This window comes from Pseudomonas sp. NBRC 111119 (assembly GCF_001320125.1).
GTDB lineage: Bacteria > Pseudomonadota > Gammaproteobacteria > Pseudomonadales > Pseudomonadaceae > Aquipseudomonas > Aquipseudomonas parafulva.
Genome location: NZ_BCAV01000026.1, coordinates 1 through 114,268 on the forward strand (window position 1 = coordinate 1; position 114,268 = coordinate 114,268).

Sequence of the window (114,268 nt, forward strand, 5' to 3'; positions counted from 1 at the left end):
CTAGGTACCACGCCTCCGGTGCCGGCGGTTTCTCGCACCCCACCGCTACAACTCGAGCGGGCAACGGCACATGAGTCGACGAGGACTGACAGCCGCAGATCAGTGGTAGCAAGCCGGTCACGCAGGCGAGCTTGAGTTTGTTGCGCATCTTCCATCTCCTTCCAGTGGTTTTGTGCCTGGGCCTGCAGGCGAGCCTCCAGGGCGCTGCGGGCTTGCCGTTGTTCAGCCAGATGATCAAGCGCGACGGCAGCCGCCCTCTCCCGCTCCAGGCCGTTGATACGATCCTTCTCTGCCAGCTGCTTGCCATAGTCGTCGGCCTGATCAGCGAGCTGCGCGGTGTATGCGTTAGCCTGCCAAACCCAAGCTATCCGGGCGCCGACCGCACAGGCGGATAGCAGCGCCGCGACAGCCAATAGGCGGGAAACCCACCTGTTCACTGCAGCACCTCAAGCGCTCGTGTGTAGATGGCCTTCCGATCGTCTAGGCCATTGGTACCGCCGTTGATCCGCTTGGTGATGGCCAGGAGGTCGCCCTTGTCGGCCAGGCTGTTCAGGCCCTCCTTCTGCCAGAACCAGCCTGCCGACATGGATGCGTAGACCGGGTGCTCGAGCAGCTCTGGCGTGTTCAGCAGCCGGCTATCTCCGAACAGGGCTTCGCTGCAGGCTTCATAGTTGGAGCGGCCAGTCACTTGAATTAGCCCTCGCCCGCGATAGAGCTGGCCATCCCCATCCGGCTCAGGCGTGTTACCAAGCCGCTGAGCCAGGCGACCGGTGTCGTACTTGGACAGGTACTTGTCATTGCCGAGTTCGCGGACGTACTGCAGCTGGCCCGACTCATGGCCGATCTGAGCCAGGAACGCTGCCATGCGCAGGCGCGTAACGATGGCGTACTTGCCCATGGTGGCGTTGAGGCCGGGAACAAAAACGCCGGCTTTGCGGCCGGCGTTCGGGAGGATCTGTAACAACTGCTTCTCGTTGATTGGCATCGCTTATCTCCAGTGATTAATGGGCTACGCCGCAGATACGTCCACGATGCGCAGCGGCTTGGTCTGTTTCTTTTTCTTGCCCTTGGCTTTCGCCTTGCCCTGCTTGCCGCCGTTGCACTCGACCGTGGTCGACCAGCCCGAGGGCATAAACACCTGCTCCACGCTGTCCACCAGGTACTCGCCGTCGAGCCCATTTTTGAAGCCCTGGGCGTTGATCGAGCGCTCGGCAAACAGGTCGGTGCGCCCGAGCATTTCCAGGCGCACGCCGGCGGTACTGCGGTTGAACGCAGCCAAGCGGGCCTTGGCCGCCTGCTCGGCAGCGCCCTTGTCGGGGTAGATATGGCGGTCGGTGTGCACGGCGGGCAGGCCTTCGGGCGCTTCGTCGTTGCCCAGCTCCACGACCTTGAGCGCGCCGGTTTTCTTGTCCTGGTGCTGCGTCTTCACGGCCTTCTGCGTGGTGCGGTCGCCCAGGCGGAAGCTGTAGCGGTTCACATCACTGCGCTGGATGGTGACCGCACCAAAGGCCTTGCCCCCGGGGGTGCTGCCACCTTGTCGCGGCATGACCAGCAGCTGTCCGTCACCCACCTTAGCCGTGCAGTCGTACTGCCTGGCCAGGCGGGTGATGAAGTTAAAATCGGACTCGTTGCGCTGGTCGACGCGGGCCACCTTGGTCTGCACGGTGCAGCCAGGTTTCCACCCGTTGCGCGCAGCCAGGTCACTGACGATCTGTGCGAGCGGCACGTTCTCCCAGCTGCCGCTACGGGTGGTTTTGCCGCTACCGCGCATGTCGCTGGCCTTGCCGCGCAGGGTGATGGTGTCCGGCGGGCCAGTCACCTCGATTTCATCCACCCGGTAACTACCCTGGCGCGCAAGCGGCTTGCCCTCATAGCCTAAAAAGGCCTCGATCAAGGCGCCGCGCTTGGGCAGCGTGACGGCTTGGTCGCGGTCATCGATGCGCAGTTCGAATTCGTCCGAGTCCATCCCGGGTTTGTCCAGGGTGCGCAGCAACAGCAGACGGTCGTTAATCAGCAGGGTGATATCCCGGCCGTCAGCGACGATGCGGAACGTGGGTTTCATGGTGGCTCCAGAAAGTAAAAACCCCGCACAAGGCGGGGTTCGTTACGCGTAACGCGGGGTCAGTCCCACAGGGTGACGTGCTCGGCCTCAGCCTCAGCTGCAGGCAGATCGGGGAAGTGAATCAACACCCCGGCGCGGAACGGCTGCGGTTCCTCGGCAAGGCCTTGGTTGGCTTCCATGACCGCTTCCACGGCACCCATCAAATGGCCGTAGTAGGCCTGGCAAAGCGTGTCGAGCACGTCCCCGTCAGACGTTCTGCAGGTCGTCGCCATACTTGGTGAACTCCAGGGTAAAGGCTTGTTTGCGCGGGATACCGCCGGCAAGCAATGCCGATTGATCCTCTTCGACCTTGCGCAGGCACCAGTTGCCCAGCACAGCGCCGTAGCCGGTGGTCAGGCTCACGGGCAGCAACAGGCGGCCGATGGTGCGCAGCGTATCCAACTGGCTGATACCGCCTCGGAACAACGGGAAAACGGCCCCTTTGATCGTCAGCGTGTCTTCGCCAGGCCCCACGGCCTGCTGGGCCATGTCGCGTGTCAAACGCTCCTGAGCGGCCCAGCGGTACGCGGTACGGCGCTGCAGCTCGTCAAACGCTGCAGTGTTGAGGTTGAAGTAAAAGGGCTGTGACCCTGCCTTGAGTGGCTGCAGGGTCAGCAGGTGAGGGAACGGCGTTACCGCTGCTGCTGCAGGTGTAGCGCTTGGAGCAAACGCACTGCTTGGCACAATGCCCGCCAATGACGGGCTGACCTTGCCGGCCATGCGGTTGATAGCCGACCCCGCCTTGCTGGCCTGCTCGCCCAGTGAGCCCAGGCGGTCGCGCACCTGGGTGGCAGCGGTGGTGACTTGGCTGTACTTCGACGCGACCATGCCCACGGTGGACTGCGCCGCGTTGATCGCGCGCATGGTGCGTTGCAGCTTGGCCCCAACCGCCGGCCCGATGATCGGCAGGCTTTCCAGCTCCGATGCGGCGCCGGCCATGTCACTGACGGCGCCGTTAAGCGGTCCTAGCATGCCATCGATACTGGTACGGCCGGCCTCACCGGCCGTCACCAGGGACGATAGCGTTGATCTCATCAAGTCCATGTAAGCCATGGCACCCCCTTAGACATGCGCCTCGTCGTAGAGCTGGGCACTGAACCGGTTGCCCGCGAACTCACGCTGCAGGCGGTCAAACAAGCCGCGCAGCGGTGTTTCTAGACCGGCCACAACCTGATAGGGGTCTTTCACATCCCCTTGAATGGTGACCGGCATGCTCAGTGCGATTGAAAAGGTCTGTTCAACCTTGGGTGGCTCGGCCTTGGTACGCTCGGTCGGCTTGGGCGGCACCGGCGCCGGCGCTGCAGCACTGGGCGCAGTCACCTCAACCAGCGAACGCACCACGTCGCCCATAGAGTCGGCACGCTCCACCGCATGACGGCGCAGCCCGCGCGCGAACCCAGGGCGCTCCCGATCTGCAGGTTTAGGCGTGTCCTGGGCGGCCGGTACCGGCTCCTGCTTGGGCCTGGCCAGGCCCATGGGCGAACCCGCTTCAACCTTCACCACGGGCACCGGCTGCTGCGAGCCAGGCGCCGTTACGGTAACGACCGGCGGTTGTACCGTCACCGGCGCCGACGGCGGCGTCACACCCTGGGCAACCGGCGCCGGCGGCTTGGCGATGGGCGCCGGCACAGTGGCCACCGGGGCCTGCGCCTTCGTCACCGGCTCAGGCTGCATCACCACTGGGGGCTGCAGGGTCGGCTGCAGGGGCTTGGGCGCCTCGATCACCGGCGCCGGCATAACCGCCACGGGTGCTGCAGGTGCTGCAGGCGCAGCCGGTTGCGATTCCGCGCCGGCCTGGCCATCAGCCTGCGCCTGCTCCTGCTGCGGCTTGTCCTCACCGAACCAGGTACGGCCCAGCCAACCGCCCAGGGCATCGCCACCAAGCCCGCCCAGGGCCATGCCAATGGCACCCCCGATGGCGGTACCAATGATTGGCACCACCGAGCCGATGGCAGCGCCGGCGGCACCACCCGCCCAGGCCCCCGCCATGCCTCCCGCCAGGCCGCCATACCCCTCGGCCTTTTCGTCCCGGGTTTGCGCATTCAGCGCGATATCCAACACCCCGGGGATAGCATCAGCGAGCTGGCCACCGGGCAACTTGCCGGCCGCTCGGGTCATCCCGCGAACGCCATGCACCATTTGCCCCAGGCGGCTCAGCTCAGGGGCAACAGGCGCCCTTGGAGCCAGTGCCGATACGCCCACCGCTGGCAGGGCCGGTTGTGGACGCCGGGGCATCGGCGCCGGTGCTGCAGCTGCCGCCGGTACCGGTGCCGTCACTTTCGCCGCCGGCGTAACCACAGGGGTCAGCCTAACCGGCGCCTTTGCTGCAGCCGGTACCGGCGCCGGCGTCGCAACTTTCGCTGCCGGCGCAACCACAGGTGTCAGCCGTACCGGCGCCTTGACTGCCGCCAGCACGGGCTTGGGTGGAGCACTGAGCGGGCTGCGCGCGGCACCCAGCTGAGCGACCGGCCGGCGCCGGCGCACGCGGCGTGCTCGCTTCGGCCCTCCAGGGCCTGTATTAGGCGCGCCAGGCCCGTACCTGCCAAAGGCATCAGCATTGACCACAAACACGCGCTGCGGCTCGTTGCTGGGCGCCTGGCCAGGGTCATTGCTGGCCGGCACTCCCAGCACCTTGCCCAAGGCACCCAGGCCCGCATCCACCACCCGGTTACGGGCCTTCGGGGCTGCAGTCTCGCCTGACTGGCCAGATTCCTTGCCTGGGCGCCTGTAGCCCCATGCCCGCCCCAGGGCCACGTTGAATGCCCCTCGGCCGATCTTGGCCGCGCTACGGGCCGCCATGACCGCACCAACGGCCGCAGCCAGGCCTGTCAGCCCCATGGCCAACTGGGGCACATCGTCCGACAGCTTGGTAATCCAGCGGGCAACGGTTGTTGCGCCGGTAGCAAACGCATCGGTCGCCGGCCGGATGGCATCCCCGATGCTGCGCATGGCGTCATCAGTGGACTGTGCCAGCTCAGACCAACGCTGTGCCGACGTTTCGCGCCGCTCCGCCAGGTTCTTGTCGAGGATGCCGGTTGCCTTCATGGAATCGGCTTTCAGCTCGTTGTAGAGCCCACGGTTCTGACCATAAGCGGTCAGCGCCGCCTTAACCTGCATGTCAGCAAACAAGTCACCGGTACGCAGGGTCTTTTCCAGGGCTTCCAGCGCCGCTTTGGCCTTTTCCGGGTCGGCCTGCTTATCGATCTTGGATTGCGCATCCTTGATCTTTTTGGCCTTGGCCGGGTCGGTCGCCTCCACGTACTGCATGGCCAGGCCCATGGACGCCTCAATGACGTTCATGCCCTTCTGCAGGCCGGTGTTCAGCGAGGCCTGATAGTCGATGCCGGCATCTTTGTACGCCTTGACCACGTCGCCGGCGCCGATCTTCTCCATCCAGTTCTTGAAGTTGTTGGCCGCTTCGTCAGAGCTGCCGGCAGTCTTCATCTGCACCTGCAGCATCGAGCCCAGCGACGACACAGCGTCAAGGCCGGTAATGCCGTTCTTTTCCATGCCGGCCAGCAGCTGCGGGAACCACTTGGCCATGTCGCTGGCCTCGAAGCTCCCCGCCTGGCCCTGATAGGCGATGGCCTCCAGGGCCTGCTGCATGACCTTCGGGTCGGTGATCTTGGCGTTCTGCTGCAGCGCCATAATCATGCTGGCCGTGTCGACGCCGGAAGCCCCCTGCCCGACCGCGAACGACGCCGCCGTCTTGGAATAGGCCATGGCCTTGTCCAGCTCCATGCCGGCACCGACCAGTTGGTTAATCAGGTCGGCCACGTCATTGCGGGCCATGCCGGTATCGTTCGAGGTCTGGATAACGGACCGGCTCAGCTGCACCTCTTCAGGCTTGTTGGCAGCGTCCGCCTTGATCGCAATGTCGCGAATGATCGCCTGATAGTCCGCGCTGATTTTGGTGGGCACGGCCGTCAGGCCAATGCCCACCGCTGCAGCACCCACCGTGGACTTGAGCGAAGCCCGGCCGGCGGCGATTCGCTCGTGCCCCTTCACCTGCAGGTCGGCGGCTTTGGCATCCCGGCCCAGGCGTTGATACTCCCGGCCCAGGCGGCCAACCTCCACGCCTTGCTTGCGCAGGGCATCAAGGTTGCCATTGAGCTTGCGCAGCAGCTTGTCAGCACTGGCCGCGCCGGTGTCGTGGGCTTTCTTCCACTCCGCCTGCAGCTTCATGGTTTCGCCAATGGTGCTCTGCAGCACCTTGGCCTTGTCGCCCTTTTTCTTGAGCTTGTCGATTCCGCTTTCAACCGTGCGGAAAGCGGCCCCGACCGACGACGCGACGGCGCCGCCAATCACCAGCGATAGCGCCAGTTTGCTTGCCATCGGTAACCCCCTTAGCGGCTCAGTCCGTGAGCCACCAGACCATGTCGGACCACGGCATGGTCATGATTTCAGCTGACGAAAAACCCAGCTCAGTGGCCAGCCGCTTGGCCAGCCCCTTCTGCACCGAGGGGTTAAACCTCGTCGTCTTGCACCAGACGAAAGTAACCCGTCTGCAGACGGGTGTAGTCCTTGATTGCCAGCCCTTCCAAGTCCTTGGCACCGACTTCCGCCAGGCTGGCAAACAGGTTCAATTCGGCTTGCTCTTCGTCGCCGGCGGCCGTGGTCGACGCCGCACGCACGTCACGCACAGTCGGTGCCCGCAGGTGGATGGAATCAATCTGTACACCGTTCATTTCACTGGAACGGCTCAGGCGCACAGTAATGCCGGCGTCGGTCAGGGCCAGGTATTTAGGCAGTGGCTTGGTCATGATTGTGGTTTCCTTGAAGTTATGAGGGGGTTACAGGCCCAGGGCCTGGCGTTGCGCGGCCAGCTGGTCGACGCCGTCGATCACGCGGCGCATGCCCAGGGCATCGATCTCGTACACCGTGCGGCCATCGACTTCGAGCTTGTAGTAGGTCAACGCCACGGCATGCTTGATTTCGGCCTTGTCGCCCGGCTTCCAGTCGCCCATATCAATCTCTTTGAGCGAGCCGCGCAGGGTCACCGCCACCGGTTTGATAGCGCCTTTCAGGCCCTTGAAGGCGCCACGGAACGTACCGTTGAAAGCAGTACCGTCAGCCAGGCCGTAGAACTTCAACGCCTCACGGCGCACGCCGGTGGTGGTGAAGTTCGCTTCTTGTTTCTCCATGCCCATGTCCATCTCAACGGGCATATCCATACCGCCGGGGCGGTGTTCTTCCATCTTGAGCGTGAGCTTGGGCAGGGTCAGGCTGGGTACATCGCCCTGGAAGCTGACGCCGTCCACGAACAGGTTCAGGTTGGCCAGGGTTTCGGGAATCATTGCCATGGTGGTGCGCTCCTTAAGCGGCGGTGTCGAGGACTTCGGTCAGCCACTGGTTGGTGACTTCAACGCGGAAATTGGGGTTTTCGGCCGGCGGCACGTCGGTAAAGCGGATGTTCCAGTACACCTTGCCCTGCTCCAGCTGGCTGGCCGTGTTCAGCTCGGTGTCGGCATACACTTCGAAGTTGATGATTGCGCCCTGGGCCTTGAGGTCGCGCATGAAGTTCTGCAGGCCTTCGGTCACGTCCTTGACGTAGGTGGCCGTGATCGAGCGGTCAACCGCCCATTTATGGCCGTACAGGATCGCGTCCATGACGATATCCATCGTCCGCACCCGGGTGACAAAGGCCCATTTCGCATCGCTCGACAGCGTGCGGTTGCCCCATAGGCGGAAGCCGTCCTCACGGATGATCGTCGCGATCTTCGCGTTGTTGAGCAGGTTGGCCCGGCACGTCTCGTCACCGTCGAGGAATTCGATAGGTCGGGTGGTACCGGTGATGCCGACGAACTCTTTGTTCGACGGCGAGGCCCAGAAGCCGTATTCGCTGTCAGTCCAGGCGAACAGGCCAGCCACCCAGGCCGAACCTGGGGCGTCGATGGTGGCGTTTTTGGTGGTGTCCCAATACTGCACGCCGGGGTCGACCATGAATGCGCGCTTGGCACCAAACCCGGCGGCGTAAGCGATGGCCGCTTCGTCGGTGGTCCCGGGGCCGTCGATGATGGCAATGCCGCGCAGCTTGTCCGCCAGGGCCACCAGGGCGGTGCCTACGGCCTGGGTCGCGCTGTGCTTGGGCGCAACCAGCAAACGGGGCTGGGCATTGAAGCGGCTTTTACCATCGCGCAGCGCCTGCAGGCCGGTACGGGTACCGTTGGCCAGCACGCCGCCGATGATGGCCGATGTTTGCTCGGCGGGGTCGGTCAGCTTGGCCACGCCGCAGGCGACAATCGCAGCCTTGGCGCGGGTAAAGATGGCCTGACAGGCTTTGGTGATTGCCGCGTCGGCACCGAAAGCCGCGACTGCTTCACGCTCGCTGGTGATAAGCACCAGGTCGTTTGCCTTGGCGGTCACGCCGGCACCAGGGGTGAAGGTGTCAACCAGGCCGATGATCGAGGACGACGGCAGGGCAATGCTGCGTGCGCCTGTATCGACGTTCGTTACGGTAACGCCGTGAAAAAAACCACTCATAAAACCAATCTCCAGATGTGAGAAAGCCCCGCGTGCGGGGCTTGTGGTACTGCGGAAATGAAAACGCCCCGTCAGTGCGGGGCGTCTATCCGGTTTGCGAGGCCACCCAGGTGGCCAGCGCTTCGTCGTTGGGGCTACTCGGCCAGTCGTCATCGGCCGGGGCGCTGCTGGTGATATCCAGGCGCCCCAGCTCGATGCGGTACACCTTCCACGCTTTAAGCGCGTCGGTTTCGGCTGGGCTGGCCATGTCCAGGTCAACCGCGTCCTGCAGCGTGCTGATGCGCCCGGTGGCGTACTGGTTGGCCAGCTGCTGCTTGCGGTAGGCCACACGGCGCGCCGCCTCAGCGATGGCCGCTTCGTCCGGCGCCCACTTGTCATCCTCCCAGGTGTCGAACTCGGTAGCCGGCGCCTGCAGGGTATAGCCCTCGGGAAGATCGCCCAGGGCTTGCCACTGGCGGGGCTCGCCTGTTTCGGTGCTGTACGCCGTCGCGCCGCGATGGTCGGCCACCAGCACCCAGCCATCAGCCTCACGGTTCAGCAGGGCGGCAAAGCCGGGTTCTACTGCAGGGGGCTCAATTTGGTAGCTGTGCGCCGGCAATGCCCACACGTCAGGCTCCAGCGGGCTCGGGGTTGCTTCCCCGATGCCAAGGTACTCGCCAGTGCCGCGATGCACGCAACACACCTTCGGCGCTTCAACGCCAGGCAACTGCCACCAGGGCAGTTCGGGCAGTTCAATGAACGCCTGCAGCTCTGTCAGCTCCTGCAGGTCTTGCAGCTCGGTGACCTCTTCGCTCATAAATCCCTCAATACTTGATGCAGGCCAGATAGGCCCGGTTGGCCATGCGGGTTTCGTTGCCGCCCGTCGCGGTGATGGTCAAGGTGTGGTTGTGCGATCCCCCGGTGCCGGTGGTCAGCGTTTGATACCCCTCTTCCACCTCGTCACCGAGCACAGCGTCTTTGGACGTGGCGCCGGACCCGCCGTAGTCGCCATTCACCAGGTCGCGAGGAACGCTCAGGTTGTGCACGTGCGCACCGCCGGTACTAGTGTAGCCACCGTGGGTGTGCGTTTCGTTCTGGCCCGCCTGAGTAGTGAACAAGCCCCGGCCCGAGTCAGCCGCGTTCAGACCGTCAGTCCAAGCACGGTCGATCAACTCGCGGTCATCCGGCACATTGAACGTGGTCGATCCGTCGCCGGCGCCAAACTTCGTCCCGATGGCCGCAAAAAGCGCGGCATAGGCGGTACGCGAGTAGGCGGCACCGTTTCGTGGAAGCCAACCCGTTGGCGCGCTGCTCAGCGCAAAGTGCGATACCTCACCAGGCGGCGCCGCAGCCGTTAACGCAGCATTCATCGCGTCGACGGTCGGGGTTTCGGCCAGTTTGCCCCGGCTGGACACAAACCAGCCGGTGTTGGTGTTGCTCACCAGCTCCACATATTCGCCACTTTGCAGCGCCAGGGTGGCCAGCGTGACCCCTGCCACGATGCTACCGCTGCTAGCAGTGATGGATAGCGGCCCCCCGGTCGGGTTGCGGAACGCGTAGGCCGTGCCCCCTGGCGCGTCAGCCGCTGCCGGCAGTGTGACGGTCAGGTTATTCGCGTTGGCCTGATACAGCCGGCCCGACTGCGATGCCGTCAAGGTCAGGCTGGAAGAGAAACCCAACACAGGCCCCGAATAATTGCGCTTGGACAACTCGACAAACTCAGTCGTGGCCAAGTTCTTGGTTGCGTCGTTTACCTTCTGCGTCGGCGCCGTTGGCGTACCGGTAAAGGTTGGGCTGTTGGCTGGGGCTAAGCCATTCACGGCCCGCTGCACAAATGCCGTGTTGGCTGCTACCTGCGAGTTTTCAGCCGCTGCGGCAGTAGGCACAGTCGGCTTGCCGGTGAAGCCTGGGCTATTCAATGGTGCGAGTGGTGTACAGGCTTCCTGCAGCTGGTCGACCGTGGCCGTTTCCTTGAGCTTTCCGCAGGTACTGACGAACCACGCGGTACCGGACACTGTCAGCTCAATCCACTCATAGCCCTGCAGCGTCATCTTGGCGACTGACGCACCCTCTTCAACAATCGTCCCGGCCGAAACGGCGAGCGTTTGAGTCGAGGCCCTGGGGTTGCGCAAGGTCACTACCGAACCATTGGGCACGTCCGCCGCTGACGGCAGCGTCACTGTCAACGCATCGGCGTTGAACTGCAGCAAAGCCCCCAAGTGGGTTGTGGTGTTCAGCGTCAGGCTTGTCGACATACCCACTGCCGCCTGGGTGCGATAGCTGCGCGAGGCGTTATTAATCGCAGCGGCCACGCTGTCATTCGTTGCCAGCGTCTTCCAACCACCCCATGTGCCGGCCGTCATACGCCGGTAGTGCACCGTATCCAGCGAGGCGCCGACCAGCGACGGGATAAACACCTGGGCACAGTACGTGGTGCCGTCCATGTACTGGAACGTCAGCAGGTAACCGTTGGCACTGGACTGGCCATCGGTGCCAACCGGGCTGTTGGTGGGGTTGATGCAATACGCCAGGCCGCCTTGGGTCAGGGTGTTGATGTCCACACCTGATTTGACGTTGTAGCCGCCGATGCCGAACGACGCCATGGCATCCGAAATGACCTTACCAATCTCGTTCAGCGTGCCGCGCTGGTTGATAAAGTAGTTCGAAGTCGACGCCTGCAGCTCGATCCATTCACCAGGCTGAATCACCACCGAAGAAACCGCGTTGTTCTTCTCGTAAATCTTGCCGCTACCTGCGGCTACGGTTACCCCGCCTGAGCTGACGTTACGGATAACGAAAGTGCCGCCTGACCCGGCATCAGCCGATGCGGGCAGGGTTACCGTAACCGGACCGGTCACGTTGAATGCGTAGCCCGTCTGCGAGCCGGTCAACGTGATATCCGCGCCGACACCCACCACGTTGCCGCTGTAGTTGCGCTTAAAGGCGTTTACCGCCTGCAGCAGCGCCGCCATAGATGCAATTTGGCCGCTGTTGGTGCCCAGTGGGGCAGTGGGTACAACCGGCGTCCCCGTAAAGCCCGGCGAGTCGAGGCGCGCCACCTGCTGCCAATCGGCCCAGGTGCCTGCAGCCTTGGTTCGCCAGAAAAATCGCGCATTGACGATGCTGCCACTGCATCCAGCAGCCAGCTGGAAGCAGCCTGTCTGGTTGAACTGGATATGAAGCAACGCCATAGATGCATTTGGGAATGGCGTGTTCTTGGCACTGCCCTCTGCTCGATACAGACCCGTCTCAGTTACGCCATCGAAATCGGGAATCGACACGCCGATGGTCGTCCCCAAACCAAAGGCCTGCAGCGCCGCCAATACTGCCGCCATATTGGCCGCCTGCTTGGTAGCCGATCCGACGGGCGCGGTTGGAACCTCTGGCGTGCCGGTGAATACAGGCGAGTCCAGCTCGGCCACTTCTTTGAGCTTGCCGCGACCCACGACAAACCAGGCAGTGCCGGACGATGCCAGCTCGGCCCATTCGAACGGTTTCAAGGCCAGCGAACCGCCCGTGGTGCCGGCATCCACGATTGAACCCGAGGACGCCACCACGATCGTCTGCGTGGCCGTAGCCGATGGGTTGCGCAGTATTACCGAGGCGCCATTGCCCACATCGGTCAGCGCCGGCAGGGCCAAGGTCACGGCGCCGCCGTTGAACTGCACAGCGTTACCCATCTGCGCGGCAGTCAACGTCAGGTTGGTGCTCACCCCGATAACGGCCGTTTTGAACTGGCGAGACGCAGCGGCCACGGCAGTGGCCAGGGCGCTCATGTTTGCGATCTGCAGCCCGGTGCTACTGGCAGCAGGTGTTGGCGTCTCAGGCGTTCCCGAGAACTTGGGCGACTGCAGCGGCGCCTTTTTGGCCAACTCGTTGACCATGGTTGTGGCGAAGTTCGGGTCATTGCCGATGGCGGTGGCCAGCTCCTTGAGCGTGTCCAAGGCGCCCGGCGCCGAGTCCACCAGGCCATTCACTGCGCTGGTGACCGAATCGGCAATCGCCTTGGCGATTTCGGATCGGTTGTAGGTTTCCGACTTGGTGTATACGTCGGTGATGCCATAGCCCGCAACGGTAGTCGGGTTGGTCGCGGCAACCACCCGGCCGTACTTGTCGACCTGCACGCTTTTGTACGTGCCGGCGTTCACGCCCGTGCGTCCAAAAGCCATTTCAAACGACAACGCCGTTACACCCAGGGCAATCGGGGCATCGGTCACCAGCTGCCAGGCGCTGTCACCGTTGATCGTGCCCGACTCCACCAGTACCAGCAGGCCCGGGGTTACCTTGGCGCTGCTGTCGGCATCGGTGGAGCGTTTCCAGGCGGCGCCGGAAACCACGGTATAAATACCGTTTTCCTTGGCTGTTGCTTGGTTCTTCACCAGCACGCGCGCGCCTGCGGTCAGTGTCACACCGTCGATGGTCTGCAGGCCGGTCAGGTTGATGGCCGCCGTGGTGGCCACCAGCACCGAGTGCTTGAAGTCCTGCCGGCTCAGTTCCTCGGTGACCCATTCACGGGTGGCCAGCACCACGCTGGGGTCAATCTTGAGCTGCACGTTCGCCGCGTTGCTGACTACCAGGCTCATGCGCAGCACCTGGGTGCGGCCCGAGCCCTGCGACAGCACCGGTTTGTACGTCGGTGCGCAGTTGGCCACGGCCACCAGGTCGCCGGCGTCGTCGTACAGGCCAATCTCTCGAATCCACATGCCGCCGATATCGGCCGGGATGACCTGTTCGGCCACGATGATCGACGGGTCGTTGTCGTCCACCTTGAGCTGATTGAGCGGCGCCCGGCGCCACTCGTTTATCAGCGCCTTCTGTGTCGCGTTCGGGGTCGGGTCGGTGCCGTTGGCATCACCCACGCCCATTTGCGTGATTTTCCATGCGATGCCCAAGGCGTCGGCGTTGGCCTGCTTGGCCGCGCCGACATTCGTCAGGATCGCGTAGAACTGGGTGTTCTTATCAACCATATCCAATTTCCAATGTGTCGATTGTGGTTTCACGGCCACCGCGCCCGATCACGCCGATGACTTCAATGGCGCGCTGTATCGGTGGGTACACGCTCAGAATGTCGCCCTCGCTCAGGCTCGCCCCGATGTAGCAGCGGCCCTTGGTTTCAAGGCTGATTTCCAGGCCGACCATGTGCCGGCTCACCGGCCGGGCGTCATCGAGCAACGCCGACAGCTCGCGGTAGGTGTCATCGCTGATACCCGAGTCCGATACCCCGACCTTTAGCGCGAAAGTGCCTGGCACACCCACAGGGGCCATCCGCCACCACTCGACCACCTCAATCAGGTAGCCGAACGGCTCCACTACACGCCGCAGCGCGCCAATGGTTCCTTTGTGCTTGTGGATGTAGAACGACGACTTGATAACCGAGCGCTTGACCGCCTCTGACCAGTTGTCATCCCAGCGGTCGACCGACCAGGCCCAGGCCAGCTGGTACAGCAGGTGGGCCGGGCAGGTGTCGGGGTTGTAGAGGGTGCGCAGCGTGATTTCGGTTGACTCGGTCCCGGCACCCTCTACAGCGTGCTCCAGGGGCGTGCGGTTGTTGGGGAGTAGACTGGTCATCACGTCCCCCGCACTACGCTGATATCACTGCACCAGGCCGCCTGCGCCTTGGTCGGCTTGATATCTGCCCACCCGGTCAGCTCAACCCGGGAAACCCCGTTGATGTGCAGCTGAGCGTCAACCCCGGACCTGGCCACCTCAACCCCGAGGCGGCGCCGGGGGTTGACCCAGGCCTGCAGGCGCTCGCGGCAGGTGGCCAAAATCGCCTCATTCTCGGGGCCATTGCTGACCATGTAGACCTTGGCATTGACCTTGTACGGCAGAATCTGCGCGCTCTGTACGGTGACCCGGTCCGCAACCGGCCGCACGTCATCGTCGTTCAGCTGAGCTGCCACGGTATCGAGCAACTCAGCCGGCGCCGCCCCGGTGCCGTCCAGCGACAGCACAGTGACCACCACCACCGCCGGCGACGGGCTTTCGGCCGTGGCGTCGGCCACCAGGCCCGAGGCGTTGCGCGCGTGTAGGATGTAGCTGTTACGCGGCCCGGCTGTGGTCAGGCCCTCGTAGACCAGCTGCACCCGCTCGCGCAGCGCGTCATCTTCTTCCATCACCGCCGGCACCGGCGGTACCGCGGTCAAGTCCTCGGCCTGGATGACCAGGCGCTGCAGGTTGACGTTGGCGGCCAGTTGGTCAAGGTCGGTGCCCTTGGCATAGGCCAGCAACAGTGCCTTGCCGGCATCATTGACCCGCGCCCGGTTGAGCAAGCGGCGGTAGCTGCCCAGCTCGATCAGCTTGGTGACCGGGTCGCTTTCCAGCGGCGCCGACCATTCCTGCCCGTCCTGCTCCATCAGCTGCCGGAAGGTGGCCAGCTCACCTTGGTACGTCTCTTCGAAATCCAGCGTTTCCAGCACTGCCGGCGCGGGCAGCGCAGTTAAGTCAATCGTCATGCGCTTGCCTCCAGTACCACATCGTCGCCCAGGTACTTGCCGGATAACTGCAGGGTGACTTTGCCGTCGATGACCGACACAACCTTCACCCGCTCCATCTGCAGGCGGGGTTCCCACCGCCCCAGGGCGCGGGCCACCTCTGCCTGTACGGCGCTTTTCCAGCCCTCGTTAACCGGTAGGTCGACGTAACGGCGCAGGGTGCTGCCGTACTCCGGGCGCATGCGCCGGGAGCCCAGCGGCGTGGTTAGAATGTCCTCTATGGACTGCCGCAGATGGGCCAGGCCCGACAGCGGCTTACCCGTTCGGCGGTCCATTCCGATCATGGGTCACCCCTCCTGGCTCAGGGCCTCGAAGTCGCCACGCGCATCGAGAAACTGCCGCGCTTCGTCGTCGTCTGCCGGCACCACCAGACGGGCACGCAGCACCACCAGCTCCCGGCCGCTGGGCAAAAACAGCGAGCGCTGCGAATAGGCTTTGTCGCAATAGATCAGGCCCGCCGGCGCACTGGGCGCGGCGGTGACTTTCTTGGCTCCCATGGAATACTCCAGGCGTAAAAAAGCCCGCGAAAGCGGGCTATCAGTGTTTATGGTTTGGCGTATTGCCGGCAGTGTCGATGATGCGTGCACCACCTAAGATGTCCCCCGTTACGCTCAACGTCCCGTTGATCGTCACAGGGCCTGTCAGGGTGATGGCACCGGCTTTGGCCGTAATCGCGCTATCTGTCACCACTACTTCGCTGCTGGCCACCTTTACAGCGACCGTGCCGCTTGGGAGCGTGATGGTGTAGCTCTTTGCCTTCCAGTCGTAGACCAGCGAGCCGCCATCATCAAAACGCCACACCTCGACGTGGTCACGGTTGTCTGGCTGCGCGCCGGCGTTGCCGTAGAGCCCGGGGATAAACGTGCCCTGGGCGGGCTCACCGCTCGGGCTGATAAGCGCGCCCTGCTCGCCCAGGCTGGGCGCACGCCAATGGCGAGCCTTGCCGGCAGCTAGGGAATGCCAGCGAACCCAGGCGCTTGTCCAGTCGCCGCCATCGGATACACGCACCATGGCGGCCGCCAGGTCGACGGCCACCACCCTGCAAGGAATCACCAGGCACGACAACATGCGGTCATGCTGCGCGTTCGCGTAACTCACAGGTCCTCCGGCGCGACGTAGTGATGCTCATTGCCTGGGCCGGTGTCGGGATCGAACGCAACCACCAGTGGGCCGGACTCTCGGGGCCAAGGCCATTCTTCCTTGCCGAGATAGAGCACTTGGCTCCACTCAACGACCCAGACGGCAAAGCTGTCCAGTTCGGGACGGCTCCAGTCACGCTCGGCACGGATGAACTCGGCAAGGCCGCACGGCAGTCCCCACGACTGCATCCGCAGCAGCACCGCGAGCTGCGCCGCGACAAAGGCCGCGATGTGCAGACAGTTGGCCTCCTCGACCGGTACGATCACCCTCGCCTCGAATCGTGCGTCGACCGCCGTTTCGCCGGTACCGGGATCACTCTCGGCCGCCTCAAAGCCAGCCAGCTCCAGCACCACCGCAGGCGGCGGCACGACCTCCAAGCCCTCGGGCATCGTGCCGACATAGGCCAGGCCCGGAATCGCTTCGCTGATGTGTCGCTCGATGGCCGCGTACACGCCGGCCAACGGGATCGAATCCTCATCCATTGCCCGTTTTCCTCAAGTGTTTGAGCAGCTCGAAGTTCAGCTCCTGCTCCATAATCACCTGCAAGCGCTCGTGCGCCTTGCGCGTCCATGCCTCAAAATGTGGCCGCACGTCCTCCAGAGAGATCTTGGCCTTAGCCAACGGGAAGCGGCTACCGTTTTCCGCGATCCAGCCGGAGCGATGGCCACCGCGCGCAGCCTCGACATCTGGAAACAGGCTGGCATCGAAGTGCTTACTGGCCGTGCGTATCCAGATATCAGGCCGCCCGCCGTAAACGGTCTTGAAGAACGCGCCCTGATAGCGCCGGCCTGCCACCGACACGCCGGTACGGCTTTGGCGAGCGCGGCCCACTCGGCTGGCTTCGAGCGGACGGATACCGAACCAGAGCTTGCCCTGGCCGTTGTTACCCGACATGTACGCCTTGAGCCGCTGCCTCACAGCGGTGACAGCAATACGCTCTTGGCTGCCCACATCACGCGCAATATGCGTGCGCAGCCAGCGCAGCGTCTTGTTGATGGCTCGACGCTGAGCAGCCGTGATGGCTTTGGGGACCAGCCTGGCGAACTCTTCAAAGCCACTGAGACTTTTGGGATCGAGCTGCAGCGTCAGCAGGCCGGCGTCGGCCGAGGTCTTGTGAAAAGAACCTACGTTCATCGAACCTCCCGAAGGGTCAGGTTGATCCAGCCGGTGCCGTCAGGCTTGCGAGCGGCAATAACGTACCGCCCGCCGCCATCCTCCGGCGCAAGCTTGATAACCAGGTGCATGCCTTCCTTAATACCGTTCGCATGCATGATCCGCACGGCAAACGTAGGCTCGCGCAGGCCGGTGTTGATCTGGCCGAGCTTGGGCTGCAACCATGGTGCCGAGAAAAATCCAGGCACCGGCTCGGCTAATCCGTCGATCTCGGCCTCATCGCCCAGCACGTCCAGAAGCGCGGAGTCCATGAACGCCACGTTCTCGCGGAAGGCCATGGTCAGGTCTCGTCGTCATCGCCGGCCGCCGCTACGGGCAACTGGCCACGGCCGGCGATCTTGCCCTCCTGAAGCAGCAACTGGGTCAGCTCTTTGCTCGACGGCGTGTAGACCTCACCCTTCTTGATGATCTGCTTGCCGTCCTGAATGCAGCCATCGACAACGACGTATTCGACTTTGCCAGCCATGTCACACCACCTTTGCAAAGAGGAAAGCGTTTGGCTCGAGCAGACCGGCCAACGGCGCCGACTGCAGCTTCAACCAGCGCATGCTTGGCTCTTGGGTTACCCAGCTCTTCGGGAAGCGGGCTGCTTCGACCAGGCCGCTCTCGATGGCTTCCATGTCCTGAATGGCCGCGTACAGCATCGCGTTACGGGTCGAGGTGGAACCGAGGATCAAACCGCCTTCGGGGATCACGGGTTGATCCTTGCCATCGTCATCCGCGTACCATTCGTCATAGGCGTACAGGTCGACGCCAGGATCGTTTAGGTAGCCGATGTAGGTCACGCCATCCGGCAACTCTTCGGGCTTGATGAGACCCAGATCGACTCGGCGGCTGTTGAGCTGTTCCAGCACTTTCTTGTTGCTCTGAAACGCGTCCTGAGCGCCGCTGCTCAGCACTGCGACATTGGCGGAGCGGCCCGAATCCTTGGCAATCAGACGCCGCCACTGACGCAGGTTACCAATAGGGTCCGATGCGTCGGTATCCCAGCGGCCGCTAGCCAGCGTGACTTTATGGGTCTCCTCCATAAGAAAGTCGATGGTGTCATCCACGCCATCGCCCACCACACGGATCTTGCCGGTGGTCAGGGCCTGGGCGCACATCCACTCCTCGCGACGGATGATTTCTTCGTCCAGCTCCAGCAGGTCGCGGCCAAGCCGCTCACCCGCCCGCTCCAGCGCGCTACGGGTGGAGAACGGGTTGTCGCCGGCCGAGCGCTTCAGGATCAGCTCTGCACGCGTCGAACGCTTGGGCTGGATGTAGGGCGGCTTGTAGGTCGAGGACGTGAAGCCCGTGCGCTGCGAGACGCTACCGGGCAGCGTCGGATGAACGAACGGCGCCATCTTGCGCTGGCCTTTGATAATGTCGATGGTCACCGCCTCGGTGCCAAACGTCTCAGGCATGCCGCCGTTGAAGAAGGTGTTAAGCAAGAAGCGGCGCGGCGGGCTCATCTGCTCGACGGCTTCCAGCATGGTCAGGGTGTCGAAGATATCGGTCATGGGGGCTCCGTTAACGAATGAAGAGGCAGAGAGGTCGCAGGGCGGCCTTGGCAGCGGCCAGCGTCAGGCCCTCGCCAAGGGTGAGCCGGTTGCCGAGCACTTGGCCGGTGAGCCGGATCGGCGCAGCCTTGGCGCCATCAGTGGTGTCGACGTCCTGATCGAGGATGGCGGTAGGGGTTTTCGAACCGTCAGAGGCTGCGGTCTTGCACAGCAAGTACTCACGGCTGTCGGCGACCTGGCCAAGGACAGCGCCACGTTTAAGTACCTGACCGGCCGCGATCACGCCGGTGTCGATGACAATGGGGAAATCCCCTGCCGACAGCTCGCTCGGCAGGTAGGTCTTGCGTTCAGGATTGGACATGTCGTGCTCCTATCAACGGCGCGAGGCGCCTGCAACGATTGCGCTGACGGCGGCTTTGCGCTCGCCTTCCTTGCCGCCTGCGGGTGGGGTGGCGCTGCTCACACCCTGGGCATCGGCCTTGATGCCGGAAAGGGAAATGCCGCGGTCTTGAGCCGCCTTGAACATCACCATGGCGGTGGCCTCGACGCTGCTGCCGTCCTCGATGGCCGCCTCGACTTCCTTTTCAAAGCCTTTACTGGCCAGCGCGTTGATGCCCTTGATGCGCTCTCGTTCGGCGGTAGCGGCCTCGGTACGGATTGCCGAGAGGTCTGGCTGCTCCGCCTGGGCGATCTCAATGGTGGTAGGGTCGGTGCCCGCAGCGAGCGCCGTGCGCAGATCTGCCGTGGTCTTAACAGTGGTCATGGTGTTGTTCCTTGTTGAGTTGAAGGCCGGTTTGGCCAGTTCGGTGATCAGCGATTCCAGCGACCCAACCCGATGGGCCAGGCCGTGCTTGACGGCATCGGCGCCGACGCGGATACCGCCGTGGTCGCCCATTTCGGGCACTTGCTCCGCCGCTACATCGAGGTTGCGTGCCACTTTGCCGACGAAGACATCGCCCAGGGCGTCGATGGTTTCGCCGAGCTTGGCGCGGCCCTCTTCGGTGCCGAGATCCGGCCGCTTGTTGGGCGCGTTGCGGCTGACGATCTGATACCGGGTGCGGCCGCTGGCCTTTTCGTCGTCGACTACGGCTTCCACGACTACGCCGATGCTTCCGGCGAGACTCGCTTCATCGATAACGATTTCGTGGGCTGCCGAGGCGATCCAGTAGGCCGCGCTCGCGCCGATGCCGCCGATGTAGGCGACGATGCGTTTGCGCGACCGACCCTGATAGATCAGCTCGGCCAGCTCGTTGATGCCCGATGCCACACCGCCTGGGCTGTCGATGTTGAGCACGATGGACTTGACCTTTGGGTCGTCCAGCGCGCGTTGGATATCGCTGCCCAACACCTGGGTGCTTGTCGCGCCGCTGATCTCGGTGAACAGGTTGGCGTAGCGAAAGATGGGACCAATGACCGGCACCAATGCGACGTTGCCCCGTAGCGTGACGCGGCGGGTCTCTTCCAGTTGTTCGCCGCGCTTAGTGGCCAGCGCCAGAGAATCACCCATGCGGTCCGAGATCGTCAGCAGGTTATCCAGGGCGTCAGGCAGCATCAGCCAGGGCTGCGAGGCAGCCAGCTCCAGTGCTCTTGGCATGATCAGTTCTCTTTGGGTTCGGGTTCAGGCGGGTTTTCCAACCCGCCTTTGGGCAGGGCCTGCATGTTGTGCTCGCGCCGGTAACTGACTTCGCGGGTCCGCTGACGAATGACCTGCTGCCAGGGCTCGCCCGTCATAGCAGCGGTTTCCAGCGTTTCGTTGCTGACGCCGATCTCGATGCGCTTGCCGGCCGCGTTGGCTTCCTTGAGTTCATCGATGGCACCGCGTGCCGGGCCGATCCAGATGGCCTGGCAATAGGCTTTGCGCTTGGCGGTGTCGCTATAGCCGGGCAAGTTGATCAGGCCACGGGCCACGGCTTCGTCGATGATCAGCTCGCGGCTCGGCTGGCAGAAGTCGCACGCCAGCCACCAACGGCGCAGGCTGTAGAAACGCCACGCCTGCAGCATGGCGGCACGCGCGGCGCTGTAGCTGCTGCTGTAGTGCAACAGCAGCTCCTCCATCGGCAGCTCCAGCGCTGCGCCGATCTCCTTCACTACGGCGGTGAAGAACGGATCGAACTGCGCATTCGGCCGGCTGGGGTTGGCCACCATCGGCTCTTCACCCACGCCCAGGTCCACGATGGCCCCCTCGCCCAGCGCCAGCTCGCCGTCCGACGTGTCGTCACCACCTGGCTGCTCTTCTGCCAGCGCCGACATCGGCAGGTTGCCCGACTGGAAGTTGTCGCCCTTCTTGATGAACACGGTGAACATCGCCGAGATCACTGCGGCCATCAGCTCGGCGCTGCTGTAGCGCTCCAGCTTCTGCAAAGGCTCCAGCACAGGCGACAGGTACGGTGCGCCGCGCTTCTGGCCGGGCCGCTCTTTGTCCGACATGACGTGAAGCACTCGCCGCCGGCCTGTCGCCTCACCGAACACTTGCAGACGCTCCCAGCGCAGAGGATTACCTGCCAGATGCTCACCTGGATAACCAGTGCAGACGTGGTAGGCCACTGGCGCGCCCAGGCCGTCGAACTCAATCCCCTCGACCAGATCCGGCCGGTCCATGCTGCTGTTGGGGTTGCCCACCCGATCCGATTCGATCAGTTGCAAGCGCGTGCTGAACAGGCAGCCAGCGCGCTCCTGATCGGGGCTAGCCACAAACACATCGCCAGCCACCATCGAAGACACCAGCACCAAGGCTTGCAACTGGTAGTGGTTGAGCGTGGCTTCGGCATCGCACTCGCGCGGGTCGTCGGCATACAACGACCATAGTCGGTCGAGTTGGCTGTTGAGCTGCTCGGCCCGTTCCTCGGTGATGCCCAATGCCTCATAGTCGACCTGCGCACGGCAGACCAGGCCTGTGCCCACCACGTTGGTACGCAGCCGGGTGATCGCAGCGCGAGCCACCAGATGGTTGCGCATCGCATCACGTGAGCGCGCGACCAGCATGCGCCGCTCGCTTTGGTTAAAGTCACGCCGTGGGCTACCCAGGCCAGGTATCCAGCTGGCCACACTCCGCAGTACACGCGAGGCACCACGCCAGCGTGTTTCGACACCGCCACCGCCGCCCTGGGCAACGATCTGCTGGCCTTCGACCGACGCCCTTGCCACCCGGATCGCCTCGCTCATCAGCTGCTCGGCTGCGGACTCCCGTTTACGAAACGGCCACATGCTCAAAGCCCCACGTAAGAGACACGGTTGCGCCCACGCCGCGCACGTGCAGCCTGCTCCAGCGCGACCTGATCTGCGTACTGCTTTTCCAGCAGCCGCAGGCTATTAAGCTCGGCCAGCTGGACCTCCCGGTCGGCTCGGCGTAGCCGCTGCCCATTCTTGAGAACGGCCGAGATCGCCGCCCTGACCTCCGCCAGGCGTTGTTCTGCTTCTGTCATGGTGAACCTCGATTAGCCGACGCGGCTCCGTGTGCCACGACCGCGAGCGACTGCGCGACGGGGAACCGGCGCCACCGCCTGCTCAGTATTGAAAAGGGTGGGCTGTAGCTGTTGCTGCTCCAGCTGATCCCATTCGTGATCGCGCAGCAGGTGCGTTTTCAGGCTACGCGCGGCGTGCAAGGCATACACCTCGCAGTCCAGTGCTTCGTTGCGCCGGCCGGCCTTCTTCTGCCAGACCATGCGGCTGGGGATACGCGGGTGCGGGGCCAGCACTTCGTTGGTCAACTGCTCGTAGTAGTCCGCACGGATCTCGCTATACCAGTGCATGCGCCCTGGCCCGCTGCCTTTGAGCCGCATGCGGCCATCGATCAGCGTCTTGGCCTTGTGCGTGCCGACGATGAAGACGCGCAGCCCGTACTTCGCGGCCTTGGTGTTGTCCTGGCTGGTGTCGGTGGACTGAGCCGGTTTGGTGAAGATCTCCCGGTCGCGGCTGTCAATCGACGCGCCTTTGATCGCCATGATGTTGAACCGCTGCCGGTCCCGCACATAGGTGTACACCGCATCACTGGTGTTGCCGTCCGAGCTGTCGATGCTGACGGCCGAGACCGCGATCTGCGCCCCACCTTCTGTTGGGATCGGCGTGGACACGATGCGGTCCAACTCGCCCCACACCGGGTCATTCGGATCAATGGGGTTCCCGGGCAGCTCGCCCCAGTACAACCGCCACGACTCTTCTCCCCTGCCCCAGCCGATGATCACCAGCGCCAGTCGGTCGCCCTGCACGTCCACGCCGACCGTGACCAGCAACACGCCCTTGGGCGCCGTCAGCTCGGCATACGGCTCGGCGCGTTTCTCCAGCTCGTCTGTCTTGGGCGCGTTGCTTTTGTACTCGTAGCTTTCGCCCATCGAGCTGTTGGTGAAGGCGATCATCGGGCCGATGTTGCCCATCGACGCCGCATGCTCGGCCTGCAGCTTCTTCTCCATCAACACTTCGAACCGCGAGCCGTGAAACGTGGCATACAGCTCGTTGAGGATGTATCCGGCGATACCGCGAAACTCGGCGGTGGCCTCCCAGCGCCCGTGCCGCAGGTTGGCGTTTTTTTGGTGGTCGTCCCATATCTCGCCGCAGTGCGGACAGGCGTAATAGGCCGTCTCGGGGCGACGCTTGCGGTACACTTCATGGTTATAGTGCGGGTCTTCGTCGCAGTGCAGATGATCGAAGCTCAACGCGTGCGATTGACCGCAGCCGTGGCACGGCACCAGGCCCACGCGCTTGTCCGACAGTTCAAGCTCTGCGTCGATGGCCGACAGCCCTTTGATGGTCGGCGTCCCGCCGATGATGATCTTCGAGCGCCGGAAGGTTTTCAGACGCTCCTTGGCCAACTTGATGCTGTCCCCCTGCCCCCGCAGGTTTAGGTTGCAGTCGTCGGGCTCTTCGATGGCTACGCGTGGTACCGGCGTGGACTTCACACTGGCCGGGCTGTTGGAGCCGACCATTTTCAGGAAACCTCCGGGGAAGCGCTTGAAGTCCTGGCGCTGCTGCAGCTTGCGGCTGCGCAGATCGACCTTCTTGCCCAGCCGTCTGGTCGCCTCGATCATCGGCTCGAGTTTTTCCGCCACGTACTGCTTGGCGGCCTCAGCCTTGGGGAACAGGATTAGGATCGGTGAAGGATCAAGGTCGATCCACTTGCCCAGGGCATTACCCAGCACGCCCGACGTCCAGGCCACCTGTGCCGACTTGCGGCCGACGATCTCGCCGACATTCGGATCGTCGAGCGCTTCCAGGGGGCCGCCTGGCCAGATCAGGTGTGGCGTTTTGTCGAAGCGGTATTTACCTGGGGTGGCGGATTCCTCGGGGGCCAGCCAACGGTACTTGTCGGCCCATTCGATGATAGTCATGCGTGGCGGTGGCGCCCACTTGCGGCACACCCGCCCCATTGCCTTACTCGCCGTCTTCTTCAGAGCCCTCCGCATCGTCCGGCTCGTCAGAATCCCCAGCGAGATCGTCGTCCTCGTCATACGCGGACAGTCTCCTAAGTATCGATTCGATGGGTTGGCGAATCAGCTGGTCGTCGATCTGCACGCCGTACCGAGCCGACAACGTCTCGGCCAATTCGTCGGGCAGCGTGTTGAGCAGCTCGATCTTGGCGGCGGTGATCACCGCCTCGAAGCGCTGTACCAGGTCGGCTTCGATCACGACCTCGCCCAGGTCTTTGGCCAGCGCCAGTTCTTCGCGGTCGCCCCTGATTCGGTCCAAGCGGTCGCGGGTGGATTCCTTCTTGCCGTTGAGCGCGGCTTGGCGCATCAGCCAGTCGATCACCACCTGCGTGTCGTACTGGTTTTCGTTGCCGCGCCCTACGCCAAACTCGATGACCGGCATGCCGTCTTTTTGCCAGCGGCTGAGCGTGCGTTCGTCACGGCCCACGATCTCGCTTAATTCAAGCTTGGTTACTGTCTTGCCCATCGCTAAGTCCTTGAAAAGACGGACATCCCTGTTAAAACTCCAGCTGCAGGGAAACCGCGAGTCTGCGCACCCGTGTAGGGGACGGCCCAGGGGGAGGACCCAAAAATCGGCGGGCGCTGCCCGACCCGGCCATCCCGGGCGGGTGTCACTGCCCCGCCTCGCTGCCGGCTGGCGGCACCTGCGCCAGACCCAGCCGCTTGGCGGCCCAGCGCTCGTAAAGATTGATCGCCACATCGGCGCCGGCCATGGCGGTCAGGCATCCGACCGCTGCTGCCGCCCACACCGAAACACCCAACGCATACAGCAGCATGTTGGTCGACAGCCCACAGGTGACGCAGGCACCAGACCGCAGTGCCAACCGGCGAACCAGTCCCCACCCGCGAGCGCCCGCCTTATCGGCCCGCCACATTTCTCCCGAAACACCACCGACCAGGGACAGCACAATCACCATCCAGATCGGCAGTTCGGCTAACGCTTGTTGCTCGCTGTTCATTCAAGCCTCGTTGGCAAAGCAAAGTGCCGGAAAAAGAAAACCCCGCCGGTTAGCAGGGTTCTCGATGCACCGATAGGTCGGGGCCGGTTGCACAACACAGTGCTTGTGGGGGAAGCGCCTAAGCGCACTTTTGATATCGTGGGGACTTTTTACAGGTCACCGGAAAAACCGAAAAGGGCCTATTTTCGGTACGTCGCAATGTGGTGACTATCTGCCATCCATGTTGCACGCAAGTCGCATACCCACCCGACGAACGGTCTGTTGCCGAACGCGGCCTGCGCGGGCGGCAAGCACAGAGAAGACCTGCAGATGCAGCGCCTTCACCCAGTTCCGATAGGTGCGGTCGGCGTGCTCGCCCAGTCCGACCTCCCGCATCTGCACCCTGATGGTGGCCAGCTCCATGTATCTCAGCTCGGCCAGCTTGGCCAGCGTTGCTCCGCGTTCGTCACGGCGGGCTAATTCGGCCACCGCCGCATCGACTTCGGCAGCGGCATGGTCCAGGCCTGCCCCTGATACCAGTATCCGCGCTCCAGAAGTACCGGTGCGTGGCGCCGAACCCTTCCATTCCATGATGGTACCCATCTGGCTGCCGATGCTTGCTTCAAGCCCAAGCTGCCTACGCTGCTCCCCCCAATGCTGCATCAGACCGGCCACAAGGTGCAGCCGCTCGGTTTGGTTAATCAACTCGGCCATCTCCTTGATGTGCTGGGCCAACTGCATCTCGCGCTGAGTGCTCCCGCCTGCGTCCATGTTCATCGTTTTACCTCCAAATCCAGCACCCAACACACATTTGGCCAACCCCACACAGACCCAACACACTCGAAACTCAATGAATTCAGAGGATTAGAGATACCTGTGTTAAGTGTGTTGGGTGTGTTGGGTTTTTCAGGACTCGCATGGAGATTTTTTCCCTCTGTGATTTCGGGGGTTGATAAAGATCGTATGCGCGCACGCGTGCGCGAACCCAACACACCCAACACAGGCTGACCGCAACCCACGGATTCCGGGGGTTGCATGTGTGTTGGCTTGATAAAACCAACCCAACACCGACCCAACACACCCAACACACTTGCTGACGCACTCATGCAGCCACCCTTTTTATGTGGTCCCAGGCTTCCACCGTCCAGCCTGCGAGCTTCGCTCGCTCACGCCATTCGCGAACATTCTTCCCCAGCACGGCCGCATTCAAGGATGGGGGCAGGGAAGGATCGCCATCTGTGGGCATGAAGAACGCTGCGAATCTACGGGTTGCACACTCTGTGGAGCAGTCTGACCAAGGGATAGCTCTCGTCTTCTCCACCTTCGCGCTCAGCATCAATGAGAACTTGGTCTGGCTCATGGCGTGTTCCTTGTTGTGAGCACACCATTCGATGAACATGGCGTAAACGTCCGAGGTCAGGCAACAGCCCCAAAGACCGTACCCAAGCTCGCCGTTGCGCCAGAGGTAGTAGAAGGTTTGCCAGGCTGTGCGACTCAGCTCGACCAGCCGCTGGCGGGCCTCCGTCTTCGGTGGGCGTGTTCGTTGATTGAAGTCCTCGAGGTCAACGTCTAGAAGCCATCCATACAGAGCAGCCACGCCGCCCTTGGCCAACTCTGCAGCAATGGCTTTCTGACGCTCAGGTGGCAGCGTTTCCAGAGGCCACATCACCAGCATTCGGCGGTCGTCTTCACTGATCGGCCACGGCATGATCTCGTTGCTCAGGAATGCAGAGTTCATGTGGTTGGACTCTTCCCAGCCGTTAATGAACTTGGACTCCATGCGTACCGTCTTGCCGGTAATCATGTGCTTGATCTTACCGACCTGGTTATAGCGCTGATCTCGGCTCACAACCTCTTCGAATACCGCCCACAACTTGCCGCTCTGCCAGGCGTTGAAGTTACCTTCCAACTGCGCCTGCCCTACCGTAGCGCTGTACCTGCCATACAGCTCGCCCATGATGTCTGCGAACAGCAAGCTCTTACCCGAGCCCTCCATGGTCGAATGGAACAGGATCGCCGTATCCATCTTCGCGCCCATGTGTTGCAGCGGGTAAGCAAGCCACTTGATCAGCCAATCCAAGGCTTCTTCGTCATTGTTACAAAGGAAGGCGATCAGCCAGCGCAGGTTCTCGCAGGCAGCGTCATCGCGCACCGGGGTGAGTGGCAGGCCCTCGAAGGTGTTGATGTAGATCGCAGGGTCTTTAGTCATCGTCGGGTCGAACACGATGTGGTCAACGTCCACCACCCGACGATCAGGGCTGTTCAGCCAGAGCTGATAGGCATCACCCAAGGCCATCTTGACGCTACCCTCGGGCAGGCGCCGCTTCTTCTCACGGTCCCAGGCCTCTTTCGTACCGTCGATGTAGATGTACCGATCCAGCGGCTCAAGTTTCAGCGCACCGCCCTTCTTGCTGGACATCTTCCGAGCCTGTTCAAGCTCCGTCACCTGCTCAGAACCGATCAGCTTCTTGTCAGTGCGCTCTACCCACTCCTTAGCCAGCGGCTTCCCAACCAGGGCTTCGAACCCTGCCCGCTTCATCGCCCTACCCTTATCCAAGTCCCATACGCTGGTGGTGCCTTCCACCAGGGCGAACCGGCGCATCGCACCGTCGATATCCAGGGTGTCCCCCCCGCTCCCCCCTTTGGCCGAGGAGCCGGCCGGGCTGGGGGCTTCTTCATCCGATGGGGCGTGGGGAAGTTGCTCGGCATCACCGTTCCCGGGCGGAGGCTGTTCGGCCTTCTCAATCACAGATGGGGTGCGGGGAAGTTCGCCTAATGGCGGAGGGGCCGGCGGTCGAGGCTTCGCATCCAAACCGAGGATTTGAGCCGCTGCCCTAGTCGCCGCCCTTTGATCACCGTCGTGCATAAGGATGCAGAAGACATCGAACGCATCATTCTTGTGTCCGTTAGCCAACGGATCCGATGTGTGATGCGAATAGAGTTTGCCGTCCGTGATCGTCACCCCTGGCTGGCCTGAACTGCTGTGCGGGCTCAGCCACTTGCCATCGATACGCTTGTAGCCATGGGCTTCGATCATGGTTGCAATGTCGTGGACCCGATTGAACTCAGGAATCACCTCTGGAAGCCGGTCAGCTGACCTAGCCGTTGGGGATGTTGGCCTCGCATTAGGCCGAGAAACCGACGGAGGCTTTGGCGCTTTCGGCTTCCACGGACACACGTCTTCTCCCTGTACCTTGAAGGCATCCCAGTCCTGCCAGATCTCTAACAGATCGGTCGGCAATTCAGGCAGCCCTTCTGCAGCCGGCGGGGTCTTCCACGTGTAAGGCTTACCAGTACCTGGGTGTGTGGATGGCGGCAAGACGTCCTGCACCAAACCGCCACGCAACTCGAACACGGTCACCTTCTTGAATGGTTCAGCCGCCATGCGGAACGCTGCTTCGCGGGCCGCGTCACCGCTCTCCATGGCAGCCTTTACTTGCGCCATCAACCCCTTGTAGATGGTGCCATCAGGGTCATTCCTGTTCGGCCACACCAGTGCGTGGCGGCTTAATTCCACGCCCTCAGGCACACTAAACATCACGCGGAAGCGTTCAGGGTTTCCGACAGAGGTGGGATATTCCTCAGCCAGGGCGTCAACATTGAGACCCACTGTTTGCTGAAGGACCAGCCGCGTTAGCTCGACGTCGTCAACATCGAGCGAACAGACACGACTCGGCCCAAGCACAACACCGAGGTTATGGCTCGGGTTCGCGGTCCAGAACGCCTCTGCCTTCGACGGGTCGGTGAAGTACCCGCCAGGCTTGTTCCAACCAGCGCCCTTTGGCCCTTTCTCACCTGGCTCAATCGGAACGAGTGCGAGATCGAAGGTTTCAATGTAACGCCGCGCCCAATCAGCGGTTGCGCGTGTTGGGCGCTCGCTCATCTCCGACGCTCCCGCAGGCTCTGGCAGTCGATGCAGGTTTCGCAACCTGCAACCGATTGCTGTCGGGCCAGAGGTATCGCTTCATCACAGTCCTCGCAGAACTGTGCGCTTGGCTTGTCGGGAAGTCGAGCAAGACGCTGCAATGACAGCTGCAGGAAGTACTCGGCGTGGTCGTTTGCAAAATCAACGGCATCAGCCATGGGCTTCGTCCTCCATGGCTTGGCGGGCCCCGGCCATGATGGCCAGGACTTGGCGGATCACATCCATCCCCCGGTGCTCAAGGTCGAGCACTTCGGTTTCCGTCCAGACGTTGTCAGCAGCTCCGTCGTGCAGGCTACCGACGAATTCACCGGATTCTTCCAGCAGCTTGGCAACTGCGTGGAGCGCTGCATTCGTCGCGGGTACAGGCTCTGGCTGATACCAGACAACGCCAGCTGGACGGACAAGGGCATCAAGCAGGCGGGGGTCTGCAGTCCAGCGAACAATCTCCTCGATTTCGTCCGGGCTGGGCCAACGCCGCTCCTCAGTGGGATGAAGCTTCTTCTGCAGGGTGTCCACATCCATGACCATGTCGAAGGCCAGCTTTGTGATACCACCGTGATAGTCGCGACCGGCGCGATAGAGCGCCTGGCGCAATGCGAGAACCGGACCCGCGTCCGGCAGTAGATCGATGCGACTCATAACCGTAAATCCTCGGTTTACGGTGTAGCCACAGGATGGGGGGAAGCCCTATCCTACAGCCACGACCGTTGTGCTGTGCGTAAATCCGCGCTGTGCTGTGCGTGCACTGCATTCGGTAACAGTCATCCGGCTTCACTTGTGAGAGAGGCTGCCGGGCGACGGGAGTGATGGTGTTTTGCACTGTCATAGCTGGGCCGGGAGGTGAGAGTCCTGGCTCAGCGGTCTTACTTTTTTTCCTGTCTCAAATACCCCCAATCAATATCCGGGCGGAGCGACTCACATCGAATCTCCCCTCCTGTTTCTCGATCCAAACTGACGGCCAGTCCCGCGCTTGCCCGGCGGTTCCCATAGGCCACCTGCTTCAGCTGGCCGACGGAAGTCCCGCAGTGCTGTGCGAGGGCATCCAGCCCATCCTTGTTCATGGTCTTCAAGTATTCGCTAAGCGTCATAAGCCCCTCCATTGGCATGCAGATTAGCAATTGCTAATTAGCTAGGCAATAGCAGATCGTAATTTACTGTTTGCTAACGGAAAGCAATCATCACCGCATGGACATAAATGAAAGGCGTATCGCCTCACTCCGTACGATCATGGGCAGCATGAGCCAGAAGGAATTTGCCGAAGCTCATGACCTAGATGCGTCGTACCTATCGCAGCTGCTCAACGGCCATCGCAAGCTGGGCGAAAAAGCAGCGCGAAATCTGGAAGTCAAAATTGGACTTGCGGCAGGGATGCTGACATCTCCTCCTGCGGAGGAGCCCTCCAACGCAGCCCCGACAAACGTTGTTCGCCTGCCCACCAGGGCCACAAAGGACAAGAACTTCGTGTTGATCCCGTACCTTGATATCGCGGGATCCATGGGCCATGGCAAGGTAGCCCCAGAAATGCACATCGAAGTCATCCGCGACATGACGGTCCACCTCGACTGGCTGAGGATGCAGGGCCTCAGCTTCTCCAAAGTTGAAAACCTAGCCATCATCACCGGCGATGGCGACAGCATGTCAGGTACATTTGCTGACGGCGACGCCCTTCTTGTTGACCGGGGAATTTCCGAAGTTCGTACCGACGCTATCTATGTATTCACCCTGGAGGGTGATCTCTATATCAAGCGTCTGCAGCGCCTGACTGGTGGCCAGCTTCGGATGATTTCCGACAACCCGATCTATCCCCCCATTACTATCGATGAGTCGATGATCGAGCGCATGCACATCCAGGCCCGCGTCCTGCTGGCCTGGAACGCCAAGAAGCTCTAACCGCTGCACGTTGCTTCGTACCGGAAAGTGCCGGGGAGCAACGACGCCTCGCTAATTTAGCATCTGCTATTGATATAAAAATTAGCTTTTGCTAATTTCTGTCTGTGCCCACTCTCACACCAAGGACACAGAAAAATGAAATCAGCACAGCAAAGCGGACCGGCAGCGGTCCTGATTCATCCAACAGCTTGCAGCAGCCCTGCGCGAATCCAGGCTTTCCAGCGCAGCACTGGCTTGCAACTGATTGTCGGTTTGAACGGCAAGACTCAGGCCATCCCCGCCGATGGGGGTGCAGCATGACCGAGTTCCAGATTTCTCTGCGGCAGATCATGTTGTTGCAACGCACCTTGGATCATGGAGGCACTGCGACGTGCAAATTGCAGCGCCCTGAAGTCACAGTCGATGCGCATATCGAGATTGAAAACGACAGTACGCACCACTGCATCAAAGTGTCCGTGGGCCCGCTCAGCAGCAGCCTGAGCCTTCCTCGTGCGCTGTCCACCAAGTGTCAATCCTTAAGAGACTTCGTGCAGGACCTGGCGAATGGACGAGCTGACACCGGCGCCCAATCGGAACAAGCGCTGGCACTAATGGAGGCGCAGGTCTGCGTTGAAGAGGTGCTGCAGTCCGGTCAAACCGCCTATGTGATAGCCACCGTCAACCACCAACTTCCCCTTGGCGCGGTCGTGACCAACGACCAGGGCGACGTCTGCGTTGCTGTCACCGGTTCTAGCAAAGAGCAACTCGCAGCAGCGGTGCTGGCGAAGCTTCAGCCCGGCCCAGACGATCTCGGGAAATGCGCATGAGCACCCTGGAACAACTGCGCAACGAGTTCTCAACGCCCTGCCCAACGCTGTCCGCTGTGAGGGAGCGCTACTTCTCTCACATCGGCTCGGATCGGCGCTTTAAAGAACTGATCAGTAAGGGGCGGATTGGCCTACGGGTGAGCAAGATTGACTGCTCTAAAAAAGCCTCATACGTGGTTTATCTGCACAACCTGGCCGAGTACCTCGACCTTCAGGCAGAACGCGATAAGCAATCCGCCTGAACCAGGCGGCCCCGGCCATCAGGGGCATCCAACCCGCCATCGACTCTCACCTTGCCCGGTGGCGGGCTATCTCGGAGCACAGCGTATGCAACCGCACCAGCAAGTACTCGCTTTGGGGATCGTATGGCTAGTCAGCCTGATCGCCCTCACCTTCATCATTCCGAAGGTACGCCATCGTGCCTTCCTCCACGGCGTCGATGCGGGCAGACAGCAACAGAGAGCTGATCTCAAGCTCCAGATCAAAGGACTGCAGGATGACCTGGACGAGGCCCGAATCCAGTCCGAGGCTGGCCAACGCAAGCACCACCTGGCTGTCGCCAACCTCAAATCCAGTATCGCCGAACTGGAAGCCCGCATCATGTCGTACACCGGTTTGCCAGTGACTAAGGCGGACTACGAGAGACTGGTGAGCGCCTCGTCGATGATGCGCCTGGCTCAACGCACCTTTAAAGCCTTGAAGACCGAAGCAGAGGCAACGCGAGCAGGTGTCCAGGCTGACGCCATTGACGAGCTGGCCAAGCGGATTCACGCCCAACTGCGCAGCACGCTGGCCAGCGCCGTAAACGCAGGAGCTGCAGCATGACCATTCAGACTCCCCGCAGTTGCCTCGTCTACGGCCCGGCCGGATGCGGCAAGTCCCGCAATGCCCAAGCCATCGCAAAAGCTCTTGGCCTTAGCCAAATCCTCGACAACTGGGACGCAGGCGCCCCAGTCCCGCTGCTGGACACCTTGGTGCTGACCAACGCTGACAATCCCGCCTGGTACTTCAAAGGCCGTGTAATTACTTTCGACCAGGCCATGCAGATCACCCGCCAACAGGAAGGCCGCATGAGCACGCACCGCCATGATTGGTACATGAGCGAGGCCGACGACGGCGGCCTGTATCACTGCAGAAAGTGCAGCCGCACCCACGAAGGTTCTGTCCCTGAAGCCCAAGGCTGCTCAGTGTCTAACGCCGAACACAATGCCGTCGCTTGGCTCGGCCTGGCCGGGCTGTATCGCACTCGGTTGGAAGCCGTGCAGAACGGCGAGCAGCTCTTGGAGCCAGTTTCCGCCGACCAGCTATTCGAACTCGCACGAATTCACGTTCGGGAGGCCGGTATCAATGCTTAACCCAGCATGCACCTGGCAGCTGATCAGCCTTGCGCTTGCCGTAGCGATATTCGTCGGACTGTCCGAGCTGCACCGCAGCGGCGCCGTCAGCCACCCAGCGACAGTCACGTTAACAACCGCAAACACCGCCTCAAACCTTGAGCACCTGGCCTTGAGCCCGAACGCTCGCCGAGTCCATGAGAGGTATTCGCTGTGACCAATCCACATACCTACACCCCGACCACTCGGACGACAAAGGGCGTGCAGCCGATGTTTCGTCCTGCCATGTCGTTCATCTGCGACATCTGCGGCAACGCTCGCGTCAAAGGCAACCACAACCGTTGCTCCAAGGCACGCCAAGCAGCTGGCTTCATCATCAGCCGGAGAGCTACAGCATGACAATCGACATCATCAGACTGAAGGCTCTCGCCACTGCTGCTGCCGCAAACCAATACGACTCCGTCGCCCTGAATGACTATGGGACGGCACTACCGCCCGCAACAGTGTTGGGCTTGATCGCCGAGATCGAGCGCCACCGCCATATAAACGCCGAGGGCTGTAAGCCCGACAGCAACATCGAGCTCTCCGGCCCCCCCTGCGCCGGTGCAGCGTCTTGCCGCAGCCTCGACAAGGCGGAGGGCGAGCAGCCCGACCTCAACTTCCAGCTTCTCCTGTTGGCCGAAAGATCCTGCTCTCTACTGGAGGACTGGGTCCAACACACCAGCATGAGTGACCAGGGCCTCAACGACCAGATCAAGGAGACCCGCGAGCTGCTTGAGGCACAGAGCCCAACCTGGAGCACTGCAGTCCAAGACCTGCTGGCTGAACGGCGCCGTCAAGTTCGCGAAGAGGGCCACACCCTTGAGCGTGACGACCAATACACCATGGGGCAACTCGCCCAGGCTGCAAGCGCCTACGCATTCTGGGCTGATCCTAGGGGCGCTAGCCAAGACGATCACATCGACTACCTCAATTCAAGACCAACAGGACTCTGGCCTTGGGCGAAAGAGCACTGGAAGCCAACCAGCCCGCGCTTGATGCTCATCAAGGCCGGCGCCCTGATCCTGGCCGAGATCGAACGCCTGGATCGCCAAACGGCACGCGAGGTGCAGTCATGAACGACACCAATCGAATGGTTAGCGTGTCCAGTGAGTTACTGGAGCAAGCCCTTGACGCAGCAGCTGCTGTTGGCATGCAGGACGTAGCTGACGAGCTGGATCGCATCCTAACTCCAACAACTGCGGAATCCGCAGAGCTAACCAACGTGCTGCCAACAGTGGCTGTCGAGGGCGACCAACTGGTTATCCGCATCACCACCGAGTGCCTTTTGCACGCAGTCACTTGCGCACCGGAATGGCCGGTCGACTACAAGGGCGATCCGATCAGCATCCAGAACGGTACGTTATTGATACAGGAAATCATCCACGAACTGCAGCGTGAGGACGAGCAAGGAACCAACCAGATGCACCGTTTGCTTGACCAAGCCGCGCTGGACGCTATCAACAATGGCAGCGAGGCGGTGAGTTATGACTGATCGCATCCGGCCCCCCATGGCCTCACACAGCCTCGACCTTCCTGCCATCTGCGATGTGTGCGGCAAAGGCAGGTCGACGCGGCAACACCAGCGGTGCAGCCGAATCCGGCAACAGCGCGAGAGCGGCAAATGGGAATCGTACATGGCCAATGTGGCCGCGAAAAATCGTAAGCAGGCGCAGCACCTGCGACCACTTCGGTAAGTCGGAGACTACTCAATGGCAAAGCCACAAGTTAAACCCATCCACGAAGCAAACAAACAGCCGACCGAAGCGGTTCAACTTCTCATCACCCCTGCCGTATGGATTCGGAAGGAGTTGCTGTTCCCGGTCTTCGGATTGAGCACTGAGGCCGTACGTAAATACCGCGACCGTGGAATCTGGCTGGAAGAGAAACAATGGCGGACTGACCCAGCCAACGTCATTGTCTACAACCGTGTTGAAATCGAAAATTGGATGGCCGGCCGTCCATGAGTGTGAAACTCCCTGCAGGTGTCGACTCCCTACCAACGGGCGTCGACATCAATGGCAACCTCCTTCGGATCGCCTTCATGTACGAAGGCGAACGCCGCCGCGAGCCTCTACGCAATGTCGCAAAGATCAACAAAGCTGCCATCGCCTATGCGGATAACAAGCGCAGAACGATTCTTGCCGAGATCAAGGAAAACCGCTTCGACTATGCGGCGCACTTTCCCGACTCGGTTTGGCTCAAAGCTAGACAGGAACTTCCGAACGAGCCGGCCAAAAGAACTGTGGACGAGGGGATCGCCCAGTGGCTTGAAGTTGCCAGGGTTAAAAAGGCCCACAGCACGTTCATCAACTACAAGAGCAAGTCGGAGCACGTCAGAAGGAAGTTCACCGGCAGAACCATCGCAAGCATCCCCAAAAGCGAGCTTGAACTGTTCCAGGCCGAACTACTCACCAATGGCCTCAAACCGAAAACCGTAAACGACGTTTTCACAATTATAAGGGGGGTGTGGGGGGATGCGTTCAGCGATGAGATCATCAAGCTCAACCCCCTAGAGCGCATCGAGAACATCCAGTCTGATTGCGACAGCGAATTCGCCGACCCTTTCACCCGGAGCGAGATCGAGCGGATAGCCGCCGCCGATCCGGAGCGAATGGCAGACAGCCGGATGATCGTCTTCAACTGTTGGGCCGGGCTGTCTCTGTCCGAATTGATCGCAGCCGGTGTAGAGGACGTCGACCTGGTGACTGGCACCCTGACAATCAGGCGCGCCCTGGTCGCTGGGGAGTTCAAGGTACCGAAAGAACGCTCGCGCATTCGAACAGTGGAACTGATCGCGCCGGCCCTAGAGCTGCTGACCATGATCGTGGCGGAAGCCAAGGATGCCGAACCCACGCACATCACTGTTGTGCAGCGAGACAACATCACGAAGAAGCATGAGCGTGTCCGCTTCCTGTTCCGCAGCTCCACTAGCGGCCTGCTGTGGAACGGCAAGACCGTCAGCAACTGGTTCACCGCCCACCTGGAGAAAGCAGGCATTCGCCATCGAGGTGCTAACCAGGCACGCCACACGTTCGCGAGCCAAGCACTGTCGAGCTACGTCCCGATTGAATGGGTGGCCCGCCAACTCGGCCACAGCGACACGACCATGGTACGAAAGCACTACGGTCGCTGGATCTCGAAGGACACCAAAAGCATGGCGGATATCGTCTCCAAGATGATGGGATTTCAACAGCCTTCCGGTAAGAGCGTCTAGAGGCCTGGAGCGGCGCCAGAGGGCCTGCCAAACCACGCTCTGTACATTCATACAGTGAAAATTATTTGCTCTTTAGGCCATTGACACCCATAATTACACCCCCATATAGAAGTAATCCACAATGTATCCACAGCTTATACACAGGAGGGGTAGCCAATGCTTTCTAGCGAATCCGTAGCTAACTACTTCATCCAGAAGTCCTTCGACCGCGGAGTTCCATTAACTCCAATGCAGGTCTTGAAGCTCGTGTACATTTCGCACGGATGGTTCAGGGGATACTTCTCGCAAAATCTCATCAACGATGCTGTTCAGGCCTGGCGCTATGGCCCTGTCATTCCAGACCTGTACCGAAAGCTGAAGCATTACGGCCGGGGCACCATCGACTCGGCGATCCCGGGATACGGCGTACCGGGCGATTACCAGAACCCGCTTTCTAACCCTCATACTCTCGCCCTGCTAGATAGGATCTGGGAGATTTATGGGGGCTACACCGGGGTTCAGCTCTCGGCCATGACGCATCAAACCGGCACCCCCTGGGACCAAATCTGGCACCAATCAGGTGGCGACAACTACAGCGGCGCGATCATCCCGAATGAGCTGATCGAGCGGCATTACAAAGAAAAGATTTCTGCTTAAGCAGAGGGGCTGGCATGGATCCAACGAACCAACACATAGATCCGGTTTCGTTTGACGCCATTCAGCCCCCACGCCCTCCCTCACCTTCTGACCTAGAACAGGCCAAGAAAGAAGAGCAAGCCCTTGTCGATGGGCGCGTAGGAGTTCAAACCGAGCTTCACGCAATCGCGAAAAGATATCTTCGCTATGGCGCCTTCCTGATAGCCGCCTTGGTCACCGTGAGGTTTTGGCATGTAGCAGGCCCTCACACCATCTTTGGTTGGACCACCCGCTGGCTAACCGAGGCCGAGCTGCAATCGATGGATAAGATGCTTTTCAGCAGCGCTTTCGGCGGCCTAGTGCTCGGCTACCTCAAAGAAATCATGCAGCCCTCCAAGAAGTAGCTACCCAGTCCCCAATTCCCAGCTAACGACGGCGACCCGACACGGCCTGATTCGGCCTGAGAGGGCAAATTATTGCCCTAAATTTGCCCTAGTCCATACCCCTGAAACGACGAAGCCCCCGAAAACTTCAACGTTTTCGGGGGCTTCGGCTACTTCGCGTATGGCGGAGAGATAGGGATTTGAACCCTAGGTACTGTTGCCAGTACAACGGATTTCGAATCCGTCCCGTTCGACCACTCCGGCATCTCTCCAATGCCGCGCATCATACCAGCGAATTTTGAAAACGCAAACCTTTATTTTCTAAAAAACCACGTGGTATCAGGCGCTTGCGTGAACTGGCGCGTTACAGCGGCACGCCCAGGCGCTTGGCCACTTCTTCATACGCTTCGATCACATCGCCCAGACCCTGACGGAAGCGGTCCTTGTCCATCTTCTTGCGGGTTTCCTTGTCCCACAGGCGGCAGCCGTCGGGGCTGAACTCGTCGCCCAGCACGATCTGGCCGTGGAATACGCCAAATTCCAGTTTGAAGTCGACCAGCAGCAGGCCGGCGTCATCGAACAGCTTGCTCAGCACTTCGTTGACCTTGAGCGACAGCTTTTTCATTTCGACCAGCTGCTCGGCGGTGCCCCAGCCGAAAGCGACAACGTGGGATTCGTTGATGAAGGGGTCGCCCTTCTCGTCGTTTTTCAGGAACAGCTCGAATGTGGACGGCTCCAGCTTGATGCCCTCCTCCACGCCCAGGCGCTTGACCAGGCTGCCGGCAGCATAGTTACGCACTACGCATTCCACAGGGATCATGTCCAGCTTCTTCACCAGGCACTCGTTGTCGCCCAGCAGCTTGTCGAACTGGGTCGGCACACCGGCTTCTTCCAGTTTCTGCATGATGAAGGCGTTGAACTTGTTGTTCACCATGCCTTTGCGGTCGAGCTGCTCGATGCGTTTGCCGTCGAACGCCGACGTGTCGTTGCGGAACAGCAGGATCAAGCGGTCGGCGTCGTCGGTCTTGTAAACCGATTTGGCCTTGCCGCGGTAGAGTTCGTCGCGTTTTTCCATGATTGGGCTCCGCTTGCTTGAGGTGTTGGGCTAGGCGATTTCGCGCCAGTCGAGCCCGTGTTCCTGGTTTGCCACCTGGAGCCAGCCAGGGTCGCACCCAAGGGTGTCGACAAAGCACTGGCGGGCCAGGTGTGGCAGGTTGTTCTTGCTGCTGAGGTGGGCCAGCACCAGGTGCTGCAGGTTGCTCCAGCCCAACTCCTGCACCAGGCTCGCGGCCTGGTGATTGTTCAAATGCCCTTGCATGCCCCCGACCCGCTGCTTGAGAAAGTACGGGTAGTGGCCGCGCGCCAACATGTCACGGCAGTGGTTGGCCTCGATCAGCAACGCATCCAGGCCATGGTAACGCTCCAACAACCGCGCATCGTACGAGCCAAGGTCGGTCAGCATGCCAAACCGGCGCTTGCCATCGCTGGCCACGTACTGCAACGGCTCATGGGCATCATGCTCGACCCGCGCGGCGGTAACCTCGAGGTTACCGATTTGCAGGCTTTGCCCACACGCGAGAAAACCGGCCACCTCCACCGGCTTGCGCAAACCGCGCAAGGTGCCCTGGCTGAGGTAGACCGGTACATTGTAGCGCCGTGACAGCAGGCCCACCCCATGCACGTGGTCGGCATGTTCGTGGGTAACCAGCACCGCACTGAGCTGTGCTGCCGAGACCCCGAGCAGCGCCAGGCGCCGCTCGGTTTCACGCAGGGAAAACCCGCAGTCGACCAGGATGAAGGTGTCACCACTGGCGATCAGCGTGCCGTTCCCTTGGCTGCCGCTTCCGAGTACCGCGAAGCGCACTTAGCCCAGGTGGTCCTGAATGGCGCTCAGCACGCGGCGGGCGACATCGGCCGGGGCCACGGTGTTGATGTTTTTCTCGACAGTAACCTGCACGCTCTCACCCACCTTGCTCAGGCGGACCTGGTAGCGCTCAGCACGGGCTTCGCGCTCTTCCTTGGTGGGCTCGCTGCCGAACATGCGGCCAAAGAAGCCAGGCTGGTTCTGCTTGTCTTCAGGCTTTTCGGACAGGTTGATGTAGTACAGGCCCAGGCTGCGGTTGATGTCTTCGACACGCCACTCGCCGCCTTGCTCCAGGGCACGGCCCACGCTGGACCAGGCACGGTCCAGGTCGGCACCCAGGAACAGTACCGGGTTGCCGCTGCCGTCTTCGCTGAGGCTGACGCGGCTTGGCACATCGAAGTCGCGCTCTGCCAGCAGCGACACCGAACCGCCTTTCTCGGCGCTGCGGTTCATGCTGGCCAGCAGTTCGTCGACCAGCAGCGCGTCGGCGCCGGTGTTGGTGGAGGTGGACGGGAAGTCGGGCTCGGCGCTGCTACCGGCCGGGCGCTCGACGCTGACCACGTACACTTCGGAGGTGTTGCGCTGCACGCCGGGCTCGATACGCACCCGCACGCGCACGTCGCTGTTGGCGCTGCTGGCAGTGCTGGCCAGGCGTTGGCCCATGGACGCCGACAGCTCGTCGAAGCGCTGCCAGGTGGTGTTGAATTCGCCGGTTTGCGGGCGCTCTTCAGCAATGCGGAAGCCGTTGTCCTCGAAGAACTGGCGGGCCACCGGCCACACTTCGGCTGGCGCATGCTGGGCCAGCACCCAACGGCTGGTGCCGCTGCGCTGCAGGCTGTAGTCAGTGGCCTGGCCGGCACCGCCGGTCAAGGGTTGCGGGCGCGGCACCACGAACTCGCCGGCGACGCTGTCGTCGGCAACGTTGCGTGGAATCGGCAGCAGGGGGTCGAGGCGCTTGACGCCGCTCACGTCCGAAGGCAGCTGCATGGGCGCAGTGGGGTGCGCCTGCAGGTAATCGCTGCCGCGGTCGCGGAAATAGCCATCTTCGCCCCACAGCCAGCCACACCCACTGGTGCTGGAGATGATCAGGGCAAGGGCGGAAAGACCAGCCAGTCGCTTCATGCGGGGTACTTCCTCTTAAACCAGTACGCCGGACTGGCGCAGGGCAGTACGGACTTTGTCGTGGCAGCCTTCGCTCAGCCAGGTCAGTGGCAGGCGAATGCCTTTTTTCATCAGGCCCATTTCAACCAGCGCCCATTTGACCGGGATCGGGTTGGACTCGCAGAACAGGTCTTTGTGCAGGGGCATGAGCGTGTCGTTGATTGCGCGGGCCTTCTCGGCATTGCCCGCAAGGGCGGCCTCGCACAGGTCGGCCATTTCGCGCGGGGCGACGTTGGCCGTGACGGAAATATTACCCTTGCCGCCCATCAGGATCAGCTCGACGGCAGTCGGGTCGTCACCGGACAGCACGATGAAGTCGCTGTCGACACCTTCCAGGATGGCCTTGGCGCGGGCCATGTCCCCGGTCGCTTCCTTGATGCCGATGATGTTCTTGACCTTCGACAGGCGGATGACGGTGTCAGCCTGCATGTCGCAGGAAGTGCGGCCAGGTACGTTATACAGGATCTGCGGGATGTCGACGGCTTCGGCAACGTGCTTGAAGTGCTGGTACAGGCCTTCTTGCGTTGGCTTGTTGTAGTACGGCACCACCAGCAGGCAGGCATCGGCACCGGCATTCTTGGCGTTCTGGGTCAGGTGCACCGCTTCGGCAGTGGAGTTGGCACCGGTGCCGGCGATGACCGGTACGTGGTGGTTGCTGCGCTTGACGCGCTCGACCACGTGCTTGATGACCAGAATATGCTCTTCGACATCGAGCGTGGCGGACTCGCCGGTGGTACCGACGGCGACGATGGCGTGGGTGCCGTTTTCCAGGTGGAAGTCTACAAGCTTGTCGAGGCTTTCCCAGTCAAGACGCCCTTGTGCATCCATGGGAGTGACCAATGCCACCATACTGCCCGCAATCATGTAACTGCTCCTGCCGGAAAAAGAGAGCGGTAATGGTACTGGGGGCATCGGCCTTGTACAAGCGAAGCAGGCGGGCGGAGCATTCCCCTCAGCGGCTTATTTCGCTACCCTTGATGCTTTGATCGGTGCAGCACGGCCCGCCGGGCCGTCGACCTTGCTCCCCGCCAGCGTTCATGGCCTCGCATGCGAGCCCCTGGCCCTGCCGGCAGGAGGCTTTCGCCCGTCCTGCGCCGACCGCTCATCGCTTTAGGAATGCTGCATGTCCACCCCCACTGTCCGCGAACAATTCCTCGTCATCAGCGCCTTGGGGCCCAACCCCATGGAGCTGGCCAACGTGCTCAGCCGCGCCGCCTTCGAAAACCGCTGCGCGGTGGTCACCTCGCGCCTGAGCCGCCACGGCGAGACCAGCGCCCTGGTCTTGCAGGTAGGCGGCAGCTGGGACGCCCTGGCGCGCCTCGAAGCCATGCTGCCCAGTCTTGGCAAGAAGCACGGCCTGACCTTGGACGTGGTGCGCAGTGCCGACCAGGAAGTGCGCCCGCAGGCGCTGCCGTACGTGGCCTACGTGAGCGCCGCGTACCGCCCGGACATCATCAACGAGCTGTGCCAGTTCTTCCTCGACCACCGCGTCGAGCTCGAAGCCATGACCTGCGACACCTACCTGGCGCCGCAAACTGGCAGCAGCATGCTCAATGCCCAGTTCACCGTGATCCTGCCAGCCGGCACCCAAATCAGCTGGTTGCGTGACCAGTTCCTGGACTTTGCCGATGCGCTGAACCTGGATGCTCTGATCGAACCGTGGCGCCCCCAGAACCCTATGTAAGGAAGCCCCCCCATGGCCGTAGCACTCGACCAACCCGTTGCCGACTTCCAGGCCCAGGCCACCGGCGGCCACACCGTGAGCCTGGCCGGGCTCAAGGGCCAGCAGGTGGTGGTGTACTTCTACCCGAAGGACAGCACCCCGGGCTGCACCACTGAAGGCCAGGGGTTCCGCGACCAGCACCCGGCGTTCACCGCCGCCAACACTGTGGTGTTCGGCGTGTCGCGCGATGGCATCAAGTCGCACGAGAACTTCAAGGCCAAGCAGGGCTTTCCGTTTGAGCTGATCAGCGACAAGGACGAGGCCCTGTGCCAACTGTTCGACGTGATCAAGCTGAAGAAGCTGTACGGCAAGGAATACCTGGGCGTGGACCGCAGTACCTTTCTGATCGACAAAAACGGTGTGCTGCGCCAGGAATGGCGCGGGGTGAAGGTGCCGGGGCACGTGGATGCCGTGTTGGCGGCAGCCCAGGCGCTGAACGGGGGTTGAAAATGATCAGGGCTGCCTGGCAGCCCTGATCCTGCTCAAAGCAACGGCGAAACACTGGGCTCCTGCCGTGGCCAGGCGTCCAGCACGGCCTTGATCAGGGTCGCCAGCGGGATGGCGAAGAAAATCCCCCAGAACCCCCACAACCCGCCAAACAGCAACACCGCGCAAATGATCGCCACCGGGTGCAGGCTCACCGCTTCGGAGAACAGCAGCGGCACAAGCACGTTGCCGTCCAGCGCCTGGATGATGGCGTACACGGTCATCAGGTAAATGAACTGGTCGCCCCAGCCCCACTGGAACAGCGCGATCAGCGTCACCGGCACGGTCACCACCACCGCCCCCACGTAGGGCACCACCACCGACAGCCCCACCAACAGCGCCAGCAGCGCCGCATAGTTCAGGCCCAGGCTGATGAAGGCGATGTAGGTGGCAATGCCGCAGATCAGAATCTCGATGCCCTTGCCCCGGATGTAGTTGGCAATCTGCCGGTTCATCTCGCTGCCCACCCGGTTCAACAGGGTGCGCTGGCGCGGCAGGTAGCCACTGACCCAGCGGCCGATCAGTTCGCGGTCTTTGAGGAAGAAGAACACCAGAATGGGCACCAGCACCAGGTAAATCATGGCGTTGACCAGCAGCGGCAGGCTGGACAGCGAGAAGGTGAGCGCCCATTGGCCAAACTTGCCGATTTCGCCACGCACCGACTCGATGGCGTGCAGCACCTGCTCGTCCGATACCAAGTGCGGGTAGCGCTCTGGTAAAAGCAGCAACAACGACTGCCATTTGCCCAGCATGCCGGGCAGCTCGTTGAACAGGGTAATCAGCTGGTGCCACAGCAGGGGCACCAGCACCAGCATGACCACCGCCAACGCCCCCATGAACAGGGCGAACACCAGCATCACCGCCAGCCGGGTGGGCACACGCAGGCGCTCCAGGGCATTGACCAGGCCTTGCATCAGAAACGCCAGCACCATACCCGCCAGCACCGGCGCCAGCATGCCACCCAGTGTGAGCACTGCCGTGAAGGCCAGAAACAGCAACACCGCCAGCACCACTGCCTCTTCATCCGAGAAGTAGCGCTGTACCCAGTCGCGAAGCACTTTGAACATTGACGATCCTTGGGAAGACTCAGGCCTTGCGCAGCCAGTAGGTATAAGTACCGGCCTCGGCCGTTTCGCGCAGCAGGGTATGACCGGCCAACCGGGCGAAAGTGCGGAAGTCGCGCTGGGAGCCTGCATCGGTGGCGATCACCTTGAGTACCGCGCCGCCAGGCAGGCGGTTGAGTTCCATCTTGGCCTTGAGCAGCGGCAACGGGCAGTTCAACCCGCTGGCGTCCAGCTCGGCATCACAGGTCAGGGGGGTACTCATGCAGGGTTCTCCTAGGGCAACGCCGGGCTGCTGGATGATCGGCCGATAAGGATAGCGCCACTGGTCGCCAACGTGTGAGCCCGCTACAGTAGCTCTCTTTGACCAACGCGAGCCTCGTGCATGAATTTACTGCGCCCTACCCTGCTGACGCTGGCGTGCCTGCTGGCCCTTCCTGGCCACGCGGACGACCTGCCCTCGCTGGGTGATGCCAGTTCGGCGATCGTTTCGCCGCAGCAGGAGCACCAGCTGGGCCGCGCCTGGCTCAGCCTGCTGCGCGGGCAGGTCAACCAGCTGAACGACCCGCAGCTCAAGGACTACGTGGAGACCAGTGTGTACCGCTTGGCTGAAACCAGCCAGCTGCAGGATCGGCGCCTGGAGTTCATCCTCATCGACAGCCGCGAGCTGAACGCCTTCGCCGCCCCGGGTGGCATTGTGGGTGTCAACGGTGGGCTGTTCCTCAATGCGCAAACCGAGGGCGAGTATGCCTCGGTGCTGGCGCACGAGCTGGCGCACTTGTCGCAACGCCACTTCGCCCGCGGCGTGGAAGCCCAGCAACGCATGCAGCTGCCGATGATGGCCGCGCTGCTGGCCGGTATCGTGCTGGCGGCCGGCGGTGCCGGGGATGCGGGTATCGGCATGATCGCCGGCACCCAGGCGGCAGCCATTCAGGAGCAGCGCCGGTTTTCGCGGCAGAACGAGCAGGAAGCCGACCGCATCGGTATTCAGAACCTGGAAAAGGCCGGCTACGACCCGCGTAACATGCCGACCATGTTCGAACGCCTGGCGCGGCAGTATCGCTACGATGCCAAGCCGCCCGAGTTTTTGCTCACTCACCCGGTGACCGAATCGCGTATTGCCGACACCCGCAACCGTGCCGAACAGGCGCCCAAAGGCGGGGTGGAAGACAGCCTGCGTTACCAGTTGATCCGCGCCAGGGTAGCGCTGACCTACGAGGGCACGCCGGGTCTGGCAGCCAAGCGTTTCCGCGCCCAGCTCGATGATGACCCGAAACTGGATGCCGCCCGCTATGGCCTTGCCCTGGCGCAGATCAAGGGTGGCCAGCTGAACGAAGCGCGGGAGCTGCTGAAGCCCTTGCTGGCCAAGGCCCCCAACGACATCACCTACAACCTGGCGCAGATCGACCTGGACATCACCAACAATCGCCTGAGCGATGCGCAACAGCGGGCCGAGCGCATGCAGGGCTTGTACCCGGGCAACTACCCACTCAAGCAGGTACGGGCCGATTTGCTGGTGAAGCAGAACAAACCTGTCGAAGCCGAGAAGGTGCTCGACGACCTGATCAAAAGCCGCCCGGACGACCCGGACATCTGGTACGACATGGCCGAGGTGCGCGGCTTGTCGGGCAACACCATCGGCTTGCACCGCGCGCGCGCCGAGTACTTCACGCTGGTGGGAGATTTCGACCAGGCGATCCAGCAGCTTGATTACGCCAAGCGCCGCGCGGGCGGGAATTTCCCGCTGGCATCGCAGATCGACCAGCGCCAGCGGGAGATCATGGAGCAGCAGCGCATGGTAAGGGAGATGATGGGCCGCTAAGGGCCCCTTCGCGGGTAAACCCGCTCCCACAGGGTTTGCATCTGCATGGCCCCACAGGTATCGCACCGCCTAATGGCACTGCACACCCTTTGGGGACCCATACCGGCTGTGGGAGCGGGTTTACCCGCGAAGAAGACGACGCGCTCTGGCGTCAGGCATTGCCGGAGAGTTTCAGGCGCGCTGCCTGGGTGAAGTCCAGCATGCGATTCAGGGGTTTGATCGCCTTGGGCACCAGGGCCGGGTCAACGAAGATTTCCCCGGTCTTGTTGCGCAGGCAATCAAGCACGCGCTCCAAGGTGTTCATGGCCATCCACGGGCAGTGGGCACAGCTGCGGCACGCCGCGCCGTTGCCGGCGGTGGGCGCCTCCACGAACACTTTGTCCGGGCACAACTGCTGCATCTTGTAGAAGATGCCACGGTCGGTGGCCACGATGAAGGTCTTGTTGGGCAGGGTTTGGGCCGCCTTGATCAACTGGCTGGTGGAGCCCACCGCATCGGCCAGTTCGATCACCGACTCCGGTGACTCGGGGTGTACCAGAATCGCCGCATCCGGGTACAGCGCTTTCATGTCTGCCAGCTGACGCGACTTGAACTCTTCGTGCACGATGCAGGCGCCATCCCACAGCAACATGTCGGCGCCGGTCTGTTTCTGGATGTAGCGGCCCAGGTGCTGGTCCGGGCCCCAGATGATGGTTTCGCCGTTGTCCATCAGGCTTTCGACGATTTCCAGGGCGCAGCTGGACGTCACCACCCAGTCGGCGCGGGCCTTCACGGCGGCCGACGTGTTGGCGTACACCACCACGGTACGTTCGGGGTGCTTGTCGCAGAAGGCCGAGAATTCTTCCACCGGGCAGCCTAGGTCGAGCGAGCAGGTCGCCTCGAGGGTGGGCATCAGCACGCGCTTTTCCGGGGTGAGGATCTTGGCCGTTTCGCCCATGAAGCGCACACCGGCCACGATCACGGTCTGGGCCGGGTGGTTCTTGCCAAAACGGGCCATTTCCAGCGAATCGGACACGCAGCCGCCGGTTTCTTCGGCCAGCGCCTGAATAACCGGGTCACAGTAGTAATGGGCCACCAGCACGGCGTTCTGCGCCTTCAGCTCGGCAGCAATGGCCGCACGGTAATCGGCCTCCTGCTCGGCGGTGAGCGGGTGAGGCTGCTTGGCGTCGAGGTGGGCCTGAACCAACAGGCGTTCGGAAATCTGGGTCATGATCGCTGGACCTGCAGGCGCCTGCGCGCGTCAAATCGAGTGTATCACCCGGCCCTGGCAGATCGGCTAAGGGTGCCGGACGGCGCGCAGGCCGCCACGGCCCTCTGCGGGCGCGGATTATTATGGACGCCGAAGGCTACAGCCAAATCCGAGATTTCCAAAGCGGTTTTTGCGGGGTGGGCAGGCAGCGTTCGCAGCCAGCGTGGTCGGCTGCGAACACTAGGGTACAGACCGATAATCAGCGGTCTGGCGTGAGCAGGCCCAGCTGGGTGGTGACCAGCATGGCGAACTCTTCGACGGTCATTTTCTTGCCGTTGAAATCGACCTGGCCATCGGCATAGTGCAAGGCACTGACCACGTCATTGCCCTGGACGGTAGCCAGGCCGCTCTGCAGCGCCATCATGCCGACCATCTCACCCGCCTGGCTCGACTGCATGGCAATAGCCTGTGCATCGGTCTGCCCGTCCAGCAGTGCCTGCAGGGTGGCAAGGTCGCCCAGCATTGGCTTGGACAAAGACAGCTTGCCCTTTACCTGGGTGATGATCTGCCTGGCCAGCTGGTCCGATGGCTGGTCGAACGTGGCAGGGGCGGCAAAGTCCATCGCCAGGTTGAAGTGGCTCTCTCCGTTAGCTGTCTTGAAGGTCAGGTCTTCGATGGCCACTTTGGGCTTGGCCGCCAGCAGCTGGGTCAAGTCAGCCTGAAACTTGGCTTTCTCGGCTGCATCCATGTGGATTTGCGGCGCCGGCTGGCCTGCAGCCGAAGCTGCCTCGAACTCCGGCAGATGCGCCTTGTACCAGAGGGACAGAGCCTGCAACGCGGGGGCGTTGATCGAGTTCATGCTAACGACCAGTTGCCCCTTGCCGACCGCACGCCCATCCCAGGTAATGTCATCGACCTTGTACTCGACGCGAGCACCTACATTGTCGCCCTTTTCAAGGGTTTGCAGGGCGTTCTGCTCCAGCCCCTTCATCACCAGCACTTGCTGCCTTGGCCCCAGTGTGACCTTGGCTTCGGCCAAGTACAGGTCGGCATTGCCCGTGTAGATATTGTCGTGCGCGGTGGCCGCGAGTTTGCCGCCGAGTTTCAGGCCCTGCAGCTCGAAGGTGACAGGCGGTTGGTCGTCACGCACCAGCTTCATGACGAAGCGCTCGGCATGGCCATTGAACCTTGAATCCTCACCCTTCTGATTGCCGCTTACCTGCAGCTCCATGCCCGAGAAGTCCAGGCTGTTGCCTTCGGCTTCGTCGACCTTGACCGGCGCCAGCTGTACCTGGCTGTCCACGCCACCTGCGTACCCCAGGCTGGTGCGCACGCTCAGTGGCACCCGCTCGCCGGCCGCCGCATACCACGCGGCAGTGGTGTCGTCCTTGTCCAGGGTGCTGTTGCTTACCGCCAACACCGGCATCAGTTTAAGCGTCTTGACCCTCGACCACGGGAACGGGCCATGCTCGATCTGGTCGGTGACCCCTAGCTCAAAGCTCGCCATCTCCCCCTCACCCACGTTGATGTCACGGGCCTTGACACGGTAACGGGCAGTGCTGCTGAACCAGTGCTGCTCCAGCGAAACACGCTCGACAGTCATGGTGCCACCCGTGGTCATCAGCGCCTTCTGCAACTGCGCGTTGGTGAGCGCCTGGGCGAGGTCGAGTTCGGCCGGCAGCCGCTTGCCGGAGTACCAGGCGCCACCGATGGCTACGACGGCAATGGCGACTGCCAAGCCGGAGAGAATGCCTACTGATTTCTTCATGAATAGAACCGATTGATGTCCATAAGGGTTGTGCAGGCGGCCTCAAGGCCGCGTCGAATGCGAAGAGTAGCATTGCGCGGCAGGGTTGTTGGCTCCGAACCAACGGAAAACGCCGGAGAAGCCACCCGTCCCATTATCCCAGGTTGCCCGTTAATTTTTACGAACACCCATATTGGGTACGACCTGCTAAAAACCCTATTAAATTGAGGGCTCTTCGTAATCTATCCCGATATATATTCCAATTACGACACATAATGTCACGTTTAACTTGACACCCAGTCACCCTTCGTTTTTTATTTTCACCACTCAGCGCGCCGCAACCGCGCCCCTCGCCGCTCCAACATAAAAGGTGAACAACATGGAGCCCATCCGCTCGCCCTTGCCGCATGCGCAATCGACCGTGCCCGCCGCCCAGGCCCTGCTGCAGGAGCCTCGCCAGCATGCAGCCTGAACACAGCGCCCCTGGCCACGGCCAGCTCCGCAAAACCCTGCGCCTCTGGCACGTGATCATCATCGGCCTGGCCTACCTCACCCCCATGACGGTGTTCGACACCTTTGGCATTGTGTCTGGCATCACCGCCGGCCATGTGCCCAGTGCCTACATCCTGGCCCTGGCCGGCATCCTGTTCACCGCCGTGAGCTACGGCACCCTGGTAAAGCGCTTTCCGCAGTCCGGGTCGGCCTATACCTACACCCAGCGCGCCATCAACCCCCATGTTGGCTTTCTGGTGGGCTGGTCGTCATTGCTGGATTACCTGCTGCTGCCGATGGTCAATGCACTGCTGGCCAAGCTCTACCTGTCGGCCATGTTCCCCGAGGTACCGCAATGGCTGTGGGTGGCCGGCTTTGTCACCCTCATCAGCCTGATCAACATGCGCAGCGTCAACCTGGTGGCACACTTCAACCTGCTTTTCGTGGGTGTGCAGGTGGCGATCATCGCCGTGTTCATCTACCTGTGCGTACGCGGCCTTGGCCAGGGTGAAGGCCTGGGCACGGCCTGGAGCCTGCTGCCGTTCGCCGACCAGCAAACCCAGCTGAGCGCCCTGGCCGCTGGCGCGACCATCCTGTGCTTTTCGTTTCTGGGTTTCGATGCCGTCACCTGCCTGTCGGAAGAAACCCGCGACCCCGCCAAGACCATCCCCCGGGCAATCTTCCTCACCGCGCTGATCGGCGGCCTGGTGTTCATCACTGTGTCGTACTTCATCCAGGCCTACTTCCCGACCATGGCACGCTTCCATGACCAGGAAGCTGCCCTGCCGGAAATTGCCCTGTATGTGGGCGGCAAGCTGTTCCAGTCGGTCTTTATCGCGTGCACGGTCATCAACACCATCGCTTCGGGCCTGGCCTCGCAAACCAGCGTGTCACGCCTGCTTTACGTGATGGGCCGCGACAAGGTAATCCCGCCCAGCGTTTTTGCACGCCTGCATTCGCGCTACAAAACCCCGGTGCTGAACATCGCGGTGGTGGGGCTGATTTCGCTGTCGGCGATCTTCTTCGACCTGGTCACCGCCACGTCCATCATCAACTTCGGGGCGCTGGTTGCGTTCAGCTTCGTCAACCTGTCGGTGATCAACCATTGCTACCTGCGCGAGGGCAACCGTCGCGGCCTGGCCAACCAGCTCAAGTACCTGGTGCTGCCCACCACGGGCTTTTGCATCATCGTCTCGCTGTGGCTCGACCTGAACGTGCATTCGCTGCTGTTCGGCGGGCTGTGGGCAACACTGGGGCTGCTGTATCTGGCCTGGCTGACCAAAGCGTTTCGCGCAGCGCCCCCCAACTACGTGGCCGAATGACCCTTGCCGCACTACAACGCCCGCGCCTGATCGCGGGCGTTGCCCCATGACTCACGAGGTTTCCCATGCTGTTGCGCCGCCTGTCCATCCAGTGGAAGATCACCCTGCTTGCCGGGCTGTGCCTGCTGGCCATCGTTGCCGTGCTGGTGGCCACATCCCTGGCCCAGGCGCGGCGCAGCGCGGCGTTGGTCAACCAGACCAGCACCGAGCTGCTCGACAACAGCGCACGGGAAAACCTGCAGGCCCATGCCGACACCCAGGCACTGCGCATTCAGCGCTACTTCATGAACACCTACCAGTACGCCAATGGCGTTGCCCGCCTGGTGAGCGCCCTGAAAAATCGCGGGGGCAGCGACTTGCGCGCCGAACTCACCCAGCAGGCCCGCACTGCGCTGGCCGGCAACCCGCAGGTGATAGGCCTGTACCTGGTATTCCAGCCAGAGGCCCTGGACCAGCAGGACACCCAACACCGCGGCGATGCTGCATCTGGCAGCAATGAAACAGGGCGCTTCTCGCTGTACTGGTCGCAACCGCAGCCTGGCATGCTGGAGCGGGAAGCCATGCCCGAGTCGATGCTGGGCGACACCAGCACCGGCACCAATGGCGTGGCAAAAAACCGCTGGCTGACCTGCCCGCAGCAGGCGGCCAAGGCCTGCATGCTTGAGCCGTACCTCGATGAGGTCAACGGCAGGCAGGTGCTGATGACCAGCATCGCCCTGCCATTGCTTGAAGGGGGCAAGGTGGTCGGCGTCGTAGGCCTGGACATCGGCCTGGCAACCTTGCAGCAACTGAGCCTGAGCGGGCGCAGCGAGTTGTTCGACGGCCAGGGCCAGGTGAGCATTGCCAGCGCCGCCGGCTTGCTGGCCGGCAACAGCCGCGACGAGCACACGCTTGGCCAGCCGATTGCCCAAGCGGCAGCCGACGGCGTGATGCGTGTGACGCAGCCCTTTGCGCCCATCCCGGGCAGCGCGCCGTGGCAAGTCACGCTGGAGGTGCCGCAAGCGGTGTTGCTGGCGCCGGCCGTAGCCTTGAACCAGCGCCTGGGGGCCCACAGCCAGCAGGCCAACCTCACCAGCCTGACGATCGGGCTGGTTGCTGCACTGATCGGCCTGCTGCTGGTGTGGCTGACTGCGCGCGGTGTTACACGCCCCATCCTGGCTGTAGCCGCCAGGCTGGAGGACATCGCCAGTGGTGAAGGCGACCTGACGCGGCGCCTGGAGTACGCCCGCGAGGACGAGCTGGGCCTGCTCACCGGCGCGTTCAACCGCTTCCTCGACAAGCTGCAACCGGTCATTGCCCAAGTCAAAGGCTCCCTGCAGCAGGCCCGCGCCACAGCTGACCAGTCGGCAGCCATTGCCACCCAGACCAGCAATGGCATGCAGCAACAGCACCGGGAAATCGAGCAGGTCGCCACGGCAGCCAACGAAATGAGCGCCACCGCGATGGACGTGGCCCACAACGCGTCGCAGGCGGCCGAGGCGGCGCGGGCTGCAGACCAGGCGAGCCGTGATGGGTTGCAGTTGATCGACAGCACCCGCCAGGGCATCGACCGCCTGGCCGACGGCATGAACGCCGCCGTGGCCGAAGCGCATGAACTGGAAAACCGCAGTGCGCAGATCGGCTCGGTGCTGGAGGTTATTCGCACGATCGCCGAGCAGACCAACCTGCTGGCCCTCAACGCTGCCATCGAAGCGGCCCGCGCGGGCGAGGCCGGCCGTGGGTTTGCGGTGGTAGCCGATGAAGTGCGCGGGCTGGCCCAGCGCACTCAGGTGTCGGTCGATGAAATTCGCCAGGTGATCGAAGGCTTGCAGCAAGGTACCCATGACGTGGTAGGGGCCATGCAGGGCGGCCAGCAGCAGGCACAGGAAAGCGCTGCGCGCATGGAGCAAGCGTTACCGGCCCTGCAGCGTATTGGTGAGGCGGTGGCAGTGATCAGCGACATGAACCTGCAGATCGCCTCGGCGGCAGAAGAGCAGAGCGCGGTAGCCGAAGAGGTGAACCGCAACGTGGCCAGCATCCGCGACGTGACCGAGTCGCTGGCCGGCCAGGCCGATGAGTCAGCCCGCATCAGTCAGTCGCTGAATCAGCTTGCCAACCAGCAACAGGCGCTGATGGAACAGTTCCGCGTCTAGCCTGTGGGCCAATGCGCCTGCTTCGCGGGTGAACCCGCTCCCACAGGCATGGCGGCGCCCTCGCAAAGGGGGCCTTGCAAGCAACGCAGCACCGACGTTTTTACTGAGCACACTGATTATGCAAAACCCAAGTAGCTCCACCTTTTTCGACATCACCAGCGAACAGGGCCTGTTACGGACCTCCATCGCTGTGACCCTGTTCATCGCCACCATCGGCATCGCCTTCGGCCTGGCGTCCGGGTCGTTCTCCATCGTGTTCGATGGTGTGTATTCGCTGGTCGACGCCAGCATGAGCGGGCTGTCACTGATGGTGGTCAGGCTGATCACCTCGCATGCCACCAGCCTGCAGATGTCACGCAAGCTGCGCGAGCGTTTCACCATGGGCTTCTGGCACCTGGAACCCATGGTGTTGGCGCTCAACGGCATCCTGCTCAGCGGCGTGGCCATCTACGCGCTGATCAATGCCATCAGCAGCCTGCTGCAAGGCGGCCGCCACCTGGAGTTTGGCATTGCCATGGTGTACGCGGTGCTCACGGTGATCGCCTGCGTGACCATTGCCGTGGTGGAAGCCCGCGCCAACCGCCAGTTGCGCTCGGATTTCGTGGCCATGGATGTGAAAGGCTGGGTGATGTCGGCCAGCATCACGGCGGCCTTGCTCATCGCGTTCTGCTTTGGCTATGCGGTGCAGGGTACGTCGCTGGAGTGGGTATCGCCTTACATCGACCCGGCAGTTCTGGCGCTGGTGTGCCTGGTGATCGTACCCCTGCCCATGTCGGTCATCCGCCAGGCATTTTCAGAGATTTTCCTGGTCACGCCCGGGGACCTCAAGCTGCATGTGGACGCAGTTGCCCAAGCCTTCGTTACCCGTCACGGGCTGCAGTCGTACCGTGCCTACGTCGCCAAGGTGGGCCGCTCGCGGGAAATCGAGCTGTACTTCATCGTGCCCGCTGGCATGGCGGCGAAAACCATCGAGGAATGGGACGCCTGGCGCAACGAAGTGGGCGAGGCGCTCGGCGGTGAAGGCCCGAACCGCTGGCTGACGGTGGTGTTTACCGGCGACCCGGAGTGGGCTGAGTAAGCCGTTAGTCAGCTGCGCAGGCGTTCGATCAGCGGCAGGCTGTCGATGGCAGGCCGGGCAAAGTAGTAACCCTGCATAAGCTCAATCCCCAATGCCGCCAGTGCATCACATTCAGCTTCAGTCTCCACGCCCTCCGCCACCAGGAGGATACCCAGCCGCTGAGCGACCAACACGATCCCCGCAACGATGGCTTGGCGAACAGGGTCGCGGCACAGCTTGCGTGTCAGGGCCATGTCCAGTTTCAACAGGTCGGGCTGGAACTCTGCCAGCAGGTTCAGCCCCGAGTAGCCTGAGCCAAAATCGTCGATGGCGGTGGTGAAGCCTTGCCGCCCGTATTCGCGAAAAATTGACTTCAGGTGCTCGGTATCTTCCACCCGCTCACCCTCGGTGACTTCGAAGATCAGCCGGTCGGCCGGGAAGTCGAACTGCCGTGAGGCCTCCAGCGTTGCCCTGATGCAGGTACTGGGGCGGTAAACCGCATTGGGCAAAAAGTTGATGCTGAGCTTGCACGCCTCCACACGGTTGAGCCCCAGTTCGGCGGCCTTCTCGATGGCTTTGACACGGCAGGCCTGGTCGAAACGGTAAAGGTTTTCAGGTGTGACCTTGGCCAGGATTTCTCCCGCGCCCTCCCCTGCCAACCCCCTTACCAGTGCCTCGTAGGCGTAAGGCTTGCCAGTGGGCTGGTGGACGATGGGCTGGAACGCCATGGTGATGCCAAAACCCAGGTCGGCCAGTTCTCGGCATTGTTTGCAACCGATCGCTTCGAAGGGCTGGGGGAATATGAGCGCGGGCATGTGGCCTCCTACAGCGTCTTGAGCGGTACGTGTGCGGATGTGAGTCTGGTATGCGCTTGGACCGCGGGAATGGGCATACGTGCAGGGAGTGGGGGCAGAAAGTAGCAAATTGCCATATCTGGAAGTTGACAGTGGGCTGCATAGCAGCCCCTGTCAAGTTGGGGAGACGCCGATCACTGAACTCAGAGGCCGTTGCTGCTGGCCAGAATATGCGAATGCATCCCCCCGTCTACCGCCACATTGGTGCCGCGCATCCAGCGCGAACCGTCGCTTAGCAGAAAGGCCACCACCGGAGCAATGTCGCTGGCACGGCCAGGCCGGTCCATGGTTTTCATGTCTTCCTCGGCGCGGGCGCCCAGGGTTTCGATGAAGTCCTTGAGAATCGGCGTGTCCACCGGGCCCGGGCTTACCGCATTCATGCGAATACCCCGTTCGCGCCAAGTCCAGCGGTGCTGCAGGGTCCAGGCGATCAGTGCTTCCTTGGAGAAGAAGTAGCTACGCGCCCCCACGATCTCATGGCGGGTGCAGAAGGCCGCGGTACCGGAAAAGCTCAGGTGCTCGCTGTCGTGGATGGCCGTGACCGACTGTGGCCAGCCAACACCGGCCAGCGATGCCAGGTTGACGATGGCGGCATTGTCGGCCAGTTGCGGTACCAGGCCGAGGGTCAGGTACTTCAGGCCCACCAGGTTGACCTTGAGCACCAACTCGGCATTGAGCGTGGGTGGCAACCCCGCGATGTTGGCCAGGCCATCGATGCCGTCCGGCAGTTGGCCGAGCAGGCTGTCGATGGAGGCCTGTGACGACAGGTCGGCCTGGATGAACTGGTCGACCTCGACCTTGGGCCGGTTGATGTCCACGCCAATGACGCAGGCGCCCTGGGCACGTGCCAGTTGCGCAGTTTGTTCGCCGATGCCAGAGGCGACACCGGTAATGACCAACTTTTTACCGTTGAGCATGAGCATTCTCCGTCAGCATCAGAAGGGGTAGCGGCGCGGGCTGCCTTGCACGCTGACCCAGTGATCGGTGGTGAATTCCTCGATGGCCCAGTCGCCGTTGAAGCGCCCGAGGCCCGAGTTTTTTTCACCGCCGAACGGCGCATGAGCCTCGTCATTGACCGGGATGTCGTTGACGTGGGTCATGCCTGCCTTGACCTGGCGGGCGAAACGCACGGCACGCTCAAGGTTACCGCTGAACACAGCGCTGGACAGGCCGAACTCGCTGTCGTTGGCCAACGCCAGGGCGTGAGCTTCGTCACGGGCCCGCTGAATGCCCACCAGCGGGCCAAAGATCTCTTCGCGGGCGATTTCCATGTCCTTGGTAACGTCGGCAAATACGTGGGGCGGCAGTAACTGGCCCTGTACGTCACCTTCCACCACCACACGGGCACCCTCCTCCTTGGCACGCGCCACCTTCTCCAGCAGGCCTTGCAGCTGCTTGGCGTTGATGATGGGCCCGACCACCGTATCGGCGTCATGCGGGTTGCCCACTTTCAGCGCCTTGACGCGCTCGGCATAACGCTCGACGAAGGCATCGTGCAGGGCGTCTTCGACGATGATGCGGTTGATCGCCATGCAAATCTGCCCCTGGTGCAGAAACTTGCCCATCACTGCTGCATTCACCGCCTGCTCCAGGTCGGCATCGGCCAGCACCACGAACGGGCTGTTGCCACCCAGCTCAAGGGCCACGTGCTTGAGGTGCTGGCCACCGGAGGCCAGGCGGCCGATGTTCAGGCCCACCGGGGTGGAACCCGTGAACGAGATGAACTTGGGCACCTCATGTTCGACGAAGGCGTTGCCGATCTTGGACCCGGCGCCTACCACCACACTGAGCAGTCCCGCGGGCAGGCCGGCAGCCTCGTAGAGGCTGGCCAACAGCAGCCCACCGGTCACCGGCGTATCGCTGGCCGGCTTGATCACCACCGCGTTGCCCAGCGCCAGGGCGGGTGCCACGGAACGTTGCGACAAGTGCAGCGGGAAGTTCCACGGGCTGATCACGCCCACCACGCCCAGCGCCTCGCGGTACACGCGGTTCTCCTTGCCCGGCACGTTGGACGGCAGCAGGCGGCCGTGCACGCGCGCTGGGAACGACGCCGACTCCAGGGTGATACCGCGGGCTGCGCCCCACTCGATCTGCGCCTTGATGCGGGTACTGCCAGACTCGCGGATGATCCAGTCGATGATCGCTTCGCGGTGCTCATCGAACAGTTGCACCGCTCGGTGCATCACGGCAGCTCGTTCGGCCGGGCCGGTAGCGGCCCATTTCACCTGCGCTTCAGCGGCCTTGCGGTAGGCCTCGTCAAGATCATCGCGGTCCGCCTGGACGATCTGTGCCAGTTGGCTGCCATCGAACGGGTTGGTCACGTGCAGCACACTGCCATCGCGGCCGTCGCGCCATTGGCCGGCAATGAACTGCTGGGAGAAGACAGGGAATTGCGTGGCAAGGTGAGTCATGAGTTACCTCTTATAAGAATTGCGCTCATCGTCTGATAAGTCGTCGATCGCACCGCCAGGGGTGTCACTCCACCGGCTCGTAAGGCAAGCCAACGTAGTTCTCGGCGATGGACTTGCGCCCAGCCTCAGAGCCTACGTAATAGTCCAGTTCAGTTTGTTGCATGCGCTGGCTGAAGGCGTCGGTGCCGGGGAACTGGTGCAGCATCGAGGTCATCCACCAGGAGAAACGCTCAGCCTTCCAGACCCGGCGCAGGCAGATCTGCGAGTAGCGTTCGAGCAGGTCCTGGCGCCCTTCGCGGTAGTACTTGAGCAAGATGTGGTACAGCGTGCTGACGTCGCTGGCAGCCAGGTTAAGCCCTTTGGCACCGGTGGGCGGCACGATGTGCGCGGCATCGCCCACCAGGAACAAGTGCCCGTATTGCATAGGTTCGACCACGAAGCTGCGCAGCGGCGCGATGCTCTTTTCGATGGACGGGCCCGTGATCAGCTTGTCGGCGACCGGCTTGGGCAAGCGGCTTTTCAGCTCGTCCCAGAAGCGCTGGTCGGACCAGTCCTCGACTTTTTCTTCGCTGGCGACCTGCACGTAGTAGCGGGTGCGGGTTGGCGAACGCATGCTGCACAAGGCAAAGCCGCGCTCGTGGCTGGCGTAGATCAGCTCGTCATTCACCGGAGGCGTATCGGCCAGTACGCCCAGCCAGCCGAACGGGTACACCCGCTCGAACTCCTTGAGCACACCGTCAGGGATCGATTTGCGCGAAACGCCGTGGTAACCGTCACAGCCAGCGATCAGGTCACACTCGATGCGGACCGGCTGGCCATCCTGAACGAAGGTGACATAGGGTTTCAGGCCCTTGAGTTCGTGCAACTGCACGTCGGCCGCATCGTAGTAGGTGGGAGCACCGCTGGCACTGCGCGCTTCCATCAGGTCGCGGGTGACCTCGGTCTGGCCGTAGATCATGACGGTCTTGCCGCCCGTCAACTCGCGCAGGTTGATGTGTTCGACGCGGTTGTCGAACGCCAGTTCGAAGCCGTCGTGCACCAACCCTTCGCGGTCCATGCGTTCGCCGACACCGGCTTCACGCAGCAGGTCGACCATACCCTGCTCCAGCACGCCGGCACGGATGCGGCCAAGCACGTAGTCGGGGCTTTGGCGCTCGATGATGATGTTGTCGATACCCGCCTTGTGCAGCAGCTGGCCCAGCAGCAGCCCGGACGGACCGGCACCAATAATGGCAATTTGAGTCTTCATTGTTTTTATCCTCATGAGCCGACAGGCTCTGGGTTACGATTTGTCGTTCTGTATTTTTCGCAGATAAAGCTCCCAGAAGAAGGCAATTTCTGCTTTATTTGTTGGACTTTTCGAGGATTACCGAGGATTGCGTATGTTGGCTGCCAAGGGTGTTCCAGTCTTCAAGCTGTATGGCGAGACGTCCTGGCCAACCCCGGACCTGATCCACTGCGAGTCCATCCCCGAGCGCAGCCGCCTACACGACTGGGAAATCAAGACCCACCGCCATGGCGACCTTGCCCAGTTGCTGTATGTGCAGGCCGGGCAGGCCCACGTGCTGGTCGAAGGCGTTGAGCAGCAGATCAGCGGCGGCGCCTTGCAGGTGGTACCGGTGATGAGCATTCATGGCTTTCGCTTTTCCGAAGATATACAGGGCTATGTGATCAGCCTGGCCAAACCGGTGCTGGAGCGCTTCACGCCGTTGCTCGAAGGCAAACCCATGGCCCAGGCCGAGTGCTACTGGGCAGGTGACGACCGCCGCTACCTCGATGACCTGTTTGGCCAACTGACCGAGGAATACCTCCAGCAGCGCCCGGAGCGCGATCTGATGCTGCAGTCGGTGATCTGCGCGCTGCTGGTGTGGCTGTCGCGCCGCTCACGCGAACGCGTGCAGCACATCGCCAAACCCAGAGAGCGCGGCCAGCAGCACCTGGACCACCTGACGCAGTTGATCGAGCGGCACTTTCGCGAGCACCAGCAGATCGAGCACTACGCCCGGCAGATCGGCGTCAGCGTCGCTCACCTCAACGCCCTGTGCCGGCAACTGACCGGGCAATCGGCGTTACAGCAGGTGAACCAGCGGGTGGTGCTGGAGGCCAAGCGCAACCTGGTGTACACCTCCATGACCATCGGCCAGGTCGCCGACAGCCTGGGCTTTGCCGAGCAGGCGTATTTCTCGCGCTTCTTCAAGCGGGCCACCGGGCTGACGCCCAAGGCGTTCCGCCTGCAACGGCGCGAGGCCTAGCCTTCGCTGGCTTTGACCAGGTTGTACAGCGCCTGCAGTACCGGCGTGGCTACGCCCACACGCTTGCCGTGAGCGACCACGGCGCCATTGATGAAATCGATCTCGGTTTTGCGCCCGGCTTCCAGGTCTTGCAGCATCGACGGCTTGTGCTGTTGGTGATTGCGCACCGCGTAGTCCACCGACGCGCGCACCCTCTGGCCATCGACAGCGATACCGGCAGCCTTGGCGACCGCTACCGTTTCATCCAGGATATCGCCAAGCACCTGTCGGCCCTGCTCGGTGCTGCCCACCGCGCCGACAGTCTGGCGAGTGACGGCGCACACCGAGTTGAGCGCCGCGTTGAACGCCACCTTTTCCCATATGGCCACCTGCACTTGCGGGTCGGCTTCACAGGGCAACCCGGCCCGGCTGAACACGGCCGCCACCTCATGCACGCGCTGCGCGTCCTTGCCACTGCCAGCCCAGAGGTTGATGTGCCCTTCCCCATGACTGTGCACCACACCTGGCGCCACCAGGTCTGCCGGCAAATTGGTCATGCCCACGATCACGCGTTCGGCAGGTACCACGCCGGCAATGATCTCGGCATTGCCTAACCCGTTCTGCACCGACAAGGCCCAGGTGTCGGGGCCTACCAGGTGGCGCACCGAGTCGATGGCTGCGGCGGTGTGAAAGCCTTTGGTGAAGATCACCAGCAAGTCGAAGTGCCCTGACAACTGCGCAGCGCGGCTGATCGGGATCTGCACGGTGGTTTGCACATCCGGCGTTTCCAGCCGCAGCCCCTGGCGGGTAATGACCTCGATGGCGTGGTCGGAGGCTTCGACGAGTGACACAGCCTGCCCTGCCAACGCCAGGCGCGCACCGAATAACCCGCCCATTGCCCCTGCACCCACAATCGCAATTTTCATCGCTGCTCCTTCGGATAGATGAATCGACACAGGAAAAAACCCAAGGGGAACTCACGTTGTTGAAACGGCACAATCTACCGGGTCAGGTCAGGAACGCGCCTGCAGCGCCCGGCCCGGTGCAGCAGGCACGGCAGCGCGGCGCTTGCGAATCATCGCAATGGCGAAGATCGCCACCGCCCCAGGCGCGGCGCACAGGATGAAATTGAGCTGCAATGGCAGGTTCATGCTCATCATCACCCCGCCCAGGGTCGGCCCGGCAACGCCGCCAAAGCGGCCGATTGCCGAGCACCAGCTGACCCCGGTGGCGCGAATCTCGCTGGGATACTGCTGGGCGGCGAAGGCGTGCATGACCGCCAGGGTGCCGATGGTGGTAGCGCCGGCAATCAGCAACATGATGTTCAGCAGCACCGGGCCGGGCTTGACCCCCAGGATGCACAGCGACACCACGGCAAGCAGGAAGAACAGCATCAATGTTGGCTTGCAGCCCCAGCGGTCGGCCAACCAGCCACCGCCCAGCGCACCGATGGTGGCGCCGATGTTGAGGGTGACCAGGAACATCAGGCTCGAGCCCAGCTCGAAGCCACCGGCGACCATGATTTTCGGCAACCAGGTGTTGAGGCCGTAAACCATCAGCATGCACATGCCAAAGCCCAGCCACAGGAACACAGTGCCAACACCCCGGCCTTCGACGAACAAGCGCGAGAGCGGCGCGGCAGATGATGTTCTGACCGGCGCTTCGAAACTGACCTGGCTGCTGGTCACCTGTGGGTCAATGCGGGTGAGCAAACGGCTTGCGCCAGCCGGGTCCTTCTCCAGCAGGTAGTGCAGCGACTCGGGCAATTGCCGCGCCAGCCAAGGCAGGCACAGCAGTGGCAGCCCACCGATGATGAAGGTTGCTTCCCAGCCGTAGCGCGGGATGATCAGCATGGCCACCAGCGCAGAGATCATCGCGCCGATCGAATAGAAGCTGAGCATGATGGTAGTGAGCGAACTGCGCCGGGCGGTGGGCGCCAGGTCGTTCATCAGGGCAACGATGTTGGGAATCGCGCCGCCCAGGCCTACGCCGGTGACGAAGCGGGCCAGGGCAAAACTCGGCGCGTCCCAGGTGAACGCCGTCATCAGCGCGCGCAGGCTGGCAAGGCCCATGGAGCAGATGATCACCTTGCGCCGGCCAAGCCGGTCCGCCAGCGGGCCGACCACCACAGCACCGAACATCATGCCGAACAGCGCCGCGCTGCCCATCCAGCCGGCGATGACGGGCGTTAGCGCCCACGCCTCCATCAGCCGTGGTACCACCGAGCCGTAGATGACCAGGTCGTAGCCGTCGAACAGCATGATGAAAGAGCACCAGAACAGCAGTGTGTAATGAAGTTTGCCGAGGGGCGCGGCCCCTGCGACGTCCAGCGCACGTTTTTGGGTCATGGCGATGTCTTCTTGTTGTTATGTAAATGGGTGCTGAGGGATTCGATGGCCCCCAGGCTGCCGATCAGTGAGGTTCAATGGTGACAGTCGGCACCTCGATGAGGGTCGGTTCGTTGGCATCCAGCGCTGCGCGCAAAGCGGCTTCGAAACTGGCGCAGGTGTCGGTGTGCACCGCCTTCACGCCATAGCCCTTGGCGATGGCGCAGAAATCCAGGCCAGGCACGTCCAGGCCAGGCGCGTCTTCGGCCTTGAGCACCCCGGCGAACCAGCGCAAGGCACCGTAGGTGCCGTTCTTGAGGATGATGAACACCACCGGCACGCAGTACTGGGCAGCGGTCCACAGGGCAGTGATGCCGTAGTTGGCAGAGCCATCACCGATCAGTGCGACTACCCGGCGCTGCGGTTGCGCCAACTGCACGCCCACCGCCGCGGGCAGGCCAAAGCCCAGGCCGCCGGCGGCAGGGAAGTAATAACTGCCCGGGTGCCGCAGGTTCATGCGCTGCCAGAAGGCGCTGGTGGTCGAGGTGGATTCCTTGACGTAGATGGCGTCGTGCGGGGCTACGGCATCCAGCACATCGAAGAGGGTTTCGGGGCGCAGGTGGCGAGGCTCGTCAGCCACCGGGGGCGGCACGGGCAGTGCCTCAGGGTAGCTGCGCGACTGCTGCGCCACGCCGCCCGCCAGCGCCTGCAGGGTGACGGCAATGTCGCCAATCAATGCATCACCCATCGGCGCACGGGCGGCTTCCTGCGGGTCGGAGGTGATGTGCAGCAGCCGAGCACCGGCAGGCAGATAGTCACCCGGGGCAAATTGGTGATAACGGAACACCGGGGCGCCAACCACCACGATCAGGTCGTGGCCGTCGAGGGTCTTGCTGATGCCGGCGATGGCCGCCGGCAGTACGCCCCGAAAACTGGGGTGGCGGGTGGGGAACGGGCAGCGCGAGGCCGACGGCGCTATCCACACCGGCAGGTGCAGCTTGTCGGCCAGGGCAACTGCCGCCGCGTTGCTCTGCGTGGCATCTACTTCCGGCCCCAGCACCAGCACCGGGTTACGGGCCTGGTTCAGCTGCCCGATCAACGCTTGCAACTGCGCAGCATCGGGCGTGCCGGCAACCTGCACCTGGCGCTCGAACAGGTGCTCCACACCCGGTGCGCAAGGTGCATCCCAATCGTCGTACGGGATGGACAGGTACACCGGCGCTTTCGGCGTGGTGTTGGCGTAGTGGATGGCCTGGCTCAGCGCGCGGGGCACGTCCTGGGCGTTGGCGGGCTCGTAGCTCCACTTGACCAGCGGCTTGGGCAATTGCACCGCGTCGACGTTGGCCAGCATGGCTTCCACCCCGATCATCGGCCGCACTTGCTGGCCAGCGGTGATCACCAGCGGGCTGTGCGAATACCAGGCGTTGGTCAGCGCGCCCATGCCATTGCCGGTACCCGCGGCAGCATGCAGGTTGACGAAGGCCGGCTTGCCGCTGGCCAGTGCATAGCCGTCGGCCATGCCCACCACCGCGCCTTCGTGCAGGCCCAGCACATACTGGAAGTCCTCGGGGAACGACTTGAGGAATGGCAGTTCGTTCGAGCCTGGGTTGCCGAAGAGGGTAGTCATGCCATGGCGCCGAAGCAGCGTGTAGGCGGCGGAGTGAATGGTTTGCATGAGGCTAGGGTCCGCGTATGTCTTGAAGCTTCCACTCTATGAACGGCCTATAGATCGATCAAATAAATGTTTTAGTGATGCTGTATAAATACTGCCTATGTTAGTGAGCGCGCCAGCTACGCGCTCGCCCCCTCACCCGCCACCCGTGCACGGACAACCACGACCATGGCCAGCTTCGACCTCAACCTCATCACCACTTTCATCACCCTGTACGAAACCCGCAGCGTGACCACCACGGCGCAGCGGCTGTTCGTTACCCAGCCGTCGGTGAGCTACGCCTTGGCCAAGCTCAGGGAGCAGTTCGATGACGCTTTGTTCGTGCGCAACCGCCAGGGCATGCAACCCACCCGGCTGGCCACCCAGCTCTACGGCAGCTTCAAGGAGGCTTCCCGCGCAATCGACTCGGCGGTGGGCGAGGCACGCAAGTTCGACCCCGGCCACTCACAGCGACAATTCCGCCTGGCCCTATCGGACCTGGGCGAGATGGCACTGTTACCTCGGCTGATGGATTGCCTTGGCCGAGCAGCGCCGAACATCGAGCTGGAAGTCGTGCCCCTGGAAATTGACAAGGTTGGCACCTGGCTCAACGACGGTCATATCGATGCCGCTATCTGCAGCCAAAAGCTCAGTGACAACGGCGTGGTTTCCCGCGTGCTGATGAAGGAGCGTTATGTCTGCCTGCTCGATGCCGCTCACCCCCGCATTGGGGATGCCATCAACATGCAACAGTTCCTCGCCGAACCCCACGTGCTGGTTACCCGCACCTCTGGCCATGGCATGGCCGAAGATGCGCTGAAACGCCTGGGCGTGGAGCGCCGGATAAAACTGCGGCTGCCCCATTTTTCGGTGCTTCCACGGCTGATTCCCGGCAGCGACCTGCTGGGCATTCTGCCCAGCCAGATTGCCGAAAGCTTTTGCGAAATGCCGTTACCCAGAAAGCTCAAGACCCTCGAACTGCCATTCGACGTACCGAGTTTCGAAGTGTCCTTGCACTGGCACTCGCGTAGCGCCCAATCCACAGCCCTGACCTGGTTCCTGCGGCAGTTACAAACCAGCCTTGGCAGCCTGGATGCCCAGAAACTCACCGCGGTCAGCGACACGGGTACATGACCGCCAAGCTACAGTGGGCTGTTGAACAACGGTTCGTTAATCGCCCACAAGTAGCCCACGCCTCTCGGCGGCGTTTCCGGGTTAAGTCAAACTGTCCGGAAATTGCAATCCGTTTCAGGCGCTATTCGGATTATTACCATCCCTCGTGCCGAAACTTTCATCTGAACTCACGGGGAGTCCCGCTTTGATCGACAAAACGCATTCGTCCATCGCCAGCGCCTTGGCAGGCATCACCGACGGATCAACCCTCCTGATCGGTGGTTTCGGCAACGCAGGTATGCCCTCTGCACTCATCGACGGGCTGATCGCCCTGCGGCCTCGTGAGCTGACCATCATCAGCAACAACGCGGGTAACGGTGACACCGGCCTGGCCGCCTTGCTCAAGGCCGGCTGCGTGCGCAAGATCATCTGCTCGTTCCCGCGCCAGTCAGATTCCTACGTGTTCGACGCCCTGTACCGCGCCGGCGAAATCGAACTGGAAGTGGTGCCCCAAGGTAACCTGGCTGAACGCATTCGCGCCGCGGGGTCAGGCATTGGTGCCTTCTTTTCACCGACGGGCTACGGCACCCTGCTTGCCGAGGGCAAGGAAACCCGTGAAATCGATGGCCGCCAGTATGTTCTGGAGATGCCGCTGCATGCTGACTTCGCCTTGATCAAGGCGCACAGAGGGGACCGCTGGGGCAACCTGACCTACCGCAAGGCCGCACGCAACTTCGGACCCATCATGGCCATGGCCGCCAAGACCGCGATCGTTCAGGTTGACCAGATCGTCGAGCTGGGCGAGCTGGACCCGGAACATATCATCACCCCGGGTATTTTCGTCCAGCGCGTGGTTGCCGTCCCTGACGCCACCACCGCTCCAATCGCTCACGTATCCTGAGGCCTGCCATGACCATCAACAAAAAGCTCTCCCGTGCCGAAATGGCCCAACGCGTGGCCGCAGATATCCAGGAAGGCGCCTATGTGAACCTGGGCATCGGCGCGCCCACCCTGGTAGCAAACTACCTGGGCGACAAAGAAGTGTTTTTGCACAGCGAAAATGGCCTGCTGGGGATGGGACCAAGCCCGGCACCTGGCGAGGAAGATGACGACCTGATAAACGCCGGCAAACAGCACGTGACGCTGCTTACCGGTGGCGCCTACTTCCACCATGCCGACTCGTTCTCGATGATGCGTGGCGGCCACCTGGACATCGCCGTGCTGGGGGCGTTTCAGGTCTCGGTCAAGGGCGACCTGGCCAACTGGCACACCGGCGCCGAAGGCTCGATCCCGGCCGTGGGCGGCGCGATGGACCTGGCCACCGGCGCCCGCCAGGTGTTCGTGATGATGGACCACCTGACCAAGACTGGCGAAAGCAAGCTGGTGCCCGCGTGCACTTACCCGCTGACGGGTATTGGCTGCGTGAGCCGCATCTACACGGACCTGGCTGTACTGGACGTGACGCCTGATGGGCTGAAAGTCGTGGAAATCTGCGCAGACCTCTCGTTCGAGGCATTACAGGCGCTCAGTGGCGTGCCACTGATCGAATGAGTTTTATTGCCTGCCTTGCCTGCAGAGCCGTTAACCATTGACCCCGGCATTGCTCTTGGGCTGGCAGGGCCTGTAAAGGGAAGCTGGCCACTGCCGGTGGCCAGCTTTTACCAGAACGCCTAATGAGGCGTGGCCATCAAGGCTTCATGCCGGCCAGCGACATGGCCAGGCGTACAGCCATGGCCAGGACGCCAAGCGCGGCAACACTGACGCCCCAGATGCCCACCATCCACAGAAGCCTGTTGAACGTACCTGGCGAGGATTGGGGGTTGGGCTTTCTCATCAGTGATAGCCCTCGCCCACCTTGACCTTGCCGCGAAATACGTAATACGACCACGCTGAGTACCCGAGGATGAACGGGATGATGAACAGCGCCCCCACCAAGGCGAAGCCCAGGCTCTCTGGAGGGCCTGCGGCATCCCAGAGGGTCAGGCTGGGCGGTAGCACGTAAGGCCAGATGCTGATGACCAGCCCGGTGTAGCCGAGGAACACCAGCACCAGCGACCATACGAACGGCCCGGCGTGCGGCTCGCCGCGCAGCGAGCGCAAAATCGCCCAGGTGGCCAATAGCACCAGCAGGGGTACCGGCAGGAAGAACCAGAAGTTCGGCAGGCTGAACCAGCGCTCGAAGATGGCCGGGTGCGTCATCGGCGTCCAGATGCTGACCACCAGCATGGTCACCACCGTGGCCAGGGTGATCGGCGTGGCGGCGCGAATGATACTAGCCTGCAGTGGCCCTTCCGTCTTGTACACTAGCCAGGTGGCCCCCAGCAGCGCGTAGGCCACCACCACGCCCAACCCGCAGAACACGTTGAACAATGTCAGCCAGCTCATGACGCCATTGGTAGCGGCGCCATCGACGATCTGATGGCCTTCGATGAACGCCCCCAGAATCACGCCCTGGAAGAACGCTGCGGCGAACGAGCCGGACATGAATGCGCGGTCCCAGAATGGCTTGTGCGCCTCGTCGGCCTTGAAGCGGAACTCGAACGACACGCCCCGCCAGATAAGCCCGGCCAGCAGGCCCAGCGCCGGCAGGTACAGCGCGCTCAGCAGGATCGCGTAGACCTTCGGAAAGGCCGCCATCAAGCCGGCCCCGCCCAGCACCAGCCAGGTCTCGTTGCCGTCCCACACCGGCGCCACGGTGTTGACCATGGTGTCGCGGTGTTCACGGTCACGGATGAAGGGAAAAAGAATGCCAATCCCCAGGTCGAAGCCGTCGGTGATGACATACATCATCACCCCAAAGCCGATGATCAGAAACCAGATCAGCGGAAGATCAATACCCATGACAACGTCTCCCGTCAGTCAATGTGTGGTGTTGGGGGCGGAATAGAGCGACTCGTCCACTGCCGACAGCGGACGGGCCGGGCGCTGGTTGTCAGCGATGTCCACAGGGTGCGGCTCATGTGGCTGTGGCCCTTTGCGCACCAGGCGCAGCATGTAGCCGATGCCCGTGCCGAAGATGCCCAGGTACATCACCACCAGCACAACCAGGCCGATGCTGAGGGTCATTGCCGAATGCTCGGAAACCGCGTCCTTGGTGCGCATCAGCCCATACACCACCCAAGGCTGGCGGCCGATTTCGGTCACATACCAACCCGCCAGCAAGGCGATCAGGCCTGACGGCCCCATCCACAGGGCGAAGCGTGCCAGCATCGGCGACTGGTACAAGCGGCCGCGCCAGCGCACCCAGGCGCCCCAGCCGCCAAGCAGCACCATCAGCAGGCCAAGCCCGACCATCACCCGGAAGCTCCAGAACAGCACGGTGGCGTTGGGCCGGTCTTCACGCGGGAAGTCTTTCAGGCCGGCTATCTGCCCATCCAGCGAGTGGGTCAAGATCAGGCTCGCCAACCGCGGGATCTCGACCTTGAAGCGGGTGGTTTCCGCGTCCATGTCCGGCAGCCCGAAGAGAATCAGCGGTACCCCTTCACCCGGTACGTTGGCCCAGTGGCCCTCGACAGCAGCGATCTTTGCCGGCTGGTGCTTGAGCGTATTCAGGCCATGCACGTCACCGATCAGCACCTGCAACGGCGCAGTGAACAGCAGCATCCACAACGCCATCGAGAACATGCGTTTCACCGCCGGGGTCTTGTTGCCCCTGAGCAGGTGCCATGCGCCCGAAGCGCCGACGAACAGCGCTGTCGACAACATGGCGGCGGTGACCATGTGCGCCAGGCGATAGGGGAAGGACGGGTTGAAGATGATCGCGAGCCAGTCCACCGGGATCACTACACCGTTGACCACCTCGTGCCCCTGGGGCGTTTGCATCCAGCTATTGGAGGCAAGAATCCAGGTGGCCGAAATCATCGTGCCGACTGCGACCATCACCGTGGCGAAAAAATGCAGCCCGCGCCCGACCTTGTGCCAGCCGAACAGCATCACACCGAGGAAGCCGGCTTCGAGGAAGAAGGCGGTGAGCACCTCGTAGGTGAGCAACGGGCCGGTGATGCTGCCCGCGAACTGCGAATAGAAACTCCAGTTGGTACCAAACTGATAGGCCATCACCAGCCCGGACACCACGCCCATGGCGAAGTTGACGGCGAAGATTTTCGACCAGAAGTGGTAGAGGTCGAGGTAGGCGTCGTCTTTTTTCCACAACCACAACCCTTCCAGCATGGCCAAAAATGCCGCCAGGCCGATGGTGATTGCCGGGAAGACGATATGAAACGTCACGGTGAAACCGAACTGTATGCGGGCCAGTTCAAGCGCTGTCAGGCCAGACACGGCTTATACCTCATTACGTTGGGAAAGGCGCTCGAGCAGGGTCCTCGGTCGGGCGTGTTGAATGGCGACTGCGGCTTCCTGCCAACGCACCAGGGGAATGGCAGGCGACACCAGCACACTGCTGAAACCGCACTGCATGAGCATTGCGAACTGGTCGGGCAACAACGGCCCGGCCGCTCGCAGGTCGCCGGTGAAACCGTGGCGTTCGCGCAACAGGCGCGCCAAGGTGAACCCACGGCCATCACGGGATTTTGCAAACTCCACCACGATCAGGGTCAGTTGCCCGAGCACCGCCTGCACCTCTTCAAGCGCCTGGTCGCCGGCCAGCCACAGGCCCTGGGCCGGCAGCCCGAAGCGCATGTGGTAGTCGTTCCATTGCGGCGGGTGCACCACGGTGCTGGGGGAGAAGGAAGGCGTCTCGTCGCAGGCCAAGTAATGCCACGGGTCGTGCTGCGGCAGGCCGTGTCGATCAATGAGCATCACGCAGCACCTCCTTGAACGGCGCTATACCCACCCGCCGATAGGTGTCGAGGAAGCGCTCATCCGCCTGGCGCAGGGCCAGGTAGATATCAATGAGCGCTTCGATCACCTCGGGCACTTGCTCATAAGGCACGGAGCGCCCGAGGATGGTGCCCACCGCCGCGTCTTCCTCAGCGCTGCCGCCCAAGGTGATCTGGTAATTTTCATGGCCTGCCTTGTCCAGGCCCAGGATGCCGATATGCGCTACATGGTGGTGAGCGCAGGCGTTGATGCAACCGGAGACGTTGAGCTTCAACTCACCGATTTCACGCTGGCGGGGGCCATCGAAGCGCTGGGCGATGCGCTGCGCAACCGGCACCGAGCGGGCGGTGGCAAGGCTGCAGTAATCCATGCCCGGGCAGGCGATAGAGTCAGACAACAAGCCCACGTTGGCCGTTGCCAGGCCCGCCGCGCGCAGTGCTTGCCACACCGCGTACAGGTCGCGCTGGCGTATGTGCGGCAGCACCAGGTTTTGCTCGTGGGACACGCGAATCTCGTTCAGCGAGTAAGCTTCGGCGAGGTCAGCCACCTGCAGCATTTCCTCGGCGCTGACGTCGCCCGGAATGCCCCCTGGCGGTTTCAGGGAAACTACCGCACTGATATAGCCAGGCTGCTTGTGCGGGTGGGTATTGGTGCGCACCCAGGCAGCGAATGCCGGGTCTTCGGCGCGTGCAGTCAAATACTCATCGCACAGCCCGGGCAGCGACTCGAAGGCCGGTTGCACGAAACGCGCGTGGATGGCCTGGACGATCTCGGGTTCCAGGTACTGGCGGTCACTCGGCAGGCTGCAGAACTCATGCTCGATCATCTCGATGAAACGGCCGGGCTTGAGTTCACGTACCAGTATCTTGATACGCGCCTTGTACAGGTTGTCGCGCCGCCCCAGGGCGTTGTACACCCGCAGGATCGCCTCGACGTAACGCAACAGGTCGCGCTCGGGCAACCATTGGCGTACTCGCGTGCCGACGATTGGCGTACGCCCCAGGCCACCCCCGGCGTATACCTCGAAACCCACCTCGCCCAGGGCATTGCGCTGCGCAAGGATGCCGATGTCATGAAAGCGCACCGCAGCGCGGTCTTTAGGGCTGCCGGTCATGGCGATCTTGAACTTGCGCGGCAGGTAGGTGAATTCCGGGTGGTCGGTGGACCACTGGCGCAGAATCTCGGCGTGCACCCGCGGGTCGACCACCTCGTCGGCGGCAGCGCCGGCAAAGTGGTCGGTGGTCACGTTCCGAATGCAGTTGCCGCTGGTCTGGATACAGTGCAGATCGGCGTCGGCCAGCACCGACAGTATTTCCGGTGTGTCGGCCAGGTGCGGCCAGTTGAACTGAATGTTCTGGCGCGTGGTGAGGTGACCGTAGCCTTTGTCGTAGGTGTGCGCCACGTAGGCCAGCTGGCGCAGTTGCACCGCGCTCAGGGTGCCGTACGGGATCGCTACCCGCAGCATGTACCCGTGCAATTGCAGGTACAGGCCGTTCATCAGCCGATAGACTTTGAACGCCTCTTCGTCCAGCTCGCCACTGAGGCGCCTGGCCACCTGCTGACCAAACTGCTGCGCGCGCGCCTTGAGGAAGTCGCGCTCGAACGGGTCGTACTGGTAGACCCCTGCCTTACCGGCCGCCATCGGCACGAGCGGCCGTTCACTCGAGGCGCCCGCGCTTGGGCGTGCTGCCTGCGCCTGTTTACCCAGGTCGGTGCGGATAGAGGGCCCCTGTGCCCGCAGCCGCTCGCGCAGGCTATGGGGTACGGGCACGCCGTCTACCAGCGATGCCGCACAAGGCAGCGGGCCAACCACATGGTTGTCGCGTACCCAGGCCTGTGCAGCATCATTGGCGGCAGGCAGCGCATCAGGGCTAAAAACAGCAGCCAGGCACACGCTTTCAACCCATTCATACTGTGCATCCAGCCACACCACAGCACCGTCATCCAGACGGTTGGCACAGATCAGATGGCAGTCGCTCATCAAACATCTCCATGACTGGCAACCCGGAAGCGCTTATGGTTGCAACCTGCAGCGCCATACCGGTGCCTACGCATAAATCCATACTCTATTTGATTGTATGGAATATTTAGAAAACGTATGCCATGATATTCCTGAGCGTATGGATTTACAACTGTAGGAAGTGCTATGAGCCCTCGTGATGAATCGACTTTGACTAGTGAAATTGCCTGGACAAGGCCATTCACCGCAGGATCCGGAGCAAAATACATACAGATAATAGATATGCTGGAAAAATCCATACAATCTGGATTTCTTCAGCAGGGGGATGCCCTGCCCCCGCAACGCACGCTTGCGGCGCACCTGGGCGTCGACCTCACCACCATTACCCGCGCCTACAACGAAGCGCGTAACCGTGGCTTGATCGCGTCGTATACCGGGCGTGGGTCGTTCGTCATGGGGGGCAGTAACCCTGACCTGCCCTTGAACGTCGACCTGGCCATGAACATTCCGCCACAACCGGCCAATGGCTCTATGACCGAACAAGCAGGCAGTGCAATGGCTGAGCTGTTTGCCCGCCATAGCATCGAGGCGCTTTCGATTTACCAGCATGAGTTGCCGCCGCGCTCACTGCTGCACGCTGCCCAAAGCTGGCTGCGCCCTGCCATCGGCGAGCTGAGCGGCGAAGGCCTGGTGGTGTGTTCGGGTTCGCAGGCGGCGATCTTCGCGATACTCAGCGCAAGGACACACCCAGGGGATGCGGTGCTGTGCGACGCCGTCACCTACCCAGGTTTGTTGCTGGCAGCCGAGCAGCTTGGCGTGCAGCTCTGTCCAGTGGCGAGCTGCGCGGACGGCATGCAACCCGACGCCCTGGAACATGCCTGCCAGGAGAGCGGCGCACGGCTGCTGTACCTCAATCCGACGTTCCACAACCCGACGGCGCACACCATGCCATTGGGCAGGCGCCAGGAGATTGCCGACGTGATACTGCGACGCGGCATCACCTTGATCGAGGACGACCCCTACCGCTATCTGCTCGACGATGCCCCGCCACCGATCGCCACGCTCACTGGGCGGCGCAACACCTATTACTTGGCCTCCTTGTCCAAATGCCTATGGCCAAGTTTGCGCACGTCGTTCGTGTTACCCCCGCACGGGGACGATGGCCAGCAATTGCAGCTCAGCCTGCGCGCCTCGAGCATGGGCTGCTCCGCCCTGCTGCTGGCGCTGGTTGAGCAATGGATCAACAGTGGCAGCGCAACGCAGCTGGTGCAGGAAATTCAGCGCGAAACCCGCGCGCGACAGCGGCTGGCGCGCACGCTGCTGTCGCACCCGTACCAGACGCACCCGACCGGGCTGCACGTGTGGCTTGAACTGCCGACGCAGTGGAACCAGGAGCTGTTCACCCATGCGCTGCGCGAGCAGGGGGTGAGCGTGGCCGGCGGGCAGTCGTTTGCAGCGGCTGTACCTGCGCCCAATTGCTTGCGTATATCCTTGGGTGGCGCCAAGGACCAGGCTGAACTGGGGCGTGCGCTGCAGAAGATCGAGGCGTTGCTTAACCAGGATCGTCGGCGTGAGTCGCGAACGTTTGTGTAGGGGGTTGCAGTGCACAAGGCCCGCGTCAGCGGGCTTGTGCAGAAAACCGTTCTTCAAGCGTTTGATGCACGCGCGCCCACTTCACGGAAAGAGAAGCTGCATTGCGCATCAATTCAGATTCATCAACGTTGCAGCAAAACATCTGCGATCGGGTCAGTCGCCGAGATGGCGAGAGCTGGATCGACGAACGTGCTCACCCGCTGGATAGTCTTTTCGGGCTAGCTCTACCAGCCCTCTACCCCACTAAGACGGCTGCTGTAGCAGCACTGTATCCAGGCCCTCATCACACGTCGGAAAATTCAAACCTTGTTCGATGATTCGAAAAATCTCATCGAGCAAATCTGAATAAAGCGTCGAACCGTTCCGCTTCCACAGGTCATGAGCCGCGATGTGTGCATAGTCCAAGGCCCAGACAAGCACATTCGGGCGCATGTCGTGAGCCGGATTCACGCCCATTCGCCCGGCAATCAGCGCAACAATCGAGTCGCGCTTGCTGACGCAATTCTGGAGATTCTTAGCCCTGACCAGGGGGTGACTGCGCAGCAGTTCCTGCAGCGTCATAAAGCGATCGGCGTTAAAACCGTATGAGCCATTCTCGCAGCCGCGGACCACCTCGACGGCCGCACGGTGCAGGGCAGTGAGCGCAGGCTCGTCAGGTGGCCTATTCGACAAGGCGGTCATGAAGTCCTGATGCTCGGCTTCTTGATAGTCGAGTACGACGTCCTCCTTGGAAGCGAAGTAACGGAAGAAGGTGCGCGTGGATACATCGACCTTCTCCGTGATGTCTTCGACGCGGGTTTCATCGAAACCTTTGATGGCAAACAGCTCATAAGCCGCCGTTATGAGCGCTTCACGCAGCTGCAGCTTCTTCCGTTCACGACGACCCACTTCCTCTTTTGCTGGCACACCTACTACCCCCGCATTCGGTCTATGACCGTTGAACAATCAAATAGTATTTCCTCATTATGAAATTTGCGCAATTTTATTAAATTTCACAACGAATAATATGTCTCTTGACACAAACTGTCAGTGAACGCCATTATTTTCGCGTTTTCAGGAAGCCCCCGTTTTTTTACCGGCGGACTTCCTAAGCGAGGAGCTACGCGGTGCATTCCTGTGCAGGAATTGGCCATCTATAGGGAGATAGGTTTAGTCATGAACGTCGCGATCAATGCCGGCAAGCCGGCCCCCCAGCAATCGGTGTCATTGAGCCCCTTCGCCTTGGATATCTGGGTGGAAGCGCAACGTGGGCTGCCAAACCATCAATTTACCGTGGCACTGAGCCTCCGGCTGCCGCGAACGGTGAACATGGAAACGCTATGCCACTCGGCCAGCATTGTGGTGCGGGACACACCTGTATGCACCCGCCGGCATATTGAGCGCGACGGGCTCGCTCAGGCGTTGCTTGAAGCAGAGCCGTGCGTGGTTGAGCAGTTCGAGTTTATCGACCAAGCCGGTGCGCACGCTTTCTTCGACGAGTGGGCGCGCAAGACCTGGGACCTGTTCGGCGAACCGCTGGTAAACGTTGCTGTAGGCCAGTCGGCGGATCACACCTGGCTCATGCTGCGTGCCCACCACATGGTGGCTGACAGCTGGGCGCTGGACGTACTGGCCCGCAAGATTCTGGATGCGTGCGATGGCGGTCATCAGCGGCAGCATCAGGCCGCAAAGCATGCCAGTAGCACCTCATCGCTCGCGCCCGCCGAGTATGACCGGGCCATCGAACATCTGGCTGGCCGCCACGAGGATACGGCGCCGATGCTGTTCGCCAAGACCGGCCCCAAATGCTCCATTGCACCAGCCTATCGCCGTGCATTCCGCCTGGCCGCAGCTGATGTTCAACAGGCGCTGGAAGGCGGCATTACACCCTTCATGAGCGTGTCGGCGGCACTGGCCGTGCTTCTGTCGTGCCAGTACGGCAGCGAGCGCTTCTTCATTGGCGTGCCGTTTCTCAACCGCGACAGCGACAGCATCACTGACATCGACCAGCGTGCCAACACCCTGGCGCTCGCGGTAGAAGTCACCGAACAGAAAACCTTCCGCGAAATCGCCAACGCGATCAAGCACGAGGCGGCTTGCTTGCAAAGCCGCCAGTCGCTGCCCTATGGCCGGCTGGTGTCGGCGATGGCTCGCGTGGGCCAGCCACGGCAATTGTTTGACGCCACGATTTCTTACCTGCGCTACCCAGGTTACAGCATCGACGGACTGGAGGCGGATGACCTGCGCGGTGTCGCCCATGTGCACGAGCAGGATGCCGTGGCAATCCACCTCCACACCTATGGCGATTACGCCGAGGTTCGCGGCGAGATATGCCTGAACAGCAGTGCATTCGCCAATGAACGTTGTGCCACCGAATTTCTCGATACGTTCATGCAACTGGTCGAATGCTTCCAGGACCATCTCGACCAGCCTGTGTCGGCCATGAACTTGTTGACGCACGATCAGGCCGAGACCCTGGCGCGCTTCGAGGAGGGGCCACGCGTTGCGTACCAGGAGCATGCGACCTTGATGTCATTGTTCGAGGCCACCGCTGCTCGTGTTCCCGAGCAGAAGGCCGTGGTTTCGCATGATGGCCAGATACTTACCTATGGCCAGCTGGATACCTGGGCCTCGGCGGTGGCCGTAGCACTGGAAAACAGCGGTGTGGGCCGTGGAGACATCGTTGCAGTGTCGCTGACGCGCTCGCCGCGCATGCTCGCGGCAATCTTCGGCGTACTCAAAACCGGCGCTGCCTACCTGCCCATCGACAGCGAATACCCGTTGGATCGTATTCAATACATGCTTGATGACAGCCAGGCGAAGCGGGTTATTGCCGATCTGCCGCAAGTGATCAGCCATGAAGACCCGCGATGGTTCGACATCGATTCGGTGCCTGCTGAGCGCCCATGCTCCGGTTCCGGCGCCAGCAAGGCACGGCCTCGTGATCCGGCTTACGTCATCTATACGTCGGGCTCAACGGGCCGCCCCAAAGGCGTAGTGATCGAGCATCACAGCGTGGTCAATCGCCTCGAATGGATGCAGCAAGTCTACCCTTTGGACAGCAGCGACGTGATCCTGCAGAAGACGCCGGTTTCGTTCGATGTTTCGGTCTGGGAACTGTTTTGGTGGAGCATGATTGGCGCCAGCGTGGCACTGCTGGCGCCCGGCGCACAGCGGGACCCCAGGGCTCTGATCCAGGCCATTCGCAAGCAGGACGTGACCATAGCCCACTTCGTCCCATCGATGCTCGAACCGTATATTCAGGTATTGCTGGACGACCGCCGCCTCGCGGATTCGGTTGGCAGCCTGCGCTGCCTTTTCACCAGCGGCGAGGCGCTCAGCCCCGCAGTGGTCAATCGCTTCCGCTCGCTGTTGAGCAAGGACACCCCGGCGCCGCGGCTGATCAACCTGTACGGGCCCACAGAAGCTACGGTCGATGTTACCTATTACGAGCTCGACCTGCGTGCCGCGAATGATATCGACACGGTGCCCATCGGCTACCCCATCAACAACACCTCGATCCGTATCGTCTCGCAGCACGGCGTGCGCCAGCCAATCGGTATTCCAGGCGAGTTGCAGATCGGCGGCGTGCAACTGGCGCGCGGCTATCTCAACCGCGCGGAGCTGACTGCCGACCGCTTCATCACCGATACGCATGACAACCGCCGCTGGTACCGTTCCGGAGACCTGGCCTGCTGGGCCGAGGACGGCTCGATACTGTATCTGGGACGCATGGACGGGCAGGTGAAGATTCGTGGCAACCGAATCGAACTGGGCGAAATCAAGAACGCAATGCTGGCCCAGCCGCAGATGCTCAATGCCGAAGTGCTGGTGGAGGACGATGCGGTGCGTGGCAAGCACCTCGTCGCCGTCTACGTGAGCCGTCAGCCCCTGGCCGAACGCACCCTACGCAGGCAATTGGCCGCCACGCTCCCCGCCTTCATGGTCCCGGCACGCTTCGTTGCCTTGGAACAGATGCCACTTACGCCTAACGGCAAATTCGACCGTGCTCGGGCCCTACAGGTAGCCGTTGGCGAGAAAGATACCGTGCCGACACCATTGCACGGTGAGCACCAGGCACTGGTTGCCGATATCTGGCGCAGGATTCTCGGCCAGCAGGACATCGCGTGCGATGACGATTTCTACTCACTTGGCGGTGACTCAATCCTCATGCTCAAGGTGCGTTCTGAACTAGAACGCCGTGGCTACGAGATCGACCTATCCACGCTGGCTGAACACACCATGCTCGAGGCCCTTGCACGGTTGCTGGAGGAGCATGGCCATGATGCCTTGCATGCGCGCCAGGCGCTGGCGCCGTTCGCCTTGGTAAACGAGGTGGAACGCAAGCGCTTGGGCGAAAGCTGCGTTGATGCCTACCCGATTTCACAATTGCAACTGGGGCTGTTGTTCCACAGCCGCGAGACGCATAAGGCCAGGACCTACAAGGACGTGTTCCGCTACAGTCTCGACTGTGTTTGGGATGAAGCCGCCATGCGTCTGTCTTTGGCGGGTGTGATTGAACGTCACCCTGCATTACGCACGCGCTTCAACCTCAACGATCTTGGCCGCCCGTTGCAACTGATCAGCAAGTCGCTTCCCGTGGATGAGGTGATGGCAGTGACCCGCTGTGGGCCAGGCCGGCATGAACTCGAAGTGGCACGGCACATGCAGGCATGGGCCTGTCACGATTATCGATTTGCTGAAGGGCCACTGTTCAACATCACGGTATTCACGGATGCGCCGGCAGGCGGTATCGACCTGGTGTTGAGCTTTCACCACGCTATCCTTGATGGTGGCAGCGTGGCCAACCTGATGCGCGAGCTGCTGCTGGGCTATGGCAAGGGGGGGCAACCTGACTTGCAATACCCGCCGCAAGCGTTACCCAACCCGTCGCTGTTCGTCGAGGACGAGCGCACTGCCATGAGCGACGATGAGCACCGACGGTACTGGCGCGATTACCTCGACGGCGCCAACAATACCTTGCCGGTTGGCCTCGCCGGCCACCTCGAAGCCCCGGCACCTGGTGTGTTCTCCTATCGTTTCGAGATCGACGGGCAGCTGGATGCCGCCCTGACACGGGCGGCACGCACGGCGCATTTGCCGATCAAGCTGTACTACCTGGCCGCCCACTGTGTTGCGATCGGCGCCATGAGCGGCCAGCGTGAGGTGACCACCGGCGTGGTGACACATGCCCGGCCGGAAATCGAGCATTCGGAACACATGCTGGGCCTGTTCCTCAACACCCTGCCCCTGCGTGCCGAACTCAAAGGGAGCTGGCAGACGTTTGTGGAGCACGTGCACCTGCTCGAAAAGCGCAGCCATAAACATCGTCGCCTGCCCCTAAGCGTCATTCAGGACGACAACCCTTCGGTGGCGCTTGGGACCGCCTTCAACTATATCCACTTCCATGTCCTGCACGACGTACTGGACAAGGCGGGTATCCGTATCAGCGAGTTCGACCCGCTGGAAGAAACCAGCTTCGCCATCCTGGTCAACGTAATGCGGGACTATTCCGGCGAGGAGGTAAGCGTACGCATCGACATGGACGCCTCCCGCTATGCCCGCGAACAAGCGCAAGTGTATGGGGCTTTGTTCAACCAGGCGCTGATGGGCCTGGCCTATACTCCGCAGGCCCCCGTGGGTGTGGGGCGAACGATTTCCCAGGCCGGCCACTGCCTCGCCGCAAGCCACGAAGAGCCATTCGTGGCAGTGCCGCAACGCATCGCGGTGGCGGCACTGCAGACACCGCAAGCCATTGCATTGGCGAGCGCCGGGGAACAGTGGGACTACGCCACGCTATGGCGCTCGGTGGAGAAGCTTGCCGCACGGCTGATTCATCAAGGCGTGGCCCAGCGGGATGTGATCGGCGTTGCCTTGCCCCGATCGTTTGAGCAGATCGCCACAGTCGTCGCGATCAGCGCCGTGGGTGCGGTGTGCCTGCCTATCGACCTGGCTTATCCCGCTCACCGTATCGAGCTGATCCTGCGCACGGCCGCCCCCAAACTGCTGGTGAGCCTGGTCGACATCACCGGGCTGCCCGACTTGGTGCCCCGCCTGGAGCTTGACGCAGCCGTTACTGCTGAGCCGGCGCCCTGGACTCAGGCCTCATCGATAGAGGCCCTGGATCCGGCCTACATCCTGTTCACCTCCGGCTCCACGGGCAACCCCAAGGGGGTAACCATGCTCCATCGCGGGCTGGGTAATCTGGTGGACTGGCAGAACCGGGCAGGTAGCGGCGCTGTGGCCTCGACGCTGCAGTATGCGCCGCTTAGCTTCGATGTGTCGTTTCAGGAGATCTTCGCGACGCTCAGCGCTGGCGCCACGTTGCACGTGATCGGCGAGGCCGAGCGCCGGGACCCGACGGCCCTGCTGCGCTACCTTGACGAACAGGCCGTGGAGCGGGTCTTCCTGCCCTACGTGGCGCTACAACAACTGGCCGAGACTGCGGCCGCCCTCGACCTGTACCCGAGTCACTTGAGGGTGGTCGGGTCATCCGGTGAGCAGCTGCGCGTCACCCCGGAGATTCGCGCGCTGATGAAGCAGCTGCCTGCTGGCGTGCTGGAGAACCAGTACGGCCCGACCGAAACCCACGTGGTCACTCACTACCCCATGAGCGGCGACCCTGAGCACTTCCCTGCGCTGCCACCGATCGGGCGGCCGATCGACGGTGCTGGCCTGCTGATCCTAGATGCCGCGGGTGATGTGCAGCCCGATGGCGTACCAGGGGAAATCTGCGTTTACGGCCAGGCACTGGCTGCAGGCTACTATCGCGCGCCGGAAATGAGCGCCGAGAAGTTTGTCGCGCACCCCCACGTCCCGGGCCGTATTTATTACCGTACCGGCGACATAGGTATCCGCTCGTTGAGGGGTGATGTCATAAGCCTGGGCCGCACTGACAGCCAGGTGAAAGTGCGTGGCTATCGGGTGGAGCCCTCGGAGATCGAGCTGAAGATTCTGGGGTTCTTCCAAGCCCTCGGAGAGCCCGTTGAGGTGGCGGTGATTGCCCGTCCACGCGACCAACTCGACGCCTACCTGGTCGCCTACCTGGTGGGCCAGGCGGCGCAATGCCCCGATCACCTGGACGCACTGCGCGGCGAACTCGCCGAACAATTGCCCGCGTATATGGTGCCGACCCATATCGTGGCGATCGAACGCATGCCTACCACCCCTAGCGGCAAACGAGACGACGCCGCCCTTCGCGCTCTGCAATTGCAGGTGGGCACTGGCCAGCACTACCGTGACGCGCAGGGGGAGTACGAAACCCGGCTGTGTCAGCTGGCGGCCGAGCTGCTAAAGATCCCGCGCATCGCACCAGAGCAGAGCATATTCGACTGCGGAGCCACCTCACTGACGGCCATGCGCCTGGTGGTGCTGGTGGAGAAGCTGTACGGCATAAACGTGCCGCTGTCAGCATTCGTCAGCGCCCCGACCCTGGAGAAACTGGCACTGCTGATCCAGCGACAGGGCGGCGAATTCAAGTTTGACCCTCTTGTGCCCCTGCGCCGCACCGGCAATCGCAGACCATTGTTCCTGGTGCACCCCATGGGGGGCAATATTCTGTCCTATTTGCGGATGCTGCCTCACTTGCCAGAGGACCAACCGCTGTACGCCCTGCAGGCATCCGGAGTGGACCTGGGGTCGCAGCCGATCGCCAGCGTCGAGGCGCAGGCAGCCTTCTACATCGCATCAATGCGCAGCGTCCAGCCACAGGGGCCATACCTGATAGGGGGCTGGTCATATGGCGGGTTCGTCGCGTTCGAGATTGCCAGGCAACTGATCGCTGCTGGTGAGCAGGTAGATAAAGTGCTGGTGCTCGACACCATGGCACTGAGCGACCAAGCCAAAGGCAAAGCCAGTGACGACGGCCTGCTCAGTTGGTTCTTCTGGGAGCTGCTGTGGACCTCGCGCGGCTCGGATCTGCCCGTGCAACTGGTGCCAGCTCATATCGAAAGCCTGCAGGAGCGCTTCGAGTTCATCACTGACCACGCGATCTCGATCGGCGCAATTCCCGAGGGCAGCACCAAGGCGGTGATGCAGCGGTTGTTCGAGGTCTATCGCACTAACTGGGATGCGGCGACAGAGTACAACTACCAGTCCAAGCGCCCGGCTCTGGACATTACCCTCGTGCGTGCACGTGAGCCACTGCCAAGAATTTTGAGGGAGATGCACGACACCATTCGCAGCGAGTACAACGACCCGCTCAACGGCTGGCCCGGCAAAACCTCGGGCAAGGTGCGCCTGATCGAGGTTGAGGGGGACCACCTGACCATTATGGAGGAGCCCTATGTCGGACCTCTGGTCGGGGCAATCATGGATGAAATTCAACGAGGGAACGAGCAATGAGCGGTAAACCTGTCGCACTGATCATCGGCACAGGTATCGGCGGGCTGTCTGCCGGTATCGCCCTGAAGAAGGCGGGCTGGGCAGTCAGGCTGTTCGAAAAATCGCAAACGCTGCGTGCAGCGGGGTCGGGCCTGTCGGTGATGTCAAACGCCAGCGCGGCCATGAAGAAGTTGCTGGATATCGACCTGCGCCTGGAGTGTTACGGCGCACCGATCCTGGACTTCGAGATTCGACACAGCTCCGGACTGCTGCTCAAGCGCCTGCCATTCCAGGAGATTGCCGAAGCGCAGGGTGCGCCGAGCGTATGTATCTCACGCCAGCGATTACAACAGGCATTGCTGGACAAGCTGGGCGAAACGCCGATCCATCTGGGCAAGCGTTTCGTAGACTTCACTCAGCAACATGATGAGGTACAGGTGCGCTTCGAAGACGGCAGTATCGAGCGCGGCGATATCCTGGTGGGCGCCGATGGTTACCACTCCCCTGTGCGCCAGGCAATGGGGGTGCATAGCGTGGTTCAAGAGGCTGGATATATCTGCTGGCTGGCGCTGGTGAAGTACAGCCATCCACAGATTACTCCCGGCTATGTCGTGCATTACTGGGGCAAGGGCAAGCGAGTAGGCATCATCGACATCGGGGGCGGTTGGGTCTACTGGTGGGGGACGGCCAATATGCCCAACCATCAGGCGCAGTGCTGGCAGGGATCGAGTGCGGATGTTGCCAAGGTCTACCGGGGCTGGCCGCCGATCGTTGCAGACATCATGCACAGCACACCGAGTGAATCAATCATCACCGTCGATGCTAAAGACCGCTCGTTTCCGAACACTTGGTCGCAAGGGCGCGCAACGCTGATTGGCGACGCCGCCCATCCCATGCTGACCAGCCTGGGCCAGGGCGCCGGTCTGTCGATCGAGGATGCTGCGGTGCTGGGGCATGTGCTGAGCGGGGGGGCCGACCCCGTGTCCGCCCTTGCGCGCTACCAGGAACTCCGCCAGCCCCGGGCTCGGGCCATTGTTGAAGCCTCGCGTGCGTTGAGCGAAGTGGAGCAATACGACCGCTTCGTCCCACGCCTGAAACGCGACATAGGGATGCTGCTGGCACCGGCCAAGAGCATGCGCGAACGCCTACAAACCTCGCTGCTATTCGACGACCGCGCCGTAATGGGCCACTAATCCTGCCATCACCAGACAAGGAACTGTCATGAGCAAGAAAACCGTACTCGTTACAGGCGCCTCCAGCGGCCTGGGTCGTGCCGCAGCCGTGATGTTGGCGGACAACGGCTTTCATGTATTCGCAGCAGCACGCAACATAGCGGGCGTATTCGTCAACGTCGAGGGTATCGAGCCAATCAGCCTAGATGTCAGCTGCAGTGCTTCGGTCGCTGCTGCGTTCGAGCGTATCCGCCAGGCCTGCGCCGAACAGCCATTGTGGGGTTTGGTGAACAACGCCGGCATCTGCGTGCCTAGTCCCCTGGAATTACTGAGCGCCGATGAACTGCGCCGTCAGCTGGACACCAACGTGATAGGCCAGTTGCTGGTCACCCAGGCAGCCTTGCCGTACTTGCGCCGAAGTGGCGGCCGAATCGTCAATGTAACTTCCGGCCTGGGCAGTATCGCGGTGCCTTATCTGGGCGCCTACTCCATTGCCCAGTTCGCCAAGATGGCCTTCAGCGATGCTCTGCGTCGTGAGCTGGCACACTCCGGGGTCAGTGTCAGCGTCGTCCAGCCGGGTGCTATCAATACGCCGATCTGGGGTAAGTTCAGCAGTACGGGGCAGCAGGTGCTGGCCCAAGCCAACGGTGAGCCTCGGCAGATCTATGAACCCTCGTTCAGCGCTTTCCTCAAGCAAAGCGAAGCGTTGGCGAGCCAGGCCGGTACCAGCGAAACGGACTTCGCCCGTACCATTCTCGGCGTGCTCGACAGCCCCAGCCCACAATCACACTACTGTGTCGGCGCTGATGCCGCCGAGTTCGTCAAGATGGCGCGAACCTTGGGCACTGACGACCTGGACGCGCTGTTTATGGCCCAGATGCCGACAGCGCAAGCCTTCGCTGAGGTCGCACAAACGAGTGACGCGTCATGAATTCGCGCAAGCTCAAGGCATGGCAGGCGCAGCATGCTGCGATGCTACATCAGGCCTTGGAAGCAACGCGCACACGCAAGCCTTATCAGCCCTATTCCGATGAGATGGTCGATTACGACAATGCACAGGTTGAACAAGGTGCCTATCGTTTCAAGCGTCTGCTGGGCGCACCATTGCACATCGAACCCCAGCCTCAGTGCCGGAGCCAGGAGCACTGGGCTGGCAGCGAGCGCTCGCCCTATGGCTTCGACCTGGGCATTAGCTACCGGGTTGAAGACTTTCAGGTGCTCGCGTGCAAGGCGGACAAGGCTATGCGCAAGTGGCGTCAGCTGGAGGTCGAACAGCGCAGCGCCCTGCTTTGCGAGGTGGTGAACAGGCTGCATGCCGACACTTTTCTGTTCGCTCATGTCGGCATGCATACCAGTGGGCATGGCCTGTTCATGGGTTTCCACGCCAATGCCGTACATGCCCAGGCTCGGGCACTGGAGTCAGTTGCCGGTGTGCTGGCAGTGTCTCGCGAGCTGACCTGTCAGTTCGAGGCGCCAATGGCGGTGGGGCAAGGGCAGCAACAAGCGCTATCACGCGAATTCGCGACGATGCCTACAGGTCTGTCGCTGATCTTTGCGGGTCAGGTGGTACCTACGTGGGGCGCCTATCCCGGGTTGTTCGCGTCCCTCGCGGCAGGCTGCGCGGCAATTGTCGTGCCCCATGGCAATGCCGTCCTGCCAATCGCCCTGACCATCAAAACGATCAAGGCCGTCTGCGCGCAGGTGGGCGTTCCACAGGATATCGTCAACCTGTTCTACAGCGATGAGCTAAGCGCCTATCGCCAGGCAGCGCTGCACCCCGACGTGCGCCTGATCGACTATATGGGCGGCACTGAGTTCGGCTGTTGGTTACGACAGCATGCGTGGCAGGCGAGGGTCATGACACAACAGAGCGCACAAACGGCTGTGTTCCTCCACTCGACGGGCGACTACGACGGTATGCTCGAAAACCTGGCCTTTGGCCTGTGCTCTTATTCAGCACAGTTGTGCACGTCACCGCAGACCTTATATGTGCTGCCCGAGGGCATCCTCCTGGAAGACGGTGTGGTAACGGTCGAACAGTTCGAGCGTGATCTGGTCGCACGGATCGAGCAGGTGCTCGGGCGCTACTCCAGCCTTCGCGACCTGTTGGGGGCCATGCTGGTACCAACAAGCCTAAGCGAAATCCGAGCCTGTGAAGCGGCGCGCTTCGCCAGGGTTTTGCGGCATGCCGAGGAGGTGCGCGACCCGGACTATCCCCAGGCCCGCATCGTCACCCCCTCGTTGATCGCTGTTCGGCAGGGATTTTCCAGTAGCATCAAGCACTACGCTCAGGAAATACGCGGGCCAGTGTCGTTCGTAATTCAGAAGCCCGACCTGCGCTGCTTGCTCGCCGAATTGCGCGAAGTTGGCCAACACCACGGCACGCTCGGCCTGGGCCTCTATACCCTCGACTCTCGAGTAGAACATGCACTGCGCAATATATCGCAGGAGATGGGCGCACTCCTGTCGATCAACTTCAGCAAGAACTTCTACATCAGTCAATGCGCAGTGTTTTCCGACATCCACGGAGGCAGTACAGGAGCGGCAGCGAACACCACCTATGGTTCGCCTGCGTTCTACCATGCCCGCTTGCGTGTCACCGAGCAGAGGAAGCTACTTTGAGCGGCGGAGCTGTGCCCAAACCGAGGCCCATGTGGCCGTTTCAGCAGGAAGCGCCCCAAGGCCTGACGATGTTCGCCTTGCCCCTCGACGGCTACGAGCCACCGTGTGACGAGGAGCTGATGGGCACTCGCTGGCTGGGCCGGGCGCTGCCGCTCCGACGCCGCGAATTTGCCGGCGGCCGGGTGTGCGCTGCGGCCGCACTCACAGCGCTTGGCCTCCTCGATGACTGGCTGCCGATCGCGCGGCCGTACCGTTATGCCCTGTTTCCACCGGGTGCAGTGGGGTCCATCGCGCATAATCGGCGCCTGGCGCTGGCGTGCGCCGCCGATGCAGGCTGTTTCATGGGCGTGGGCGTCGACATTGAGGAGGCCGTCTGGCACCTCGAATTACTGGCAATGGCCGCGCACGTGATGCGTCCCGACGAACATCAACGTTTCAAAAACATGAAAGGCTTCGAAGCGCTGCAGTTTTTCTACCTCTGTTTCAGTGCCAAGGAGTCTCTGTACAAGGCGTTGTTTCCACTGTGCCATGTAGAGCTGGAAATGAGTGAGGCTGAGGTGGTGAGCTACGACGCCAATGGCCGTTTCGTATTGGCCCTGCGCTCAGAGCGGTTGGCCGGCTACTTTAGCAATGGCCACCACTTCCACGGTTTTTGGGCAATGCAGGCAGGCAGCTTGTTTACCCTGATCCCGCTCGAACATAGGACCTCGACCTCCTCAACTAGTCTATCGCCAGTCGCTGAAGGCACATAACGGTTGTCGGTGCAGGTGGCAGATGATAGGTTCTTTATTCATACATACTGAATGTATGATAATTATATCCGGCCATGAAGGGCTGCAGGGAAGTTTCAACCATCTATGGCGCCACGTGCACCTCGCGGTACTGGGCGTCTGATTTTCATTCAAGGGATTTGCAACCATGAGCTCATCTGCAAACGCTGCCAATGCTACAACCGTGCGCCACCCTTGGCTGGCGGTGATAGCCGCAGGGCTTGCCACATTCTCCGTGGTGACGACCGAGATGCTGCCAGTAGGCCTGCTCACGACTATCGCCGAAGCGCTGGGCACCTCTACCGGTAACGCAGGCCTAATGATCACCTTGCCAGCACTGCTGGCAGCCTTCTTCGCGCCTCTGGTAGTGATTGGCGCGGGCAATCTGGACCGGCGTTGGATTCTGTGTGGGCTATTGGGCCTTCTGGTACTCGCTAACCTTGCCTGTGCGATGGCCACGAGCATGGCCTGGATGCTGGCCGCACGGGTATTGGTTGGTTTCTGCATGGGTGGGATCTGGGCCATAGCGGGTGGACTGGCTGCGCGACTTGTCCCAGGGAACTCGATCGGCCTGGCCACCTCGATTATCTTCGGGGGCGTGGCTGCAGCTTCCGTGCTCGGGGTACCGCTGGGGGCGCTGATCGGGGAGTTTGCCGGCTGGCGCTGGGCGTTTGGCGCCATGGCCATACTCAGTGGTGTGGTTCTACTGATTCATCTGGCAGTGATTCCATCCCTGCCCGTACACAGTTCGGTTACTGCTCGCCAGTTCACCACACAGTTCGCCAACCGGGGCGTACAAGCCGGGTTGCTGTTGACGTTGTTGCTGGTGGCCGGACACTTCATGGCATTCACCTTCGTTCGCCCGCTGTTGCTGTCTGTGTCAGGTTTCGATCCGCAATGGATCGGTGCGCTGCTGTTCGCCTACGGGATCGCCGGCATCATTGGTAACTTCCTGGCCGGGATAATTGCCGCGCGCCGTACCACCCTGACCTTGACCAGTATCGCCATTGGGCTGTTGCTTACACCGGTACTGTTCCTGACCATCGGAGATACCCAAACTGGCGGTGCCGTGGTTTTGATTGCCTGGGGGCTGGCCTATGGCGGTGTATCCGTTGGGCTGATGACCTGGATGATGAAAGCGGCTCCCACTGCGGTGGAAGTAGCCACCGCACTTTATGTAGGTGTGTTCAATGTCGGTATCTCGCTGGGCTCCTGGGCCGGAGGACAGGCTGTGGATGTTCTCGGCTTGGCTACCACCCTGTGGCTGGCCGCCGGCCTTGCCGCGCTAGGGCTGCTGCTGGCGTTGAGCATGGGTGTATCCAGCCACAAGCAGCATAGCCAGCCCGCGCAGGCCGACGCCGCGAAATGAAAACCAGGCCCGGGTGGCCTCATACCCGGGCGCTCGCTCCCCCCAACGTTCCAGGCCGTGTGTCTAAGGCGCAGGCCTGGTTGCACCTGCTTGTAAACAGAGGTTTGAGCGTCACGCATGCGCGCTGCCATGGCGGGCCGTAGGGCGACCGCAGTGCAACCTTGTCGATTTCTGAAAGCCTAGGGAGATGGCCGTAATGAGTGGTACACGGATATTGGCGCGCGTGGCCGGGGCTTGCTTGGCCTTGATCGGCCTAGTGATGCTGGCTGGCGGAACCTGGCTGGTACTGCTCGATGGTAGCGGCTTCTACCTTGTTGCGGGGCTGTTGCTTACGGCAGTTGCCACTGGCCTTTGGCGCCAACGCAGCTACGCGTTCGGCATTGCCGTGGGGCTACTGGTCCTGAGCATGGCGTGGGCATGGGGTGAAGTTGGGCTGGATTATTGGCAATGGGTACCGCGCGTATCCCTGTTTCTGGTCGTGACGTGCATAGCTGCCACCCTTTATCCGGGGCTGAAGAACGGCAAGGGTATCTACGGTTCGCGCGGTGTACGCAGGCTGGCGCTGCCGGCATTGCTGACTGCAATCGTGGGCGGCACGCTCGCTAGCTTTTATCCTCACTCTGGCGCCGCGCCGCTTCCCCGCCTGCAGGGCGCATTCGCGCTGGCGCACAGTGATACCGGTGAGCGCGGCACTCCCGACTGGCCACAGTATGGCCAGGATGTGCGTGGCAGCCGCTATTCCGCCTTGAGCGAGATCGACACTTCAAATGTTGCCGACCTGGAAGTCGCCTGGCAGTACCGCACGGGTGATGTCCCTAGTGGCGAGGCTGCGTTTCAGGGAACGCCAATCAAGCTGGGGGACATGCTGTACGTCTGCACCCCGTATAGCAAAGTGATAGCGATCGATGCCGAAACGGGCGACCATAAGTGGGCATTTGACCCGAAGGTGAAGTCCAAAGAGTGGCAACGGTGCCGCGGCCTTGCATCCTGGAGCGAACCTGATGGCTCGGGGGGGCAGGCCCCCGGGCTTTGCCACACACGTATTGTACTCACCACCCTTGATGCCCGGCTGATCACTCTAGATGCGCACAGTGGTGCCGTGTGCCCCGGTTTCGGCCAGAAGGGTGAAGTAAATCTGCTCCACGGCTTGAGCGATCGGGCCAAGGATTCCTACTACCCGACCTCGGCGCCGTTAGTGGCCGGGGATGTGATCGTCACCGGCGCACGCATGCAGGACTGGGCGGCGAGTGGCGAACCCTCGGGCGTGGTGCGTGGCTGGGACGTTCGCACTGGCGAACTGGTCTGGGCCTGGGACCCCGCCACACCGAAACGTGGGCAGCCACTGCCGCCAGGTGAGATCTACCCGGACCAGACACCGAACTTCTGGGGAACTGCCTCCTACGACCCAGAACTTGGATTCGTCTATGTCCCCACCGGCAACCAGACACCGGACTTCTGGGGGGCCAATCGCCTGCCGGCTTCTGAAACGTACAACGCTTCGGTTGTGGCCATCGACGTGAGGACCGGTATCGACCGCTGGCACTTCAGGACCGTTAATCATGACCTGCATGACTACGACGTCGCCGCGCAGCCCATCCTCCACGATCTTCCTACGGGCAATGGCGACACGACACCCGTCGTGATCGTACTGACCAAGACTGGTCAAGTGTTTGTCCTCGACCGACGGGACGGCCGTCCCGTCTTCCCGATCGAGACACGCAGTGTCAGCACCGAAGGCGCTCCCCTGGGCCAGCACCCCGCACCTGCGCAGCCATACTCCAGCGTGTCGCTCGGTTATGCGCCTTTGAGCGAAAAAAGCATGTGGGGCATGACGGCTCTCGACCAGCTGTATTGCCGCATCCAGTTCAAGCGCATGCACTACGTCGGCGATTTTACGCCGCTCAGCACCCGCCCGACCCTCATGTACCCCGGCTACTACGGCGGAATCAACTGGGGCGGCGGCGCGATCGACAGAGCTTCAGGCCTGCTTGTGGTCAATGACATCCGCATCGCTCACTGGGCGCAGTTCATCAAGCACGAACAAGCAGTCGCTGCCGGCTACAACCCAACAGGCGCTTCGGGCAACTATGCCGAGCAACGTGGCGCGCCGTTCGGCGTGATCCACGGCATGTTCACCTCACCACTCGGCGTCCCGTGCATCGCCCCCCCCTACGGCACCCTCACTGCCATTGATCTCGAGTCGGGGCAGATAGCCTGGCAAATCCCTATGGGAAGCACCCAGGATACCCTGCTACCCGGCGGCGTCCCCGGCCTGCCAATGCCGATTGGCATGCCGACAATGGGCGGGCCACTGGTGACCAAAGGTGGGCTGGTTTTCTTTTCGGGCTCTATGGACTACTACCTGCGGGCGCTGGACAGCCACACCGGCCAATTGCTGTGGAAGAGCCGCTTGCCAGTGGGGAGCCAGGCTACCCCCATTAGCTACCAGGGAAGCAAAACCGGGCGTCAGTACGTTGTTGTCACCGCAGGCGGCGCGCAAGGGCCTGGAAAAGCCCGTGGAGACTATGTAATCGCCTACCGACTGCCTTGATCGACTTCTGGGGCCGGTTATCAGCCCCTGTTCACCAACAGCCATTGGCTCCAACCGAGAAAACTTCCCATGCCTCATGAAATCTTCGAACTTGGTGACATCCAGTTGCAGTCCGGGCGTTGCCTACGTCAGGCCAGGCTAGCTTATCAGACCTACGGCAAACTCAACGCCGCGAAGGACAACGTCATCATCTACCCAACTTCGTTCGCCGCCACTCACGACGATACCGCCTGGCTGATTGGCGAGGGTCGGGCGCTCGACCCCACCAAGTACTTCATCATTGTGCCCGATGCGTTTGGCAATGGGCTGTCGAGCTCACCCAGCAACACGCCGGCGCCGCAGAATGGCAACCGATTCCCGCGCATTACCGTGCATGACAACGTGAACCAGCAATATCGCCTGCTGACCGAGAAGTTCGGCATCAGCCAGGTCCGGCTGGCTATCGGCTGGTCGTTGGGTGGCTCTCAGGCGTTCGAATGGGCGGCGGCCTACCCAGAGCAGGTCGAACGGTTGTTCACCTTTCAAAGCGCGGCGCGGACTTCACGGCATTTCCATGTATTTTTCGACAGCGTGCGCGCGGCGATCGAGCTCGACCCTGAATTCAAAGAAGGGTTCTACGCGCAGCCCCCGCACCGGGGGCTACGTGTGGCAGCACGTATCTACGCAGGCTGGGGCTTCTCCCAGGCGTTTTACCGCGAACGTCTGGACCAGCGGGTGCTGGGATATGCGTCGATCGAAGACTTCCTGATCGACTTCTGGGAGGGCTGGTTCCTCAAGCGCGATGCCAATAACCTGCTCGCCCAGCTATGGACCGGCCAGCACGCCGACATCAGCGCCAATGCCCGTTACCAAGGCGACATGGGCAAAGCGCTAGCATCGATCAAGGCCCAGACCATCATCATGCCCTCGTCCAGCGACCTGTATTTCCCGGTGCAAGACGCCGAACTGGAAACCGCCAGCATCCCCGGGGCCGAAATGCACGTGCTTGAGTCCGATTGGGGACACGTGGCCGGTGAAGGCTTGAACGAGAAAGATACCCAGGCCATCGAATGGGCTATCGGCGAGCTACTTGGGCGCTGATGCGCCTATTCACAGCCTGGGCTTGTCTGCGCAAGCCAGTCACCTGAAAATGCACGGATCGCAGCGGTGGCGCCAACTGGTCACCGTCATCGCTTCTGAACAAGGAAATACCTGATGGCCCGCCGTACCCGCGCCGAAATGGAAGAAACCCGCGCCACGCTCCTGGCGGTAGCGCGCAAGATATTCAGTGAGCGCGGATACGCACAGACATCCATGGACGACCTGACTGCCCAAGTGGAACTCTCGCGGGGTGCGTTGTACCACCATTTTGGCAACAAACAAGGGCTGTTGGCGGCGGTGGTCGAACAGTTGGATGCTGAAATGGATGCGCGCCTGCGGGCGATCACCGATACCGCAGACGATGCCTGGGAGGGATTCTGCAAGCGCTGCCGCGCCTACCTCGAGATGGCGACAGAACCCCCTATCCAGCGAATTGTCCTGCGTGACGCTCGCGCGGTCTTTGGAGGAGCGTCACCGGATGCGCAACGCTATTGCGTGGACTCAATGCAGCTGCTGATCGCCAACTTGATTCGCCTAAAGATCGTCGCGCCCGTTAATCCACAGGCACTGGCCTCGCTGATCTATGGCAGCCTCGCCGAGGCCGCCTTCTGGATCGCAGAGGCCGACGACGGTAAGGCGCGGCTCAGGGAAAGCGTGGCAGCGTTGAACCTGCTGCTCGCCGGGGTGCTGTTGAAGCCAGGTGACTGACCCTCAGCCTCTGCTGCCCGTTACCCACCAGCGCAGTGATTGCCCATGCCGATTGGCAGCGCTAAGGTACGCGCTAACTATTGAGTTATTTAAACGAAAAAGCCCGCCATAAGCGGCGGGCAATTCATTAAACACATCAGACTGAAGCGAACCTTCGCTTCATCCGGCGGCAGGACAAGAATAGCTCAACAAAGCCACGCTTTTCTACTCATCACCAGCCGGTTCGAATATGGTGGGTCGTGTAGGATTCGAACCTACGACCAATTGGTTAAAAGCCAACTGCTCTACCAACTGAGCTAACGACCCGTTGGATGGCGCGTATAATACTGATTTCTAACGGGAAATCAACACTTCAGCGCAATTTTTTCAAAAATACCGGGTAGGGTCGGCCTGCCCAGCAGCCCTGAAGCCTTCGGCACGCAGGCGGCAGCTGTCGCACTTGCCGCATGCGCGGCCATCATCGTCTGCCTGGTAGCAGGAAACCGTCAGGCTGTAGTCCACACCGCGAGCCATACCCGCCTGTACGATCTGCGCCTTGCTCATATTCTGCAACGGTGCCTGAATGCGGAAACCCTGCCCTTCTACACCGGCTTTGGTGGCCAGGTTGGCCATACGCTCGAAAGCTTCGACAAACTCGGGGCGGCAGTCGGGGTAGCCGGAGTAGTCCACCGCATTGACGCCAATGAAGATGTCGCGAGCCTGCAGTACTTCAGCCCAGCCCAACGCCAGTGACAGGAACACGGTGTTGCGCGCCGGCACGTAGGTGACCGGGATGCCTTCACCCGGGGCTTCTGGCACATCGATGCTGGTGTCGGTCAAGGCCGAACCGCCGATGCCGTCCAGGTTCAGGCCAATCACCTTGTGCTCCACCACACCCAGGTCACGTGCCACACGCGCTGCAGCATTCAGCTCAGCGCGGTGGCGCTGGCCGTAATCGAAGCTCATGGTGTAGCAGCTGTAGCCTTCGGCTTTGGCCATGGCTACGACCGTGGCCGAGTCGAGGCCACCGGACAACAGGATTACTGCGCGTTTGTCTGTCATGTCTGTCACTCTTTCAATCAACGTCCGGGCTCGTCGTTCCACAACAGCTTGTGCAGCTGCAACTGGAAGCGTACGGGCAGGTTATCGGCGACGATCCAATCCGCCAGGTCGCTGGCACTGACCTGGTGGTGGCTGGGCGAAAACAGCACTTCGCCCGCCCGCTCGGCCAGGTTGTACTGGATCAGTTTGGACACCGCCCAGTCGTAGTCCTCACGGGAACAGATGACGAACTTGACCTGATCGTTACGGGTCAGTTGCTCGATGTTCTCGTAGCGGTTGCGGTGCGACTCCTCCGACCCCGGGGTCTTGAGGTCGACCACGCGGCTGACGCGCAGGTCGGTACCGGCGATATCGAAGGCGCCGCTGGTTTCCAGCGACACCTCATACCCGGCATCGCACAAACGCTGCAACAACGGCAAGGCATTGGGCTGAGCCAGCGGCTCGCCGCCGGTAACGCAAACATAGCGCGGTTTGAAGCCCGCCACCTGCTCAAGGATCGAATCGAGGCTGCGCACAGTGCCGCCACTGAAGGCATAGGCACTGTCGCAGTATTGACAGCGCAGGGGGCAACCGGTGAGCCGCACGAATACCGTGGGTAGCCCAGCCGTTCGCGTTTCACCCTGCAACGAGTAAAAGACTTCGGTGATGCGTAATGTGTCTTGCATGATCGCCACGGGCGTGACAGCTAAACAGGCTGCCCGCCTCCGTCAGGCACTGTCGCGGACTCGACATGGCGTTATCCGCAGCAGCGTGTTTACGAAAAAAGGGCGCTGATTCTAACGAAAAAACCCGCGACAGGCGCGGGTTTCTTTCGAACGGTTACCACCAAGCGGCACAGCCTAAAGCTTTTGCAGGTCTCGCTGAGCCAGTTGAGCGGCGGAGGTGCCGGGGTACTGGGTAACGACCTGCTGCAAAATACCTTTGACCTTGTCGGTGTGCCCCAGGCGACGCTCAACATCGGCAAGCTTATAGAGCGAGTCAGGCACCTTGCTGTGCTTGGGGTACTTCTGGCTGACCTGGGCGAAGGCCTGGCTTGCACCTTGCAGGTCACCTTTGGCCAGGTTCACCTCGCCCAGCCAATACTGGGCATTGCCCGCATACTGGCTGTTGGGGTACTTGCGCAGGAAGGCATTGAACGCCTGGCTGGCCTTGTCGAAGTCTTTCTGTTTGATCAGGTCGAAGGCGGCATCGTAGTAGAGCTTTTCCTTCGCCGGGTCACCGGGCTCGCTGTTGGCGGCCGGTTGTTGGGCTGCAGCACCTGCTGCTGCCCCGGTGGCGGCGCCAGAGGCACCACTACCAGCAGAATTGTCAGGGGTCGCGGCAGGCGCGGCGCCACTGTTGATGCGACGGTCCAGGTCCTGGTAACGCTCCAGGTTTTCCTGCTTCATGCGCGACACATCGTTTTGCAGCTCTTCGATGATGCCTTGCTGGCGGGAAAGCTGATCCTGCATCTGTTGCAGCTGCATGAACAGCTGGCCCTGTGCAGAGGCAGGGGCCGAAGCCCCTGACCCGGCATAGGCGCCGCTCGTGCCATAACCCGCAGGCGGATAGCTGCCTGAGTTGTCATCTACTACAGGGACTGCAGCCCACGCCGAAAGGGGCAGGCTGAGTGCGAGGACGGTTACTGCACGGCGGCACATACGCATAAGAACTTACTTACGCAGTTCTACGCGACGGTTTTGAGCCCAGGACTGCTCGTCGTTGCCAGTGGCAACTGGACGCTCTTCACCGTAGGAAACCACTTCCAGCTGTGCAGGGGAAACGCCCTGCAGAACCAGGTAGCGCTGAACGGCCTTGGCACGACGCTCGCCCAGAGCCATGTTGTACTCACGGGTACCGCGCTCGTCGGTGTTACCTTCCAGAACGACACGGTTGCCGTTGGCTTTCAGGTCCTTGGCGTGAACGTCCAGAGCGCGCATGGCTTCTGGCTTCAGGTCCGAGCTGTCGTATTCGAAGTAGAAGGTGGTGATTGCGCGCAGAGCGGCTTCTTCGCTCAGGGAACCGTCCACTGCGCCGGTGTTTGCACCGTAGCCAGCGTTCGGGTCAACGGCGCCGGCGCCTTCACCAGCATTGTCACCGCCCTTCGAGGAGCAACCTACAGCCACGGCCATGGCCAGAGCCAGCGCAGCGAATTTACCAAACTTCAGCATTTCCATCGTGAAACTCCTAATGAAACCCCAGTGTGTTAAGCAAAACGTATTACGCCGCAATCAGTTCAGGTAAGGGGACCAGGACGGTTCTCTGACTTCGCCTTGAGCGGTAGGAAGTGGGAGCCTCACGCGGCCATTAAGCGACACGAGCATCAAGACTCCCCGGCCCTGCTGGCGGGTGGCGTAGATTAGCATGGTGCCGTTGGGCGCAACAGTGGGAGACTCATCAAGACTGGTCTCCGAGAGAATCTTTACACTTCCGCGTTGCAAGTCCTGGGCCGCAACTTTGAAGTTGGTGAAGCCCTGCTGACGGTGAATCATGACCAAGGTCTTTTCGTCAGCCGACAGTTTCGGGTTGGCATTGTAGTTACCCACGAAGGTAACGCGTTCTGCACTGCCACCGCTGACCGACTGTTTGTAGATCTGTGGCTTGCCGCCGCGGTCCGAGGTGAAGTACAGGGTGTTGCCATCCTTGCCCCAGAACGGTTCGGTATTGATACCCGGGCCAGCGGTTACGCGGCTGATCTGACGCGACGCCACGTTCATCACATAGATGTCCGGGTTACCGTCCTTGGACAGCACGAATGCCAGACGCGAGCCGTCAGGCGACCAGGCAGGTGCGCCGTTGAGGCCCTCGAAGTTGGTGATCTGCTCGCGACGGCCCGTGTCGATGTGCTGGATGAAGATGCGCGGGCGACGCTGCTCGAACGACACGTAGGCGATGCGCTTGCCATCCGGCGCGAAGCGCGGCGACAGGATCGGCTCACGCGACTGCAGCAGGGTGACCGCACGTGCACCGTCGTAGTCCGAACGCTGCAAGGTGTAGCGGGTGTTGTTGGTGGAGAAGCGCTCGGCAGTGACGTACAGCATGCGGGTAGAGAAAGCACCCTTGATGCCGGTGAGCTTCTCGAACGACTGGTCGGCAATGTAGTGCGACATGTCGCGCAACTGGTCGGCCGTGCCGGCCACGCTGCCGGTCAGTACCTGCTGCTCGGTAGCCACGTTGAACAGGGCGTACTGCACCTGCAGGCGGCCACCGGACGGCACGATGCTGCCGACCATCACGTACTGGGCACCCAGCGCTTTCCAGTCACGGAAGATGACTTCGCTGGCCTGGGACGGCTGGCTGATCATGTTCTGACGCGGAATGGGCGAGTAGTAGCCCGAGTTGCGCAGGTCGTTACCGATGATGTCTGCCATGTCTTCAGGCAGCACGCTCCCGCCCTGGACGGCAAAGGGTACCACCGCGATGGGTGTGGCCCGGTCGCTACCACTGGTGACCAGGATGTTCTTTTCCTCTGCTACGGCCATGCCTGCCACGCAGCACAGCATGACCAGCAGTCCTCTCAGACGTTTAATCACAACGCTAGATCCTCAGGTGTAAATGTCATCTTGAACGAGCGATACCGGTTGAAATCGCTCGGCTTCATACCCTGCATTTCAGTCAGACGACCGATGTTCTTCATGGCGGCCACTGCCGAACTGTCAAACGGGCCGTCGCCACTGGAGCGCAGCACGCTCACATTGGTGATGGTGCCATCCGGCAGCATGCTGACCTGCAGGACTACCGTCATGCCTTTGCGTGCCGAAGGGGGCCGCGCCCAACCTTCTGCTGCACGCATGCGGATCAGGTCGTCGAAATCGCCGGCCACCTGGTCACCCTGCTCGTCCGCCAGTGCCTGCTGACGCTCAGTGGTGTCGGACAGCAGCTCGGCCAGTGCCTGCGCCTTCTTGTCCTCAGCCGCCTTGCGCGCTGCTTCCTGGGCCTTTTTCTTCTGGGCATCTGCCGCGGCCTTTTTCTTGGCCTCTTCAGCTGCCTTTTTCTTCGCGTCCTCGGCTGCCGCCTTTTTCTTGGCGTCCTCGGCCGCTTTTTTCTTCGCCTCTTCGGCTGCCTTTTTCTTGGCATCCTCTGCGGCTTGTTTCTTCGCCTCTTCAGCCGCCTGCTTCTTAGCCTCGTCCTCGGCTTTTTTCTTCGCTTCGTCCTCGGCTTTTTTCTTCGCTTCGTCTTCGGCTTTTTTCTTGGCAATGTCGGCTTGCTGTTTTTCCGCCGCTTTTTTGGCCTCTTCGGCCTTCTTCGCTTCGGCCGCTTTCTTGGCTTCGGCCGTTTTTGCAGCTTCCTCGGCTTTTTTGGCCTCGGCCGCCTGGCGGGCTTCCTCGGCCTTTTGAGCAGCGTCGGCTTTCTTTTGTTCCGCCGCTTTCACAGCTTCCTGCTCGACCTTCTTCTGCTCCAGCTGCTCGACCTCGGTCTGGCGCGAAGCGGTTTTTTTCGCTTCCCCGGCAATCTTCTGGTTGGTCTGGGTGGTCGCCTGGCTCTTGGACTTGAGCTGATACAGCGTAGCCTGAACGATCGGCTTGGACGGCGGCAGCTCAGGGGTCATGGCGAAGCTGACGAACAGCAAGGCAAACACCAGCACATGCAGGCCGATGGCCCAGACACTGGGCCAGAAGTAGCTTTCCGAGGCGGATGGCTCTCGCTGTTGCATCAGGGCGCCTCGGTAATCAGGCCAACGTTACCGACACCGGCTTTCTGCAGCCCGCCCATGGCACCCATGACCGCGCCATAGTCCACGGCCTTGTCGCCGCGGATGAAGACCTGGGTCTGTTTGCCCTGGTCGCGGCCGGCGGCAATGATCTTGGTCACAGCGTCGGTCATGGCCGGCAAGGTCATGGCCTTGTCCATCTGCTTGTCGGTGTCGACTTCACTGCCGAGGTTCCAGTAGTAGGTCTTGTCGGCCTTGATGGAAATGGTAAGGATCTGGACGTTGTTGTCCTGCGGCAAGGCTTCGCTGGAAACCTTGGGCAGGTCTACCTTGACGCCCTGGTTGAGCATGGGCGCCGTCACCATGAAGATGACCAGCAGTACCAGCATCACGTCGATGTAGGGCACCACGTTCATCTCGGCGACGGGCTTGCGTTTGTGGCGAACTCGGGCCATGGGCTTCTACCTGATTACTCTTCGCTGGTGTGCACTTTACGGTGCAGGATCGCCTGGAACTCGTCGGCGAAGGTGTAGTAGCGGCCGATCAGCGTTTCACTGCGCGCCGCGAAGCGGTTGTAGGCAATAACCGCCGGGATTGCCGCGAACAGGCCGATAGCCGTAGCGATCAGTGCCTCGGCGATGCCGGGGGCAACGGTGGCCAGGGTGGCCTGTTGGGCGCTGGCCAGGCCGCGGAAGGAGTTCATGATCCCCCATACGGTACCGAACAGGCCGATGTACGGGCTGGTGGAACCCACGGTCGCCAGGAACGGCAGGCTTTGCTCGAGCTTTTCTTCCTCGCGGGAAATAGCAACGCGCATGGCACGGCCTACGCCTTCCATGACCGCGTCCGGGTCAACACCCGGTTGCTGGCGCAGGCGCGAGAATTCCTTGAAACCGGCACGGAAGACCTGCTCCACACCCGAATCCGGGTCTGGGTTGCTGCCGGCCTGGCGGTACAGCTTGGACAGGTCGATACCCGACCAGAAGCGCTCTTCGAAGGCATCCAGCGCACGACGACCGGCGCGCAGCATGGTGCTGCGCTGAAAAATCATGATCCACGAGGTGACCGAGGCGGCCACCAGGGTCAGCATCACCAACTGCACCACTACGCTGGCATTGCTGACCAGACTCCACATGGAGGTATGGTCGACGACGTTAGCTTCCACGCTTATTCTCCTGCATTCGATTGATTACCCGAGCAGTCGGCCACAAAGGCGTCGCGCAGCTCCGGGGGGATGGCTCGGGGTTTGAAAGTGTCGGCGCGCACAGCGGCCACCAGGAACTGCCCTTCGCAGAGCAGCGTTTCATCCTTTTCCCGCCAGACCTGCTGCACGAAGCGCAGGCTGGCGCGATTGAGTTCAAGTACTTGCGCGGTAACCCGCAGTTCGTCGTCCAGCCGCGCCGGCGCGTGGTAACGCGCTTCGCTGGAGTGGACGACAAACAGCAGGTTGCCCTGCGCCAGCTGCGACTGGGAAAAACCCAGGTGCCGCAAGCGTTCGGTGCGCGCGCGCTCCATGAATTTCAGGTAATTGACGTAATACACCACGCCGCCAGCATCGGTATCTTCGTAATAGACGCGACAACGGTGTGCAAAGGGTTCCAGGCCATTTAGCGCGCGCATACTCTAGTGCTTACTCCTCGCCTTGCCAATCCGCTGTAGCAACTGTTTTTTCATCGTTCATGTCGTATTGCCAGCGCCCATGCAGCCTGCCAGCGGTAGGACCACGAAAAGCCGTTTTCGATCTGTCATTCATCGCCCGTTTGGGAAAAAACGGCGCCCTCCCCCAACTGCCCCGGCACGTCGAGGCCGAAATGCAGGTAGGCATGACGGGTGACCACACGCCCGCGCGGTGTGCGCATGATGTAGCCCTGCTGGATCAGGTAGGGTTCGAGCACGTCCTCGATGGTGTGGCGTTCTTCGCTGATGGCGGCCGCCAGGTTGTCGACCCCCACCGGGCCCCCGTCGAACTTCTCAATCATGGTCAACAACAGGCGACGGTCGGAATGATCGAAGCCACGCTCGTCCACATCCAGCAGGTTCAGCGCCATGTCGGCCACCGCCTTGGTGATCTGGCCCTTGCCCCGCACTTCGGCATAGTCGCGCACCCGGCGCAGCAGGCGGTTGGCAATACGCGGGGTGCCGCGCGCGCGGCGGGCGATTTCATAGGCGCCGAGGTCTTCGATGACCAGGCCCAGAATGCTTGCCGAGCGGCTGACGATGGTCGCCAGGTCCTTGTCGCTGTAGAACTCCAGGCGCTGGACGATACCGAAGCGGTCGCGCAACGGGTTGGTGAGCATGCCCGCACGGGTGGTGGCGCCGACCAGGGTGAACGGTGGCAGGTCGAGCTTGATGGACCGGGCGGCAGGCCCCTCCCCGATCATGATATCGAGCTGAAAGTCTTCCATGGCCGGGTACAGCACTTCTTCGACGACGGGTGACAGCCGGTGGATTTCGTCGATGAACAGAACGTCATGGGGCTCCAGGTTGGTAAGCATCGCGGCCAAGTCCCCAGGCCGCTCGAGGATAGGCCCCGAAGTGCTCTTGACCGACACACCCATCTCATGGGCGATGATGTTGGCCAAGGTAGTCTTGCCCAGCCCCGGGGGACCAAAGATCAGCGTGTGGTCAAGCGATTCGCTGCGCCCCCGTGCGGCTTGGATGAACAGTGCCATTTGCTCGCGCACTACCGGCTGGCCGATGTACTCCTCCAGGCGTAATGGCCGGATCGCGCGGTCTTGCACGTCTTCGCGGTCGCGGCCACTGGCGGCGATCAGGCGGTCGGCTTCGATCACTTGGTAATCATCCCCTTGAGGCTGCGACGGATCAGCTCTTCACTGCTCAGGCTGGCCTTGTCCTTGATGGCCCCAATGGCCTTGCTCGCCTCTTGCGGCTTGTAGCCCAGCGAAACGAGGGCGCTGACGGCGTCGGCTTCAGCGGTTGATTCACTGGCCACCGGCAACGGCCCGTCGGATACCAAAGTGAACATGGCCGGGGACGTTTCCCAGGCCTTGAAGCGGTCTTTGAGCTCGACCAGCAGGCGCTCGGCGGTTTTCTTGCCAACGCCCGGTACACGCACCAGTGCCGAGGTGTCCTGAGCCTGTACGCAGCGCACCAGCTCGTCGACTTCCAGGCCCGACATCAGCGCCAGCGCCAGCTTGGGCCCTACGCCATTGAGGCGGATCAGTTCACGGAACAACTCGCGCTCGCGCTTTTCGGCAAACCCGTACAGCAGGTGGGCGTCCTCGCGCACCACCAGGTGGGTGTGCACGGTCACTGGCTCGCCAACCTTGGGCAGGCGATACAGGGTGGTCATGGGCACTTCGAGCTCGTAGCCCACGCCATTGACGTCGATAATCAGGTGCGGGGGCTGCTTTTCCGCCAGAGTGCCGCGCAATCTTCCAATCACGTTCCGATCCTTATTCTCGGGGAGCCGGTCGCAGACCGCTCAACCCTATCAGCAAATGCGGCGGGTGAACGCGCCACCCGCACATAATGTGTATCAGCGCATGAAGCGCCTACAGACGCAAGCGCCCGCCCCGCCGGCGCGCCGTGGCCAGGCCGTGGGGCACCAGGCTGGAACGGGTGTGGGCGTGGCACAAGGCGATGGCCAGGGCATCGGAGGCGTCGATCTGCGGTTTTTGCGTGAGCTTGAGCAGGTGCATGACCATCATCATCACCTGCTCTTTGTTGGCGCCGCCGGTGCCGGCCACCGCCTGCTTGACCTGGGTGGCGCTGTACTCGGCGATCTCAAGGCCGGCCTCGGCGGCCGCCACGATCGCAGCCCCCCGGGCCTGGCCCAGCTTGAGCGCCGAATCGGCATTGCGGGCCATGAACACCCGCTCGATGCCCATGGTCACCGGGCCGTGCTGTGCGATGACTTCACTGACCCCGCGAAACACGATCTGCAACCGCTCATGCAGCTCGCCGCTGCCGGTGCGGATGCAGCCTGACGCCACATACTCGCAGCCGCGGGCGGTCTGGCGCACCACGCCGTAACCGGTGATGCGCGAGCCGGGGTCGATACCTAGAATCAGAGTCATAGCGCCTGTCGAAAAAAATGATGCATGCTGCAAACGGTACGGCCCTTTCGCGGCGGTACGGCGCTGCGAGTCTATCGGAGCGCCGTACCGCCGCGAAAGGGCCGGTGCAAGCAAAGAAAAGCCTGAATGCCTGGTTGGAGCTACCAGAACACCCTAGCCGAGGGTTTCCATGATCTCGTCGGAGATCTGCGCATTGGAATAGACGTTCTGCACGTCGTCCAGGTCTTCGAGCATGTCGATCAGCTTGAGTACCTTTTCAGCGCCATCCTGGTCCAACTCGGCACTGGTGGTCGGCTGCATGACGATTTCCGCATCCGCCGCCTTGAAGCCTGCCTCTTCCAGCGCATTGCGCACGGCATAGAAGCTGTTGAACGACGTAAACACCTCGAACGAGCCATCATCGTTGGCTACCACGTCGTCGGCATCGGCCTCCATCGCAGCTTCCATCAGGGCGTCTTCGTCTACCCCCGGGGCGAAACTGATCTGGCCCTTGCGCTCGAACAGATACGCCACCGAACCGTCGGTGCCCAGGTTGCCCCCGCATTTGGTGAAGGCATGGCGCACAGCCGCAGCCGTGCGGTTGCGGTTGTCGGTCATGGCTTCGACCATGATCGCCACGCCGCCTGGGCCGTAACCTTCGTAGCTGAGCTCTTCGACGTTGTCGCTTTCGTTGGTACCGGCACCACGTGCCACGGCCCGATCAATAATGTCACGGCTCATGTTGGCACCCAGGGCCTTATCCAGCGCCAGGCGCAGGCGCGGGTTGGAGGCCGCGTCCGGGCCGCCCTGTTTGGCAGCGACGGTCAGCTCACGGATCCACTTGGTGAAGACCTTGCCTCTCTTGGCATCCTGGCGCTCTTTGCGGTGCTTGATGTTCGCCCACTTGGAATGGCCTGCCATAACGACTCCCGATCCTTGAAACAGAAACAGGTTCCGCCCCGAAGGGCGGAACGTGGAAAGACTGCGCCGAAGCGCATGGGCGCATCCGCCGGATACGCCCGGGGCCGATTACTCGACCTTGGTCTGCTCGCGCAGACGGATGTGCAGCTCGCGCAGGGCCTTGGCATCGACCAGGCCTGGGGCCTGGGTCATGACGCACGCGGCACTCTGGGTTTTCGGGAAGGCGATCACTTCACGAATCGACTGGGCGCCAGTCATCAGCATGACCAGGCGGTCCAGACCGAAGGCCAGGCCGCCGTGGGGCGGTGCACCGAACTTCAGGGCATCGAGCAGGAAGCCGAACTTCTCTTCCTGTTCCGCCGCTTCGATACCCAGCAGGCGGAACACGGCCTGCTGCATTTCCTTGCGGTGGATACGGATGGAACCGCCACCCAGCTCAGTGCCGTTGAGCACCATGTCGTAGGCGCGGGACAGGGCCGTGGCAGGGTTGGCCTCAAGCTCCTGCGGGGTGCACTTCGGCGCGGTGAACGGGTGGTGCAACGCCGTGAAGCTGCCGTCTTCGTTCTCTTCGAACATCGGGAAGTCGACGACCCACATCGGTGCCCACTCGCAGGTGAACAGCTCGAAGTCGTGACCCAGGCGGATACGCAGCGCGCCCAGGGCCTCGCTGACGATCTTGAACTTGTCTGCACCGAAGAACACGATGTCGCCGTCTACAGCGCCGACGCGGTCGAGGATGGTGTTGAGGTTGGCCTCGGGGATGTTCTTGACGATCGGCGACTGCAGGCCCTCGACCCCTTTGGCGCGCTCGTTGACCTTGATGTAGGCCAGGCCGCGGGCACCATAGATGCCGACGAACTTGGTGTACTCGTCGATCTTGCTGCGCGGCATGCTCGCGCCGCCTGGCAGGCGCAGGGCGGTGACGCGGCATTTCGGATCGTTGGCCGGGCCGGCGAACACTTTGAAATCGACGTCCTTGAGCTGGTCGGCAACATCGACCAGTTCCAGCGGGATACGCAGGTCTGGCTTGTCGGAGCCGTAGCGGCGCATGGCTTCTTCGAAGGTCATGTGCGGGAAATCGCCGAACTCCAAGTCCAGCACTTCCTTGAACAGCTTGCGGATCATGCTCTCGGTCAGGCCCATGATCTCGGACTCGTCCAGGAAGCTGGTCTCAATGTCGATCTGGGTGAATTCCGGCTGGCGATCTGCGCGCAGGTCTTCGTCACGGAAGCACTTGGCGATCTGGTAGTAGCGGTCGAAGCCGGCCACCATCAGCAGTTGCTTGAACAGCTGCGGCGACTGTGGCAAGGCAAAGAAGCTGCCGGCGTGGGTACGGCTTGGCACCAGGTAGTCACGCGCGCCTTCTGGGGTGGCACGGGTGAGGATCGGGGTTTCCACATCCAGGAAGCCGTTTTCGTCGAGGAAGCGGCGGATGCTGCTGGTGATGCGCGAGCGCAGGCGCAGCTTGTCGGCCATTTCCGGGCGACGCAGGTCGATGAAGCGATAGCGCAGGCGGGTTTCTTCGCCCACGTCGGAGTATTCGTTCAACGGGAACGGCGGGGTTTCGGCTTCGTTCAGCACATTGAGCTGATAACCGAGGATTTCGATGGCGCCGGAGGCCATGTTGGCATTGACCGCACCGTCAGGGCGCTTGCGCACCTTGCCGGTGACCTGCACCACGTACTCGCTGCGCACGCGGTCAGCAGCGGCGAAGGTGTCGGCGCGGTCCGGGTCGAACACGACCTGGGCCATGCCCTCGCGGTCACGGATGTCGAGGAAGATCACCCCGCCGTGGTCCCGGCGACGATGGACCCAGCCGCAAAGGGTGACTTCCTGGCCGTCCAGGCTCTCGTTCAGTTGGCCGCAATAATGGCTGCGCATCATGATGGTGGTTTCGCTTCTCGTGATTCGTGTATTCGGTGGAGGCCTTGGCCGCCCGGAGGGCTAATACTGCAAGACCCGGTCACAGCATTCAACTCAGTCGGCCTTGTCGCCGCCTGCCAGGTTCTTCTTGGCGCCAGTCTTGAAGTCGGTTTCGTACCAGCCGTTACCGCTAAGGCGGAAACCGGGTACCGACAGCAACTTCTTCAGCGCCGGGGCCTGACAGGCCGGGCAGTCGGTAAGCGGCGCGGCGCTGATTTTCTGCAGCACCTCCATGCGGTGCTCGCAGGACGCACATTGATAGTCATAAAGGGGCATGGGTGTCTCTCGTCAACCACAACGCTGGCTGCCAGGGCAGCAAAAGCGGGATTATATATGGTTAACTGACACTGCGCAGCCCGCCGGGCGATCAGTGCGCAGCTGGCGGGTCCTGCAGCCATGCCACACAGATCACGCGGATGAGGCCACTGAAGTTGCGCACCCCACCCTGGCGCAGGTGTATTTCGCGGTCCACGTAGGACAGTACCGCGCTGACCGAGCAGTGGTTCACCGCAGCGATGCGCTCCAGGATGCTCCAGTACACCGCCTCCAGGCGCAGGCAGGTTGAAAACCCGTTCAACCGTACCGAGCGCGACACGGGCTGTGTCTGCAGCATGTCGAAGTCGGCCTTGAAGGGGTCGATGCACTGCTTGCCAGGCCAACGCCCCTGGCCTGTCGTACGTTTGCTCGCGCGGATCATCTGCCACACCTCCTCGTATCAGGTACCAGGGGGTGTATGAAGCGCCGATCGGTCGGCACTGAGCAGCGGCAAAGCCTTCCCGCACAAATCACAAAGGCCCGGTCGGTTACCCGGGCCGGGCCCTCGCATACAGTGCCTGCTACTTGCCGTCGAGCAGCACTCGCAACATCCAGGCGGTTTTTTCGTGAACCTGCATGCGCTGGGTCAACAGGTCGGCAGTAGGCTCGTCACTGACCTTGTCCACCACCGGGAAGATGCTGCGCGCCGTGCGCACCACGGTTTCCTGCCCCTGTACCAACTGGCGGATCATTTCATCGGCATGGGGCACCCCTTCCTCCTCCTCGATCGAGGAGTGGCGGGCATAAAATGCATACGAACCGGGTGCCGGAAAGCCCAGTGCACGGATACGCTCGGCGATGGAGTCGACTGCCAGCGCCAGCTCGTTGTATTGCTCTTCGAACATCAGGTGCAAGGTACGGAATGATGGCCCGGTGACGTTCCAGTGAAAATTATGGGTTTTCAGATACAGCACGTACGTGTCCGACAGCAGGCGGGACAGCCCATCGACGATGGACTTGCGATCTGCTTCATTGATGCCGATATCGATTGCCATGACGTTCCCCTTCTGAAAGCTTGAGACCCAAACGGGTGCCGACCACTGTAGCAATACCTGGGGCGTTGCGCCTGTGACAAGGCGTTGCAGGCCACCCGCGAACGCCCTGTGGTTTGAGTACCCTGCGGCTTTACTGTTAAATAGGCAGCGTGCCACCCGTGCGGACTGCAATTGCCGGGTGCATAGGCTGTGGGTCATGTGTTCGCGCTCTACATCTCATGCGCACCGTGCCGCCAGCTCTCCCCGTGATCAGCTTTATCAACTGTGAGCCAATCCCATGTTCAAGATCGTCCATCTGGTGACGGGCGTGGCAGCGCTGCTGCTATCGTTCATGCCCAGCCTGAAAACCGAAGCCATACCCTTCCTGCAACAACCCGACGCGGTGTACCTGGCCCTGCTCGGCCTGCTCAACCTGGTACTGGCACCGGTGGTACCGCTGTACTACCGCGGCGCCAGGCAACAACTGCAATACCTGGCCTGCGCCCTGCTGGTGGTAGCGGTGGTGCTGCAAACCCTGACCCTGCTGGCGCGCCCGGAAATGGGCAACCTGGCGGCACTGGTCTGTGCATCGCTGGCTGTGCTGCTGCACCTGGTGGCGGGTTTCGCCCAAAGCCCGCGCAAGGCCCGCGCAACCCAGCACAGCACACCTGATGCCAGCAACCGGGATACCGGCACTGTGAAGTGGTTCAACACCTCCAAAGGCTTCGGCTTTATCTCCCGGGATTCCGGCGACGATATTTTCGTGCACTTTCGCGCCATTCGCGGTGAGGGCCACCGCATTCTTGTCGAGGGCCAGCGCGTCGAGTTTTCCGTGATGCACCGCGACAAAGGCCTGCAGGCCGAGGACGTGGTGGCGGTGAACCGCCGCTGAAACCCGCACCCCCAGCGGGCCGGCTACCGGCCCGACAGGTAACCCGCCGCCTTCAGTAATGGGGTGGCGGCGCCTCCTCACCCTCACTGCCGTACTGCCCTACCATTTCCTCGTAACGCTTGAGCAGCTCGGCCATCTGCAACTGCAGCCGCTCGATCACCCGCCCCTGCTCCACCACCACGTCATTGAGCGCCTGGAGGGTGTCATCCTGAAACGCCTGACGGGTTTCCAGCTCGACCATGCGCTGCTCAAGCGACATCGGCGGCCTCCTTGAAGCCTTCCAGCTGCAAAGCCCGCACGCGCTGGCGAACCAGTTGCACCTGCTCGTCGCTGTAGCTCACCGCCGGGCACTTGCCCCAAACCGGTGCCGGCCATGCCGCATCGCCTTGCATACGCACGATCACATGCATGTGCAACTGGCTGACCACGTTACCCAGGGTGGCGACATTCATCTTGTCGGCGCCATAGCTGGCTTTGAGCGCGACGGCCAACTGGGTGGTTTCCTGCCACAACTGGTGTTGCTCGGCGGCGTCCAGGTCGAAAAGCTCACTGACGCCCGGGCGTTTTGGCACCAGGATGAACCACGGGTAGTTGGCATCCTTGCTCAACAGCAGCTGGCAGAGCGCGAAGTCACCCAGTACGACCGTATCGAGTTGCAAACGCGAATCAAGAACAAACAAAGTGAATCTCCTCCAAGCGGATACAGCGGTTACAACGTAAAAAAAAGCCGTCATCAGAATACGCTGCAAGATCCCGGTAACACAGCGCTACTTTTCGCACCAAAATGACGCCTCCTGCACACGGCCTGACACAAAGGAAGGCCACAATTGACTCTGGATTAACAAATCGCGGTAACACCTTGACTTTGATAGCAAGCTATAGGGTTTGCCACTTGGGTTTACACAGGCACACCATCAGACAGCCCACACCCCGTGTTTTCAGGACTTCGGTGGGGGTCGCCCGCGGCAAATGTGAAAATTTCATCAACCAGGAGCAAATATGAGCACGCTTGTTGCATTGCTCTGACGCCAAGTCGGCATGACTACTGCAATACCCGGGTTACCAAGGCTCTGTGTGAAAAGCTGCGGATTACGACCTGAAAATGCCCGACAGCGACGTGGAAAAAAAGTTCCGTAAAGAGTGCTTATTGCCATATCGCCAACGTCAGTCAGCGTGCTATATCTTTTCGCCGACATAACAAGAAAGAGCTGCACCCAATAACTAGAACACCTGGATGCAGCGGTACTCTTCCTAAAAAAACCAAAGGAGCAAATCACGATGCGCGTGATGAAGTGGAGCATGATCGCCCTGGCCGTTTCGGCGGGGTCCTCGCAGATGGCACTGGCCTCTTCGCAGGATGAGTCCAAAGGTTTTGTTGAAGACAGCAAGCTGAGCGTCAAAACTCGCATGCTGTATTTCAGCCGTGATTTCCGCAACAACCAAGGCGGCCAAAGCCGCCGCGAAGAAACCGGCCTCGGTTTCGTCGGCACCTACGAGTCGGGCTTCACCCAGGGCACCGTGGGTGTAGGCCTGGACGCCATCGGCATGCTGGGCCTGAAACTGGACAGCGGCAAAGGCCGCGCCGGCACTGGCCTGTTCCCGACGGGCTCCGACGGCCGCTCGCAGGATGACTACTCCAAAGGCGGCGGCGCGGTGAAATTCCGCATTTCCGACACCGTGCTGAAAGTCGGCGACCAGTTCACCGCGCTGCCCGTCTTCGCAACCGATGACAGCCGCCGCCTGCTGCCTGAAATCGCCCAAGGTGCATTGCTCACCAGCAACGACATCAAAGGCCTGACCCTGCACGCCGGCCGCTTCACCAGCCTGACCGGCCAGGAGCAGACCAACCGTGACAGCCTGCGCCTGAAGGAAGCCGATGTATTCGGTGGTACCTACGCCTTCACCGACAGCCTGTCCACCAGCCTGTACTACTCCAAGGTCGAAGACTACTGGCGCAAATACTACGCCAACGTCAACTGGGCGCTGCCGCTGTCCGACAAGCAAGGCCTGGTGTTCGACTTCAACTTCTACGACACCAAGAGCGACGGCCAAGGCCTGCAGCGCGCCGAAAAAGACGGCGTGACCAAGCTCGACAACCGTGCCTTCAGCCTGTCCGGCGCGTACAACATCGGCGCGCACACCTTCACCCTGGCCTACCAGAAAGTGACCGGTGACGGCGACTATGGCTACGGCGTAGACGGCGGTGGCACCGTGTTCCTGGCCAACTCCGTGGCGCGTTCGGACTTCAACGCCGAAGGCGAGAAGTCCTGGCAGGCCCGCTATGACCTGAACTTTGCCGAGTACGGCATCCCAGGCCTGAGCTTCATGACTCGCTACGTGCGCGGTACCGGTGCAGACACCGGCACCACCAGCAATGGCAAGGAATGGGAACGCGACATCGACATCAAGTACGTGCTGCAGGAAGGCCCGGCCAAGGACCTCAGCTTCCGCGTACGTCAGGCCACCTACCGTTCTTCCGATGGCGTCTACTACGGCTCCCCATCGCTGGACGAACTGCGCCTGATCGTGGAGTACCCGCTGAGCATCCTGTAAGCCTGGCTTGCAGTGCCCCGCACTTGAAAAGCCCGGCGATCACGCCGGGCTTTTTCTTTGGCTGACAACAGCGGCGCCCTGGGGCATCCTGTACGCCTTCGTTTCACCCCCGTACAATGCGGGGCTATTTCAACGTATTAGACACGGCTAACCATGCGCACCAGTCAATATTTGCTCGCCACCCAGAAAGAAACCCCTGCCGACGCAGTGGTCATCAGCCACCAGCTCATGCTGCGTGCCGGCATGATCCGCAAACTGGCCTCCGGCCTGTACACCTGGCTGCCGATGGGCCTGCGGGTCATGCGCAAGGTCGAGAACGTGGTGCGCGAGGAAATGAACGCAGCCGGCGCACTGGAAGTGCTGATGCCCAGCATCCAGCCCGCCGAACTGTGGCAGGAATCCGGCCGTTGGGAGCAGTACGGCCCCGAGCTGCTGCGGGTCAAGGACCGTCACCAGCGTGAGTTCTGCGTGGGCCCTACCCACGAAGAGGTCATCACCGACCTGGCCCGCAACGAGCTGTCCAGCTATAAACAGCTGCCACTGAACATGTACCAGATCCAGACCAAGTTCCGTGACGAGATCCGCCCGCGCTTCGGCCTGATGCGCGGCCGCGAGTTCATCATGAAGGACGCCTACTCGTTCCATGCCGACCAGGCTTCCCTGCAGGAAACCTACGATCGCATGCACCAGGCGTACACCAATGTCTTCACCCGCCTGGGCCTGGATTTCCGCCCTGTGCAGGCCGACACCGGCTCCATCGGCGGCAGCTACTCGCACGAATTCCACGTGCTGGCCGAGTCGGGTGAAGACGATGTGATCTTCAGCGACAGCTCCGACTACGCCGCCAACATCGAGAAGGCCGAGGCCATGCCGCGGGAAACCGTGCGCCCCGCCCCTACCGAGGAGCTGCGCCTGGTCGATACGCCCAATGCCAAGACCATTGCCCAGCTGGTTGAAAACTTCGGCCTGCCGATCGAGAAAACCGTCAAGACCTTGATCGTACGTGGCTCCGAAGAGGGCAAGCTGGTCGCCCTGGTCGTGCGTGGTGACCACGAGCTCAACGAAATCAAGGCCGCCAAGCTGGAGCAGGTGGCCGACCCGCTGGTCATGGCAACCGATGCCGACCTGCGTGACGCCATTGGCGCCGGCGCCGGCTCGCTCGGCCCGATGAATCTGCCGCTGGAGTGCGTGATCGACCGCTCGGTGGCCCTGATGAGCGACTTCGGCATCGGCGCCAACATCGACGACAAGCACTACTTCGGCGTGAACTGGGAACGCGACCTGCCAGTACCTCAGGTGGCCGACCTGCGCAACGTGGTCGAAGGCGACCCAAGCCCGGACGGCCAAGGCACGCTGGTGATCAAGCGCGGTATCGAAGTGGGCCATATCTTCCAGCTGGGCACCAAGTACAGCGAGGCGCTCAAGTGCCAGGTACTGGGTGAAAACGGCAAGCCAGTGGTGCTGTCCATGGGCTGCTACGGCATTGGTGTATCCCGTGTGGTGGCCGCTGCCATCGAGCAGAACCACGACGACAAGGGCATTATCTGGAACGATGCACTGGCGCCCTTCCAGGTCGCCCTGGTACCACTGCGCTATGAGACCGAGGTTGTTCGCGAGGCGACCGACAAGCTGTATGCCGAGCTGACCGCTGCCGGTTACGAAGTGCTGCTGGACGACCGGGACAAGAAGACCAGCCCCGGTATCAAGTTCGCCGACATGGAACTGATCGGTATTCCGCACCGCATCGTGGTCAGTGACCGTGGCCTGGCTGATGGCAACCTGGAATACAAGCACCGGACCGAGCAGGATGCCCAGGCGTTGCCGCTCAACGAGGTGCTGACCTTCCTGCAGACCCGCGTTCGCCGCTGATAACCAATGCCCGAGTGATCATGTCAAAGCGAAGTACCTTCAACCTGACGGGCGCCGCACTCTGCGGCGCCCTGCTCGTCAGCGGCTGCGCCAACCAGATGCCCCAGCGTAGCGACCATGAGGAGCGCGTGGAGCGCAAGCTGCTCGAGCACACTTTGCAAATCGATGTTGGCGAGCCAGAGGTCATGGAGCTGCCGCAGCGACGTGTGCGCGTGCACGAGCAGAAGCGTTTTGAAGTCACCGAATACGAAGTGACCCGTCACTACGACCGCTACACGCCCTACCAGCCATGGCGGGAAATCTACGAAATCCCGCTTGGCGCTGTTGCAGTGGTGGCAGGCGTTGGGGCAAATGTGGTCAACGTCTTCGCCTTGGGCAACCTGCCGCAAAGTGTCACCCATGACTGGCTGATCTACGGCGTGGATGGCCTCAACCCGTTCATGAACGTGGCGTCCAATGGCCGCGCCCAGCAGAACCTTGCGGGTATCAGTGAAGTGCAGAAAGCCAAGCGCGAAGAGGCCACGAGCATGCCGTGGAGCGAGCGCCTGGTCGAGGTCAAAGCGGGCAAGATGACCCACGAACTCACCACCGACCGCAATGGCATGTTGCGCTTGAACCTGCTGGACACTCCGTTCTCCGAACAGAACCTCAACCACGTTGGCACACTGCATCTACAGGTCGTGGATGAAGACAACGCGGTACGCGGTGATGCCAGCCTGTTGGTCAGCGCCACGCTGCGCAACAAGTTGCGCGAAGCCCACGAGCTGATTTTCGACGACCTCGAAGACGACGATGTCGGGCAATGGGTGCACCGGGTCAAACGCCTGTCAGAGCTGGGCCTGGAAGAGGAAGCCAGCGAAATGGAGCAAAGCCTGATCGAGCTGACGCGCAACGACCCGGAGCTGCAACAGGAGTTTCTCAAGTCGTTGACCAAGGCAACCGGCCGGCTGGTGGCCGACCCAGGCGCGCACTGACTCATTGATCCACTGGCAAAATGCGCCTTCTTTATAGAGAGCGGGCGCACCGTCGCCAGGTAGGCTACTGCGGTGGGAACAACTCCATCTGTTCATGCGCCCCGCGCAGGTCACGCAACCTCACCCCTACCCCCAGCAAACGCACCGGTTTGCCACCCCTGGCGAACGCCTGCCCCAATAACTGCCGATAACTGTCCAGGTCCCTGCCCGCCCCGGCTTGCTCCAGCGTGGTCTGGGTGAAGTCGTGGAACTTGACCTTGACGAAGGGTTTGTCCGGTCGGTAGCTGGCGTCCATTCGTTCGATGCGGGTATTCAGGCTTTCCAGCAGCTCCGGCAAGCGCGCCAGGCAACTGGCCAGGTCCGGCAGGTCGGTGTCGTAGGTGTTTTCCACGCTGACCGATTGGCGACGGCTGTCGTTATGAACAACCCGCTCGTCAATGCCTCGCGCCAACCCCCACAAGCGCTCACCGAAACTGCCGAATTCGCGCACCAGCGCCAGGCGCGACCAGTCTCGCAGTTGCAGGCAGGTTTCAATGCCAAGGCGCGTCAGCTTCTCTGCGGTCACCTTGCCCACACCATGCAGCCTGGCAACCGGCAATGCGGCGACAAACGCCTCGACCTCGCCGGGCGTGATCACAAACAACCCATTGGGCTTACGCCAGTCACTGGCGATCTTGGCCAGGAACTTGTTGGGCGCCACACCTGCAGAAACCGTGATATGCAGCGTGCGGGCAACACGCCGGCGAATGTCTTCAGCGATGCGCGTGGCGCTGCCGGCGTACCACTGGCTGTCACTGACGTCCAGATAGGCTTCATCAAGGGACAGCGGCTCGATCAGGTCGGTGTACTCGCGGAAAATACTGTGGATTTCACGGGAAGCTTCGCGGTAGGCCTCGAAACGCGGCTTCACGATCAACAGGTCCGGGCACAGCTTGAGGGCATGGCGGGACGACATGGCCGAGCGCACACCATAGGCACGCGCCTCATAATTGCAGGTGGCGATGACCCCACGCCGCTCGGCGGAGCCACCCACTGCCATCGGCCGACCGGCCAGGCGCGGGTCGTCGCGCATCTCGATTGCTGCGTAGAAGCAGTCGCAGTCGACGTGGATGATCTTGCGCAAAGACATGGATGACCGTGAGCACTGTAAATTCATACAGATAGTAGCGCATGAGGCCTGGAGTGAAACAGCCTGTGCCCAGGGTTGCCCGATTACCGGCCTGAAAACCCCGCCACGCCTGGGGCGCTCCCCCTTTAGGGCTGCTAAGAGTTTGAACGGGAAAGGTTTTTTTAGAATAAAGCTTGACACTGCTAGGGAAATCCGTAGAATTCGATCTCACAGGCGCGGGATGGAGCAGCCTGGTAGCTCGTCGGGCTCATAACCCGAAGGTCGTCGGTTCAAATCCGGCTCCCGCAACCAGATTCGAGAGAAGGCCACTGTTAATGCAGTGGCCTTTTTCTTTGGCCCTGAAAAAGGGCGACAAAAAAAATCAAAAGAATCAACAAGTAGCGCTTGACACCTTCCATGGAAACTGTAGAATTCGCCCCACTGACGCGGGATGGAGCAGCCTGGTAGCTCGTCGGGCTCATAACCCGAAGGTCGTCGGTTCAAATCCGGCTCCCGCAACCATATCGTCAGAACAAACCCCGCCTGTTTAGCGACAGGCGGGGTTTGTTGCTTTAGCGCCCCCGTATACCCCGCCTGCCTTGTTTTGCTGGGGCCTGCCCAACCATAGGCTTGGCCCGCCGCCCCTAGAATGAACTATCTTTAACGCTGCCTGGCTGTTAAGCGCCTTGGGCAGGAGTAATATTGGATACGTTTTCCCAAAGGGACTTTCACTTGGCCGCACCTCTTCTTCACCTCGCGCCTGCTGCACGAGGTAACCCATGACTTCGCACAACCCCGAACCCGCAGGGCCACTGGCAACCGCACTGCCCACTGCAGCGCAGCGCCTGCCTTTGCTCGAACGCATCAGCCGCTACCGCCAGCCCATTGGCCTGGCGGTGACCCTGCTGTTGTTCACCATGGCGCTGATCGCCTGCCGCCACCTGTTGAGCGAGCTGGACATCTATGCCCTGCACGACGCCATGCTGAGTGTGCCGGTGCACGCGTTGCTGGGCGCCCTGCTGGCGACCGTGGTCGGCTTTGTGATCCTGCTGGGTTACGAGTGGTCGGCCAGCCGTTATGCCGGGGTGAAATTGCCGGCAAGCAGCCTGGTGCTGGGCGGCTTCAGCGCGTTCGCGATTGGTAATGCCATTGGCCTCTCGATGCTCTCGGGCGGTTCGGTGCGTTATCGCCTCTATGCCCGCCAGGGGCTCGGTGCGGGTGAAGTGGCGCGCATGACGGTATTCGCCAGCCTTTCACTGGGCTGCGCACTGCCACCGCTGGCAGCCTTGGCCACCTTGAGCAACCTGCCAGCGGCCTCCACTGCCCTGCGTTTGTCGCCCACCCTGCTGGCGGGTGTCGCCATCGCGGTGCTGGTGGCCAGCGCACTGCTGGTGGCCGGCTTGTACCGCAGGCGCCTGGCGGAGCAACCACTGGCAGACAACTTGCTGGTGCAACTGGGCCGCCGCACCCTGCGCCTGCCGGGTGCCCGCCTGGCAGGCCTGCAGTTGCTGATCACTGCGCTGGATGTCGCCGCTGCGGCTACTGTGCTGTACCTGCTGTTGCCAGAGGCACCACCCTTCGGCGCGTTCGTCCTGGTCTACCTGCTAGCCCTGGCAGCCGGCGTGCTCAGCCACGTACCGGGAGGTGTCGGGGTTTTCGAAGCGATCCTGCTGGCCGCCTTTGCCAACCAGCTGGGTGCCGCTCCGCTGGCAGCCGCCTTGCTGCTGTATCGGCTGATCTATGTGGTGCTGCCGTTGCTGGTGGCGTGCGTACTGCTGCTGGCCAATGAAGCCAAGCGCCTGCTGTTCGCCCAGCAGGCAATGAAGGCTGCATCGGGGTTGGCTGCGCCGATCCTGGCGATCATGGTGTTCATCTCCGGCGTGGTGTTGCTGTTCTCCGGCGCTACACCCGAGATTGACTCGCGCCTTGAGCACATGGGTTTCCTGATCCCTCACCGGCTGATCGACGCATCGCACTTTGGCGCCAGCCTGATTGGCGTACTGTGCCTGCTGCTGGCCCAGGGCCTGCGCCGGCGCCTGTCCGCTGCCTGGCTGCTGACCACGGT

At 61.8% G+C, this 114,268-nt stretch carries 110 protein-coding genes, 4 tRNA genes and 2 pseudogenes (1 of these 116 cut by a window edge); 39 read left to right on the plus strand and 77 right to left on the minus strand.

Annotated elements, in window-relative coordinates; genetic code table 11:
• The 34 genes and pseudogenes from APH25_RS11525 to APH25_RS11685 all read right to left on the minus strand — a co-directional run.
• The coding region (locus APH25_RS11525) for a lysozyme (protein ID WP_060482102.1) at positions 1–437 on the minus strand (437 nt) is incomplete at its 3' end.
• Positions 434–985 (minus strand): glycoside hydrolase family 19 protein, encoded by a 552-nt coding sequence (locus APH25_RS11530; protein ID WP_060482028.1) that lies wholly within the window; start codon positions 983–985, stop codon positions 434–436. The genes APH25_RS11530 and APH25_RS11525, both read right to left, overlap by 4 nt.
• Positions 986–1,009: 24 nt before the next feature.
• Positions 1,010–2,062, minus strand: coding sequence for a phage late control D family protein (locus APH25_RS11535; RefSeq protein ID WP_060482029.1), 1,053 nt, complete (start codon positions 2,060–2,062; stop codon positions 1,010–1,012).
• Positions 2,063–2,121: 59 nt separating this feature from the next.
• Positions 2,122–2,334 carry a tail protein X gene (locus APH25_RS11540; protein ID WP_028632532.1) on the minus strand — a complete coding sequence of 71 codons (213 nt, stop codon included), beginning with the start codon at positions 2,332–2,334 and terminating at the stop codon, positions 2,122–2,124.
• A complete protein-coding gene (locus APH25_RS11545; protein WP_060482030.1) occupies positions 2,309–3,154 on the minus strand; it encodes a phage tail protein in 846 nt (281 codons plus the stop codon). Before APH25_RS11545 ends, APH25_RS11540 begins: the two co-directional genes overlap by 26 nt.
• A gap of 9 nt (positions 3,155–3,163) precedes the next feature.
• Positions 3,164–6,436, minus strand: coding sequence for a phage tail tape measure protein (locus APH25_RS11550; protein WP_060482031.1), 3,273 nt, complete (start codon positions 6,434–6,436; stop codon positions 3,164–3,166).
• 131 nt (positions 6,437–6,567) lie between these two features.
• Positions 6,568–6,864: a phage tail assembly protein gene (locus APH25_RS11555; protein WP_060482032.1), complete on the minus strand. Its 297-nt coding sequence runs from the start codon at positions 6,862–6,864 to the stop codon at positions 6,568–6,570.
• A 30-nt stretch (positions 6,865–6,894) separates the two neighbouring features.
• Positions 6,895–7,404 carry a phage major tail tube protein gene (locus APH25_RS11560; RefSeq protein WP_060482033.1) on the minus strand — a complete coding sequence of 170 codons (510 nt, stop codon included), beginning with the start codon at positions 7,402–7,404 and terminating at the stop codon, positions 6,895–6,897.
• A gap of 13 nt (positions 7,405–7,417) precedes the next feature.
• Positions 7,418–8,584 (minus strand): phage tail sheath family protein, encoded by a 1,167-nt coding sequence (locus tag APH25_RS11565; RefSeq protein ID WP_060482034.1) that lies wholly within the window; start codon positions 8,582–8,584, stop codon positions 7,418–7,420.
• Between the two features lie 85 nt (positions 8,585–8,669).
• Complete coding sequence (locus APH25_RS11570; protein WP_082428279.1) at positions 8,670–9,380, minus strand: tail fiber assembly protein; 711 nt, start codon at positions 9,378–9,380, stop codon at positions 8,670–8,672.
• Between the two features lie 7 nt (positions 9,381–9,387).
• Entirely contained in the window at positions 9,388–12,447 is a 3,060-nt protein-coding gene (locus APH25_RS26245; RefSeq protein ID WP_371262503.1) for a tail fiber protein, read from the minus strand.
• Between the two features lie 24 nt (positions 12,448–12,471).
• A pseudogene (locus tag APH25_RS25930) lies at positions 12,472–13,530 on the minus strand (phage tail protein); the annotation flags it as partial.
• Complete coding sequence (locus APH25_RS11580; protein WP_060482036.1) at positions 13,523–14,131, minus strand: phage tail protein I; 609 nt, start codon at positions 14,129–14,131, stop codon at positions 13,523–13,525. The pseudogene APH25_RS25930 and the gene APH25_RS11580, both read right to left, overlap by 8 nt.
• Positions 14,131–15,018, minus strand: coding sequence for a baseplate J/gp47 family protein (locus APH25_RS11585; protein ID WP_060482037.1), 888 nt, complete (start codon positions 15,016–15,018; stop codon positions 14,131–14,133). Before APH25_RS11585 ends, APH25_RS11580 begins: the two co-directional genes overlap by 1 nt.
• On the minus strand, positions 15,015–15,341 hold the full coding sequence (locus APH25_RS11590) for a GPW/gp25 family protein (RefSeq protein ID WP_028632524.1): 327 nt from the start codon (positions 15,339–15,341) through the stop codon (positions 15,015–15,017). The genes APH25_RS11585 and APH25_RS11590 overlap by 4 nt, the downstream gene beginning before the upstream one ends.
• 3 nt (positions 15,342–15,344) lie before the next feature.
• Positions 15,345–15,554, minus strand: coding sequence for a hypothetical protein (locus APH25_RS11595; RefSeq protein ID WP_060482038.1), 210 nt, complete (start codon positions 15,552–15,554; stop codon positions 15,345–15,347).
• A 40-nt stretch (positions 15,555–15,594) separates the two neighbouring features.
• Positions 15,595–16,155: a phage baseplate assembly protein V gene (locus APH25_RS11600; protein ID WP_060482039.1), complete on the minus strand. Its 561-nt coding sequence runs from the start codon at positions 16,153–16,155 to the stop codon at positions 15,595–15,597.
• Positions 16,152–16,679: a hypothetical protein gene (locus APH25_RS11605; RefSeq protein ID WP_060482040.1), complete on the minus strand. Its 528-nt coding sequence runs from the start codon at positions 16,677–16,679 to the stop codon at positions 16,152–16,154. Before APH25_RS11605 ends, APH25_RS11600 begins: the two co-directional genes overlap by 4 nt.
• Positions 16,672–17,331: a hypothetical protein gene (locus APH25_RS11610; protein ID WP_060482041.1), complete on the minus strand. Its 660-nt coding sequence runs from the start codon at positions 17,329–17,331 to the stop codon at positions 16,672–16,674. The genes APH25_RS11605 and APH25_RS11610 overlap by 8 nt, the downstream gene beginning before the upstream one ends.
• Complete coding sequence (locus APH25_RS11615; protein WP_060482042.1) at positions 17,328–17,648, minus strand: hypothetical protein; 321 nt, start codon at positions 17,646–17,648, stop codon at positions 17,328–17,330. Before APH25_RS11615 ends, APH25_RS11610 begins: the two co-directional genes overlap by 4 nt.
• Before the next feature lie 2 nt (positions 17,649–17,650).
• Positions 17,651–17,836: a hypothetical protein gene (locus APH25_RS11620; RefSeq protein ID WP_060482043.1), complete on the minus strand. Its 186-nt coding sequence runs from the start codon at positions 17,834–17,836 to the stop codon at positions 17,651–17,653.
• Between the two features lies 1 nt (position 17,837).
• Entirely contained in the window at positions 17,838–18,869 is a 1,032-nt protein-coding gene (locus APH25_RS11625) for a major capsid protein (protein WP_060482044.1), read from the minus strand.
• Between the two features lie 10 nt (positions 18,870–18,879).
• A complete protein-coding gene (locus tag APH25_RS11630; protein WP_060482045.1) occupies positions 18,880–19,230 on the minus strand; it encodes a head decoration protein in 351 nt (116 codons plus the stop codon).
• A gap of 12 nt (positions 19,231–19,242) precedes the next feature.
• Positions 19,243–20,463 (minus strand): S49 family peptidase, encoded by a 1,221-nt coding sequence (locus tag APH25_RS11635; protein WP_060482046.1) that lies wholly within the window; start codon positions 20,461–20,463, stop codon positions 19,243–19,245.
• Positions 20,464–20,465: 2 nt separating this feature from the next.
• Positions 20,466–22,073, minus strand: a complete 1,608-nt coding sequence (locus APH25_RS11640; RefSeq protein ID WP_060482047.1) for a phage portal protein — start codon at positions 22,071–22,073, stop codon at positions 20,466–20,468.
• A 2-nt stretch (positions 22,074–22,075) separates the two neighbouring features.
• On the minus strand, positions 22,076–22,291 hold the full coding sequence (locus APH25_RS11645; protein WP_060482048.1) for a hypothetical protein: 216 nt from the start codon (positions 22,289–22,291) through the stop codon (positions 22,076–22,078).
• A 12-nt stretch (positions 22,292–22,303) separates the two neighbouring features.
• Complete coding sequence (locus APH25_RS11650) at positions 22,304–24,190, minus strand: phage terminase large subunit family protein (RefSeq protein ID WP_177331173.1); 1,887 nt, start codon at positions 24,188–24,190, stop codon at positions 22,304–22,306.
• Positions 24,191–24,233: 43 nt separating this feature from the next.
• Positions 24,234–24,755 (minus strand): terminase small subunit, encoded by a 522-nt coding sequence (locus tag APH25_RS11655; protein ID WP_060482050.1) that lies wholly within the window; start codon positions 24,753–24,755, stop codon positions 24,234–24,236.
• 145 nt (positions 24,756–24,900) lie between these two features.
• Positions 24,901–25,248 (minus strand): phage holin family protein, encoded by a 348-nt coding sequence (locus tag APH25_RS11660; protein WP_060482051.1) that lies wholly within the window; start codon positions 25,246–25,248, stop codon positions 24,901–24,903.
• Positions 25,249–25,455: 207 nt separating this feature from the next.
• Complete coding sequence (locus APH25_RS11665; protein WP_060482052.1) at positions 25,456–26,004, minus strand: hypothetical protein; 549 nt, start codon at positions 26,002–26,004, stop codon at positions 25,456–25,458.
• Positions 26,005–26,329: 325 nt separating this feature from the next.
• Positions 26,330–29,110 (minus strand): bifunctional DNA primase/polymerase, encoded by a 2,781-nt coding sequence (locus tag APH25_RS11670; protein ID WP_060482053.1) that lies wholly within the window; start codon positions 29,108–29,110, stop codon positions 26,330–26,332.
• Positions 29,107–29,310: a TraR/DksA C4-type zinc finger protein gene (locus APH25_RS11675; protein ID WP_060482054.1), complete on the minus strand. Its 204-nt coding sequence runs from the start codon at positions 29,308–29,310 to the stop codon at positions 29,107–29,109. The genes APH25_RS11670 and APH25_RS11675 overlap by 4 nt, the downstream gene beginning before the upstream one ends.
• Positions 29,303–29,791 (minus strand): phage regulatory CII family protein, encoded by a 489-nt coding sequence (locus tag APH25_RS11680; protein WP_028687348.1) that lies wholly within the window; start codon positions 29,789–29,791, stop codon positions 29,303–29,305. The genes APH25_RS11675 and APH25_RS11680 overlap by 8 nt, the downstream gene beginning before the upstream one ends.
• Before the next feature lie 224 nt (positions 29,792–30,015).
• On the minus strand, positions 30,016–30,240 hold the full coding sequence (locus tag APH25_RS11685) for a YdaS family helix-turn-helix protein (RefSeq protein ID WP_060482055.1): 225 nt from the start codon (positions 30,238–30,240) through the stop codon (positions 30,016–30,018).
• A gap of 97 nt (positions 30,241–30,337) precedes the next feature.
• On the opposite strand from APH25_RS11685, the gene APH25_RS11690 reads away from it, so the two are divergent.
• The 11 genes from APH25_RS11690 to APH25_RS11740 all read left to right on the plus strand — a co-directional run bounded on the left by APH25_RS11690 (position 30,338) and on the right by APH25_RS11740 (position 37,457).
• Positions 30,338–31,042 carry a S24 family peptidase gene (locus tag APH25_RS11690; RefSeq protein ID WP_060482056.1) on the plus strand — a complete coding sequence of 235 codons (705 nt, stop codon included), beginning with the start codon at positions 30,338–30,340 and terminating at the stop codon, positions 31,040–31,042.
• Positions 31,043–31,338: 296 nt separating this feature from the next.
• The gene (locus APH25_RS11695) at positions 31,339–31,848 is read left to right on the plus strand and encodes a hypothetical protein (protein WP_060482057.1); all 510 of its coding nucleotides are present in this window, start codon (positions 31,339–31,341) and stop codon (positions 31,846–31,848) included.
• Positions 31,845–32,090: a pyocin activator PrtN family protein gene (locus APH25_RS11700; RefSeq protein WP_060482058.1), complete on the plus strand. Its 246-nt coding sequence runs from the start codon at positions 31,845–31,847 to the stop codon at positions 32,088–32,090. Before APH25_RS11695 ends, APH25_RS11700 begins: the two co-directional genes overlap by 4 nt.
• 85 nt (positions 32,091–32,175) lie before the next feature.
• Complete coding sequence (locus APH25_RS11705) at positions 32,176–32,673, plus strand: hypothetical protein (RefSeq protein WP_060482059.1); 498 nt, start codon at positions 32,176–32,178, stop codon at positions 32,671–32,673.
• On the plus strand, positions 32,670–33,203 hold the full coding sequence (locus APH25_RS25685) for a hypothetical protein (protein WP_177331172.1): 534 nt from the start codon (positions 32,670–32,672) through the stop codon (positions 33,201–33,203). Before APH25_RS11705 ends, APH25_RS25685 begins: the two co-directional genes overlap by 4 nt.
• Before the next feature lie 374 nt (positions 33,204–33,577).
• Positions 33,578–34,300, plus strand: coding sequence for a hypothetical protein (locus tag APH25_RS11715; protein ID WP_060482060.1), 723 nt, complete (start codon positions 33,578–33,580; stop codon positions 34,298–34,300).
• Complete coding sequence (locus tag APH25_RS11720; protein WP_060482061.1) at positions 34,297–34,716, plus strand: hypothetical protein; 420 nt, start codon at positions 34,297–34,299, stop codon at positions 34,714–34,716. The genes APH25_RS11715 and APH25_RS11720 overlap by 4 nt, the downstream gene beginning before the upstream one ends.
• Before the next feature lie 217 nt (positions 34,717–34,933).
• Positions 34,934–35,188 carry a hypothetical protein gene (locus tag APH25_RS11725; RefSeq protein ID WP_033741372.1) on the plus strand — a complete coding sequence of 85 codons (255 nt, stop codon included), beginning with the start codon at positions 34,934–34,936 and terminating at the stop codon, positions 35,186–35,188.
• The gene (locus APH25_RS11730) at positions 35,185–36,438 is read left to right on the plus strand and encodes an Arm DNA-binding domain-containing protein (RefSeq protein ID WP_060482062.1); all 1,254 of its coding nucleotides are present in this window, start codon (positions 35,185–35,187) and stop codon (positions 36,436–36,438) included. The genes APH25_RS11725 and APH25_RS11730 overlap by 4 nt, the downstream gene beginning before the upstream one ends.
• Before the next feature lie 156 nt (positions 36,439–36,594).
• Entirely contained in the window at positions 36,595–37,074 is a 480-nt protein-coding gene (locus APH25_RS11735; RefSeq protein WP_060482063.1) for a Panacea domain-containing protein, read from the plus strand.
• Between the two features lie 14 nt (positions 37,075–37,088).
• A complete protein-coding gene (locus tag APH25_RS11740) occupies positions 37,089–37,457 on the plus strand; it encodes a hypothetical protein (protein WP_060482064.1) in 369 nt (122 codons plus the stop codon).
• 161 nt (positions 37,458–37,618) lie between these two features.
• Here the strand turns inward: APH25_RS11740 and APH25_RS11745 are convergent.
• The 5 genes from APH25_RS11745 to dapA form a co-directional block, all read right to left on the minus strand.
• A tRNA-Ser gene (locus tag APH25_RS11745) sits at positions 37,619–37,708 on the minus strand.
• Positions 37,709–37,800: 92 nt separating this feature from the next.
• The gene (gene purC, locus APH25_RS11750; RefSeq protein WP_011535129.1) at positions 37,801–38,511 is read right to left on the minus strand and encodes a phosphoribosylaminoimidazolesuccinocarboxamide synthase; all 711 of its coding nucleotides are present in this window, start codon (positions 38,509–38,511) and stop codon (positions 37,801–37,803) included.
• 30 nt (positions 38,512–38,541) lie between these two features.
• Positions 38,542–39,300, minus strand: a complete 759-nt coding sequence (locus APH25_RS11755) for an MBL fold metallo-hydrolase (protein ID WP_060482065.1) — start codon at positions 39,298–39,300, stop codon at positions 38,542–38,544.
• Entirely contained in the window at positions 39,301–40,422 is a 1,122-nt protein-coding gene (gene bamC / locus APH25_RS11760) for an outer membrane protein assembly factor BamC (protein ID WP_028634641.1), read from the minus strand.
• A gap of 15 nt (positions 40,423–40,437) precedes the next feature.
• Positions 40,438–41,325, minus strand: coding sequence for a 4-hydroxy-tetrahydrodipicolinate synthase (gene dapA / locus APH25_RS11765; protein WP_028634640.1), 888 nt, complete (start codon positions 41,323–41,325; stop codon positions 40,438–40,440).
• A 259-nt stretch (positions 41,326–41,584) separates the two neighbouring features.
• Here dapA and APH25_RS11770 point away from each other — a divergent pair, with 259 nt between their 5' ends.
• Together APH25_RS11770 and APH25_RS11775 are read left to right on the plus strand one after the other, a co-directional pair.
• Positions 41,585–42,145, plus strand: coding sequence for a glycine cleavage system protein R (locus tag APH25_RS11770; protein ID WP_009682012.1), 561 nt, complete (start codon positions 41,585–41,587; stop codon positions 42,143–42,145).
• A 12-nt stretch (positions 42,146–42,157) separates the two neighbouring features.
• Positions 42,158–42,631 carry a peroxiredoxin gene (locus APH25_RS11775; protein ID WP_060482066.1) on the plus strand — a complete coding sequence of 158 codons (474 nt, stop codon included), beginning with the start codon at positions 42,158–42,160 and terminating at the stop codon, positions 42,629–42,631.
• Positions 42,632–42,666: 35 nt separating this feature from the next.
• Here the strand turns inward: APH25_RS11775 and APH25_RS11780 are convergent, their stop codons facing one another.
• The gene (locus APH25_RS11780; RefSeq protein ID WP_028634638.1) at positions 42,667–43,737 is read right to left on the minus strand and encodes an AI-2E family transporter; all 1,071 of its coding nucleotides are present in this window, start codon (positions 43,735–43,737) and stop codon (positions 42,667–42,669) included.
• 19 nt (positions 43,738–43,756) lie between these two features.
• Complete coding sequence (locus tag APH25_RS11785; protein WP_060482067.1) at positions 43,757–43,996, minus strand: sulfurtransferase TusA family protein; 240 nt, start codon at positions 43,994–43,996, stop codon at positions 43,757–43,759.
• 120 nt (positions 43,997–44,116) lie between these two features.
• On the opposite strand from APH25_RS11785, the gene APH25_RS11790 reads away from it, so the two are divergent.
• On the plus strand, positions 44,117–45,553 hold the full coding sequence (locus APH25_RS11790) for a M48 family metalloprotease (RefSeq protein WP_028634636.1): 1,437 nt from the start codon (positions 44,117–44,119) through the stop codon (positions 45,551–45,553).
• Positions 45,554–45,704: 151 nt separating this feature from the next.
• On the opposite strand, the gene nadA is transcribed toward APH25_RS11790, so the two are convergent.
• Positions 45,705–46,763: a quinolinate synthase NadA gene (nadA, locus tag APH25_RS11795; RefSeq protein ID WP_028634635.1), complete on the minus strand. Its 1,059-nt coding sequence runs from the start codon at positions 46,761–46,763 to the stop codon at positions 45,705–45,707.
• A 238-nt stretch (positions 46,764–47,001) separates the two neighbouring features.
• A complete protein-coding gene (locus tag APH25_RS11800; protein ID WP_060482068.1) occupies positions 47,002–48,510 on the minus strand; it encodes a YdgA family protein in 1,509 nt (502 codons plus the stop codon).
• 440 nt (positions 48,511–48,950) lie between these two features.
• Between APH25_RS11800 and APH25_RS11805 the strand changes: the two genes are divergently transcribed.
• The 4 genes and pseudogenes from APH25_RS11805 (at position 48,951) to APH25_RS11815 (ending at position 53,513) form a co-directional block, all read left to right on the plus strand.
• Positions 48,951–50,303 (plus strand): APC family permease, encoded by a 1,353-nt coding sequence (locus APH25_RS11805; RefSeq protein ID WP_060482069.1) that lies wholly within the window; start codon positions 48,951–48,953, stop codon positions 50,301–50,303.
• 284 nt (positions 50,304–50,587) lie between these two features.
• Positions 50,588–51,577, plus strand: a pseudogene (locus APH25_RS26250) (HAMP domain-containing protein); the annotation flags it as partial.
• A gap of 102 nt (positions 51,578–51,679) precedes the next feature.
• Positions 51,680–52,435, plus strand: coding sequence for a methyl-accepting chemotaxis protein (locus APH25_RS26255; RefSeq protein WP_371262504.1), 756 nt, complete (start codon positions 51,680–51,682; stop codon positions 52,433–52,435).
• Positions 52,436–52,553: 118 nt separating this feature from the next.
• Positions 52,554–53,513, plus strand: a complete 960-nt coding sequence (locus APH25_RS11815) for a cation diffusion facilitator family transporter (protein ID WP_060482071.1) — start codon at positions 52,554–52,556, stop codon at positions 53,511–53,513.
• An 8-nt stretch (positions 53,514–53,521) separates the two neighbouring features.
• Here APH25_RS11815 and APH25_RS11820 read toward each other — a convergent pair whose 3' ends face one another.
• From APH25_RS11820 to pobA, 4 genes are all read right to left on the minus strand, one after another.
• A complete protein-coding gene (locus APH25_RS11820) occupies positions 53,522–54,307 on the minus strand; it encodes an EAL domain-containing protein (protein WP_060482072.1) in 786 nt (261 codons plus the stop codon).
• A gap of 182 nt (positions 54,308–54,489) precedes the next feature.
• Positions 54,490–55,263: a coniferyl-alcohol dehydrogenase gene (locus tag APH25_RS11825; protein ID WP_060482073.1), complete on the minus strand. Its 774-nt coding sequence runs from the start codon at positions 55,261–55,263 to the stop codon at positions 54,490–54,492.
• Between the two features lie 18 nt (positions 55,264–55,281).
• The gene (locus tag APH25_RS11830; protein ID WP_028634628.1) at positions 55,282–56,757 is read right to left on the minus strand and encodes an aldehyde dehydrogenase family protein; all 1,476 of its coding nucleotides are present in this window, start codon (positions 56,755–56,757) and stop codon (positions 55,282–55,284) included.
• A gap of 64 nt (positions 56,758–56,821) precedes the next feature.
• Entirely contained in the window at positions 56,822–58,006 is a 1,185-nt protein-coding gene (gene pobA, locus APH25_RS11835; RefSeq protein ID WP_060482074.1) for a 4-hydroxybenzoate 3-monooxygenase, read from the minus strand.
• Between the two features lie 133 nt (positions 58,007–58,139).
• Between pobA and APH25_RS11840 the strand changes: the two genes are divergently transcribed.
• Complete coding sequence (locus tag APH25_RS11840) at positions 58,140–59,009, plus strand: helix-turn-helix domain-containing protein (RefSeq protein WP_033728130.1); 870 nt, start codon at positions 58,140–58,142, stop codon at positions 59,007–59,009.
• Here APH25_RS11840 and APH25_RS11845 read toward each other — a convergent pair.
• From APH25_RS11845 to mdlC, 3 genes are all read right to left on the minus strand, one after another.
• Positions 59,006–59,914, minus strand: a complete 909-nt coding sequence (locus APH25_RS11845; RefSeq protein WP_060482075.1) for a ketopantoate reductase family protein — start codon at positions 59,912–59,914, stop codon at positions 59,006–59,008. The two genes, APH25_RS11840 and APH25_RS11845, sit on opposite strands and share 4 nt — an antisense overlap.
• A gap of 87 nt (positions 59,915–60,001) precedes the next feature.
• Positions 60,002–61,336: an aromatic acid/H+ symport family MFS transporter gene (locus tag APH25_RS11850; RefSeq protein WP_060482076.1), complete on the minus strand. Its 1,335-nt coding sequence runs from the start codon at positions 61,334–61,336 to the stop codon at positions 60,002–60,004.
• Between the two features lie 64 nt (positions 61,337–61,400).
• Positions 61,401–62,990 carry a benzoylformate decarboxylase gene (mdlC, locus tag APH25_RS11855; RefSeq protein ID WP_060482077.1) on the minus strand — a complete coding sequence of 530 codons (1,590 nt, stop codon included), beginning with the start codon at positions 62,988–62,990 and terminating at the stop codon, positions 61,401–61,403.
• Between the two features lie 165 nt (positions 62,991–63,155).
• Between mdlC and APH25_RS11860 the strand changes: the two genes are divergently transcribed.
• From APH25_RS11860 to APH25_RS11870, 3 genes are all read left to right on the plus strand, one after another.
• Entirely contained in the window at positions 63,156–64,100 is a 945-nt protein-coding gene (locus APH25_RS11860; protein ID WP_060482078.1) for a LysR family transcriptional regulator, read from the plus strand.
• Between the two features lie 184 nt (positions 64,101–64,284).
• Positions 64,285–64,980, plus strand: coding sequence for a 3-oxoacid CoA-transferase subunit A (locus tag APH25_RS11865; protein ID WP_060482079.1), 696 nt, complete (start codon positions 64,285–64,287; stop codon positions 64,978–64,980).
• Between the two features lie 8 nt (positions 64,981–64,988).
• The gene (locus APH25_RS11870; RefSeq protein ID WP_028634621.1) at positions 64,989–65,630 is read left to right on the plus strand and encodes a 3-oxoacid CoA-transferase subunit B; all 642 of its coding nucleotides are present in this window, start codon (positions 64,989–64,991) and stop codon (positions 65,628–65,630) included.
• Positions 65,631–65,766: 136 nt separating this feature from the next.
• On the opposite strand, the gene APH25_RS24945 is transcribed toward APH25_RS11870, so the two are convergent.
• From APH25_RS24945 to APH25_RS11890, 5 genes are read right to left on the minus strand one after another with little or no spacing between them, the layout of a single operon-like run.
• Positions 65,767–65,913 (minus strand): DUF2474 domain-containing protein, encoded by a 147-nt coding sequence (locus APH25_RS24945; RefSeq protein WP_080667881.1) that lies wholly within the window; start codon positions 65,911–65,913, stop codon positions 65,767–65,769.
• Complete coding sequence (cydB, locus tag APH25_RS11875; RefSeq protein WP_060482080.1) at positions 65,913–66,920, minus strand: cytochrome d ubiquinol oxidase subunit II; 1,008 nt, start codon at positions 66,918–66,920, stop codon at positions 65,913–65,915. Before cydB ends, APH25_RS24945 begins: the two co-directional genes overlap by 1 nt.
• Positions 66,921–66,938: 18 nt before the next feature.
• The gene (locus APH25_RS11880) at positions 66,939–68,357 is read right to left on the minus strand and encodes a cytochrome ubiquinol oxidase subunit I (protein ID WP_060482081.1); all 1,419 of its coding nucleotides are present in this window, start codon (positions 68,355–68,357) and stop codon (positions 66,939–66,941) included.
• A gap of 3 nt (positions 68,358–68,360) precedes the next feature.
• Positions 68,361–68,837, minus strand: coding sequence for a DUF934 domain-containing protein (locus APH25_RS11885; RefSeq protein ID WP_028634618.1), 477 nt, complete (start codon positions 68,835–68,837; stop codon positions 68,361–68,363).
• Positions 68,827–70,839, minus strand: coding sequence for a DUF2849 domain-containing protein (locus tag APH25_RS11890; protein ID WP_060482082.1), 2,013 nt, complete (start codon positions 70,837–70,839; stop codon positions 68,827–68,829). Before APH25_RS11890 ends, APH25_RS11885 begins: the two co-directional genes overlap by 11 nt.
• 165 nt (positions 70,840–71,004) lie before the next feature.
• Here APH25_RS11890 and APH25_RS11895 point away from each other — a divergent pair, with 165 nt between their 5' ends.
• Positions 71,005–72,411 carry a PLP-dependent aminotransferase family protein gene (locus APH25_RS11895; RefSeq protein WP_060482083.1) on the plus strand — a complete coding sequence of 469 codons (1,407 nt, stop codon included), beginning with the start codon at positions 71,005–71,007 and terminating at the stop codon, positions 72,409–72,411.
• 243 nt (positions 72,412–72,654) lie between these two features.
• On the opposite strand, the gene APH25_RS11900 is transcribed toward APH25_RS11895, so the two are convergent.
• Positions 72,655–73,356: a TetR family transcriptional regulator gene (locus tag APH25_RS11900; protein ID WP_245614749.1), complete on the minus strand. Its 702-nt coding sequence runs from the start codon at positions 73,354–73,356 to the stop codon at positions 72,655–72,657.
• 210 nt (positions 73,357–73,566) lie between these two features.
• Between APH25_RS11900 and APH25_RS11905 the strand changes: the two genes are divergently transcribed.
• From APH25_RS11905 to APH25_RS11945, 9 genes are all read left to right on the plus strand, one after another.
• Positions 73,567–80,733: a non-ribosomal peptide synthetase gene (locus APH25_RS11905; RefSeq protein ID WP_060482084.1), complete on the plus strand. Its 7,167-nt coding sequence runs from the start codon at positions 73,567–73,569 to the stop codon at positions 80,731–80,733.
• Positions 80,730–81,905 (plus strand): FAD-dependent monooxygenase, encoded by a 1,176-nt coding sequence (locus APH25_RS11910; protein WP_028634615.1) that lies wholly within the window; start codon positions 80,730–80,732, stop codon positions 81,903–81,905. Before APH25_RS11905 ends, APH25_RS11910 begins: the two co-directional genes overlap by 4 nt.
• Before the next feature lie 28 nt (positions 81,906–81,933).
• Positions 81,934–82,815: an SDR family oxidoreductase gene (locus APH25_RS11915; RefSeq protein WP_028634614.1), complete on the plus strand. Its 882-nt coding sequence runs from the start codon at positions 81,934–81,936 to the stop codon at positions 82,813–82,815.
• A complete protein-coding gene (locus APH25_RS11920; RefSeq protein ID WP_060482085.1) occupies positions 82,812–84,506 on the plus strand; it encodes an aldehyde dehydrogenase family protein in 1,695 nt (564 codons plus the stop codon). The genes APH25_RS11915 and APH25_RS11920 overlap by 4 nt, the downstream gene beginning before the upstream one ends.
• A gap of 68 nt (positions 84,507–84,574) precedes the next feature.
• On the plus strand, positions 84,575–85,258 hold the full coding sequence (locus APH25_RS11925; RefSeq protein WP_177331174.1) for a 4'-phosphopantetheinyl transferase: 684 nt from the start codon (positions 84,575–84,577) through the stop codon (positions 85,256–85,258).
• A gap of 166 nt (positions 85,259–85,424) precedes the next feature.
• Positions 85,425–86,645, plus strand: a complete 1,221-nt coding sequence (locus APH25_RS11930; RefSeq protein ID WP_060482087.1) for an MFS transporter — start codon at positions 85,425–85,427, stop codon at positions 86,643–86,645.
• A 196-nt stretch (positions 86,646–86,841) separates the two neighbouring features.
• On the plus strand, positions 86,842–89,196 hold the full coding sequence (locus tag APH25_RS11935; protein WP_060482088.1) for a membrane-bound PQQ-dependent dehydrogenase, glucose/quinate/shikimate family: 2,355 nt from the start codon (positions 86,842–86,844) through the stop codon (positions 89,194–89,196).
• A 69-nt stretch (positions 89,197–89,265) separates the two neighbouring features.
• Positions 89,266–90,276 (plus strand): alpha/beta fold hydrolase, encoded by a 1,011-nt coding sequence (locus APH25_RS11940; RefSeq protein ID WP_060482089.1) that lies wholly within the window; start codon positions 89,266–89,268, stop codon positions 90,274–90,276.
• A gap of 114 nt (positions 90,277–90,390) precedes the next feature.
• Positions 90,391–90,984, plus strand: a complete 594-nt coding sequence (locus tag APH25_RS11945; RefSeq protein ID WP_060482090.1) for a TetR/AcrR family transcriptional regulator — start codon at positions 90,391–90,393, stop codon at positions 90,982–90,984.
• Positions 90,985–91,214: 230 nt separating this feature from the next.
• Here the strand turns inward: APH25_RS11945 and APH25_RS11950 are convergent.
• The 18 genes from APH25_RS11950 to APH25_RS12035 form a co-directional block, all read right to left on the minus strand.
• A tRNA-Lys gene (locus APH25_RS11950) sits at positions 91,215–91,290 on the minus strand.
• Between the two features lie 60 nt (positions 91,291–91,350).
• Positions 91,351–92,025 (minus strand): 7-cyano-7-deazaguanine synthase QueC, encoded by a 675-nt coding sequence (gene queC, locus APH25_RS11955; protein WP_028634608.1) that lies wholly within the window; start codon positions 92,023–92,025, stop codon positions 91,351–91,353.
• 17 nt (positions 92,026–92,042) lie between these two features.
• Positions 92,043–92,690 carry a 7-carboxy-7-deazaguanine synthase QueE gene (gene queE / locus APH25_RS11960; protein ID WP_060482104.1) on the minus strand — a complete coding sequence of 216 codons (648 nt, stop codon included), beginning with the start codon at positions 92,688–92,690 and terminating at the stop codon, positions 92,043–92,045.
• Between the two features lie 174 nt (positions 92,691–92,864).
• Positions 92,865–93,671: a tol-pal system protein YbgF gene (gene ybgF, locus APH25_RS11965; protein ID WP_028634606.1), complete on the minus strand. Its 807-nt coding sequence runs from the start codon at positions 93,669–93,671 to the stop codon at positions 92,865–92,867.
• Positions 93,672–93,677: 6 nt separating this feature from the next.
• A complete protein-coding gene (gene pal, locus APH25_RS11970; protein ID WP_023536326.1) occupies positions 93,678–94,181 on the minus strand; it encodes a peptidoglycan-associated lipoprotein Pal in 504 nt (167 codons plus the stop codon).
• 54 nt (positions 94,182–94,235) lie between these two features.
• Positions 94,236–95,507, minus strand: a complete 1,272-nt coding sequence (gene tolB, locus APH25_RS11975; RefSeq protein WP_033728126.1) for a Tol-Pal system beta propeller repeat protein TolB — start codon at positions 95,505–95,507, stop codon at positions 94,236–94,238.
• A gap of 26 nt (positions 95,508–95,533) precedes the next feature.
• Complete coding sequence (gene tolA / locus APH25_RS11980; RefSeq protein WP_060482091.1) at positions 95,534–96,658, minus strand: cell envelope integrity protein TolA; 1,125 nt, start codon at positions 96,656–96,658, stop codon at positions 95,534–95,536.
• Entirely contained in the window at positions 96,658–97,110 is a 453-nt protein-coding gene (gene tolR, locus APH25_RS11985; RefSeq protein ID WP_003254760.1) for a protein TolR, read from the minus strand. The genes tolA and tolR overlap by 1 nt, the downstream gene beginning before the upstream one ends.
• Positions 97,111–97,124: 14 nt before the next feature.
• Positions 97,125–97,820: a protein TolQ gene (gene tolQ, locus APH25_RS11990; protein WP_023536305.1), complete on the minus strand. Its 696-nt coding sequence runs from the start codon at positions 97,818–97,820 to the stop codon at positions 97,125–97,127.
• A 2-nt stretch (positions 97,821–97,822) separates the two neighbouring features.
• Positions 97,823–98,275 carry a tol-pal system-associated acyl-CoA thioesterase gene (ybgC, locus tag APH25_RS11995; protein ID WP_028634603.1) on the minus strand — a complete coding sequence of 151 codons (453 nt, stop codon included), beginning with the start codon at positions 98,273–98,275 and terminating at the stop codon, positions 97,823–97,825.
• A gap of 125 nt (positions 98,276–98,400) precedes the next feature.
• Positions 98,401–99,447: a Holliday junction branch migration DNA helicase RuvB gene (ruvB, locus tag APH25_RS12000; protein ID WP_060482092.1), complete on the minus strand. Its 1,047-nt coding sequence runs from the start codon at positions 99,445–99,447 to the stop codon at positions 98,401–98,403.
• Entirely contained in the window at positions 99,444–100,061 is a 618-nt protein-coding gene (gene ruvA / locus APH25_RS12005) for a Holliday junction branch migration protein RuvA (protein ID WP_028634601.1), read from the minus strand. Before ruvA ends, ruvB begins: the two co-directional genes overlap by 4 nt.
• A gap of 109 nt (positions 100,062–100,170) precedes the next feature.
• Positions 100,171–100,695 (minus strand): crossover junction endodeoxyribonuclease RuvC, encoded by a 525-nt coding sequence (gene ruvC / locus APH25_RS12010; RefSeq protein ID WP_028634600.1) that lies wholly within the window; start codon positions 100,693–100,695, stop codon positions 100,171–100,173.
• 153 nt (positions 100,696–100,848) lie between these two features.
• Positions 100,849–101,595: a YebC/PmpR family DNA-binding transcriptional regulator gene (locus APH25_RS12015; protein WP_060482093.1), complete on the minus strand. Its 747-nt coding sequence runs from the start codon at positions 101,593–101,595 to the stop codon at positions 100,849–100,851.
• Positions 101,596–101,703: 108 nt separating this feature from the next.
• The gene (aspS, locus tag APH25_RS12020; protein ID WP_028634598.1) at positions 101,704–103,479 is read right to left on the minus strand and encodes an aspartate--tRNA ligase; all 1,776 of its coding nucleotides are present in this window, start codon (positions 103,477–103,479) and stop codon (positions 101,704–101,706) included.
• A 93-nt stretch (positions 103,480–103,572) separates the two neighbouring features.
• Positions 103,573–103,794, minus strand: a complete 222-nt coding sequence (locus tag APH25_RS12025) for an FmdB family zinc ribbon protein (RefSeq protein ID WP_003254776.1) — start codon at positions 103,792–103,794, stop codon at positions 103,573–103,575.
• Positions 103,795–103,885: 91 nt separating this feature from the next.
• On the minus strand, positions 103,886–104,215 hold the full coding sequence (locus tag APH25_RS12030) for a ribbon-helix-helix domain-containing protein (RefSeq protein WP_028634597.1): 330 nt from the start codon (positions 104,213–104,215) through the stop codon (positions 103,886–103,888).
• Positions 104,216–104,354: 139 nt separating this feature from the next.
• Positions 104,355–104,828 (minus strand): Dps family protein, encoded by a 474-nt coding sequence (locus APH25_RS12035; protein WP_060482094.1) that lies wholly within the window; start codon positions 104,826–104,828, stop codon positions 104,355–104,357.
• A gap of 277 nt (positions 104,829–105,105) precedes the next feature.
• Between APH25_RS12035 and APH25_RS26095 the strand changes: the two genes are divergently transcribed.
• Complete coding sequence (locus APH25_RS26095; RefSeq protein ID WP_060482095.1) at positions 105,106–105,699, plus strand: cold-shock protein; 594 nt, start codon at positions 105,106–105,108, stop codon at positions 105,697–105,699.
• 52 nt (positions 105,700–105,751) lie between these two features.
• Here APH25_RS26095 and APH25_RS12045 read toward each other — a convergent pair whose 3' ends face one another.
• Both APH25_RS12045 and APH25_RS12050 read right to left on the minus strand, forming a co-directional pair.
• On the minus strand, positions 105,752–105,958 hold the full coding sequence (locus APH25_RS12045; protein ID WP_060482096.1) for a SlyX family protein: 207 nt from the start codon (positions 105,956–105,958) through the stop codon (positions 105,752–105,754).
• Positions 105,948–106,379 (minus strand): HIT domain-containing protein, encoded by a 432-nt coding sequence (locus APH25_RS12050; RefSeq protein ID WP_060482097.1) that lies wholly within the window; start codon positions 106,377–106,379, stop codon positions 105,948–105,950. The genes APH25_RS12045 and APH25_RS12050 overlap by 11 nt, the downstream gene beginning before the upstream one ends.
• A gap of 598 nt (positions 106,380–106,977) precedes the next feature.
• On the opposite strand from APH25_RS12050, the gene APH25_RS12055 reads away from it, so the two are divergent.
• The 3 genes from APH25_RS12055 (at position 106,978) to APH25_RS12065 (ending at position 111,095) form a co-directional block, all read left to right on the plus strand.
• Positions 106,978–108,252, plus strand: coding sequence for an OprD family porin (locus tag APH25_RS12055; protein WP_060482098.1), 1,275 nt, complete (start codon positions 106,978–106,980; stop codon positions 108,250–108,252).
• Positions 108,253–108,405: 153 nt separating this feature from the next.
• Positions 108,406–110,121, plus strand: coding sequence for a proline--tRNA ligase (locus tag APH25_RS12060; protein WP_060482099.1), 1,716 nt, complete (start codon positions 108,406–108,408; stop codon positions 110,119–110,121).
• A gap of 20 nt (positions 110,122–110,141) precedes the next feature.
• Positions 110,142–111,095 (plus strand): hypothetical protein, encoded by a 954-nt coding sequence (locus tag APH25_RS12065; RefSeq protein WP_060482100.1) that lies wholly within the window; start codon positions 110,142–110,144, stop codon positions 111,093–111,095.
• 64 nt (positions 111,096–111,159) lie between these two features.
• On the opposite strand, the gene dinB is transcribed toward APH25_RS12065, so the two are convergent.
• Complete coding sequence (gene dinB / locus APH25_RS12070; protein ID WP_161629594.1) at positions 111,160–112,218, minus strand: DNA polymerase IV; 1,059 nt, start codon at positions 112,216–112,218, stop codon at positions 111,160–111,162.
• 220 nt (positions 112,219–112,438) lie between these two features.
• On the opposite strand from dinB, the gene APH25_RS12075 reads away from it, so the two are divergent.
• From APH25_RS12075 to mprF, 3 genes are all read left to right on the plus strand, one after another.
• Positions 112,439–112,515 (plus strand) — tRNA-Met (locus APH25_RS12075).
• A 133-nt stretch (positions 112,516–112,648) separates the two neighbouring features.
• Positions 112,649–112,725, plus strand: a tRNA-Met gene (locus tag APH25_RS12080).
• Between the two features lie 257 nt (positions 112,726–112,982).
• On the plus strand, positions 112,983–114,268 hold the beginning of the coding sequence (gene mprF / locus APH25_RS12085; protein WP_028634588.1) for a bifunctional lysylphosphatidylglycerol flippase/synthetase MprF. The gene runs 1,357 nt beyond the window's last position; the window shows 1,286 of its 2,643 coding nt (coding positions 1–1,286); its start codon is at positions 112,983–112,985; its stop codon lies off the right edge, out of view.

Bases quoted from the DNA above. Each gene is read 5' to 3' on its own strand.
- APH25_RS11655 (WP_060482050.1), bottom strand. From the start codon at position 24,755: ATGGGCAAGACAGTAACCAAGCTTGAATTAAGCGAGATCGTGGGCCGT.
- APH25_RS11675 (WP_060482054.1), bottom strand. From the start codon at position 29,310: ATGGCTGATGCCGTTGATTTTGCAAACGACCACGCCGAGTACTTCCTG.
- APH25_RS11700 (WP_060482058.1), top strand. From the start codon at position 31,845: ATGAGCACCCTGGAACAACTGCGCAACGAGTTCTCAACGCCCTGCCCA.
- APH25_RS11565 (WP_060482034.1), bottom strand. From the start codon at position 8,584: ATGAGTGGTTTTTTTCACGGCGTTACCGTAACGAACGTCGATACAGGC.
- tolR (WP_003254760.1), bottom strand. From the start codon at position 97,110: ATGGCCCGAGTTCGCCACAAACGCAAGCCCGTCGCCGAGATGAACGTG.
- APH25_RS11685 (WP_060482055.1), bottom strand. From the start codon at position 30,240: ATGACGCTTAGCGAATACTTGAAGACCATGAACAAGGATGGGCTGGAT.
- APH25_RS11615 (WP_060482042.1), bottom strand. From the start codon at position 17,648: ATGGCCTTCCGCGAGAACGTGGCGTTCATGGACTCCGCGCTTCTGGAC.
- APH25_RS11690 (WP_060482056.1), top strand. From the start codon at position 30,338: ATGGACATAAATGAAAGGCGTATCGCCTCACTCCGTACGATCATGGGC.
- APH25_RS11670 (WP_060482053.1), bottom strand. From the start codon at position 29,110: ATGAGCGAGCGCCCAACACGCGCAACCGCTGATTGGGCGCGGCGTTAC.
- APH25_RS11535 (WP_060482029.1), bottom strand. From the start codon at position 2,062: ATGAAACCCACGTTCCGCATCGTCGCTGACGGCCGGGATATCACCCTG.
- APH25_RS11800 (WP_060482068.1), bottom strand. From the start codon at position 48,510: ATGAAGAAATCAGTAGGCATTCTCTCCGGCTTGGCAGTCGCCATTGCC.
- APH25_RS11830 (WP_028634628.1), bottom strand. From the start codon at position 56,757: ATGACTCACCTTGCCACGCAATTCCCTGTCTTCTCCCAGCAGTTCATT.
- APH25_RS11660 (WP_060482051.1), bottom strand. From the start codon at position 25,248: ATGAACAGCGAGCAACAAGCGTTAGCCGAACTGCCGATCTGGATGGTG.
- purC (WP_011535129.1), bottom strand. From the start codon at position 38,511: ATGGAAAAACGCGACGAACTCTACCGCGGCAAGGCCAAATCGGTTTAC.
- APH25_RS11635 (WP_060482046.1), bottom strand. From the start codon at position 20,463: ATGCCAAGAGCACTGGAGCTGGCTGCCTCGCAGCCCTGGCTGATGCTG.
- APH25_RS26255 (WP_371262504.1), top strand. From the start codon at position 51,680: ATGCAGCAACAGCACCGGGAAATCGAGCAGGTCGCCACGGCAGCCAAC.
- APH25_RS11770 (WP_009682012.1), top strand. From the start codon at position 41,585: ATGTCCACCCCCACTGTCCGCGAACAATTCCTCGTCATCAGCGCCTTG.
- APH25_RS11680 (WP_028687348.1), bottom strand. From the start codon at position 29,791: ATGAGTCGCATCGATCTACTGCCGGACGCGGGTCCGGTTCTCGCATTG.
- APH25_RS11840 (WP_033728130.1), top strand. From the start codon at position 58,140: ATGTTGGCTGCCAAGGGTGTTCCAGTCTTCAAGCTGTATGGCGAGACG.
- APH25_RS11790 (WP_028634636.1), top strand. From the start codon at position 44,117: ATGAATTTACTGCGCCCTACCCTGCTGACGCTGGCGTGCCTGCTGGCC.
- APH25_RS11585 (WP_060482037.1), bottom strand. From the start codon at position 15,018: ATGACGATTGACTTAACTGCGCTGCCCGCGCCGGCAGTGCTGGAAACG.
- APH25_RS11815 (WP_060482071.1), top strand. From the start codon at position 52,554: ATGCAAAACCCAAGTAGCTCCACCTTTTTCGACATCACCAGCGAACAG.
- APH25_RS26245 (WP_371262503.1), bottom strand. From the start codon at position 12,447: ATGGTCAACGAGTTGGCCAAAAAGGCGCCGCTGCAGTCGCCCAAGTTC.
- APH25_RS11580 (WP_060482036.1), bottom strand. From the start codon at position 14,131: ATGACCAGTCTACTCCCCAACAACCGCACGCCCCTGGAGCACGCTGTA.
- APH25_RS11870 (WP_028634621.1), top strand. From the start codon at position 64,989: ATGACCATCAACAAAAAGCTCTCCCGTGCCGAAATGGCCCAACGCGTG.
- APH25_RS12030 (WP_028634597.1), bottom strand. From the start codon at position 104,215: ATGATCCGCGCGAGCAAACGTACGACAGGCCAGGGGCGTTGGCCTGGC.
- aspS (WP_028634598.1), bottom strand. From the start codon at position 103,479: ATGATGCGCAGCCATTATTGCGGCCAACTGAACGAGAGCCTGGACGGC.
- pal (WP_023536326.1), bottom strand. From the start codon at position 94,181: ATGGAAATGCTGAAGTTTGGTAAATTCGCTGCGCTGGCTCTGGCCATG.
- queE (WP_060482104.1), bottom strand. From the start codon at position 92,690: ATGCAAGACACATTACGCATCACCGAAGTCTTTTACTCGTTGCAGGGT.
- bamC (WP_028634641.1), bottom strand. From the start codon at position 40,422: ATGAAGCGACTGGCTGGTCTTTCCGCCCTTGCCCTGATCATCTCCAGC.
- APH25_RS11725 (WP_033741372.1), top strand. From the start codon at position 34,934: ATGGCAAAGCCACAAGTTAAACCCATCCACGAAGCAAACAAACAGCCG.
- APH25_RS11720 (WP_060482061.1), top strand. From the start codon at position 34,297: ATGAACGACACCAATCGAATGGTTAGCGTGTCCAGTGAGTTACTGGAG.
- ybgC (WP_028634603.1), bottom strand. From the start codon at position 98,275: ATGCGCGCGCTAAATGGCCTGGAACCCTTTGCACACCGTTGTCGCGTC.
- tolB (WP_033728126.1), bottom strand. From the start codon at position 95,507: ATGCTGTGCTGCGTGGCAGGCATGGCCGTAGCAGAGGAAAAGAACATC.
- queC (WP_028634608.1), bottom strand. From the start codon at position 92,025: ATGACAGACAAACGCGCAGTAATCCTGTTGTCCGGTGGCCTCGACTCG.
- dapA (WP_028634640.1), bottom strand. From the start codon at position 41,325: ATGATTGCGGGCAGTATGGTGGCATTGGTCACTCCCATGGATGCACAA.
- APH25_RS11785 (WP_060482067.1), bottom strand. From the start codon at position 43,996: ATGAGTACCCCCCTGACCTGTGATGCCGAGCTGGACGCCAGCGGGTTG.
- APH25_RS11885 (WP_028634618.1), bottom strand. From the start codon at position 68,837: ATGCTCATTGATCGACACGGCCTGCCGCAGCACGACCCGTGGCATTAC.
- APH25_RS11905 (WP_060482084.1), top strand. From the start codon at position 73,567: ATGAACGTCGCGATCAATGCCGGCAAGCCGGCCCCCCAGCAATCGGTG.
- APH25_RS11560 (WP_060482033.1), bottom strand. From the start codon at position 7,404: ATGGCAATGATTCCCGAAACCCTGGCCAACCTGAACCTGTTCGTGGAC.
- APH25_RS11640 (WP_060482047.1), bottom strand. From the start codon at position 22,073: ATGTGGCCGTTTCGTAAACGGGAGTCCGCAGCCGAGCAGCTGATGAGC.
- APH25_RS11735 (WP_060482063.1), top strand. From the start codon at position 36,595: ATGCTTTCTAGCGAATCCGTAGCTAACTACTTCATCCAGAAGTCCTTC.
- APH25_RS11530 (WP_060482028.1), bottom strand. From the start codon at position 985: ATGCCAATCAACGAGAAGCAGTTGTTACAGATCCTCCCGAACGCCGGC.
- APH25_RS11805 (WP_060482069.1), top strand. From the start codon at position 48,951: ATGCAGCCTGAACACAGCGCCCCTGGCCACGGCCAGCTCCGCAAAACC.
- APH25_RS24945 (WP_080667881.1), bottom strand. From the start codon at position 65,913: ATGAGAAAGCCCAACCCCCAATCCTCGCCAGGTACGTTCAACAGGCTT.
- APH25_RS11590 (WP_028632524.1), bottom strand. From the start codon at position 15,341: ATGATCGGAATGGACCGCCGAACGGGTAAGCCGCTGTCGGGCCTGGCC.
- APH25_RS11825 (WP_060482073.1), bottom strand. From the start codon at position 55,263: ATGCTCAACGGTAAAAAGTTGGTCATTACCGGTGTCGCCTCTGGCATC.
- APH25_RS11540 (WP_028632532.1), bottom strand. From the start codon at position 2,334: ATGGCGACGACCTGCAGAACGTCTGACGGGGACGTGCTCGACACGCTT.
- nadA (WP_028634635.1), bottom strand. From the start codon at position 46,763: ATGACCCAGATTTCCGAACGCCTGTTGGTTCAGGCCCACCTCGACGCC.
- APH25_RS12055 (WP_060482098.1), top strand. From the start codon at position 106,978: ATGCGCGTGATGAAGTGGAGCATGATCGCCCTGGCCGTTTCGGCGGGG.
- APH25_RS25685 (WP_177331172.1), top strand. From the start codon at position 32,670: ATGACCATTCAGACTCCCCGCAGTTGCCTCGTCTACGGCCCGGCCGGA.
- ybgF (WP_028634606.1), bottom strand. From the start codon at position 93,671: ATGCGTATGTGCCGCCGTGCAGTAACCGTCCTCGCACTCAGCCTGCCC.
- APH25_RS12015 (WP_060482093.1), bottom strand. From the start codon at position 101,595: ATGGCAGGCCATTCCAAGTGGGCGAACATCAAGCACCGCAAAGAGCGC.
- APH25_RS11740 (WP_060482064.1), top strand. From the start codon at position 37,089: ATGGATCCAACGAACCAACACATAGATCCGGTTTCGTTTGACGCCATT.
- APH25_RS11780 (WP_028634638.1), bottom strand. From the start codon at position 43,737: ATGTTCAAAGTGCTTCGCGACTGGGTACAGCGCTACTTCTCGGATGAA.
- APH25_RS11630 (WP_060482045.1), bottom strand. From the start codon at position 19,230: ATGTCCAATCCTGAACGCAAGACCTACCTGCCGAGCGAGCTGTCGGCA.
- APH25_RS12025 (WP_003254776.1), bottom strand. From the start codon at position 103,794: ATGCCCCTTTATGACTATCAATGTGCGTCCTGCGAGCACCGCATGGAG.
- APH25_RS26095 (WP_060482095.1), top strand. From the start codon at position 105,106: ATGTTCAAGATCGTCCATCTGGTGACGGGCGTGGCAGCGCTGCTGCTA.
- APH25_RS11850 (WP_060482076.1), bottom strand. From the start codon at position 61,336: ATGACCCAAAAACGTGCGCTGGACGTCGCAGGGGCCGCGCCCCTCGGC.
- APH25_RS12035 (WP_060482094.1), bottom strand. From the start codon at position 104,828: ATGGCAATCGATATCGGCATCAATGAAGCAGATCGCAAGTCCATCGTC.
- APH25_RS11570 (WP_082428279.1), bottom strand. From the start codon at position 9,380: ATGAGCGAAGAGGTCACCGAGCTGCAAGACCTGCAGGAGCTGACAGAG.
- APH25_RS11715 (WP_060482060.1), top strand. From the start codon at position 33,578: ATGACAATCGACATCATCAGACTGAAGGCTCTCGCCACTGCTGCTGCC.
- APH25_RS12045 (WP_060482096.1), bottom strand. From the start codon at position 105,958: ATGTCGCTTGAGCAGCGCATGGTCGAGCTGGAAACCCGTCAGGCGTTT.
- APH25_RS11920 (WP_060482085.1), top strand. From the start codon at position 82,812: ATGAATTCGCGCAAGCTCAAGGCATGGCAGGCGCAGCATGCTGCGATG.
- APH25_RS11705 (WP_060482059.1), top strand. From the start codon at position 32,176: ATGCAACCGCACCAGCAAGTACTCGCTTTGGGGATCGTATGGCTAGTC.
- APH25_RS11550 (WP_060482031.1), bottom strand. From the start codon at position 6,436: ATGGCAAGCAAACTGGCGCTATCGCTGGTGATTGGCGGCGCCGTCGCG.
- tolA (WP_060482091.1), bottom strand. From the start codon at position 96,658: ATGCAACAGCGAGAGCCATCCGCCTCGGAAAGCTACTTCTGGCCCAGT.
- APH25_RS11730 (WP_060482062.1), top strand. From the start codon at position 35,185: ATGAGTGTGAAACTCCCTGCAGGTGTCGACTCCCTACCAACGGGCGTC.
- APH25_RS11695 (WP_060482057.1), top strand. From the start codon at position 31,339: ATGACCGAGTTCCAGATTTCTCTGCGGCAGATCATGTTGTTGCAACGC.
- APH25_RS11895 (WP_060482083.1), top strand. From the start codon at position 71,005: ATGAGCCCTCGTGATGAATCGACTTTGACTAGTGAAATTGCCTGGACA.
- APH25_RS12065 (WP_060482100.1), top strand. From the start codon at position 110,142: ATGTCAAAGCGAAGTACCTTCAACCTGACGGGCGCCGCACTCTGCGGC.
- APH25_RS11945 (WP_060482090.1), top strand. From the start codon at position 90,391: ATGGCCCGCCGTACCCGCGCCGAAATGGAAGAAACCCGCGCCACGCTC.
- APH25_RS11845 (WP_060482075.1), bottom strand. From the start codon at position 59,914: ATGAAAATTGCGATTGTGGGTGCAGGGGCAATGGGCGGGTTATTCGGT.
- APH25_RS11940 (WP_060482089.1), top strand. From the start codon at position 89,266: ATGCCTCATGAAATCTTCGAACTTGGTGACATCCAGTTGCAGTCCGGG.
- APH25_RS11915 (WP_028634614.1), top strand. From the start codon at position 81,934: ATGAGCAAGAAAACCGTACTCGTTACAGGCGCCTCCAGCGGCCTGGGT.
- APH25_RS12060 (WP_060482099.1), top strand. From the start codon at position 108,406: ATGCGCACCAGTCAATATTTGCTCGCCACCCAGAAAGAAACCCCTGCC.
- pobA (WP_060482074.1), bottom strand. From the start codon at position 58,006: ATGAAGACTCAAATTGCCATTATTGGTGCCGGTCCGTCCGGGCTGCTG.
- APH25_RS11545 (WP_060482030.1), bottom strand. From the start codon at position 3,154: ATGGCTTACATGGACTTGATGAGATCAACGCTATCGTCCCTGGTGACG.
- APH25_RS11595 (WP_060482038.1), bottom strand. From the start codon at position 15,554: ATGGGAGCCAAGAAAGTCACCGCCGCGCCCAGTGCGCCGGCGGGCCTG.
- APH25_RS11665 (WP_060482052.1), bottom strand. From the start codon at position 26,004: ATGAACATGGACGCAGGCGGGAGCACTCAGCGCGAGATGCAGTTGGCC.
- APH25_RS11620 (WP_060482043.1), bottom strand. From the start codon at position 17,836: ATGGCTGGCAAAGTCGAATACGTCGTTGTCGATGGCTGCATTCAGGAC.
- APH25_RS11890 (WP_060482082.1), bottom strand. From the start codon at position 70,839: ATGAGCGACTGCCATCTGATCTGTGCCAACCGTCTGGATGACGGTGCT.
- APH25_RS11820 (WP_060482072.1), bottom strand. From the start codon at position 54,307: ATGCCCGCGCTCATATTCCCCCAGCCCTTCGAAGCGATCGGTTGCAAA.
- APH25_RS11645 (WP_060482048.1), bottom strand. From the start codon at position 22,291: ATGACAGAAGCAGAACAACGCCTGGCGGAGGTCAGGGCGGCGATCTCG.
- ruvC (WP_028634600.1), bottom strand. From the start codon at position 100,695: ATGACTCTGATTCTAGGTATCGACCCCGGCTCGCGCATCACCGGTTAC.
- APH25_RS11910 (WP_028634615.1), top strand. From the start codon at position 80,730: ATGAGCGGTAAACCTGTCGCACTGATCATCGGCACAGGTATCGGCGGG.
- APH25_RS11775 (WP_060482066.1), top strand. From the start codon at position 42,158: ATGGCCGTAGCACTCGACCAACCCGTTGCCGACTTCCAGGCCCAGGCC.
- APH25_RS11625 (WP_060482044.1), bottom strand. From the start codon at position 18,869: ATGACCGATATCTTCGACACCCTGACCATGCTGGAAGCCGTCGAGCAG.
- APH25_RS11605 (WP_060482040.1), bottom strand. From the start codon at position 16,679: ATGGATGAGGATTCGATCCCGTTGGCCGGCGTGTACGCGGCCATCGAG.
- cydB (WP_060482080.1), bottom strand. From the start codon at position 66,920: ATGGGTATTGATCTTCCGCTGATCTGGTTTCTGATCATCGGCTTTGGG.
- mdlC (WP_060482077.1), bottom strand. From the start codon at position 62,990: ATGCAAACCATTCACTCCGCCGCCTACACGCTGCTTCGGCGCCATGGC.
- APH25_RS11610 (WP_060482041.1), bottom strand. From the start codon at position 17,331: ATGAACGTAGGTTCTTTTCACAAGACCTCGGCCGACGCCGGCCTGCTG.
- APH25_RS11925 (WP_177331174.1), top strand. From the start codon at position 84,575: ATGTTCGCCTTGCCCCTCGACGGCTACGAGCCACCGTGTGACGAGGAG.
- APH25_RS11555 (WP_060482032.1), bottom strand. From the start codon at position 6,864: ATGACCAAGCCACTGCCTAAATACCTGGCCCTGACCGACGCCGGCATT.
- APH25_RS11650 (WP_177331173.1), bottom strand. From the start codon at position 24,190: ATGACTATCATCGAATGGGCCGACAAGTACCGTTGGCTGGCCCCCGAG.
- APH25_RS11930 (WP_060482087.1), top strand. From the start codon at position 85,425: ATGAGCTCATCTGCAAACGCTGCCAATGCTACAACCGTGCGCCACCCT.
- APH25_RS11860 (WP_060482078.1), top strand. From the start codon at position 63,156: ATGGCCAGCTTCGACCTCAACCTCATCACCACTTTCATCACCCTGTAC.
- APH25_RS11935 (WP_060482088.1), top strand. From the start codon at position 86,842: ATGAGTGGTACACGGATATTGGCGCGCGTGGCCGGGGCTTGCTTGGCC.